This window comes from Aetokthonos hydrillicola CCALA 1050, assembly GCF_017591665.1.
In the GTDB taxonomy this organism is placed as follows: domain Bacteria; phylum Cyanobacteriota; class Cyanobacteriia; order Cyanobacteriales; family Nostocaceae; genus Aetokthonos; species Aetokthonos hydrillicola.
Window position 1 is genome coordinate 1 of record NZ_JAAKGC010000025.1, and the last position, 96615, is coordinate 96615.

At 40.0% G+C, this 96615-nt stretch carries 73 protein-coding genes and 1 pseudogene; 42 read left to right on the forward strand and 32 right to left on the reverse strand.

Annotation, left to right across the window (positions count from 1 at the left end; all coding sequences use genetic code 11):
* From G4P69_RS14975 to recR, 4 genes and pseudogenes are all read right to left on the reverse strand, one after another.
* Positions 1-216, reverse strand: a pseudogene (locus G4P69_RS14975) (hypothetical protein); the annotation flags it as partial.
* Positions 217-255: 39 nt separating this feature from the next.
* Entirely contained in the window at positions 256-1668 is a 1413-nt protein-coding gene (locus G4P69_RS14980; RefSeq protein WP_208338634.1) for a N,N-dimethylformamidase beta subunit family domain-containing protein, read from the reverse strand.
* Positions 1669-2188: 520 nt separating this feature from the next.
* Positions 2189-3205, reverse strand: a complete 1017-nt coding sequence (locus tag G4P69_RS14985) for a hypothetical protein (protein WP_208338636.1) — start codon at positions 3203-3205, stop codon at positions 2189-2191.
* Between the two features lie 522 nt (positions 3206-3727).
* Positions 3728-4351 carry a recombination mediator RecR gene (recR, locus tag G4P69_RS14990; protein ID WP_208338804.1) on the reverse strand — a complete coding sequence of 208 codons (624 nt, stop codon included), beginning with the start codon at positions 4349-4351 and terminating at the stop codon, positions 3728-3730.
* 101 nt (positions 4352-4452) lie between these two features.
* Between recR and G4P69_RS14995 the strand changes: the two genes are divergently transcribed.
* A complete protein-coding gene (locus G4P69_RS14995; protein WP_208338638.1) occupies positions 4453-5187 on the forward strand; it encodes a DUF554 domain-containing protein in 735 nt (244 codons plus the stop codon).
* Here G4P69_RS14995 and G4P69_RS15000 read toward each other — a convergent pair.
* Both G4P69_RS15000 and G4P69_RS15005 read right to left on the reverse strand, forming a co-directional pair.
* Positions 5169-6563, reverse strand: a complete 1395-nt coding sequence (locus G4P69_RS15000) for a hybrid sensor histidine kinase/response regulator (protein WP_208338640.1) — start codon at positions 6561-6563, stop codon at positions 5169-5171. The genes G4P69_RS14995 and G4P69_RS15000 overlap by 19 nt on opposite strands.
* Positions 6563-9352, reverse strand: coding sequence for an ATP-binding protein (locus G4P69_RS15005; RefSeq protein ID WP_208338642.1), 2790 nt, complete (start codon positions 9350-9352; stop codon positions 6563-6565). The genes G4P69_RS15000 and G4P69_RS15005 overlap by 1 nt, the downstream gene beginning before the upstream one ends.
* 617 nt (positions 9353-9969) lie before the next feature.
* Between G4P69_RS15005 and G4P69_RS15010 the strand changes: the two genes are divergently transcribed.
* The gene (locus G4P69_RS15010; protein ID WP_208338643.1) at positions 9970-10608 is read left to right on the forward strand and encodes an iron-containing redox enzyme family protein; all 639 of its coding nucleotides are present in this window, start codon (positions 9970-9972) and stop codon (positions 10606-10608) included.
* A gap of 76 nt (positions 10609-10684) precedes the next feature.
* Here G4P69_RS15010 and G4P69_RS15015 read toward each other — a convergent pair whose 3' ends face one another.
* Positions 10685-11038: a histidine triad nucleotide-binding protein gene (locus G4P69_RS15015; RefSeq protein WP_208338645.1), complete on the reverse strand. Its 354-nt coding sequence runs from the start codon at positions 11036-11038 to the stop codon at positions 10685-10687.
* A 241-nt stretch (positions 11039-11279) separates the two neighbouring features.
* Between G4P69_RS15015 and G4P69_RS15020 the strand changes: the two genes are divergently transcribed.
* The gene (locus G4P69_RS15020) at positions 11280-12809 is read left to right on the forward strand and encodes a YifB family Mg chelatase-like AAA ATPase (RefSeq protein WP_208338647.1); all 1530 of its coding nucleotides are present in this window, start codon (positions 11280-11282) and stop codon (positions 12807-12809) included.
* A gap of 135 nt (positions 12810-12944) precedes the next feature.
* Here G4P69_RS15020 and G4P69_RS15025 read toward each other — a convergent pair whose 3' ends face one another.
* From G4P69_RS15025 to petG, 3 genes are all read right to left on the reverse strand, one after another.
* Positions 12945-14531 carry an alkaline phosphatase D family protein gene (locus G4P69_RS15025; protein ID WP_208338649.1) on the reverse strand — a complete coding sequence of 529 codons (1587 nt, stop codon included), beginning with the start codon at positions 14529-14531 and terminating at the stop codon, positions 12945-12947.
* Between the two features lie 338 nt (positions 14532-14869).
* On the reverse strand, positions 14870-15652 hold the full coding sequence (locus tag G4P69_RS15030) for an SDR family oxidoreductase (RefSeq protein ID WP_208338652.1): 783 nt from the start codon (positions 15650-15652) through the stop codon (positions 14870-14872).
* Between the two features lie 275 nt (positions 15653-15927).
* Positions 15928-16041: a cytochrome b6-f complex subunit V gene (petG, locus tag G4P69_RS15035; RefSeq protein WP_048871568.1), complete on the reverse strand. Its 114-nt coding sequence runs from the start codon at positions 16039-16041 to the stop codon at positions 15928-15930.
* 209 nt (positions 16042-16250) lie between these two features.
* On the opposite strand from petG, the gene G4P69_RS15040 reads away from it, so the two are divergent.
* The 3 genes from G4P69_RS15040 (at position 16251) to argJ (ending at position 20201) form a co-directional block, all read left to right on the forward strand.
* Positions 16251-16625, forward strand: coding sequence for a c-type cytochrome (locus G4P69_RS15040; protein WP_208338654.1), 375 nt, complete (start codon positions 16251-16253; stop codon positions 16623-16625).
* A 118-nt stretch (positions 16626-16743) separates the two neighbouring features.
* A complete protein-coding gene (gene gatB, locus G4P69_RS15045; protein WP_208338656.1) occupies positions 16744-18219 on the forward strand; it encodes an Asp-tRNA(Asn)/Glu-tRNA(Gln) amidotransferase subunit GatB in 1476 nt (491 codons plus the stop codon).
* A 671-nt stretch (positions 18220-18890) separates the two neighbouring features.
* Positions 18891-20201: a bifunctional ornithine acetyltransferase/N-acetylglutamate synthase gene (argJ, locus tag G4P69_RS15050; RefSeq protein WP_208338658.1), complete on the forward strand. Its 1311-nt coding sequence runs from the start codon at positions 18891-18893 to the stop codon at positions 20199-20201.
* A gap of 164 nt (positions 20202-20365) precedes the next feature.
* Here argJ and G4P69_RS15055 read toward each other — a convergent pair whose 3' ends face one another.
* Together G4P69_RS15055 and G4P69_RS15060 are read right to left on the reverse strand one after the other, a co-directional pair.
* Positions 20366-21364, reverse strand: a complete 999-nt coding sequence (locus G4P69_RS15055) for a hypothetical protein (protein WP_208338660.1) — start codon at positions 21362-21364, stop codon at positions 20366-20368.
* 262 nt (positions 21365-21626) lie between these two features.
* Positions 21627-22097 (reverse strand): tetratricopeptide repeat protein, encoded by a 471-nt coding sequence (locus G4P69_RS15060; RefSeq protein WP_208338662.1) that lies wholly within the window; start codon positions 22095-22097, stop codon positions 21627-21629.
* 416 nt (positions 22098-22513) lie between these two features.
* On the opposite strand from G4P69_RS15060, the gene G4P69_RS15065 reads away from it, so the two are divergent.
* From G4P69_RS15065 to G4P69_RS15080, 4 genes are all read left to right on the forward strand, one after another.
* A complete protein-coding gene (locus G4P69_RS15065; protein WP_208338664.1) occupies positions 22514-23770 on the forward strand; it encodes a GTP cyclohydrolase II in 1257 nt (418 codons plus the stop codon).
* A gap of 207 nt (positions 23771-23977) precedes the next feature.
* A complete protein-coding gene (locus tag G4P69_RS15070; RefSeq protein ID WP_208338666.1) occupies positions 23978-25186 on the forward strand; it encodes a URC4/urg3 family protein in 1209 nt (402 codons plus the stop codon).
* Between the two features lie 12 nt (positions 25187-25198).
* Positions 25199-25834 carry a uracil phosphoribosyltransferase gene (upp, locus tag G4P69_RS15075; RefSeq protein ID WP_208338668.1) on the forward strand — a complete coding sequence of 212 codons (636 nt, stop codon included), beginning with the start codon at positions 25199-25201 and terminating at the stop codon, positions 25832-25834.
* Positions 25835-26192: 358 nt separating this feature from the next.
* A complete protein-coding gene (locus G4P69_RS15080) occupies positions 26193-27347 on the forward strand; it encodes an acyltransferase family protein (RefSeq protein WP_208338671.1) in 1155 nt (384 codons plus the stop codon).
* A gap of 271 nt (positions 27348-27618) precedes the next feature.
* Here the strand turns inward: G4P69_RS15080 and G4P69_RS15085 are convergent, their stop codons facing one another.
* Positions 27619-28110: a GFA family protein gene (locus G4P69_RS15085; RefSeq protein ID WP_208338674.1), complete on the reverse strand. Its 492-nt coding sequence runs from the start codon at positions 28108-28110 to the stop codon at positions 27619-27621.
* A 351-nt stretch (positions 28111-28461) separates the two neighbouring features.
* Here G4P69_RS15085 and pdxA point away from each other — a divergent pair, with 351 nt between their 5' ends.
* The 3 genes from pdxA to G4P69_RS15100 all read left to right on the forward strand — a co-directional run bounded on the left by pdxA (position 28462) and on the right by G4P69_RS15100 (position 30839).
* Positions 28462-29535: a 4-hydroxythreonine-4-phosphate dehydrogenase PdxA gene (pdxA, locus tag G4P69_RS15090; protein ID WP_208338676.1), complete on the forward strand. Its 1074-nt coding sequence runs from the start codon at positions 28462-28464 to the stop codon at positions 29533-29535.
* Between the two features lie 25 nt (positions 29536-29560).
* Positions 29561-30151 (forward strand): Uma2 family endonuclease, encoded by a 591-nt coding sequence (locus tag G4P69_RS15095; protein WP_208338678.1) that lies wholly within the window; start codon positions 29561-29563, stop codon positions 30149-30151.
* A gap of 232 nt (positions 30152-30383) precedes the next feature.
* Entirely contained in the window at positions 30384-30839 is a 456-nt protein-coding gene (locus G4P69_RS15100; protein ID WP_208338680.1) for a rhodanese-like domain-containing protein, read from the forward strand.
* A 150-nt stretch (positions 30840-30989) separates the two neighbouring features.
* On the opposite strand, the gene G4P69_RS15105 is transcribed toward G4P69_RS15100, so the two are convergent.
* Positions 30990-31613: a ribonuclease H-like domain-containing protein gene (locus G4P69_RS15105; RefSeq protein ID WP_208338682.1), complete on the reverse strand. Its 624-nt coding sequence runs from the start codon at positions 31611-31613 to the stop codon at positions 30990-30992.
* A 711-nt stretch (positions 31614-32324) separates the two neighbouring features.
* Between G4P69_RS15105 and G4P69_RS15110 the strand changes: the two genes are divergently transcribed.
* Both G4P69_RS15110 and G4P69_RS15115 read left to right on the forward strand, forming a co-directional pair.
* Entirely contained in the window at positions 32325-33095 is a 771-nt protein-coding gene (locus G4P69_RS15110; RefSeq protein ID WP_243902084.1) for a DUF6875 domain-containing protein, read from the forward strand.
* Between the two features lie 123 nt (positions 33096-33218).
* On the forward strand, positions 33219-39344 hold the full coding sequence (locus G4P69_RS15115) for an amino acid adenylation domain-containing protein (RefSeq protein WP_208338684.1): 6126 nt from the start codon (positions 33219-33221) through the stop codon (positions 39342-39344).
* A 58-nt stretch (positions 39345-39402) separates the two neighbouring features.
* On the opposite strand, the gene G4P69_RS15120 is transcribed toward G4P69_RS15115, so the two are convergent.
* Both G4P69_RS15120 and G4P69_RS15125 read right to left on the reverse strand, forming a co-directional pair.
* Entirely contained in the window at positions 39403-39936 is a 534-nt protein-coding gene (locus tag G4P69_RS15120) for a CAP domain-containing protein (protein WP_208338686.1), read from the reverse strand.
* 59 nt (positions 39937-39995) lie between these two features.
* Positions 39996-40142: a hypothetical protein gene (locus G4P69_RS15125; RefSeq protein ID WP_208338688.1), complete on the reverse strand. Its 147-nt coding sequence runs from the start codon at positions 40140-40142 to the stop codon at positions 39996-39998.
* A 151-nt stretch (positions 40143-40293) separates the two neighbouring features.
* Here G4P69_RS15125 and G4P69_RS15130 point away from each other — a divergent pair, with 151 nt between their 5' ends.
* The 4 genes from G4P69_RS15130 (at position 40294) to G4P69_RS15145 (ending at position 44737) form a co-directional block, all read left to right on the forward strand.
* A complete protein-coding gene (locus G4P69_RS15130; RefSeq protein WP_208338690.1) occupies positions 40294-40641 on the forward strand; it encodes a translation initiation factor in 348 nt (115 codons plus the stop codon).
* A gap of 207 nt (positions 40642-40848) precedes the next feature.
* Entirely contained in the window at positions 40849-41010 is a 162-nt protein-coding gene (locus G4P69_RS15135) for a YqaE/Pmp3 family membrane protein (protein ID WP_208338693.1), read from the forward strand.
* Between the two features lie 302 nt (positions 41011-41312).
* On the forward strand, positions 41313-41783 hold the full coding sequence (locus tag G4P69_RS15140) for an NADAR family protein (RefSeq protein ID WP_208338695.1): 471 nt from the start codon (positions 41313-41315) through the stop codon (positions 41781-41783).
* Positions 41784-41932: 149 nt separating this feature from the next.
* Positions 41933-44737 carry a GAF domain-containing sensor histidine kinase gene (locus tag G4P69_RS15145; RefSeq protein ID WP_208338704.1) on the forward strand — a complete coding sequence of 935 codons (2805 nt, stop codon included), beginning with the start codon at positions 41933-41935 and terminating at the stop codon, positions 44735-44737.
* 64 nt (positions 44738-44801) lie between these two features.
* On the opposite strand, the gene G4P69_RS15150 is transcribed toward G4P69_RS15145, so the two are convergent.
* Positions 44802-45209 (reverse strand): universal stress protein, encoded by a 408-nt coding sequence (locus tag G4P69_RS15150; RefSeq protein ID WP_208338707.1) that lies wholly within the window; start codon positions 45207-45209, stop codon positions 44802-44804.
* Between the two features lie 89 nt (positions 45210-45298).
* Here G4P69_RS15150 and G4P69_RS15155 point away from each other — a divergent pair, with 89 nt between their 5' ends.
* From G4P69_RS15155 to G4P69_RS15170, 4 genes are all read left to right on the forward strand, one after another.
* On the forward strand, positions 45299-46501 hold the full coding sequence (locus tag G4P69_RS15155; protein WP_208338709.1) for a phosphoglycerate kinase: 1203 nt from the start codon (positions 45299-45301) through the stop codon (positions 46499-46501).
* A 163-nt stretch (positions 46502-46664) separates the two neighbouring features.
* Positions 46665-47318, forward strand: coding sequence for an HAD family hydrolase (locus G4P69_RS15160; protein ID WP_208338710.1), 654 nt, complete (start codon positions 46665-46667; stop codon positions 47316-47318).
* A 445-nt stretch (positions 47319-47763) separates the two neighbouring features.
* The gene (locus G4P69_RS15165; RefSeq protein ID WP_208338711.1) at positions 47764-47913 is read left to right on the forward strand and encodes a hypothetical protein; all 150 of its coding nucleotides are present in this window, start codon (positions 47764-47766) and stop codon (positions 47911-47913) included.
* A 471-nt stretch (positions 47914-48384) separates the two neighbouring features.
* Positions 48385-51720, forward strand: coding sequence for a tetratricopeptide repeat protein (locus tag G4P69_RS15170; protein ID WP_208338712.1), 3336 nt, complete (start codon positions 48385-48387; stop codon positions 51718-51720).
* A gap of 110 nt (positions 51721-51830) precedes the next feature.
* Here G4P69_RS15170 and G4P69_RS15175 read toward each other — a convergent pair whose 3' ends face one another.
* Together G4P69_RS15175 and G4P69_RS15180 are read right to left on the reverse strand one after the other, a co-directional pair.
* Complete coding sequence (locus tag G4P69_RS15175) at positions 51831-52730, reverse strand: class I fructose-bisphosphate aldolase family protein (RefSeq protein ID WP_208338713.1); 900 nt, start codon at positions 52728-52730, stop codon at positions 51831-51833.
* A gap of 376 nt (positions 52731-53106) precedes the next feature.
* Positions 53107-54597, reverse strand: coding sequence for a glutamine synthetase family protein (locus tag G4P69_RS15180; protein ID WP_208338714.1), 1491 nt, complete (start codon positions 54595-54597; stop codon positions 53107-53109).
* Between the two features lie 1134 nt (positions 54598-55731).
* Here G4P69_RS15180 and G4P69_RS15185 point away from each other — a divergent pair.
* The 18 genes from G4P69_RS15185 (at position 55732) to gntT (ending at position 78082) form a co-directional block, all read left to right on the forward strand.
* Positions 55732-56703, forward strand: a complete 972-nt coding sequence (locus G4P69_RS15185) for an acetylserotonin O-methyltransferase (protein WP_243902085.1) — start codon at positions 55732-55734, stop codon at positions 56701-56703.
* A 53-nt stretch (positions 56704-56756) separates the two neighbouring features.
* Complete coding sequence (locus tag G4P69_RS15190) at positions 56757-57074, forward strand: hypothetical protein (protein WP_208338717.1); 318 nt, start codon at positions 56757-56759, stop codon at positions 57072-57074.
* A 399-nt stretch (positions 57075-57473) separates the two neighbouring features.
* Positions 57474-59747 carry a N,N-dimethylformamidase beta subunit family domain-containing protein gene (locus G4P69_RS15195; RefSeq protein WP_208338719.1) on the forward strand — a complete coding sequence of 758 codons (2274 nt, stop codon included), beginning with the start codon at positions 57474-57476 and terminating at the stop codon, positions 59745-59747.
* A gap of 370 nt (positions 59748-60117) precedes the next feature.
* Entirely contained in the window at positions 60118-60567 is a 450-nt protein-coding gene (locus G4P69_RS15200; protein ID WP_243902086.1) for a carboxymuconolactone decarboxylase family protein, read from the forward strand.
* Between the two features lie 8 nt (positions 60568-60575).
* Positions 60576-61214: an FMN-dependent NADH-azoreductase gene (locus G4P69_RS15205; RefSeq protein WP_208338721.1), complete on the forward strand. Its 639-nt coding sequence runs from the start codon at positions 60576-60578 to the stop codon at positions 61212-61214.
* Positions 61215-61590: 376 nt separating this feature from the next.
* Positions 61591-61821, forward strand: coding sequence for a hypothetical protein (locus G4P69_RS15210; RefSeq protein WP_208338723.1), 231 nt, complete (start codon positions 61591-61593; stop codon positions 61819-61821).
* A 117-nt stretch (positions 61822-61938) separates the two neighbouring features.
* On the forward strand, positions 61939-63621 hold the full coding sequence (locus tag G4P69_RS15215) for a class I adenylate-forming enzyme family protein (protein WP_208338725.1): 1683 nt from the start codon (positions 61939-61941) through the stop codon (positions 63619-63621).
* A 34-nt stretch (positions 63622-63655) separates the two neighbouring features.
* On the forward strand, positions 63656-64342 hold the full coding sequence (locus G4P69_RS15220; protein ID WP_208338727.1) for a TenA family transcriptional regulator: 687 nt from the start codon (positions 63656-63658) through the stop codon (positions 64340-64342).
* Positions 64343-64472: 130 nt separating this feature from the next.
* Positions 64473-64919 (forward strand): cupin domain-containing protein, encoded by a 447-nt coding sequence (locus G4P69_RS15225; protein WP_208338729.1) that lies wholly within the window; start codon positions 64473-64475, stop codon positions 64917-64919.
* Between the two features lie 119 nt (positions 64920-65038).
* Positions 65039-66160 (forward strand): 3-dehydroquinate synthase II family protein, encoded by a 1122-nt coding sequence (locus G4P69_RS15230; RefSeq protein ID WP_208338731.1) that lies wholly within the window; start codon positions 65039-65041, stop codon positions 66158-66160.
* Positions 66161-66201: 41 nt separating this feature from the next.
* Entirely contained in the window at positions 66202-67062 is an 861-nt protein-coding gene (locus G4P69_RS15235) for an SDR family oxidoreductase (RefSeq protein WP_208338733.1), read from the forward strand.
* A complete protein-coding gene (locus G4P69_RS15240) occupies positions 67063-67599 on the forward strand; it encodes a GNAT family N-acetyltransferase (RefSeq protein ID WP_208338735.1) in 537 nt (178 codons plus the stop codon).
* 167 nt (positions 67600-67766) lie between these two features.
* Entirely contained in the window at positions 67767-69278 is a 1512-nt protein-coding gene (locus G4P69_RS15245) for an aminotransferase-like domain-containing protein (protein WP_208338737.1), read from the forward strand.
* A gap of 440 nt (positions 69279-69718) precedes the next feature.
* Positions 69719-71164 carry an NAD(P)/FAD-dependent oxidoreductase gene (locus tag G4P69_RS15250; RefSeq protein WP_208338739.1) on the forward strand — a complete coding sequence of 482 codons (1446 nt, stop codon included), beginning with the start codon at positions 69719-69721 and terminating at the stop codon, positions 71162-71164.
* A gap of 726 nt (positions 71165-71890) precedes the next feature.
* A complete protein-coding gene (locus tag G4P69_RS15255) occupies positions 71891-72541 on the forward strand; it encodes a helix-turn-helix domain-containing protein (RefSeq protein ID WP_208338740.1) in 651 nt (216 codons plus the stop codon).
* Positions 72525-73268, forward strand: a complete 744-nt coding sequence (locus tag G4P69_RS15260; RefSeq protein WP_208338742.1) for a hypothetical protein — start codon at positions 72525-72527, stop codon at positions 73266-73268. Before G4P69_RS15255 ends, G4P69_RS15260 begins: the two co-directional genes overlap by 17 nt.
* Before the next feature lie 1498 nt (positions 73269-74766).
* On the forward strand, positions 74767-76047 hold the full coding sequence (pdxR, locus tag G4P69_RS15265) for a MocR-like pyridoxine biosynthesis transcription factor PdxR (protein WP_208338744.1): 1281 nt from the start codon (positions 74767-74769) through the stop codon (positions 76045-76047).
* 628 nt (positions 76048-76675) lie between these two features.
* Positions 76676-78082, forward strand: coding sequence for a guanitoxin biosynthesis MATE family efflux transporter GntT (gntT, locus tag G4P69_RS15270; RefSeq protein ID WP_208338746.1), 1407 nt, complete (start codon positions 76676-76678; stop codon positions 78080-78082).
* Between the two features lie 140 nt (positions 78083-78222).
* Here gntT and G4P69_RS15275 read toward each other — a convergent pair whose 3' ends face one another.
* The 6 genes from G4P69_RS15275 to G4P69_RS15300 form a co-directional block, all read right to left on the reverse strand.
* The gene (locus tag G4P69_RS15275; RefSeq protein WP_208338748.1) at positions 78223-80331 is read right to left on the reverse strand and encodes a serine/threonine-protein kinase; all 2109 of its coding nucleotides are present in this window, start codon (positions 80329-80331) and stop codon (positions 78223-78225) included.
* A gap of 214 nt (positions 80332-80545) precedes the next feature.
* The gene (locus G4P69_RS15280) at positions 80546-82255 is read right to left on the reverse strand and encodes a serine/threonine-protein kinase (RefSeq protein ID WP_208338750.1); all 1710 of its coding nucleotides are present in this window, start codon (positions 82253-82255) and stop codon (positions 80546-80548) included.
* Between the two features lie 287 nt (positions 82256-82542).
* Positions 82543-82968 (reverse strand): hypothetical protein, encoded by a 426-nt coding sequence (locus tag G4P69_RS15285; protein WP_243902087.1) that lies wholly within the window; start codon positions 82966-82968, stop codon positions 82543-82545.
* 30 nt (positions 82969-82998) lie between these two features.
* Positions 82999-83436 (reverse strand): PIN domain-containing protein, encoded by a 438-nt coding sequence (locus tag G4P69_RS15290; protein WP_208338752.1) that lies wholly within the window; start codon positions 83434-83436, stop codon positions 82999-83001.
* A complete protein-coding gene (locus tag G4P69_RS15295; RefSeq protein ID WP_208338753.1) occupies positions 83430-83687 on the reverse strand; it encodes an AbrB/MazE/SpoVT family DNA-binding domain-containing protein in 258 nt (85 codons plus the stop codon). The genes G4P69_RS15290 and G4P69_RS15295 overlap by 7 nt, the downstream gene beginning before the upstream one ends.
* A 124-nt stretch (positions 83688-83811) precedes the next feature.
* Positions 83812-85089 carry an HhoA/HhoB/HtrA family serine endopeptidase gene (locus G4P69_RS15300; protein WP_208338754.1) on the reverse strand — a complete coding sequence of 426 codons (1278 nt, stop codon included), beginning with the start codon at positions 85087-85089 and terminating at the stop codon, positions 83812-83814.
* Positions 85090-85541: 452 nt separating this feature from the next.
* On the opposite strand from G4P69_RS15300, the gene G4P69_RS15305 reads away from it, so the two are divergent.
* Complete coding sequence (locus tag G4P69_RS15305; RefSeq protein WP_310833784.1) at positions 85542-87293, forward strand: bifunctional serine/threonine-protein kinase/formylglycine-generating enzyme family protein; 1752 nt, start codon at positions 85542-85544, stop codon at positions 87291-87293.
* A gap of 4 nt (positions 87294-87297) precedes the next feature.
* On the opposite strand, the gene G4P69_RS15310 is transcribed toward G4P69_RS15305, so the two are convergent.
* The 7 genes from G4P69_RS15310 to G4P69_RS15340 form a co-directional block, all read right to left on the reverse strand.
* A complete protein-coding gene (locus G4P69_RS15310) occupies positions 87298-88236 on the reverse strand; it encodes a glycosyltransferase (protein WP_208350463.1) in 939 nt (312 codons plus the stop codon).
* 36 nt (positions 88237-88272) lie between these two features.
* Positions 88273-90936, reverse strand: a complete 2664-nt coding sequence (gene clpB, locus G4P69_RS15315) for an ATP-dependent chaperone ClpB (RefSeq protein ID WP_208338757.1) — start codon at positions 90934-90936, stop codon at positions 88273-88275.
* 141 nt (positions 90937-91077) lie between these two features.
* Entirely contained in the window at positions 91078-92931 is a 1854-nt protein-coding gene (locus tag G4P69_RS15320; RefSeq protein WP_208338758.1) for an iron uptake porin, read from the reverse strand.
* Between the two features lie 118 nt (positions 92932-93049).
* Complete coding sequence (gene gloA / locus G4P69_RS15325; RefSeq protein ID WP_208338760.1) at positions 93050-93484, reverse strand: lactoylglutathione lyase; 435 nt, start codon at positions 93482-93484, stop codon at positions 93050-93052.
* 315 nt (positions 93485-93799) lie between these two features.
* Entirely contained in the window at positions 93800-94471 is a 672-nt protein-coding gene (locus G4P69_RS15330) for a hypothetical protein (protein ID WP_208338762.1), read from the reverse strand.
* A gap of 257 nt (positions 94472-94728) precedes the next feature.
* Positions 94729-95355: a 4Fe-4S single cluster domain-containing protein gene (locus tag G4P69_RS15335; RefSeq protein WP_208338764.1), complete on the reverse strand. Its 627-nt coding sequence runs from the start codon at positions 95353-95355 to the stop codon at positions 94729-94731.
* 466 nt (positions 95356-95821) lie between these two features.
* The coding region (locus G4P69_RS15340) for a Cas10/Cmr2 second palm domain-containing protein (protein WP_422614410.1) at positions 95822-96615 on the reverse strand (794 nt) is incomplete at its 5' end.

Below are 96615 nucleotides of genomic sequence, written 5' to 3' on the forward strand. Positions count from 1 at the left end.
TTGACCAGTCGTGGGGTTGGAAGCTCTGATAGTAATTTGGGGGGTACTGTTGGCATCAGAAGGAGATGTGGAGTTGCTGTTAGAAACTTTTGCACTATAAAGGGTTCCTGGCGCTGACTGTGCAACAACCTTACCCGCCAAGTTTGCAATTGCAGCTGTTGCGGCACTGGCGATCGCCAACTGACCAAATCGTCTACGTGGGATTCTTAAATTCATAAATCAAATTCCTAATACTGAATAATGGGATGATTTCAACTATGCAGGCACAACAATGAATGAGCTTGGAGTGGTGGGTTTAACTGCCATACTTGCCAGCACATTGACTGCTATTTGCTTTGCACGATTATCTTCACGAGGATTAGTCACACCATCACTATCTAACCCCCATACCCATTGAATCGAGCCTGTTGAAAACACTTTGGCTCCACTAGGCGCAGTGTAACGAACTGCATTTGATACTTGAGGATTTGCTCCAGGAGGAAAACCTTGAGTGTCGCTGGATGATAGGGTGTTCAATGTTTGCGAGTTAGATAAAGTAATCAATCCGCTTGGCGATGCGTTTCCATTCACTGCATCCCATTCAAAACCCACTAACCCAGTGAGCTTATCACCGTCTTTCAAACCAGTATTGGCGTAATAGGAGTCTGTACTATTTTGAATCACAAAATCGAACCCAGCATAAACATCATCGATATCACCGATGTACATCACTCCTATTAAGGCGCTTTCGGGGAGATTGTTAATTGGATCGCGGAACTTTGTAGTTGGCTCAGAAGTTGTTGCTGCAGCCTTATAACAAACCATCACCCGATTAGCTACCCCAGTTCTCGAGTTCTCAAACCTTACTCGCCAGTACGCGCTATTCGCACTGAAAAACCCTAAATTTATTCCTGCATCGCGAGAGTTCTGAACATTATTGCGCTGCTGTAGCGACCAATATTCATCATGCCCAACTGAGAGAAATACCTTATGAGTCCTCAATAACTGGGAGTTTGAGTGAACATCTACATTAGTCACATAAGTTACATCATAACCTTGAGACTCTAACCACCGGGCCATATTGTACTCCCAACGCAGCAAGTTGTTGAACTCACCAGTTAAAGTGGTCGTTTCTGAGAATGGTCTATCATAAGAAACCTTCACCGCCGCTTGACCATTGATACTATTGAATCCGTACAAGCTATAACCACCAGTGTTGCTGTAAGCCAGAAAAGTATTGAAGCTGCTCTGGAACAAAATATCAGAGGTTCTACTGTCGTCACGAACGACAAACCATATCTGAGATTGCTTACCAGTACTAGAATCAGTTAGCTTGGCAATATACAGACCGCTAGTCCAATCAAGACCAACAAAAAGCGTATAAGAAGTTGACCAATTACACTCCACGAGTCTGGTAGTAGAGTTAAGTGTACAAGCTGGTTGAGCGCTTCCATTGAGTGAACCACTGCTGGTTATCAACCTACCACCATTACCTCCGTAGTAACCTAAGCGATACACATCAATTGTGAATCTTCCACGCCTTGCTAGGGAAACTTTGAAAGCTATAGAGCTGCCTTTATTTACACTTGTGGCTGAGGCATAGCCAGCAATCTCATTTGAAGCTTGATTAGTGATCTTCCAGTTGGTTGTACCAGGTTTTTGATTTTCTATAACAATCGCATTCGCCATAGTAGTAGATACCTTAAAAATAGCATGGTGAGTCAATCCATATGAGCGCTGAGCTTGGATTTCTTACAAGCTTGGCAAGTTAGAATTGACAGAAATTAGATTTAGCTGACGAGCGAACTCTGTCAGCAGATAATGACACACTAAATACAGCATCCTGAACTCAGATTCATCTGAGGTATTCAGCTATGAAGAATTTTTTCTCCAGAGAAGTTACAGAGAAATAGCAAGATTAATTTGCTACCCACTTGCAAACAATTGATACTGAATTCTTGATAGTCAGATGGATAAAAAGTGCATTGCTCGGTTAACGAATGTTTTTGATCTTCAGGATTTATTATCCTAAAAAGGCTTAATAAAAAGTTTAAATGGCTATTATGTCTACAAAATCTTTACTATATTCTCATATAATTTTTATTTTGTTAAGTTTTTTTAGTGTGGAATTTAATTTTTAAACAGCTATTTGATAGCAAATAGCTGTCTCATATCAAAAATTTCTTCCTTTCCCTACTTATCTTTTGGGTTACGGGTTGACCGAAATTTTATACAACGCTTGAGAAAAGTTTGGGTTGACGTGTAATAACGGAGTGAACAAGTTAGGATTGTTAAGTATGCAATCGGCCTCTTCAGTAGAAGAAAAATTTCCATCTGTGAAGGGACCTAAGGCAATGAATGATATATCCAGCCTATGCAAATCATTTAAGGAGCAAGAACTCAGATAAACCACTTTCTTGTCAAGGTTTTTTCCATACAGTAAGTAACTGCGCACACTAAAAATGTAACCAATTTTTTCGCCCGGCTTCAATTTCTCTGACACATATTTGTAGGTATCGCCATAGATACTAGCGCGTTCAAACCCTCGTTGTTCACGAATTCCGTAAGTTATAACTCCTATTGATAAACCTAACATCACCCATGCAATTAAGTTAGGTAAGGTTACTAGAAAATCCTCTTTGAAGGGAAGAATAAAAAGAGTACAGAATGCTTCCCAAGTATAGGGATAGTAACCAATTTGTTCCACCATGGATGTGGCAGCAGTGAATCTAGCAAATTCAGGAAGCTTTGTAAATGAAAAATCTTGATACCAACGTGCCATTGATGGGAGATGGTACCACAGTGAATCGGAGTCAATAATAGGCTGAACCGCTGAGTACAAAAACAAAATAATACCCAAGCTAGTAATGTAAAATATTAGGGTTAGCTCAGGAGTTGCTGTTAATTGCTGACTCAATGGCCTAATTACCGAAATTCTCAAGAAAGAACGCCTAGAACATATTAATAATCCAAGTCCAGCCACCAGCATCATCGATTCCATCCACAATACTGTCCAAATGTTGAACTGACCCATCAATCCCAGCAATAGAGCAATACATACCTGAATTCCACTCCAAATTGTCAAGAAGCTAAGGAGATGATACGCTGACAGTTTATGAAGGTCACTATTGTGCCCTGCCACTGTAAAAGCTAGGGATAGACCAGCAGGACCAAAAAAGATGACTGAAAATAGGATGATCTGAAAAATATGATTAATCAAGGGCATTATTAGACGTGACGCTAAAAATATCAAATTGTTATAAAAAGCTACTAGAACATAGCAAAGCAGATTTGTTCTTGTTATTGAGGAGATGGCTTTCGTGGCTCAATAACCCCATGGAACTATGAAATTTTTACCAAACTCCAGATCAATAAGAGAGAGCGGACAAACGCTCGCTGCTGAGATCGCGGATGAATAAAGACTTTGAATACTTCGACTAAATCAAAGATTTAATGATCCTCAATCAGCGCTAGTTTTGAACCTGCGACTAATTGATTTTGGTGGATGCAGGTTGACTTGTGATTTTTTTTGCACCATCATAATACAATGATGCAACACAACAACACAACCATCAACTATCAATTTTATAAAAAGTTTATATAAGGTTGTTTTTTGTCACGGATTGTACAATCCGTGACAAAAAACAGCATCTGGGTATTTTGGTGAAATGCGGATGCGGCAGGGGTTCTAAAAAACTTTGTGATCTACTGATTGTTAACTATACAGGCAAAGTATTGGAATCAAAGGTTAATCTAACTCTCTCCGTCCTTCCAAAGCTCGTGCAAGAGTGACTTCATCAGCGTACTCCAAATCTCCGCCTACTGGTAAACCAAAAGCAATCCGCGTCACCTTGGTAAATGGCTTGAGTAATTGACCAACATATAACGTTGTTGTCTCACCCTCAACACTCGGACTAATCGCCAAAATCACCTCTGATGGATTTTGTTGACTGACTCGCCTTACCAAAGCTTGTACAGTTAACTGTTCTGGACCAATACCATCTATTGGGGAAATTACTCCACCTAAAACATGATACTTGCCTTTGTACTCACGAGTTTTTTCTAAGGCGATTACATCACGAGAATCTGCTACGACGCAAATAGTACTGTTATCACGGTTAGGGTTGCGACAGATTTCACAAACTGGCTCAGCTGATAGGTGAAAGCAGACAGAACACAAACCAACCTGCTTTTTTGCATCGATTAAGGCTTGGGCCAAAGCTTGTACTTCTGTTTCTGGTCGCTTTAAAATATGCAAGGCTAGGCGTTGAGCAGTTTTTGGTCCTACTCCTGGTAAGCGTTGCAGTTGCTCAATTAATCGTGCTAAAGGGCGTGCGTAAACCGTTGTCTTGTCTCCAAAATATTTGACTATACCAATATAGCAATCCGGAAGGAGTTCTAGACGTGAGAAATGGGGGTTACAAAAGAGCGATCGCGCTATTAAATTAAGTAGAGCGTTTAGGGTGACGAGAATTGACACTAGATTTTTGGGCGAGAACCAACGGCACTTGGATCAATGCCGTCAGCGTTATTGTAGGTACAACCACTGGTTTACTCTTAAAGAAGCATCTCCCCTCGCAGATGCAGAAGATCATCACACAAGGAGTGGGGTTGATCACCCTATTCATTGGATTTCAAATGGCTAGCAGCTTGACTCAAGTGAAGAATAGCCGGGTTGATGGTGTAGTATTGGGACTAATCGCGATCACATTGGGAGGTGTTTTGGGTGAGTGGTGGCGACTAGAAGAAAGGCTGTATTCTATTGGTGAGGTACTCAAAGCACGCTTTCAAGGTCACGGACACTTTACAGATGGCTTTGTAGCTAGTAGTTTACTATTTTGTGTTGGACCTATGGCTTTAATCGGCAGTCTTAACAACGGTTTAACGGGGAATAACACACTACTCATGCTTAAGGCGACGATGGACGGAATTAGCGCGATCGCTCTTAGTAGCAGCTTTGGTATCGGAGTAGGGTTTTCATCTGTAGTAGTGCTTTTGTACCAAGGTAGTGTCTCCCTCATAGCTGGATTGTTACTCCAAGTCTTACCGAACCCAACCAATCATCCCTGCTTGTTGCTAATCACAGGTGTAGGTGGTTTAACAATTTTAGGATTGGGATTAAACTTATTGGCAATAGCGCAAATTAGAGTAGCTTCTTTACTACCAAGCTTAATTATTGCACCTATGCTTTACTTATGGCTGAGATAGCTAGCACCAACCAAACAGCACTCCCTATCAGGTGCTAGGTATTCTCTATTCTTTATGTTTGCCTGAATCGGAATAGTAATTACAAACTCTGACCACTCACCAGGTTGAGAATTCACATCAATTTTTCCATGATGTTCTTCAACAACAATTTTATGGCAGATTGCTAAACCTAATCCTGTTCCTTTACCAGAGACCTTGGTAGTGTAAAGATAGTCGAACATTTGTGCTTTAACGTGTTGTGGTATACCTGTGCCATTATCTTTAATAGCAATCACTGCATATTGTTCATCTTGGCTAATATTTGTTGTCACGGTAATGGTATTAGGACTTGAGTTAATTTCGTCGAAAGTACGTCCTATATTCGATTCTTCCAAAGCATCAATTGCATTGGCTAAAATGTTCATAAATACTTGATTAAGATGACTTTGTAAGCACTCAATTGGCGGTAAGTCACCATAATTTTTGATCACTTTAATATCGGGACGATGTTCATTAGCTTTTAAGCGATGTTTTAGAATTAAAAGAGTACTATCAAGTCCTTCATGAATATCGAATGCGTGTTTTTGTAGTGTATCTGTGCGGGAGAAACTTCGCAAACTATGACTAATATCAAAAATACGTTCAACCCCTATTTCCATTGAATTCAACAGTTCAGGGAAGTCTTGTTTTATATATTCTAAATCAATAGATTTAATTGTTTTTTGAATGACTGCACTAGGCTCGGGATATTCTGCTTGATACAAAGCAATAAGTTTCAATAAATCGTGTAAGTATTGTTTAGCTGGAGAAATATTACCAGTGACAAAGCTGATAGGGTTATTGATTTCGTGTGCCACTCCAGCAACTAGATTACCCAATGCAGACATTTTTTCACTTTGTATAAGTTGGATTTGCATGTTTTGCATTTGCTCTAGGGTATACATGAGCCTCGCTGTTCGTTCTGCTACCCGGTTTTCTAGTTGTTCATTAACTGTTCGTAGTTCTTGATTGAGGTTACATAGTTGTAAATGCACATTGACTCTTGCTAAAACTTCTTCTTGTTGAAAAGGTTTGGTAATATAATCAACTGCCCCCAAAGAAAACCCTTTAACTTTATGTTCTGTTTCACTCAAGGCAGTCATAAAAATTACAGGTATATTTTGAGTGCTTTGAGTACTTTTAAGACGACGGCAGGTTTCAAAGCCGTCGATCCCAGGCATCATCACATCTAATAAAATTAAATCTGGGGTCACTACTTCTAGTTTTTCCAATGCACTCTCGCCGCTCTGAGCAATAAATACTCGGTGCCCTTGTGATTTTAAACAATCGAATAAAACTTTAATATTAGTGGGGTTATCATCTACGATTAAAATCTGGTTAGGTTGAGTTGTAGACATTATTTTACCTCTGCTATTGCCTGCTGAATAAATTTGAGAATTGCTACTTCATTCATTTCCTGAAGCAGTTGTAATAATTGGTCAGCAAATGGCTTGTAGGATTTATCTAACAGTAGAATACGTTGCACTTCTTGTTCTAGGGTGTCAATATCACCCATGCGAGCCGCTTGTTGCAAGATTTTTAACTCTTGAACACAAGGAAATACAAAGACAATAGGATTCTGAGGATGAACGGCGCAAGAAAGAGTTTCTGATTCCTGAATCCAAGTTAAACCCAAGTGAAAACCCAACTGTTCTAGCAATTCATCAGATTGAATCGGTTTGGGTAGAAAACCATTGCAACCTGTGGCTTGGCTCTGTTGACGGTTAAAATCAAACACGCTGGAAGAAGAGGCAATGATAACAGTGTGCTGAAATTGAGGAAGCGATCGCAATTTTTCCACCATCTCTAGTCCATCCATCACTGGCATAGACAAATCGGTGATAATACAATCGGGTTGATGGATGAGTGCTTGCTCTAAACCTTCCTCACCATTACTGGCTTCAATTAACTTAAAGTCTAGTGGTTCTAATAGGTTGTGAATCACAGAACGATTTTCCCAACGATCATCAACTATCAAAATCTGCCGACGTTTACCTTCATAAGCGACAATATTTTGGGTAGTCTTGTGAGTATCAATTTCTAGCGACTGTGAAGCAGCGATGACATTCACATCAAACCAAAAAGTACTACCCTCTCCCAAGGTGCTTGTTACATGGATCTGGCTACCCATCATTTGAGCAATTTGATGACTAATTGCCAGCCCTAACCCTGTGCCCTCAGTCATGCGGTGGCGATCGCCAACTTGCTCAAAAGGCATAAAAATCTTTTTTAATTGCTCTGCTGTCATCCCCACTCCCGTATCTCTCACTTCAAAGCGTATACAATACCTACCTTCAATGGATTCATCTACAACACCAACTCTAAAAAACACACCACCTTTATCAGTGAACTTGATGGCATTACTCAATAAATTAATTAATACTTGTCGTAAACGTTTTTCATCAGTATGGATGTACTGAGGCAATTTGTTTAATGCTTCGTATCTAAACTGGATCCCTTTTTGTTCAGCACGAACGCGGCAAATTTCTACAATGCTGTTGAGGAAGCCGATAAATGGAAAATCTTCAGTAACTAGTTCTAACTTACGCGCTTCTATTTTAGAAAGGTCTAAAATATCATTGATTAATGTCAGCAGGTGAGAACCACATTGGTAAATAATATTGAAAGCATCTTGTTGTTTTGGTGTAGATTGTTTTTCACGCATCAGAATTTGGGCATAACCCAAAATCCCATTGAGAGGAGTTCTTAACTCGTGACTCATATTAGCAAGAAATTCGCTTTTAGCCGCATTAGCCGCATCTGCAAATTCTTTTGCATCTTTGAGTTCAGCAGTTCGTTCTTCAACTCTGTGTTCCAACAACAGATTAGTTTGTTCTAATTCTTGATTAGTTTTTTGTAAAGTGATAAAGGCGTTTTGCAGTTGTGAAGCCATACTATTAAAAGCTATGGTTAACACACCAAGTTCATCCTGTCGGTTTGTGGGCACCGTTTGCTCAAAGTTTCCGTTAGCAAAAGCTGTTGCAGCATCTTTTAGCCTAATAATTGGTTGAGTAATCCATCGAGCTGTAATAATACCAACCACTAGAGATATTAGTAGGGCTAATAGCGATAAGATAATAGTATTACGGGTATTTTGATGAATCTGTCCCATAAAGTCAGCTTCTGGAACTGCCTCAATCACTAACCAATTTAACCCAAACTCATCTGTCCAAGGCGCAACCTTGACAAAAATGTTTTGTCCTTTTGCTTGAAATTGTATATGTTGATCACTCTGAACTTTGTTAAAATCAAATAATGCTTTTAAATGCTGGGCTGTAGTCTTGATTAGAGGATCATCACTTTCTTCTGCTTTTATACGTAGAATTTTGCCATTCTTATGTTTAAATGGAGGCTGAGCATTAGAGTTAGCAACTAGAAGTCCGTTGCGTTCTAAAATAAACACTCTACCATTTGGGCTAATCCTGATATCTCGTAAAAAACGGCTAATCAGTGAAAGCTTTAAATCTGTTCCTAAAACACCGATTAAACGGTTTTGGGGATTATATACTGGATAACTGTAAGAAATGGAAATAGCGTCTAAGTTTTGCCATTGGTAAATTTTACTCCAAATCGGCTTACCTGCCTTAACTGCATCAGTATACCAAGGGTCTAATAACGGGTCTGTATTACAAGTCTTTAATAGCTTACCTCTCGTACCGTCAGAATTCATGTTATAGACAGACATTTTTCTATCACCTGAACTGTCTAAAACCTCAAGATTAAAATTAACTCGTTCTCCATCTTTTTTATCTTTCAGTATGCCTGTAAATTTTCCATTCACATGACCAAAGTTAATATAACTAATATTAGAGTTTTTGATTTGCGTATAAAAATATTTTTCTAAAACATCCGAATTGTGATAATCTAAGATGCCTAAATTTATTAAATCATTATTAATTTTATTGATATAAACTGGAAGCTTTAAGTAGGAGTCTAAATGGAGAAAAACCTTAGAATTAACTTCACTTTGCAACTCGATAACTAAATCGTTAACTGTTTTCTGGCCATTCTTGAAGGAGAAATATCCGACTAACACAACAGTGATGCAAATTTGTATCACAAAGGGAACAATCAAAATTGTTCTTAGTCGGAGTCTGCGAAATATGGTTTCTGTACTTTGGTCCAATAATTTTCTAAGTTTAGTCATGATTATTTTTTAATAATATTATTCACCTGCTTTGTGTTTTGAAATTACCAACTTAATTAAAGACTAAGAAATCATCGTTAGTGAACTCTTTTCTTTATAGTTCCATATTTACCAAAAAATATAAGGATGTTGTAAATTTTGTGTTGATTATTTATAAATTGAAATTTCTGAAAATTAGGTATAGACTAGCTATTTTCGATATTGATTCTATAGATTATAGATATAATTATACATGTTTCTATATTGCCCTTGTTTTTCGTAAAAATATCATGAGATTTTAAAGTTCAAATAAAGTAATGGATGAAATTCTGCTTAAGAAAACATAGAAATTTTTACAAACTCTCTGCGTATACGTTATGAATAGATAATAGACAGCACACGACAGAGAGATTCCAGCAAATTTACCTTTAACTAGTGCAAAGATGAGATATAGTCTATTTAAATATGCAAAAATAGTTTATAGTTGCTTCAATTTTGTGGAATACAAACAAGAAATTCTTTATCAGACAATCATATTTTATAAGTACTAACACGATTGAAAATCGTACATTTCATATGGTTTGATTAATATCACAATATCTTGAATATACTCGAAAATAATACGTTTGGAGTACTCCATGTTAATTTCAATAGAAAATATTGAAGATCTTCTTCGCTCAGAATTTCGCAAGCAGGTTATTGCAGTAGGAATTAAAGATGCAGTAAAATTTTTGCGGCAATGGTTATACCTCTCTAGTCAAGTTGCTCGATTACACGGAGCAGCATTAGCCAGAGTAAATAGCCCAGACATCCAATATTTGTTAGCAGAAATAGCATATGGTGAGTGTGGCTCTGGCAATAGAAATAAAATTCATAGTAAATTACTGCATGAGTTAATTAACCAGTCTCCTTATGCAAAACTAATTACTCAAAATGTGGATATCCTCTTAAACCAATTTTTTGAAGCAACAGTAAGCAATTTATGCCGGATGAGCCAGGATGAAGCTATTGGATTCATCGTTGGCTTAGAAGCTCCTGCCTATGATATTCTAAATATGCTCAAGAAATCTTGTATGGCTGTCAACATACCAGAAAAAGCTGTAGTAGAGTCAGAGTATTTTATCATACATGATGCTGTGGAGAAAGAGCATCAAAAAGCAGGACATGAAGCTATAGAAATTATTATGTCTAATAGATGTGAATTAAGCAAAATTCACAAGGGTGGCCAATATGCAATTAACTTCTTAGCTACGATGGTAGGTAATCCTCTGACCTAAAAGCAATAGACTTTTAGGGGTGGACAGCTGCTCACCCCTATCTCATTGAGATATCTAAATTAAGCTGTTCCTAATATTAACCTGGCGGCCATGCCATTTGCCGTCCACCTAAAATATGCAAATGCAGGTGAAAAACAGTTTGACCGCCATCAGAACCATTATTGATAACTATGCGATAACCGTCTGTTTGTAGTCCTGCTTCTTCAGCAACCTGCTTAGCTACTAACAATAGATGTCCCAAAAGGTTACAGTCGTCAGGCTCAGCTTCAGCTATGTTAACAATAGGTTTTTTCGGAATGACGAGAATGTGAACGGGTGCTTGGGGGTTAATATCTTTAAAGGCAAGCGCTAAGTCATCTTCGTAAACAATATTGGCTGGAATTTCCCGCCGAATAATTTTACTAAAAATTGTCTCTTTCGTATTACTCATCAATTTACCAAAATAAATAAACGCCCTCAACCACTTTATCAGGCTTGTGCTTGTTATTTAACCCCGAAAAATTTGAAAAACTGTAAGTGTTTATACGCAGTGATATTTGCTGGAATTTGGGAATATTAAACAAGGAGTCAGAATTCAGAATACAGGAGCCAGAATAAATGAGATTCTGACTCCTGACTCCTGACTCCTGAATTCTTTCTATTAAAATCATCACTAAATCAAAGATTCCTCTATGTTAGCTAGAGTCTGGAGCGCATCAATTGTAGGTATCGACGCTGTAAAAGTAGGTGTCGAGGTCGATGTCTCGGGGGGATTACCAGGAATTATCGTTTTAGGACTTCCAGATTCAGCTATTCAGGAGTCACGTGAAAGGGTGAAAGCAACTCTGAAAAATGCTGGCTTTGCTTTCCCTATGAAAAAGATTGTCATTAATCTGACACCAGCAGATTTACGCAAAGAAGGTCCCTATTTTGATTTGCCTATTAGTATAGGAATTTTGACAGCTTCTGAGCAACTCAGTGCCGAGTTGTTGGGAGATTTTCTGTTTTTAGGGGAAGTTTCTCTTGATGGTACATTACTTCCTGTTGCGGGTATTTTGCCTATTGCTGCTAGTGCGCAAAAGATGGGAATTACTGGTTTGGTTGTTCCTTATGACAATGCACAAGAAGCGGCAGTCGTCGAAGGACTAGCAGTCTACGCTTTTAACAAGCTATCAGAGGTCACTGATTTTGTAAATAATCCAGGGCGCTACAAACCTGTGCAGCTTGATGATACGCTCAAAGAATTACATACAAGATCTTTACAAGCAGATCTGAAGGATGTAAAAGGGCAGATCCATGCTCGTCGTGCTTTGGAAATTGCAGCGGCAGGTGGACACAATTTGGTATTTGTGGGACCACCGGGTAGTGGTAAGACGATGTTAGCGCGGCGGTTACCTGGTATTTTACCACCATTATCTTTTCCTGAAGCTTTAGAAGTGACTCGGATTCATTCGGTGGCTGGTTTATTAAAAAACAGGGGGTCTTTGGTACGCGATCGCCCTTTCCGTAGTCCACACCACTCGGCTTCTGGTCCTTCTCTAGTTGGTGGTGGTAGTGTTCCCCGTCCTGGAGAAATCTCTTTAGCTCATCAAGGTGTACTTTTTATGGATGAACTCACCGAGTTTAAACGTGATGTTTTAGAATTCCTACGTCAGCCTTTAGAAGATGGCTCTGTAACAGTTTCCAGGACTAGGCAATCTGTAGTGTTTCCAGCTAGATTTACATTGGTTGCTAGTACAAATCCTTGCCCTTGTGGTTACTACGGCGATACTATCCAAAATTGTACTTGTTCTCCTCGGCAACGGGAGCAATATTGGGCAAAGCTTTCTGGCCCTTTAATGGATAGAATTGATTTGCAAGTTGCAGTTAATCGTCTCAAACCAGAGGAGATTATTCAACAGCCCACAGGAGAATCATCTGCACAAGTTCGAGAACGGGTACAAGCAGCACGCGATCGCGCCGTACATAGGTTTAAAACTGAATCAAATTTACGCTGCAATGCACATATGCAGAGTAGCCACCTTCAAAAATGGTGTGTATTGGATGATAGTAGCCAGAACTTATTAGAAAGCGCGATTAGGAAATTAGGCTTATCGGCAAGGGCGAGCGATCGTATTCTCAAAGTAGCACGTACCATTGCCGATTTAGCCGCGGATGATGACTTAAAACCCCAGTACGTTGCTGAAGCCATTCAGTACCGTACGATAGATAGAATGCAATGAAAAGGAGTCAGAATTCAGGAGTCGGAAGTCAGAATAAGAAAAATTTTTCTTATTCTCCATGTTAAAAACACATTCTACTTTATACGATGATACATTCTGTATTCTGTATTCTGTCTCCTGAATTCTTAATAACTATTATTCCGGTTGCAGATCTACAGTATAGACAACTTTACCGTCTATATTGTGTAACGATACCGTCATTACCTCTGTATCACTGTTGATTTTGACGCTACCAAAGAATTGCAAACCATCACTTGGGGGTCGATTTGCTTTCAAATCAGAGGGTATACTGTTGAACTTGACTTGTGGACCAAAGGTATTATCGAGTTGGTTAGGACCAAAAGTACCAGCGTTGAGGGGACCTCCAACAAACTCCCAGAAAGGTTTGAAGTCGGTAAACTGAGCTTTGTTAGGGTCGTAATAGTGAGCGGCTGCGTAATGTACATCCGCTGTTAACCAAACAACATTCTTAATATTTTCGCGGTTAATAAACCGTAGCAGATCAGCAAGCTCTAATTCTCGTCCCAAAGCTGGACCATCTCCATTAGCAAAGCTTTCGAAGTTAACTGGACCATCTGCAACTATCAGTCCAATAGGCATATCACTAGCGATGACTTTCCATGTAGCTGTTGATTTCTTTAACTGTTTTTTCAACCACTCTACTTGTGTCTCGCCAATAAATGCTGTTTCTGCACTTGCTTGTGTTTGTCGATTTGGTGAATTTGGTCCTCGGTAGCTGCGCTCATCAAGCATGAAAACATCTAGTAATTCATTATACTTAAATGAGCGGTAAATTCTTGAAGGCTCTTCTTTATTCAAGCGAATAGGAGCGTACTCCAAAAAGGCTTGCCTTGCGCGTGTTGCTAACAAGGAAACATCCTTAACTGTATACCGGTTATCATCCATAATGATTTGTCCTGGGTACCAGTTGTTGCGGGTTTCATGGTCGTCCCATTGTAGTAGTAAAGGAACTTGGGCATTAAAGCGACGGATATTGTCATCTAACAAGTTGTACTTGTAATTACCACGAAACTCTGCTAAACTTTCCGCTACTTTTGATTTTTCTGGTGTGGTGATATTTTTCCAGATGCTACCGTCGTCCAGCGTTACTTGGGATAGGATAGGGCCATCAGCATAAATGTTGTCGCCAGAATGGATAAAAAAGTCTGGATCAAGTTTACGCATGGACTCATAAATTTTCATGCCTCCAAAATCGGGATTAATACCCCATCCTTGACCAGCCGTATCACCAGACCAAGCAAAAAATACATCTCGACGACCTGCACGAGGAGTTCGGAAAGTACCTGTAACCGGTTCGCTGTAAACTGTTGTATTATCTAAATCTTGAAAAAGCACTCGATAATAAATCTGCTCATTTAGTGGCAAATCTTTAAGATAAACCCGTGCTGTAAAGTCACTATTTTCTAGCGCATTTGGTCCAAAAACACGCCGCGCACCACGGAAAGATTCATCTGTCGCGTATTCTACGATCATTTTAGATGGTTGATTGCTGCGACTCCAAATAACAGCATTCCTCCCATTAATATCCCCGCTAGCTACCCCATAGGGTATGGAGGGACGTACTTTATCAGATGTGATAATGGCAGGTGCTTGAGCTAAAGATTTTGATACAAGATTGGTGCCAATAATTCCTCCACTTGTGAGGGCTGCGCTTATTAAAAACTTCCGACGGCTAAGGTTTATGGGAGATTTAGAGTTCATAAAATCAAAAAATGTAGTTTAAAATGCTCTATGGAGTTTCACGAAACCAACCCAGGGGTTACTAATAGGGCGCTTTTTTAGACGTAAGCCCAGATTTCAATGGTTAATCCACAGCAATAGAGTTGTAACAAACTTGCATCAGTGCGCTTTGATTTTGTACTCTAAGGCATCTTTATTAAGACTCTTTTAAGGAAAAACTAAAGAAAAATGGCATTTTTGTTAAGGTGAGACTAAAAATCTATACCTATCACCTAAATTTTGCTACCTATCAAAAAGGCGTACGCCGTACGCCCAAGAAACTGTATTTGTTATTTTGTTTTATCTTGCGGTTCACGATGTCAAGCTTTAAGTAAAGACTCTGCACCATCAATCCAAACTTCTGTACCAGTGATGTGCCTGGAAGCATCTGATACCAAAAAGAACACTAACTGTGCAACCTGTTCTGATGTTCCTGGTTTACCATGTGTTAACGGAATCTTCCCTTCAGGAAACTCAACAGGATCATGAACGTGTTCTAGATCTCGTTTTTGCGTACTATCGTCAATATTTGTTTCAATAGCACCTGGACAAATGACGTTGACGCGAATACCGTCTTTAGCAAGTTCCAACGCTACCATTTTGGTAAAGGCAACTTGTGCTGCTTTGGTGCAAGAATAAGCAGTTGCACCGCTGTTACTGAACATACGTGTGCCATTCACAGAAGAAGTGATAACTATAGCACCACCCTGCCTTTTCAGGTAAGGCACAGCATACTTAACAGTTAAGAAAGTTCCTGTCAAGTTAATGTTGATTGTTTTATTCCACTCTTCGGGTGCTAATTCATCTATAGGTGCCCATACACCGTTAATACCAGCGTTAGCAAACACTATATCTAAGCGTCCCCACTTATCTATAATTTCTTGGGTTGCTTGCTCCATTTGCTCTGGTTGAGAAACATCAGCAATTAACGGTATTGCTTCACCATTTTTGCTTTGAATTTCAGAAACAGTTTCTTCTAGCTCATCCTTTGTCCGTCCTAGGGCAGCGACTTTTGCGCCTTTTTGTGCAAACAACTTCGCTGTTGCTTTAGCAATTCCAGAACCTGCTCCTGTTACGAGGGCTACCTTATCTGTAAGCTCCATAATTTTTTTATTATTTCAATTTTTCATAACTCCCTAGCTATCTAACATTACGCTCACCTTTAATTCATACCGCTAGCGGAAGAAAGTTTTAATTACCAAGATAGTACGGGAGACTGAAAGCTCCGTCTCTTCAACACCATACTTGCTGTATTAAAAATAGCTTGACTAATGAGCACAAGTACACTCTATATATGAAGCGGAAATCGAGCAGGTAAGATTGGAGGAGCGACCCTCCAATCTTACCTGCTCTGGCGGAAGCTAATTCAGAGGGAGTATCAAAGACCTAGCTGATTGCCACGCTTATATTGCTCATAAGCTTTGTAAAACAATCCAGCAAGAGTAACAAATATGAGACCTAGAACAATACCATCAAGTAAGGGTTCTACCACGTTAAATCTCCTTGGTACAATTATTTCGATAATTTACTTCTCACCCTTGATTTTACCAAATGTGGCGTGAATCCCGCATCTGGAAATGTTTTTCGGCTAAGAAGGGGTCTCAAAACCCCAATTTGTGCTTGCAGACACAATCAAGAACTTTTAAGCTATGTGTATGAAAAGAAAACTTTCTGTACACTTTGTCTTAAACAGCAAACCTTTTGGATAACCAGATTAGCAAACCCAAAATTCTGATTCAGCATATCGCTATACTGGCGCTGGCAATTGTGCTAGCAGTCGTTTTGGGCATTTTTGCTGTTAACATATATAGAACCTCTGATCCCTACGTTAGAAGCGTTCTATTACTCAAGGGCGACCCAACTCAAGGACACGCTATTTTTCAAATTAACTGTGCTGGTTGTCATGGATTGGAAGCTTTTGGTTCAGTTGGGCCTAGTTTACAAGCCGTCTCTAAGCGAAAATCTCCATATGGCCTAATTCATCAGGTTATTAGTGGAGATACACCACCAATGCCTAAATTCAAGCCAAAAGTTCAAGAAATGGCCGATTTATTAAGTTATTTAGAAACTTTATAAAATCAATCCTTAAATTTTCCCCTTTTGCTCCCCCTGCTCAGAGATCCCTCTCACAGAGTTAGTCCAACGCAGTCTACAATAGTACCCTGAATCAAGATTAGCCAGAATTTTTGATTTTATGACTTCTTCAGCTTTAGTCAAAACCGAGTATGAGGCAATTATCGGGCTAGAAACCCATTGTCAACTCAGTACCAACACAAAGATTTTCTCGAATAGCTCTACGGCCTTTGGTGCTGAACCCAACACTAACATCGATCCAGTTTGCATGGGTCTACCTGGAGTATTACCTGTTCTAAATGAAAAGGTTTTAGAATACGCCGTCAAAGCTGGTCTAGCATTGAATTGTCAAATTGCCAAATATAGTAAATTTGATCGCAAGCAGTACTTTTACCCAGACTTACCAAAAAACTACCAAATTTCTCAATATGATTTACCTATTGCTGAACATGGTTGGTTAGAAATCGAGTTAGTCGATGCTGACGGTAATCCAAGGCGGAAAAAAATTGGCATTACTCGCTTACACATGGAGGAAGACGCTGGAAAGTTAGTCCACGCTGGTAGCGATCGCCTTTCAGGTTCGACCTACTCTCTAGTAGACTACAACAGAGCCGGTGTGCCATTGGTAGAAATTGTCTCAGAACCTGATTTGCGCTCTGGACAAGAAGCTGCTGAATACGCTCAAGAATTACGCCGCATTTTGCGGTATCTTGGTGTGAGTGATGGCAACATGCAAGAAGGTTCTCTACGCTGCGATGTCAATATTTCTATACGTCCTGTTGGACAAGAAAAGTTTGGCACAAAAGTAGAAATCAAAAACATGAACTCATTCAACGCCATTCAACGGGCGATTGAATACGAAATAGAGCGCCAAATTGCAGCAGTAGAAGCTGGAGAGCGTATTGTGCAAGAAACTCGTCTGTGGGAAGAAAGCACACAGCGCACGATTAGTATGCGTAGTAAAGAAGGTTCCAGCGATTACCGCTACTTCCCTGAACCAGATTTAGGTCCCATTGAAGTTAGTGAGGAACAACTAGCAACTTGGCGTAGCGAATTGCCAGAATTGCCTGCGCAGAAACGCGATCGCTATGAAAATGAGTTAGGGCTTTCAACTTACGATGCGCGGGTGTTGACAGAAGAAATCGCAGTGTCTCAATATTTTGAGGCAGCCATAGCAACTGGTGCAAATCCTAAACAAGCTGCTAACTGGATTACTCAGGATATTGCTGCTTACCTCAACAAGCAAAAACTTAGCATCACACAAATTGCCCTTACACCCACCAACCTTGCCAAGACAATAAATCTGATTGAAAAAGGCACTATCAGTAATAAACAGGCAAAAGACAAGTTACCAGACTTACTAAATGGTGGTTCTCCTGACGAAATTTTTAAGGGTGAAGAGAAAATCTCTGATGCCAGCATTCTCGAACCTATCGTTGATCAGGTCATAGCTGCAAATCCCAAAGAACTGGAAAAATATAAAAGCGGTAAAACAAACCTTAAGGGATTCTTTGTTGGACAAGTACTCAAACAAACTGGAGGGCGTGCTGATCCTAAGCTGACCAACGAGCTAGTTGATAAAAAGCTAAACATATAAGCATATCTTGAAGCGTCACTCAATATCAAGATGTGTGCTAGATATTTTTTCAAATATGCTTAGCAAAAAAAACAAATAAAAATGGGTCTTACCCCTCATGTCGAAAATGGTATACTCTGCTATTGAAGATGCACCCTGATGATCTGGAGAGCTACCCAAGTGGCTCTCTTTTTCTCTGCGATTGATTTTTAACAACAGACAAGGAAAAACACGCTCTCGCTATCAAAATCTGTTGTAGTAAGATGCCGTCAGCAAATCGACTGAGTATAATAAGTAATCCTTTAGGACAAAAAGCTCTACAGTCATGGATTTCTCACATACCCTTTTTTATTAACTGTAGTTTGAGAGAAGTAAAATGTATTACATTTTTGATGATTTTTTAAAATTAAGAAGCAGAATTTTCACTTACGTAATACAACTGAGATTTCTTAATAATATTTTACAAAAAAAATATAAATAAGGGGTCGCACCCCTCAACCCGATAGTGTTATACTATGATACGAAGATGCACCCTGATGATCTGGAGAGCTGCCCAAGTGGCTCTCTTTTTTCTTTTTTATGCCTCAATAGTTGTGTGGCTGTGGATTGTTAGGAAGAATCACAACATATTGAGCAAAACTTGATATAATCTCTTGTTACGCAACCTGACGGAGTTGTGGGGGGACAAAACAATGGTAGATTGGCAAACAATTCCAGGTGGAGTAACAGCACCTAGAGGGTATAAAGCGGCAGGTATTACAGCCGGACTAAAGCCTTCAGGATTGCCTGATTTGGCTTTGATACTATCAGATGTAGACGCGATCGCAGCAGGAGTATTCACCACAAGCCAGGTGAAAGCCGCTTGTGTAGATTATTGTCGCCAACGCCTACTCTCGAAGCAAAGCGCTCGTGCTATTTTGTGTAATGCCGGACAAGCAAATGCCGCAACAGGCACTCAAGGCTGGTTTGATGCCCTAGAAAGTGCCATGATGCTAGGACAAGCACTGAACATACCGTCAGAATCTGTCCTGCTGGCTTCTACGGGTGTTATTGGCAAAAGAATTCCAATGGAGCAACTGAAAGCCGGAATTCCACAACTAATAGCAGCATTATCAGAATCAGGTTCAGATGCAGCAGCCGGTGCGATAATCACCACAGACTTAGTCACAAAATCCATAGCACTAGAAACAAATATAGGCGATCGCCCAGTACGAATTGGTGGGATTGCTAAAGGTTCTGGGATGATTCATCCTAATATGGCGACCATGCTAGCATTTGTGACTTGCGATGCCGCCGTATCACCAGCACTATGGCAGCAAATGTTAAGTCGAGCAGCCGATAAGAGCTTCAACTCTATCACTGTTGATGGAGATACCAGCACGAATGACAGCTTGATAGCCTTTGCAAACGGAGAATCTCGCACCCCAGCAATAACCGAAATGGGGGTAGAAGCAACAAAATTAGAGGCAATGTTAACAGCAGTTTGCCAACATTTAGCGAAAGCGATCGCCCGTGATGGTGAAGGTGCAACTTGCCTGATAGAAGTACAAGTCACAGGCGCACCCGACGAACAATCAGCTCGTCAAATTGCTAAAACCATTGCAGGTTCATCTTTAGTAAAGTCTGCGATTTTTGGACGTGATCCCAACTGGGGACGTATAGCTGCTGCGGCTGGACGTGCAGGAGTTCCTTTTGAACAAGAAAGCTTAAAAATCCAGTTAGGGAACTTTTTGCTGATGGAAAATGGTCAACCCCTATCATTTGATCGTGCAGCAGCAAGTGCATATTTGAGACAAGCAGCAGAGGAGCATTTGCCAAAAGATATAACAGCCACAAATATGAGTAATGATCTGTTAGTTGATCGCAGCAGCGTTAAGACACAACGGTTAGACAACCCAGTGATTATAGCTGTTAGTATTGGCAATGGTCATGGTTCAGGTAAAGCTTGGGGTTGTGATTTAAGTTACGACTACGTGAAGATTAACGCAGAGTACACCACTTAGTGAAGGAGTCAGAATACAGAATTCAGAAGTCAGAATTCAGAAGCAATGAAATTTTTATTCATCCGGCAGTACTACAGAATTAATGTTTTCATTCTGACTCCTGACTCCTGACTCCTGACTCCTGACTCCTGACTCCTGACTCCTGACTCCTGACTCCTGAATTCCTAATTCTCACAACTTTTCTGACACTTCCCAACTTGCGCCCAAACTTCTATACGAGATGAAACGTTCATTAAACGACGTACTCTCAGGATAACCAGCTTCTGTTGAGGTTTCAGCAGACCTACTTTCCTTGGTAAATCAGAGTCGTATTCTTCTGGTATACTTTTCCTTATATTGACAGGATTTTTTACACTCACAACTGCCCCTATTGATGGAACCACAGGGGAATCAATACTAGGGGCTAAGTGAGGATCTGAAGATTGAAGCAGTTGCTCTACAACAGAAAAGCTAGTTACGTTATTGTTAACAATACCTAGTCTTATCCAACCAATAGCGGTTACATTTGGTGCTGGATTAAGAATTGTATTAGGTTTCTCTGAAAAAGATGCCAGTATATCAGGTACTAGAGGACTTAACAATATAGCGCCAGCTATGAGGAAAACAGGCTTTGCAACCAGCAATAAACCAGCATTAATCAGCCTTTCATTCCTTGATATTTTTGTAACAAAAGGCTTTAAGTATAAAATAGCAGTCGCTAAAACAGGTTTCACGCCTGTTTTTATTTGGTTAAGAGATTTTTGAATAGGGTAAGAGGCGGTTAATTCTGTAACTTTCTCACGAACATCTTGAGTAACACTCAAAAATTCTTCTTTACCTTTTCGCCACCTGCTTAGTAATTTGTTATCTGTAGGTAAAGCTTGGAAATTTTTAATCGCTGAGTTATTACAACTAGCAGTATCGATAATGATAAATATTATACGATATCTTTTAACTTCATAACGTTCTAAAGCCTCTTTTATCTCAAAAGTTAGATGTTCTGAATTAGTAGAATTTCTACTGACGAGTAGCAAAATTATACTATCTATCTTTGAGTGTGTATCTATTGACCTACGTAAGCTTTCTGCAATTTCACAAAGCTCTTTATCTAGGAGCAGTTTTGTCCTATTTTTAGGATTCGCTCCCAGAAATAAGATTTTGGTGATGTGAGTATCACTGCTCATGAAAAAGTTAACTACATCAACTAATTGTAGTATAGCTTTTATGAGAATGACCTAGTTGAACAATATATTCAAGAGTATCATCAAGAAGTGGATGCTGCTGAGAATGTAGCAGATTCTTTGTGAAGGGGTTGGGATCTCAGCGTTGAGTAACTGAAGCCCACCCTCTTTATCGTTAGCTATACCGAGTACTATCTACACCTCAAGCAAGCGGTAGATGCAAATACACACTATTAAAGTGGCTTCAAACTTGTTGAACTTCCTCTTAACTTAATTGAAGAGTGCATTCTAAAATGAATCGTTGATTAATCAGGGAATAGGGTTGAATTTGTAGAACGCGGTGAAAAGCTTTGATAGCCTCAACGTGATTTCCCATAGCAGCATAACATAACCCCATACCATGAAGTGCACCAAAATGCACGGGATTAAGCTGAACAACCATCTGACAATCAGCTAAAGATTTTCGATACTCACCAATGCTGTAATAAAGAAAACCACGGCGATTCCAAGCTTCAGCAAAATCGGGCTGTCTGTTGACAAGTTCTGTCAAAATATCTTCAGCCTCAGTAATATTTCCTGCTTCCAGCAACTTTTGACTGTGTTCAATTTTTTCTAGTCCATAAATTCCTTTTTGCTGAAACCAGATGCGCCAGATTTTCGTAGTTGCTTGCTCCCGAACTGTTTCATCAGGGTTTTTCAAGTCTTCAAGTAAAGAATCGATAAATAAAGAATCCATAAATCTGTGGTTACTTGTTGTATCTTTAGAGCAAAGTCTATCTAAAAACGATCTAATAAAAAAGGAGTCAGGAGACAGGAGTCAGAAGTCAGAATACACAGATCATAAAGGGATATGTTTTAACCCTCCTGAATCAACCCCTGTCTCAGTAACTACTAGTGGACAAGGTTTTAAACTAATAATCATTCTGACTCCTAAATTCTGACTCCTGAATTCTTCTTTATAAAATACCACTTGGGTTTTTAAGCAGAAAAAGCATAAACTATAAATTAAACAATTGATCTATTGTTTGTTGTATTCTCCAATACGATTAAGCCATACTGTAAGGACGAACCTGAAGATTTGGCTACTAGTATGGCACAATGCCCGCAAATTGCTAGTCATAAAAATTAACAAAAATTAACAAAAAAACGACTATGCCAAAGCAAAATAATGATTTTAGGCATATTGTTCTGACTTCCCATCCTAATCGTTTTGGTCCCAAACCAATCTCAATTATCTGGGGAGCAGGTGATCCTATGCAACGAGGTCCAGTGATTGCTACTTTGACAAAGCAAGCGCACCGTAACGTTGTTGGGACTCACTCTGGCAGTTATACTGTGTATCGGGCACTAGCAGTAGCTAGTGGTGCGCTTCAATCAGACCATAAAGCGGATCTCACCAATACGGCACCTGTGGAGCATATTGGACCACATAAGAGCTGGGCTGATCCCGATAAAATTGTTTCCCTCGACCCATTTGGGGCAATTGTTAATGAGGTGTTTAAGCCGTATTATGAACAGGGATATGACATCCGTCCTACAATTGCCATCACTAAAGCTCACATTAATATGCCAGAACTGCAAGAGTCGATAGCAAAAGGACGTTTGCAGATTGATGGTAAGATTATGAAGTCTGGTGGCGATTTGGTTGTTACTAAAGCTGCTATTGAACCAGTTTGGTATTTACCGGGAATTGCTAAGCGATTTAAAATCACAGAAGGGGATTTACGCCGCGCTTTATTTGAACAAACTGGGGGAATGTTCCCAGAGTTGGTTACTAGACCAGATTTGGATGTCTTTTTGCCGCCAATTGGAGGTTTGACGGTATATATCGTCGGAGATGTTCAAAATGTGGCTGATCCCAATAAACCTTTAGCTGTACGTGTACACGATGAGTGTAACGGTTCTGACGTCTTTGGCTCAGATATTTGTACCTGTCGCCCTTATCTGGTACATGGAATTGAGGTGTGTGTACAAGCAGCCCAAGAAGGTGGTGCTGGTGTAATTGTCTATTCCCGTAAGGAAGGACGTGCTTTGGGTGAAGTGACGAAATTCTTGGTTTACAATGCCCGGAAGCGACAAGAAGGGGGCGATCGCGCCGATGCGTACTTTTCTCGCACTGAGTGTGTGGCGGGTGTCCAGGATATGCGCTTCCAAGAATTGATGCCAGATGTATTGCACTGGCTGGGGATCTCTCGCATTGACCGTATGGTGTCGATGAGTAATATGAAATACAACGCTATTACTCAATCGGGAATTGAGATTGTGGAACGTATACCAATCCCAGAAGAGTTAATCCCCCCAGATGCAAGGGTAGAAATTGAAGCGAAAAAATCTGCTGGTTATTATACCACAGGGGAAGTTTTGGAGGCAAGTGATTTGGCACAGGTGAAGGGACGGGCTTTGGAATAGCATTATTTATAGCGATTCTCGATTGGGTGCAATACATTTGTAGGGGCGAACGGCGTACTCTGCGAGAAGCCGGAGGCTACGCCCTTACAGTGGGGGTGTATTAAACACAAATGAGAACTGCTATATAACGCTTCGGTGCGTTACGATGTTCCGTCTAACGCACCATAAGAAAAATTTGAGGGTGTATCAAATGAGGAGAAAGCGAGAATGGATTTGGTGAGTTATTTGCGATCGCCTGCTGCGATCCGAGAACGCTGTGGGCAACTGTTTACAATGGCAGTTGAAGGCAAATCACGTTATTTTACTTGCGATCTCACACAACTAGGAAAAGTAGCAGATTATGTGATCTCAGTCATGCGGCATGAGTATCCAAATCTGCAAATTCCGTTTCACAGTCGCTGGCGACATTTTGACGCTGGAGGCGTACCACGGAATTCCAAATTAGATGAAAAGTTAGCAACACTCACATCAGTAGAGAGAGCGATCGCCAAATTTGATTTGGCAATTATTAGTGTTTTGCTAGACGCAGGTGCAGGAAATACTTGGTGTTATTATGAACAAGAGACAGGACTAAGTTTTAAGCGTTCTGAAGGCTTAGCAGTTGCAAGCTTTCAAATGTTTTGCCAAGGTGCTTTTTCCAGTAACCCACAGTATAAAGAGCGGGTTGATGCACAAAGATTGCAAGCATTAACAGAACAAGAATTAGCACATGGGTTTGCCGCGAATGCAGAAAATCCTTTAGTAGGAATTGCTGGGCGGCTAAAATTATTGCAAAAATTAGGTCAAGTTCTACTTTCTTCACCTGATATGTTTGGGGAAGAAAATCCTCGTCCTGGTAATCTGGTAAAATACCTCTTAACTAAGTCTGATAATAATCAGCTCAGTGCTTCAGCAGTTTTTAGTGCTGTTTTAGAAGGATTGTCGCCGATTTGGTCTGGACGAATAGAACTTGCTGGAGTTAATCTGGGAGATGTCTGGTATCATCCAGATATTACCGACAATCATTTAGTACCATTTCATAAACTGTCGCAATGGCTTACTTATTCTCTACTAGAACCATTAGAGGAACTAGGTATAGAGATCACTGGCTTAGATACTCTCACAGGGTTAGCAGAATATCGTAATGGAGGATTATGTCTCGATCTTGGGTTAATCAGTGTCAAAACACCAGATATTTTGCTCAAACCTCATAAGGTTGACTCTGAAGTTATTGTTGAATGGCGCGCTTTAACGATAATTCTGTTAGATCAGATCGCTGGTGTGGTGCGCGAACAGTTGGGAATGAGTGCAGAGGAACTACCACTGGTGAAAATCCTGCAAGGTGGAACCTGGACATCTGGACGAAAAATCGCCAATGAATTGAGAGAGGGTGGTACTCCCCCAATACAAATAGAAAGTGATGGGACAGTATTTTAACTTATTATTAAAATGGCAGATCAAGTCATACTAATTGACCATCCATTGATTCAGCATAAACTAACGCTGATGCGCAAAGCTGAAACTGGTACAGCAGCATTTCGCACCCTAATTAAAGAAATTAGCTTATTGTTAGCGTACGAAGTGACACGCGATTTACCTATAAAATATGAATCGATTAAAACGCCTATAGCCTCAATGAATGCTCCAGTACTCGCCCAAGATAAAAAGCTGGTGATTGTTTCCATTCAAAGAGCAGGGCAGGGTATATTAGATGGGATGCTGGAGCTTATGCCATCTGCAAGGGTAGGGCATATTGGATTGTACCGGGATCCAAAAACTCTGATACCCATTGAGTATTACTTTAAGGTTCCTCATGATGTAGAGCAGCGAGATGTGCTAGTGGTTGATCCAATGTTGGCAACTGGTAACACGGCGGTAGCCGCAGTTGAGCGGGTGAAATCAACTAATCCGATGTCTATTAAATTTGTTTGCTTACTTGCTGCACCAGAAGGTATTGAGCATTTTACGACAGCACACCCAGATGTACCACTTTACGCTGCTGCTATTGATGATCATCTAGATGAACATGGCTATATTGTCCCAGGATTAGGAGATGTAGGGGATAGGTTATTTGGCACAAAATAGTGCTGATATTAGAAGCTATCAAAGAAATTCAGAATATGTTTTGTGGGTGAATCATTCGCCAACAGTACTGGTGAGCCAGAATTTTGAGGCTGGACAGATATCGCTCAAAAACTACAGGTTAGCACATACATTATTTTCTTGTGAAGCGATTTTGAAGAGTCGGTGATAGCCCTTTGCATCAATATTTATGCTTGCTAATCTTGGTAAAGACAGAAAAATCATCATACTGCTTCAAAAAACTTACATCACAAGTATTAGACAATGTCAAAAGGGTTCAAAATATTCTTGAAAAGTCTAATTTAAGAGGGCTTGAAACCCTTTTTTGAGACAGTTATTTTACAAATACCTCAATATAAACATGGGTTTAACCTTTGAATTAACAGAATTCAGAGGAGTCATTATTCTTTTGGAAATACAACATTTTTTAGCACAATTATTAGATTTGATAGAAAGAATTATGAAGTGGAGAGTACAGCATATAGATATAGCAAAAGGAATAGGTATATTACTGGTTGTATTTGGACATAACCCAGTTGTTGCAATGGCTAAAAATCACGATACTGAGTTATTGAATATAATATATTCTTTCCATATGCCATTGTTCTTTTTTCTATCAGGCTTGTTTCTTAAGACTGATGGTAAATTAAAAGAATTAATGTTGAATAAGCTTGACTCACTTATCAAGCCATATTTTACTACTCTCATAATAATGACGATAAATTTTTGTCTTTTTAAGCATTATTCAGTCACGAATTATTTAGTGGGAGTCATTTATAGTAGTAGCTTATCAATTCCAATACCTTGGGAACCATTGTGGTTTCTTACTCATCTTTGGGCTGTTTCTATTTTTTCATATGTGTTTATAAAAGCAACAAAAATAAACAAAAGAAAGATACTTTTTCAATCGATTTTAATGTTACTGTTACTTACGATAGGTGTTTTGAGCATTCGTACTTTTTGGCAGAAAACTATTAACATTAATGGATTTACAGTTCAATTGCCTGGACTTCCTTGGAGTATTGATATCTTATTTATTAGCACATTTTTCTTTTTACTGGGATTTCTGTTCAAAAAAGAGGTTATTGATTTCCAATTTAAAGCTAAATATTTTGTATTATTTTTGTTCTTGTTTTGTTTTTGTCACTATCAATTTAACTATACAATACATTTGTTTTTTAGAAGATATGATCACTTATTAGTCTCAACTTTGGAAGCTTGTTGTGGAATATACATTGTGTTGTCTGTCTCTAGCTTTATATCTAAATATAAAGTAATAACACAAATATTTGCGTATATCGGTTCTGGTAGTCTATTTATTTTAATCTTCAGTTACTTTTTTCAACTTAAAGCATCTATGTTTTTTGCAAATTACTATCATTCAAATTACTTTACGGACTTTTTTGCCTTCATTATTGGTTCTACAATTCCTTTATTGATTTGGGAATTAGTAAAAAAAATCGGCTATTTATCTATACTTTTTTTACCATTTAAATCTAAACTTCGTGAAGTTTAAGACCCATCCAAAATTCTTTCAGTTGTAAATTTGTCGTTAATATAGACATCCGGTTTTATTTGTGAAAAAATCTCAGTAGTGTTGTAGTGTTGTAGGGTGTGTTAGCTCCGAGAGTACGGCACCGAAAGCTTGGAATGGTGCGTTACGGACTTCGTCCTAACACACCCTACGTGCGGTTCAAAAATCAAATAGGAATCCTATAGAAGTGAGAAAGCGATTTGCTACAAATAAGACCGTTGGGACGTGTGGAGCAATTGGTTTAAATAGTCTACTACAAGTTATTTGCTGTATCTATATTTTCAGTAGTTTGCGATCGCTGTTGTTTCCATTTTTCCCACAAACGACACATATCATCTGGCTGTCCCTCGTAATTAAGCATAGAGTCAGAAATCGTCACCCAAGGTTGAGCGCTGCGTGTCCAAAGGTTACCTACAGGACGCAACCAACTGGTATCATCTAAAGTTCCAGCTTTGACGTTAATAGTTTGTTGATTGTAGCTTCGATAATGAAACAATCGCGTTCCACAGTTATCGCAGAACGAGCAAGTTACCTTACGTCCACTATCAGCTCCGCGAATCCAGGTTTTGGGTTCTCCTTCAACAATAACAACAGCATCTCGTGGTACAGTAAGGGACATGCCAAACGCGCTTGATGATTGTTTTTGACACTCCTTGCAATGGCATAGATAAAGAGTTAAAGGTTCAGCATGGATTTCATAACGGATTTGTCCACATTGACAACCCCCCGTACAAGTCACACTCATAACTTTTCTCCCGTCATGCTACAAATCAAAAACCTCTCCAATATTATCAGTAGGGTTAGCTATTGACGAAGCACGTAACGCACCCCGATTAACGATCAAGTGTCTTTGCTAATTAAGATTTTTCTTACCACCAGGAATATCAGAACTCACCAGATAAAAATCTTGAGGATAAATTCAATGAGTTTCCATTGGGAGCATCCCAAATATCGTTATTTTGTAGTGCGGGCATCCTGCCCGCTTCTGTAATAAAGTAGAGAGCAAGATGCTCCCACTACAGTTTTTTTTGCAAAATTGGGATGCTCCCTAAAATTAAAGTTATATGTTTACTATGTGAGTCTTACATTCTTTAAAATGGAAAATCTAGGCAAGATAAATCGTCCCCGTCTGTTAGTAACGTTAGGAGATCCGGCTGGAATTGGCTCGGAAGTGATTTTAAAGGCTTTGGCAGATCCGGAAGTTAGTAAAAATTGCTCTCTAACAGTAGTAGGTAGTCGGGAGCTATTGCTTGAAGCTTATCAAAAACTCAATTTAACTAAAAATTCAGAACCTTTAGCCAATCCAGCAGATTTATCGATTCTTGATGTGGAGGCTGAGAGTAATATTGAGGATAATATTGCCACAGCAATAGGCAATAAGGCAAGTGGTGCAGCAAGTTTTGCTTATATGGAAAAAGCGATCGCCTGCACGCTCACCGGCGAATACGATGGAATTGTGACAGGACCAATATCTAAAGCTGCATGGAAGGCAGCAGGATATAATTATCCAGGGCAAACAGAACTTTTAGCAGAAAAATCAGGTGCGAAACGTGTGGGGATGTTGTTTGTGGCGCGATCGCCTCACACCGATTGGACACTGCGCTCATTGCTAGCAACTACACATATTCCTCTTTGTGAAGTACCAAGAGTTTTAACACCTCAGTTATTGACTGAAAAACTTGAGTTACTCGTGGAGTGTTTGGAGAAAGATTTTGGTTTGAACAAAGCGAGGATTGCGATCGCTGGGTTGAATCCTCATAGCGGTGAACAGGGACAACTCGGACATGAAGAGCAAGATTGGTTAATTCCTTGGATTGAGCAACAGCGCCAAAACCACCCCAACTTACAATTACATGGTCCTATTCCACCAGATACAATGTGGGTCAAGCCTGGTCAAGCATGGTACGGAAATGCCAAAATTGAAAATCCGGCGGATGCTTATCTAGCACTCTACCACGACCAAGGCTTAATTCCTGTTAAATTAATGGCATTTGACCGAGCAGTAAACACTTCTATTGGTCTTCCTTTTATTCGTACCTCACCAGATCACGGAACAGCATTTGATATTGCAGGTAAGGGAATTGCTGATGCTACAAGTATGAAAGCAGCAATCCAGTTAGCAGTTGAGTTGGTTAATCAAAGATCAAATCAACAAAAGTCTAAACTGTAGATAAACCTATTCACCCATCTTTCCTATGGTTACTTTCGCTGCTGTGACTCCGAAACGTTTTACTGTAGAGGATTATCACCGCTTAATTGAATTGGGGTTCCTTACTGAACAAGATCGAGTCGAGTTAATCAAGGGAGAGCTGATGCAAATGGTAGCTAAAGGAACACCTCATACTGTTTGCAATACGCGTTTGTTTAGGGAACTAACTATACTTCTACAAAAACAAGCAATAGTCCGCTCACAGGAGCCTATTATTCTATCTCCAAGTAGTGAACCTGAACCAGATTTAGTGATAGCGCGCTATCGTCCTGATGATTATTTAACAGGACACCCTCAACCAACAGATATTTTGCTACTAGTTGAAATAGCAGATGCTACACTCAAATATGACCAACAGGTAAAGCTACCACTCTACGCTGAGTGTGAAATTTATAATTATTGGATATTTAATCTTGTAGCAGGTTGTTTAGAAGCTTACACTCAACCGTATCAAGATTTACAAGGCAGCTTTGGCTATGCCAATAAACAGATTTTTCTCCCTAATACTGTTGTAAATCTCCCTAACTTCCCGGATTTATCGATTGATTTATCGACGATATTTCCTAATTACATATAATACGTTAATTATTCTTAATTTTTTTAATTACACAAAGGAATATTGTGTAAAATGTCATTAAGAAAGATGAACAAAAATGTTACGAATAATGGCTAGACCTTTTGTGCTAAAATAAGGCGTTTAAAAAATAGCAAGTCTACCATTAGACAGAAATTGAGAATCTTCATTCTCAAGAAAGAGCAATTTCAGTTGTTTTGTTGGGTACATTTTTTCTTAATAACGAGGAAGACTTATGGCTAACAAACTGGTTGACAATATCGTTCCATCTCAGCCGCCAATAGATCCACAGTCTGATGTCCATGTGCTTAAATCCCGTCTCGAATGGGGTGAGCCAGCCTTTACAATTCTGGATGTGCGCGATCGCCAGACATACAATGAAGGTCATATCATGGGCGCAATGCCAGCACCAATAGATCAATTGGCAGACTGGGCAGCAAAATCCTTAGCTAAAAGCCGTGATATATATGTTTACGGTACAGATGATCAGCAAAGTGCTGATGCTGCGCAAGCACTCACAGGCGCTGGCTTTGAACACGTATCTCAACTCAAAGGCGGTTTAGCAGCATGGAAAGCTGTTGGTGGTCCCACAGAGGGAATTGCTGAATCCAAAACTCCCGCTGGTGCTGACGATTATAACGTTGTAGCAAGATTACAAAATCACGCAGAAACTCAGAAAAAAGACGTTTAAGAAGAAGGAGTCAGGAGTCAGGAGTCAGAAGTCAGGATGAGCCAGTGATCGACGCTTAGTTTCCCAGCATAAAGCACCTAGCGTTTAATAGCAGCCTTTATGCTGGCTCCTGGCTCCTGACTCCTGAATTCTTTTGTTCTGAATTCTTTTCTAATGTTCAAACAAATCCTTGAACTGTAACAGATCCAAGGAAACAATAGTTGGTAAACATTGAAAGCATTCTTTAGCAAGCTCTAGCCGTTCTTCTCGTTCCAGCATTTTGACGAGTTTTTGCTGTGCACTGAGTAAGTAACGCACATCGTTAGCAGCATAACTTAATTGAGACTCGGATAAGTTAGCGGCATTTCCCCAATCAGAACTTTGAGAACTTTTATCAAGCTCTACTTTTTCCAACTCTTGCACTAAATCCTTCAGCCCGTGGCGCTGGGTGTACGTACGAGCTAGCTTACTCCCAATTTTGGTGCAAAAAACAGGTTGAACGTGAATATCTAAATGGTAGCGCAAGGCGGCAAGGTCAAACCGCGCAAAGTGAAACACTTTGAGAATATTCGTTGCCTCTAGAAGTTTTTTTAAATTTAACGCTTCGGTTTGCCCTTTGGCAATACGGATTACAGTTACTTTACCTTGAGGGTTGCAAAGTTGCACAAGACATAAGCGATCGCGAGAAGGTAATAAGCCCATTGTCTCTGTATCAACAGCTATAGCCTCAGCTTGCAAATACTCCGAAAGCTGAGACTCGTTAAGATCGCGATCGCAAATCTGAAAATCTTCCATGAATTAGATTAGGTACTGCTAACTACTTCATATTTTGGCATTCTCCCGGAAGACTTCAGCCACCGAAATCGATAAAGAAGAATTCAGAAGTCAGGAGCCAGGAGTCAGAATGATAAATACCGCTCCTGAATTCTGGCTCCTGACTCCTTTTTATATACTGCAAATAATTATATATATTGTGGTATCTAAGAATGAGCGCAAAAATTTTCGATTGTTTTCATACTGTCTGCCGTTATAATGTATTACTTTTAACATATTTTTGATAATTTTTAGACAATTTGAAATAAAGTTTTGCTTCGGCAGCAACTTTACTTAAAAAATAAGTATTTCAAGATAAACTTCATGAAGCCTTTAGGATTAAGATAGTACGATTACATCTATGAACACGAATTTTGAGAAAAAATTTTTATTTTTTATTGGAGAAAATATGGACGATAAATAATTAATCCACTTCCTTGTTTTTAAATTCATTGACCAATAAGGTTATTATTTCTGATATATAAAATTTAAGTGAACTATTTAAGTTTACCAAAAAAAGTTGGATCATAGGTTCGATGGAGCCTATTTTCTAGTCAGCGGATAAACATAAATCTATCCGTTTCATCTAAATTTCACAGAATCAACGATAGCTCGCCATATTTTTGGTTAGCCATTTTTTGGTGCAATCTATCTAAATATGTAGAATTTTCACGACATATTAGAGCTAGATTAATGCAGTTATATACACCGATTGACATCGATCATATCCAACAAGATCTTCCCTTTTTAATTGAAATCAAGGAATGGGTTAAAAATTTTTTAGCAAAACCTTCTCCTGATTTAGGTCGCTCTGGTTCCGTTTGTCCTTTTATACCTCATGCGCTCAATTCAAATAGCATTCATCTTGCAGTTATTCGTGCTCGAAATTTAGAAGCACAGCAGGTTGAAGAGATTGTTCTAAGATATCGAGAGACTTTCCTTGAGCTAGAACCACGAGATAAAGAAGGTGCTATTAATAAAGCAATATTACTCATATTTCCTGATATTCAATTAGATGATACTTCCAGACTAATTGATGGTGTTCAACAAAAACTTAAGGCTTTTTTTGTTGAACAAGGACTTATGTTAGGAGAATTTCACAATCGTACTGAAACGCCAGGTTTGCACAACCCAGAATTTCGTCCTCTACGTAGCCCTATTCCCCTCTTAGCTATCCGATTTATGGTTGAATCTGACTTGCCGTTTCTTCAAAATACAGATGACATAAGTTTACGCATTAGATATCTTGAAGCTTTTCTAAAGCGTTTTGATAACGGTGAAAGAAAGCATATAAATTTAGTTAATGCTCGTCAGGCATTGGCGTTGGCACAAGCTCAACTCAAACAAGAAACCTTACTAACATCAAGTGGCAATACTTGTTCTACCTCAGTATCGGATAGGAGCGAACAAATGCACTCAGTTGTTTCTTGCCCGTTTGCATCCAGATGGATGTTTAATCAATAAGCGATTATCTACCTAACTGCTATTGCTTCTCCGAGAAAAATTTAAAATTACTCTCTTAATACTCAGAACTCATTTAAACGTAATCTTGCTCTACACTTGGCGGCGGTAGGAAATTAAAGAAAAATGGATACACACAATAAAACGAGAGTTCAAGAAATTAACGTCATACCAGAATTACTTCCACACAAGACTGCCCAAGAGCAGCAATTTTCACTTGAGTGGAATCATACCCAAATACAGTCTCTCCAAAATGTGTGTATTCATCAGTTATTTGAAGCTCAGGTAGAACTAACACCTGATGCCATAGCTGTAGTATATGGAAATGAACAACTTACTTATCGACAGTTAAATCAGAAGGCAAATCAGCTAGCGCATTACCTGCGTACCTTTAATGTAAAACCAGAGGTATTGGTTGGCATTTGTATGGAACGTTGTCTAGAGATGGTAGTGGGTACCTTGGGAATACTCAAAGCTGGAGGAGCTTATGTACCACTAGATCCTGAGTATCCACTAGAGCGTTTAGCCTTCATCTTGGAGGATACCCAAACTCCAGTGATGCTAACCCAACAGAAGTTTCTCAAAAACCTACCAGAGCATACAGCCCAGGTGGTTTGTTTAGACTCTGATTGGAAGTTGATTGCTCAAAATAGCCATGAGAACCTTATCTGTGAAGCAACATCTAATAACCTAGCTTATGTCATTTACACCTCTGGTTCTACAGGACAACCCAAAGGTGTGATGATTCCTCATGGTGCTGTCTACAATCTTCTCTGGTGGAGACAAAAAACCTTTAATTTAACTGAGCGTGACAAAGTTTTACAGAATATTTCTTTTAGCTTTGATCCTTCTGTTTGGCAGATATTTTGGCCATTATCATTTGGTGCTCAGTTAATTATGCCTCGTTCTGGTGGACAAAAAGACGCTGGCTACCTTATTAAAACTATTATTGAGCTTCAAATCAGTGTGATTGCGCTGGTACCTTCTATGCTCCGCGTTTTATTGCAACAGGAGGGTATAGAGAACTGTAAATCCCTTAAACACATCACTTGTGGCGGAGAAGCTTTACCCATAGAGCTAGTGGAGCGCTTCTTTAGTAAACTGAACTTAGAAAATGCTCTAGTCAACTGTTATGGTCCAACAGAAGCTTGTATTGATGCAACTTTCTGGATTTGCAAACCCGGTAGTGATCATGTCACTGCGCCCATAGGAAGGGCGATCGCCAACGCACAAATTTACATACTAGATGAAGATTTACAGTCTGTACCTGTTGGAGAAGCAGGCGAACTCTACATCGGCGGTGCTGGTTTAGCACGAGGTTATCTTAATCGCCCAGATTTGACTGAAAAGAAGTTTATCTCTTTTAGAGGGAATAATGGGCATGGGGCATGGGGCATGGGGCATGGGGGAGCCAGTGAGGTGGACGGATCTCCCGGCATAAAGCATCTGGCGTCATGGGAGGATAGGGTAGTACAGGCGACTTCTGATAGCCTTTGCTCCTCTGCTTCGTCGGAGCGTCTTTATAAGACGGGGGATTTGGCTCGTTATTTGCCTGATGGGAATATCGAGTTCTTGGGGCGTATTGACGATCAAGTTAAGATCCGAGGCTTCCGGATTGAGTTGGGAGAAATTGAAGCGGTACTCAATCAACATCCTGCTTTAGAACAAAGTGTGGTGATTGTTAGAGAGGATGTTCTTAACGACAAGCGCCTTATAGCTTACGTGGTTGCAAAACCAAACCAAGTTCTTCCTAGCCAGAGTGAATTGCGCCTGTTTTTACATGCTCAGTTACCTGACTATATGGTGCCTGTAGCTTTCGTATTTTTAGATAATTTACCGTTCAATCCTAACGGTAAGTTAGATCGCCGTGCATTGCCCGCGCCAGATATATCTACTCTCAATAGATCCTCTAACTTTGTTCCACCTTCTACTTCGACTGAAACAGTTTTAGCTGCTATTTGGAAACAAGTTCTTGGTGTGGAAAAAATAGGCATTAATGATAACTTTTTTGATCTGGGAGGAAATTCCCTTTCTGCAATGCAAGTTATTTCTCGATGCTGCCAAGCTTTCGGTGTAGAAGTTCCACTACAATTACTGTTTGAGAAACCGACTATTGGTGTTTTAGCAAGTCATCTCTCGAGCCGGAATACCAAGACTAAAGAACACCAGAGCATTCCTCACGAAATCAATAGACAATCAGCACCTTTATCTTTTGCCCAGCAACGATTATGGTTTCTTGCACAGTTAGAGCCTGACAGTGTTGCATATAATATTGTTGAGGCGGTGGAGTTACAAGGTAAGCTCAACGTGGAGGTATTGCACCAATCTTTAGATGCAATTATTGCCCACCATGAAGCACTGCGAACCAATTTTATTACATCAGATAATGGCACTCCCGTACAGGTGATAGGTTCGGCGCGATCGCTTGATCTGATGGTGATTGACTCGACACATGAGCAAGCGCAACATATTTTAACGCAACAGGCGCAACGCCCCTTTAACTTAGCAACCGATTTAATGTTGCGAGCTACCTTGCTACGAATGAGCCAACATAAGCATATACTTTTGTTGGTGATGCACCACATTGCCTCTGATGGTTGGTCAATGGGGATATTGTGGCGACAATTGGCAAGTGTATATGAAGCTTTTTTACAAAATCAACCAAATCCCTTGCCAAAATTACCCATCCAGTATGCTGATTTTGCGGTTTGGCAGCGCAAATGGTTATCTGATGAAGTCCTCGCCTCCAAGCTAGAGTACTGGAAAACTCAGTTGGCAGGTAGTAACCATGTATTAGAATTACCGACTGATTATACACGACCACTGGTTCAAACTTACCGAGGGGCAACACAATCTTTGATGCTACCCCAGAAGCTTACTGCACAGATCGTAGCACTATCACAACAAGAGAATGCTACTTTATTCATGACATTGCTGGCAGTATTTGGTACTTTGTTACACCGGTACACTGGGCAAGAAGATGTGAGTATTGGCTCACCTTTTGCAGGACGCGATCGCCTTGAAACTGAGCAGCTTATTGGATTCTTCATAAATACCGTTGTTTTGCGGCTGAACTTTTCTGGTTACCCTAGTTTTCGTTCCTTACTAAGTCGAGTGCGTGAAGTGGTATTAGGAGCATATACTCATCAGGATATGCCGTTTGAGAAACTGGTAGAAGAACTACAGCCAGAACGAGACACCAGCCGGAACCCAATATTTCAAGTTTGGTTTAATATGCTGAACTTGGGCGACATCCAAATGGAATTGCCTGGATTGTCTTGTGAACCCATGTCTATGCCAGAACCTGCTTCTATGTTCGACTTGAGCTTGTATGTCATCGAACAAAAGCAGGGAATTCAGATCAAATTAGTCTACAACGTCGATTTGTTTGCAGCAGAACGAATGAGTGAAATGCTTGAGCAATTTAATCATTTGCTCATCCAAATCGCCGAAAATCCTGATATTAATCTGGCAGATGTTTCACTGGTTACGCCACAAGCCCAGTCAATCTTACCAAATCCACAACAACTTCTTTGTTCGCAATGGCAAGGAGCCGTTCACACCTTCTTTTCTAAACAAGCACAAAGAATACCTGAAGAATTAGCAGTTGTAGATACACAGGTGAGTTTGACTTATGCTGAACTTGAGACAGCTACCAATCAACTTGCTCATTATCTGTTAGCACATAGGATTCACTCACAAGACATAGTAGCTATATATGGCGATCGCACCTCAGCGCTGGTAGTATCCATACTTGGGGTGCTGAAGGCAGGTGCAGCTTTTGTTATCCTTGATCCAGCTTATCCAGCCTCACGACTGATTGATTGCCTAAAACTTGCCAAGCCTCGTGCTTGGATACAAATTACCACATATAGAGAACTACCAGAAGATATTCAAAAATATATAGATTTATCTTGTAGATGTCGTCTTCAATTTTCCGCTAATTCCATGACGGATGTATTGGACGAATATAGAACGACTGAGACTAAAGTGAGGGTTGAGGCAGATCATTTAGCTTATATCGCCTTTACTTCTGGCTCTACAGGAAAACCCAAAGGAGTTAAAGGCACTCATAGCCCCCTATCGCATTTTATACAATGGCATATAAAGACCTTTGGCTTAAATCAGTCAGATAAATTTAGTTTACTATCGGGTTTGTCTCACGACCCATTGTTACGGGATATATTCACGCCATTATCACTAGGTGCAACTTTATATATACCAGACCAAAAAGATATAGAAACAAGTGGTCAACTAGCTAGTTGGATGCGGCAAAGAGAAATTAGTGTTGCTCATCTGACTCCAGCGATGGCACAACTTTTAACCGTAAAAACCACAACCATTGCCCCAAACTTACGTTATATATTTTTTGCTGGTGATGTGTTAACACAGCAAGACGTGACAAGAATTCGTCATTTCGCCCCACTAAGCACCTGTGTTAATTACTATGGAGCTACCGAAACGCCCCAGGCTATGGGTTATTTTATCATTCCTAATGACTTGTACACTGAGGGAAATAGTTTGAAACAAAAGATACCTTTGGGACGAGGTATTGAAGACGTACAACTTTTGGTTTTTAACTCTAAGCTGCAACTAGCTGGAATTGGAGAAGTGGGAGAAATCTATGTCCGTACCCCTTATTTAGCTTCCGGTTACATTGACGTTGGTGAAACACAACAGCGATTTATACTCAACCCATTGACGGAAATTCCCTTTGACAAGCTATACAAAACTGGTGATATGGGGCTTTATCTACCAAACGGTAATTTAGAGTTTCTCGGGCGGATCGATCACCAAGTGAAAATTCGTGGCTTCCGTATTGAATTGGGAGAAATTGAAGCCGTACTACGTCAACATCCTATGGTAAAAGAAACTGTAGCACTTGCACCACAAGATGCTTCTGGTAACAAGCAAATAGTGGCATACGTTGTTCCCAAATTAAAACAACATAGCATCGGCGAGGATTTCCGGCACTTCTTAAAGGAAAAGCTACCTAGCTATATGATTCCTACAACTTTTGTAATGCTAGAGTCTTTACCCGTAACTCCTAATGGTAAACTAGACCGAAAAGCACTACCGGTGCCTGAACAAGTTCGGCAAGAGGCAGAACAAACCCTCGTCTCCCCTCGGGATCATTTAGAAAAGCAGCTTGTGGAAATTTGGGAACAAGTTTTAGGTTTCCAAGGTATTGGCATCAGAGAGAACTTCTTTGACTTAGGCGGGCATTCTCTACTAGCGATCAAGTTGTTTGCACAAATACAGACTCGATTTAATAAAAAACTCCCTATAACAACCCTTTTCGCGTCAGGTACAGTCGAAGCACTGGCAAACCTACTCCGGCAAGGGCAACAAGAGCATCAGGTTGTCAAAGGAGAGCAAAAACAATTACAATCTACTTGGTCATCGTTGGTAGAAATTCAGCCCAAAGGTTCTAAACCACCTTTATTTTGCGTACATCCGTTAGGTGGAGAAGTTTTGTGCTACCACTCTTTAGCAAAGCATTTGGGGCACGAGCAACCGGTTTATGGGCTACAACCAAGAGGGTTGGATGGAAAGGAACCTCCACTCACCGAGGTAGAGGATATGGCTTTTCACTACATTAAAGAAATTCAGACTATTCAACCTCATGGTCCTTATTTTCTGGCTGGATACTCGTTTGGGGGTATAGTCGCTTTTGAGATGGCTCAGCAACTACAAAAGCGTGGTGAAAAAATAGCATTTCTTGCCATGCTTGATACATGTGTCCCTAACTCTGGCACACGGTTGCCACTCCGCAGGCGAGTTCTCGTACATATGGATAATTTATTACAAGAAGGTCCCAAGTACATTCGCTACAAGCTTGCTGGTTGGGGCGAGTACGGTAAGCACAATATTCGACGAAAGTATATACGTTTCTTGGGAATAAAAGAGCTTTTACCCGAGGATGACAAGCACTTAGAAGTTATGGACGCTAACGTACAAGCGTTAAGTAAGTATACTTTCCAGCTCTATTCTAATGAGATTATACTCTTTCGGACCGACGATAAAAGTCGAACTGATGCCGTCGGCCATCAATATGACTTGGAATTTGGTTGGGGTTCTATAGTCTCTGGCGGAATCGAGATCCATCATATTCCTGGTGCACACCAGAGCTTTCTATCAGAACCCCATGTACAGGTGTTGGCAAAGAAATTGAAACAATGTTTACAGAAAACGTACGATTGGCAGAGTAGGGAGCAGGTAGATCGAAGCCGTGAGCAGGGAAGCAGGTAGTCTAATCCCCAGTACCCAGTACCCAGTCCCCAGTCCCCAGTCCCCCATGCCCCATGCCCTACTTCGTACGCATAAACAGTTGTGTAAGGAAAACTTCACCCTTACTATTGGTAGCAACACCAATACCAGTTAGGTTATAATTACCCTCTATATTTTCGCGATGCCCCGGACTGTTGAGCCAGCCGATAATAGCTTCATTTGCGGGATCATTATACCCTTGATTGAAAGCCAGATTTTCAGCTGCGCCTGAGTAGCCAATAGGTATAGAATTGACTCGCCGTATAAAACCCTGATGACTAAATGGTACTTTACCTTTAGCCATGTTTAGACTATGAATCCTTGCCTGTCGAGAGATGCTTGCGTTGAGGGATAGCTTTCGCAGACCATGAGAAACCCGAAATCTATTAATCTCGTTAAAAACAGACTTTTCCAATGTGGTAGAGAGTGCAATTCGATTTGATGGTACCGAAGGAATTGGATTTTGGGCGGGTTTCTGCTTCTCTGTATTACCTCTTACATAAGTATTTGTTGTTAATCCACTGACAAGGACAAGCGTACTTAAAGCCATGCCAAAAGCAGTTTGTCGAAACATGGAAAATTACTTAAACATATATAGTGAGCAGAAGACGTATAACTTTGGGTGTTTGTTTCTTAAACACAATAGATCTGGTATGCTGTTTCTAGGTAAGCAAGAGTTAGCATCACGGTGGCTAGGATGTGTTGAGTAATAAAGCGTTGGTGTGCATCTAGTAGTTTAGTAGCTGACTGATAACCTAAAAGTAGAAGATTGGTAGTCACAAAAAAGCTAAAATAACGGAATAAACCTAATTATACTCACTTTTCTCGATATTGGTGATAGCTCATCACTTTAAGTCAGGCTAGCGCTTAACCTGGTTCCCAGAGTGGAGGGAACTTATGTGATAAACTCTTTTTTGGCCGTGGTATAACTATGTCATCATCAAAGCAAAACTCCTCTAAAGACCCCTTCATCTACCGAGAATTTGGTAACGAAAACTCTCTTGCACGAGAAAGACCAATACAAGAATTACCCCCATCGCAACAAAACCCACGAATCCAAGCTACGCGTTCGGGACGCAAGGGCAAAACCGTCACAGTAATTACTGGTTTTCAATCAAAACCAGAAACCTTGCAAGCGTTAGTCAAGCAATTAAAAACTCAGTGTGGCTCGGGTGGTACGGTTAAAGACAATGAAATTGAAATTCAAGGTGACCACAAACAGAAAATTCTTGAGATTTTGGTGAAATTAGGCTACAAAGCCAAGATTAGTGGTGGTTAGACAAGCAGGGAACTCTTAGCAGGGAGTGGGGGAGCAGGGGAGCAGGGGAGCAGGGGAGAAAAAAAGACAAATCTTACCCAGTTTTGACTTTTGACTTTTGACTTTTGACTTCCCCGCAGGGGTGCCCCATGCCCAATACACCAAGGCGTAAATGCTATCTTTGAGATATAAAAAATCTTGTTGATTTAATATTCAAAGGAGAAAGCGATGGATTTGGTTAGGATTATCTGTGCAATATTTCTACCTCCCCTCGGTGTGTTTTTGCAAGTCGGCTTGGGTAAGGACTTTTGGATCAATCTGCTTTTGACTATTTTCGGTTTTTATATTCTCGGTATCGTCCATGCAGTATGGGTGATTGCGAAGAAATAAGTCTCACCTAATGTAAAGAGCCCATAAAACCCAGGACTCACTGTAGAGTCCTGTAAGCAGCTCTTCCATATAGTGATCCTAAATCATTCGTGAAAAATCTATTGCAAAACTGCAAGAGTGCTTTTCATTAGGTTTTCTATAAGAATAAGGACTTTTGGTGGGACGATCGCAATTTAAACAAATTTTATATGTAGATCCCACAGCACGCATCCGTAGGTTTACCGGCTCCTAGTTTTACTGAGCATTTTCAAGGTGCTGCATTTTTTTGACAGAAGTTTAGGATATAAACCATCAGTTTTACAATGACCATTTACTTTTACAAAGTGGGGCATCCCTATGGCTGTTTTTCCAATTTTTCTCCTCATGGAATTGTGATTGAGAGCGTTTACTGGTCAACAGTAGAACACTATTATCAAGCACAAAAGTTTATCGGAACAGAAGATGCACTCATTATACCCAAAATACATGCCGCTAAAACCCCAGAAATAGCCGCCACCTTGGGACGAGATTGCTCCCGTCAACTTCGTCCAGACTGGGAAGTCGTAAAAACTCAAGTTATGCGAGAAGCTGTACTAAAAAAGTTCGTAACTCACGCTGATATAAGAGAACTGCTTTTAAGCACAGGGGACCAATACCTTGTGGAAGACTCACCAACCGATTATTTTTGGGGTTGTGGGGAACACAAAACTGGTCAAAACCATTTAGGTAAAATTCTGGTGAGTGTTCGTCAAGAAATCAGAACTTTATCGTCCTTATCAGTTATTTCAGATTAATCTATTAATGTAAGGATGAACACAAAAATCTTTTACAATTTGTCGATTGCACACAAAAATAGCAATAATTACATCCTCCTTTTGGTAGACATTCAGTTTTAAAGAGCTAAAATTTAAGAATATTTTTATAAACCGGTATAATGTGAACAATGAAATTTACGCACGACCCAAGCGGTTGGCAGCAAACTTTTGCTCAAGAAGGTTTACTACACCGAATCACAAACCGTATTAGACAATCTCTTGAACTACAAGAGATATTAGAGTCTACAGTTGCTGAAGTTCGTTCCTTTTTGGGTACAGCCAGGGTGAAAGTCTATCGGTTTGAAGCCGATGAGAGTGGTCAAGTTATTGCTGAATCTATAGACAACGAGCGTTTACCTTCTCTATTGGGGTTACATTTCCCAGCAGATGACATACCTCCATATGCCAGAGAAATTTTTCTGAAAGCACGCCAACGTTCAATAGTGGATGTCACTAGTGGGCAAATTGGAATATCCATGCTCGAAAACCCAGAAACTAGCACATCCCCAACGACTGATATCTATTACCGAGCAGTAGACCCTTGCCATATCGAGTACTTAAAGGCAATGGGTGTGCAATCTTCGCTAGTGGTACCAATTTTATCTCAAGATCAGAACAATATTAAGCAGGAATCTCGCCAGGGGAATGGCGCTAGTTCTCTCCAGGAGGCTAGGTGCGACGAGCAGTCCTGCGCGCAGGGCTTTAGGGTATTGTCACGACCCCATCTATGGGGATTATTAGTATCGCATCATACTGAACCGCGAACGATTTTGCAGCAGGAATTAAGAATCGTACAGCATGTTGTAGATCAAGTATCGATCGCGATCGCTCAAAGTCAACTCTTTAGCGACGCGCGTGCTGAAAAAGAGCGAGAAGCGACTATTAACCAAGTCACTAGCTTGTTACATACACTGCCCTCAATACAACTACAACCAGCTTTAGAAGCAACGATTGCAGCGCTAAAAGGAGCAGGTGGAAGACTTTACATTCAGGAAACATCAGAATTATATACTTGGGGCGATCAACCAATCCCACCCCATAATTTTGAAAACAGCTTGATAGAACAACATCCTGTGTGGAAAAGTTGGGTAGATAAGCAACTAAAGAGGAAATTGTCTGGACAAAATGACAACGTTTGGGCGATTAATGACCTCTATAAAGAACCAGAATGGCGAGTTTTGTCTTTGGCATTTGAGTCTACTCGAATTCGGGGGATATTAGTCACGCCCCTACTTTACCGCCAAGACTTTATCGGATTTTTAACTATTTTTAGAACTGAGATTGACACCGAGATTTTATGGGCTGGACAGCGCGATCGCAATCCGAATCAACTAGTAACCCAGATTTCCTTTGCAACTTGGCGAGAGCAAAAAAAAGGACAAGCACCTAGGTGGGAACCTGAAGACTTTACCCTAGCACAAGCTTTATCGCACCAATTCTCAAGTGCGATTAAACAACAGCAAATGTACAGACAGTTAAAAGTGCTAAATCATAGCTTGGAATCCCAAGTAAAACAGCAAACAGTTGAATTGCAAAAATCATTACAGCTAGCTCATGTTGTAAGGCATGTTACAAATCAGATTTCCAGCACGTTAGACTTAAGTACAATTTTGCAAACAATAGTTCGAGAAGTCAGGGAACTGCTAAATACAGACCGAGTCCTACTATACCATCTTTTGAACAACTTTGATGGAGAAGTTGTAGTTGAACAAGTCCAAGGCAATTGGTCGTCAGTTTTGGGGATGAAAGCACCACCGGAATGCTTTCCTGATGAATATAATCTTCTTTACTTTCGAGGAAGGATAAGAGTCATTAATAATGTTTCTGCGGCTTCTTTGAGTCCTTGCCATCAAGATTTCTTGCAGGAGCTTCAAGTACAAGCAAACATGATTGTTCCTATAAACATGGGTACCCAGTTATGGGGTTTACTAATTGCCCATGAGTGTAAAGGACCAAGAGAATGGCAAGATACGGAAATTGAATTACTGCAACAACTTGCGGATCAGGCGGCGATCGCAATTCAGCAAGCACAATTGTATGAACAAAGCCGCACTGCTGAAGCACAAGCCACAGCTAAAGCACTACAGTTAGAGCAAACCCTCCTGGAACTACAAAAAGCTCAAACACAACTCGTCCAAACCGAAAAAATGTCCAGCTTAGGGCAATTAGTAGCAGGGCTAGCACATGAAATCAATAACCCGATCAACTTCATCTCAGGTAACGTGTCTCATGCGATTCAATCCACCGAGGGATTACTAGAACTTTTGCATCTGTACCAATTGCATTTTCCTAATGCTAATCAAGAAATTAACTCTAAAGCACAAGAGATTGATTTCGAGTTTCTAGCATATGATCTACCTAAAATCATGTCATCGATGCAAGCGGGTGCTGATCGCATTCGTTCTTTGGTGCTGTCGTTACGCAGCTTCTCTCGCTTGGATCAAGCTGAAATGAAACCTGTAGATCTGCACGAAGGCATAGATAACACCTTATTACTGTTACAACATCGTTTAACCGCGAAACCAGACTCTCCTGGTATTGAAGTGATCAAGGACTATGGTGACTTGCCCGTGATAGAATGCTTTGCTGGGCAGATGAATCAAGTATTCATGAATATTCTCACCAATGCTATTGACGCCCTAACAAACGAAGAAGGTTTTGTCTCATCTGCCAAAATTTGGATTTCTACTAAGATTGTACCAGATAAATCTCGTATTCTAATTCGCTTTGCTGATAATGGCTCAGGAATGACCGAAACTACAAAAAAGCGAATATTTGATCCATTTTTTACCACCAAGCCGGTGGGTAAGGGCACAGGCTTGGGATTAGCTATTAGCTATCAAATTGTTGTGGAAAACCACGGTGGAAGAATAAACTGCATTTCCGAACCTGGCAACGGCACAGAATTCCAGATTGAAATCCCTGTCATTTAAGTCACGAATATGAATTTCACAGGTTTAAGAGGGTGCGTTAACTTACTGTAACGCACCCTACAAATCATGGCACAATCAGTACTGGGCAAGGAGAAAGGTTTATCACACGGTTCGTAACACTATCATGTGATCCCTCTTCTGTTAAGCCTAGCCCGCGACAACCCATGACAATTAAATTTGCCTGTATTTCATCTGCAACATCACAGATTGTGAAAGCTGCTTTGCCTTCTCGTTCAATAGCTTCGGCGGAAATTCCGTGCTGTAAGAACAGAGCTTTGGCATTTTCTAGAAGTTGGGCAACTGTCTCTGGAGAGGACATAGCATCTTCATTTTGTGCTTCGGTGGTGGGTTGTTCCACCACACTTAGTAGCACTAAGCGACTGCCGTATTTTTGCACGATATCCACAACCACTTCAGCTGCTTCTCGTGCTTCTCGGCTGTAATCAATAGGAAATAAAACGATCTTGAACATGGGTTTCACCTGGATAGCCCCGACTCCGGTAAAATCTGGATGGGTCTACTAAAAAAACATAACAAAAAGGGAATCAGGAGGCTTGTGCTGTGCCCAAGAAAACTTTAGCAAATTTATCTGCAACAGATGTATCTGGGAAACGTGCTTTAGTAAGGGTTGATTTTAATGTTCCTTTGGATGAGGCAGGCAACATCACCGATGATACTCGCATCCGTGCTGCTCTACCAACAATTCAAGATCTGAGGCAGAAGGGAGCTAAGGTAATTCTCGTTAGCCATTTTGGTCGTCCTAAAGGTGTGGATGACAAATTGCGCCTAACTCCAGTTGCTAAGCGTCTTTCAGAGTTACTAGGGCAAGAAGTCGTTAAGACTGATGACTCTATAGGTGATGCAGTTGCCGCTAAAGTAGCGGCTTTACAGAATGGACAAGTTCTGTTATTAGAAAATGTTCGCTTTTATAAGGAAGAAGAAAAAAACGATCCAGAATTCGCTAAAAAACTGGCAGCAAATGCCGATTTTTATGTAAATGATGCTTTTGGAACAGCCCACCGCGCTCATGCTTCTACAGAAGGAGTCACTCACTACCTCAGTCCCTCTGTCGCTGGTTATTTAATTGAAAAAGAATTACAGTACCTCCAAAGCGCGATTGAAAATCCTCAACGTCCTTTGGTAGCAATTATTGGTGGTTCTAAAGTTTCCAGCAAAATTGGGGTCATTGAAACTTTACTAGAGAAGTGCGACAAGCTACTGCTAGGTGGTGGAATGATTTTCACCTTCTATAAAGCCCGTGGTTTGAGCGTTGGTAAATCACTGGTGGAAGAAGACAAGCTAGAATTGGCTAAGTCTTTGGAAGCTAAGGCAAAAGAACGCGGCGTTGACTTGCTACTACCTACAGATGTAATAGTGGCAGATAACTTTGCTGCTGATGCAAATTCAAAAACCGTCTCAATCGAAAGTATTCCCGATGGTTGGATGGGCTTGGATATTGGTCCAGATTCGGTTAAAGTTTTCCAAGAAGCGCTTGCTGATTGTAAAACAGTTATTTGGAATGGTCCAATGGGTGTATTTGAGTTTGATAAGTTTGCTGTCGGTACAGTGGCGATCGCTCATACTTTAGCAGGGCTTAGCAAACAAGGCGCTACTACAATCATTGGTGGTGGTGACTCTGTTGCAGCTGTGGAAAAGGTTGGTTTAGCCGATCAAATGAGCCACATCTCCACCGGAGGTGGCGCTAGCTTAGAGTTACTGGAAGGCAAGGTATTACCAGGTATCGCCGCTTTGAATGATGCTTAACTAATTCCACCGAATCCCATGCTCTGTAGGGGTGTACGGCGTACGACCTTACTATACAAGCGTACATTTGTACCAAATTGCTGATTCGGTATAATTTTGAGGGTTAGCAAAATTGTTAACCCTCAAATAATTTGCTAACAGATAAAATGGGTTAGTTTAAAATATGGGAGCAGCTACTAAATTACAAGGCATTATTTTTGACCTAGATGGAACCCTAGGAAACACACTACCTGTTTGCTATAGTGCCTTTCGCCATGCTTTTCAAGTGTTTTTAAACCGTCATTATACCGATGAAGAAATAACATCGTTATTTGGCCCATCAGAAGAAGGTATAATTAAGCGACTTGTGCCATTAGAATGGGAAGCTTGTGTAAAAGCCTATCACGATGAGTACGAAAAAGTACATGTAATTTGTGATAAACCATTTCCAGGTATTGAGCCAACCTTGAATTTTTGCAAGCAAAAGAATATTGCTTTGGCGATCGTAACTGGGAAAGGAGAATTTAGTGCTGCTATCTCGCTGCGATATCTTGGTATAAAAGATTATTTTGACCAAATTGTGGCTGGTTCTCCTAATGGTGGAATCAAACCATTTGCAATTCAAAGTGTCCTGACAAAATGGAATTTATCGCCGCAAAATGTTGCTTATGTTGGTGATTCACCTTATGATATGCAAGCAGCAAAAGAAGTCGGTGTAATTCCCTTGGCAGCGGCTTGGGCTGAAACAGCAAACTTTGAAAGTTTAGAACAGATGGCTCCTAGCGCAATATTTTCTACCGTTGAAAGTTTCATTGACTGGATTGAAACTATACAATAGTTACATCAGTGTTGGAAAGATAAAATCTTCTGTCTACAGACTGAAAAAAAATATTTTTCCAATTCCCATAATCATACCTAATGCCTATTGCCAGGAGGATATCAGAAATCTAAATTAGAATTTAACAATGAGAATCGACAGTTACATAAACGGAGCGGAATGAGCCCAATCATAGGTATAATTTATTTTAAATACCAATGCTCTTCCCTTGAGTAGAATTTCATCTCGAATTTCAGATCAAATATTTATTTTTCTATTATCAGAGTGATTTAGGAGTGATACTATGAGATGATGGTCTTAGTGAAGATTCAGGGGCATTTCTATTTCGCAAATCCATGCAGGTATTAAAGATCTTGCGTTAAACTAAGTGTGTTATTATTTACCAGCAATGTTATTCTTTACCTGCTATTGAGAAGAGGAATTCTGCGAAAATTACTCAAAAAAGATGAAACGAAAAGGTGAAATAGCAATGTTATTTAATGACCTAGAGGATTCTCAAATTGAACGTGTTGTTGGTGGTGCTTTCAACAAGATCACCGGAATTCAAATTAAAGTATCCGCGACAGGAGTAGGAGATAATGCTTCAATAATCTGAATGTGTGCGGTATCTGCTTTGGAGAAATCCTAGGTATCCAAGTAGCCTTCACCTTCAGCCTGCTATGCAGACTTTCTTAAACAATGCTTGTCAATTAAAGCCAGAGTTTCACTCTGACGGAAAGAACCCTCTTGAGTATTTTCTTGGGGAATCTGTCAACAACTTAACCTACCACTGAATCACTAGCACCGCTGCGCAAAAGTCAAAAGTTTGATAAATCAAGGCTTTTGGCTGTTCGAAATGGTTGTTTTATTTATGCCGCGTTGTACTAGCAGATATCGCCTAGATGAATAAATAAAGGAGAGGAGTGCGCCATCTAAGCCAAGAAGATCTAAAAAAAACACCCTAAAACTTAAGCCAGCAGAGAAGTCATAACTACTCCAAAAGTGGTAAGATAAATCACAGGAGAATATGACTAACGGTACAGAAGTCCAGCACTACTGATCAGTTTACCTGCATGTGGTCTTAACAATGGAATCCTCTAGCCAGCCAAAACCAAGTATTGGGCAGACAACAGCAAATACAACGCTAGGTAATGGTAACATTCAACAGCTAAATAATAGTCAATTAACTTTACGAAAAGCTGTTGCCAATCTTTGGGCTAGTCATGACATTAAGGATCGAAATACTGTTGAGAACCACCAAGCTGGAATTAAAAAGCTCAATCCGCCAAATAACCTTTTGCTTCAAGGTTATACCAAATTTATAGGAAGAAAGGATGAACTAACTTTACTGCATGAAAACTTGCAACGCTCTCACAATTTTGTTATTTCTGCGGTTACTGGAATTAGTGGGGTAGGAAAAACAGAGCTAGCAAGACAATATGCACAACAATATCAAAAGGATTATCCTGGTGGTATTTGTTGGTTAACTGCTGGTCAATCAAATTTGGCAGCCTCTATTGTGCAGTATGCCCAGACTTACATGAATTTGGAAGTACCTCAAAAGGACTGGCGTGATGAGTTTGTTAGTCTCCCTGCTCAGGTAGCTTGGTGCTGGCAAAACTGGCAACCATTAGAAGGGTTGGTATTGATTGTCTTAGATGATGTGACGTCTTTGGAAAGTTTTCAAGAATTACTGCCAAAGGCTAGTCGCTTTCGTGTGTTGATAACAACACAATTACAAAACCTAGATCCTAATATTCACAAGATATCGTTAGATGTACTTTCACCAAAGAAGTCTTTGCAACTTTTGACAAAAATATTAGGTGAAAAGCGAGTACAACACGAACTAGTTTCAGCGCAACAATGGTGCGAATGGTTGGGACATTTACCATTGGGTTTGGAGTTGGCAGGAAGGTATTTGGTTAAAGAACCTCCTGATTGGAGCTTAGCTCACATGTTACAACGACTTCTAGATCAGCGACTGAGAAATCAACCCAATAGTCATGAAAAGGACTTGCAACAAACGTTAAGTACTTCACAACGAGGAGTTTATGGAGTATTTGAATTAACTTGGAAATCGCTTAGTCCAATGACACGGCGTGTCGGTCAATTGTTAAGCTTATTTAGATCGGAGCTTTTTCATTGGGAATGGGTGGAGTTTACAGCTAAGTTGCTCAATTGGAGTGCAACTGATGTTGAGACTGCTGTTGAAGAGCTTTCCGAACGTCATGTCATTCAGTTAATAGAAAATAAGGATCGTCATTATAGCATTCATCCCTTAATTCGGGAGTTTTTGAAAGTCAAGCTAGCGGCGTCAGAACAAGCACAAGAGTTGAAACACCGTTTTGCAGAGACTTTTGTAGTAATTACTAAGCAAATACCTGCTTACCCAACTGTGGAGTTGATTAGTTCCTTAAAAGATGCTATCCCACATTTGATAGAAGTAGTAGAAAATTTGACTGATGCAATCAAGGATGAGAATTTACTTGCGGTTTTCACTGGCTTGGGTAGATTTTATTCGGGACAGGGTTTATATGCGATCGCACAACCGTGGTGCGAGCAATGTGTCTCAGTCATAAAATCTCGTTTAGGAGACTCCCACCCAGATTTTGCTACTAGTCTTAACAATCTGGCAGATGTTTATTATAACCAAGGGCATTTTGCTGAAGCAGAGTTTTTATATCAGGAAGCACTAACATTAAGAAAGCGCTTACTGGGAGACTCACACCCAGATATTGCTACTAATCTCAACAGCTTAGCAAATCTTTATTTTGACCAAGGACGCTACACCGAAGCAGAAGAGTTATATCAAAAAGCACTAACATTAAGAAAGCGCTTACTGGGAGACTCACACCCAGATATTGCCACCAGCTTCAACTGCTTAGCTTTACTCTATGCTGAGCAAAGGCGGTATGCAGAAGCAGAACTATTGCATCAGCAAGCATTGACATTAAGAATACGTCTGTTAGGAGAATCACACCCAGATGTTGCTACTAGCCTCAACAACTTAGCAAATCTTTACGCTGATCAAGCGCGGTATGCTGAAGCAGAACCATTGTTTCAGCAAGCATTGACATTAAGACTAAGCTTGCTGGGAGAGTCGCACCCACATGTTGCTGCTAGCCTGAATAACTTGGCAAATCTCTACTCTGATCAAGGGTGGTATGTCGAAGCAGAGCCATTGTATCAGCAAGCATTGACAATCAGAATGAATCTGCTGGGAGAGTCCCATCCAGATGTTGCCACTAATTTGAACTACCTCGCGGTACTGTACTTTAATCAAGGACGGTATGAAGAAGCAGAAAAGTTGTATCAAAAAACACTAATATTAAGACTCCGCTTGTTGGGAGAGTCACACCCAGAAGTTGCGACTAGCCTTAATAATCTGGCAGCACTCTACTTCAATCAAGAGCGGTATACCGAAGCAGAACCGTTATATGAGCAAGCATTGGCACTTTATCAAAACTTGGTAGGAGAGTTACACCCAGATGTTGCCACAACATTTAACAATCTGGCTCTACTCTACACCAAACAAATGCGGTATGACGAAGCAGAACGCTTGTATCAAAAAGCAATAACACTAAGAGTCCAACTTTTGGGAGAGGAAAATTTGTCTGTAGCCTCTAGCCTTACCAGCTTGGCTTTACTGTATGTTGAACAAGCGCGGTATGATGAAGCCGAACCATTGTATCAACAAGCACTTGCTGTCAGAATACATCTTTTAGGGGAGCAAGACTTGGATGTTGCCACTAGCTTAAACCATCTAGCAAATCTCTACTCTGACCAAGGGCGGTATAACGAAGCAGAACCATTGTATCAACAAGCACTTGGAATAAGAGTCCGCTTGTTAGGAGAGGAAGACGCTTCAGTTGCTTCCAGCTTAAACAATTTAGCGAATCTTTACTCTGATCAAGGGCAGTATGCTGAAGCAGAACTTTTGTATCAAGAAGCACTAAAAATTTATAAAAACTTAGTTGGTGAGTCTCACATTTTAGTAGCAACAAGCTTCAACAACTTAGGGAATCTCTATTCTGCTCAAGAGCGTTATGGCGAAGCAGAACCATTGTATCGTCAAGCACTGATAACTTATCGAAACTTGGTAGGCGAGTCACACCCATATGTTGCTACTAGCCTCAACAACTTGGCAGGACTCTACAAAAACCAAGGAAGGTATGCCGAAGCAGAACCTTTATATCAGCAAGCTGTGGAACTGTATAAAAATTTAGTAGGCGAATCACACCCTCTGGTTGCTAGTGGTCTTAACAGCTTAGCAGGACTTTACAAAAACCAAGGAAAGTATGCTGAAGCAGAACCTTTATATCAGCAAGCCTTAGAAATTGCTGAACACAGTTTAGGAACAAATCACCCCAACACAATCACCATTTGGGAAAATTTACAATCCCTCTTGAAAAAAGAGGGTTAAGATCCATATAACCCCGCACTGATCCTGTTAAAGCCAGTGCTAATACTTGGATAGTAAAAAGGTTATATTAACGCCAATCATCTATGAGATAATATTAAACCAAGCTAATTTTATGCTCCTGACTCTTGTAATTCAAGTAATGATGAATGATTGAGTATAGTTGCTATTTTTCCAGATATAAAATGTGGAGCGCTATGCTGAAATATATTTCTTCCAAAGGCGACTCCTCTACCACCAGCTTCTATTGACTCTTTTACCATTGACAAAACTGCATTATCTGAACTGGCTTTTGGTCCTCCTGCAATCACTACAGGAATGTCAACTGCTTGCACAACTTCCTTAAATGAATAAAGGCTCCCAGTATAGTTAACTTTTACTATATCTGCGCCTAATTCCCATGCAATTCTAGTGGCATGAGAGATTGCTTGTACATCGTATTCATTTGGAATTTTTTCCCCACGACAATACATCATTGCTAATAAAGGCATTCCCCACTTATCACATTCTTCTGATATGAGTCCAAAGTCTTGTAGCATTTTAGGCTCATCATTTGCACCAAGATTTATATGGACTGACACTGCATCTGCATTTAACTTAATAGCATACTCAATACTGCTTACTAAGCGCTTGCTAGATGGATCTCTAGATAGGTTTGTTGATCCAGATAGATGCAAAATCAAAGATATATTCTTAGAGATTAATAAGGGAGATATCGAGTCAGCTAAACCTTTATGAGCAATTACTGCGCTAATTACTTGTCCTGGCAAAGAGTTAATAAAACTTTTAACATCTGCAAGATGGCTAATAGGACCAACAGTCAGTCCATGATCTATTGGCACAATAAAATAATTACTTTGTTTTTTAAGAATTCTACTAAGACGTGATTTTTTTCCTAGCATCATAAAATTACCATCACTATTACACTGTAGTTGGCAGATTTTTCTTGGTTTAAATTCACCTGATGGTACCATGCCCATACAAGAATCTAGACGCCGTCTCCAGCTTCCCATTCCACTCGTTAATCCTCAATCAGACTGTAGTCCTGCGTTTCAATACAGTAATTGAGATTTTAAAACATTTGTAATAAGAATGAACTTTGTCCTGAAGATTGAATATATTCTTCATTCCAAAAACCCTGTTTCTTGTTCACTAGTTATTGAGGACGGCTCTAATGTTTTAGAAGATACTATCAAATATAATTACTCCAACTGCTTGTGACAAGTACCACTTCTGTAATAAAGAACCAGTCCAATCTAATCAATAGTAACTTGTTTTGGTAGAGGGGTCGAAGTTCCACACTACCATTTTTTTGACACCTTGTTAATATTCCGGACCAGTCTAATGACCTTAACCTGTCAAGGATACTTTTTCTGCAAAGTCCAAAACTCAAAACAACTCAAAATATTCTCTTTGCTCCCAGTCAGTTACTTGGGTTAAATACTCTTCTGGTAACTGATCAGTAACGGACTCCAAAAAGCGATTAATTTCACTCTGTTTTATTTTAGTGATGAAGTTTATAAACTCCTGCCCCATTTTTTGAGAAAAAAGTGTACTTTGGCTTAAGTGTGAAATCGCCTCTGACAAACTTTTAGGTAACATCGGATGTTCTGCAGCATAAGGTTCTTCTGTTGGGGAGCCAGGGTCAAGTTGATAATCTATACCATCTAACCCAGAAATCAATTGCGATGCTATGTAGAGATAGGGATTGGCTGCTGATTCTCCAATTCGGTTTTCTATGTGAGTGCTAGGGTTGTCAAAACCGCCAAGTAATCTAATCATTGCCCCTCGGTTTTCCAATCCCCAACCTACACGGTCAGGTGCTAGGGAATGAGATCTATATCTTTTGTAGCCGTTAATTGTCGGGGTTGCGAACACAGAAGCAGCATTGGCGTGTTTGAGAATACCACCAATGAAGTGCTTACCTAAATCTGATATTAGAATTTTGGAGTCTGCACTCATAAAGGCGTTCTCGCCTGTGGTTCGGTCTACAAGGGATTGGTGCACGTGCCAGCCGTTAGAAGAACAACCTTGCAATTTAGGAAGACACATAAACGATGCAATGTAACCTTGTTGGCGACAAATTTGCTTGGTTGCCATTCGCAATATCATCATTGTATCCGCAGCTTGCAATGCTGGCATCGCATCAAAAGTAAATTCATATTGACCGATACCTCCCTCGTTTTCTATACTCCTTAGGGGTAATCCCATCTTAACTAAGTTTTCTGCCAGAACCAACAGCAAGTCGTGAATCTCTGGATTGTGGGGTTCTGAAAGGTATTGGAAGCTATGCTCCACTGCACTAATTAGGGCAGGTTCACCGGGCTTTCCATAAGAACCAACGTGGGTGAACTCTAACATGGGATCTTCTAACTTTGCTAGATACCACTCAACTTCTAATCCAATAATGTATTCTAACCCTCTTTGATCTAACTCTGCCAATGATTGGCGCAAAATGCCGCGACTGGAAAAGGGCATTGCCTGACCATTTTGGAAGTACTCGTCACACAGAATAAAGCCAGTGCGTTTTGCCCAAGGTAGAATTGTGAAGGTATCAGGGTCAGGAACAGCTACAATATTTGGCCCACCTGTCATTAGAGGGATATCTAAGCTACCCCCAGGAACAAAAGGGTTAAATACCATTGCACTACCAGTATCAAACAGGAATGTACCTGTACTGATGTGCATCCCATTTTCTAAGGTGCTTAAGAACTCTTGGGGTAAAAGCCACTTACTATGAACAATACCGTGCTGGTCTGACCAAGCGGTACGAATCAATAATAAATCTTGTTCTTTAACAACAGCCTTGATCTTTTGAGATGCTTCTTTTTGGATTTCTGTCCACAGGTTATGACGCTCAATAAATCCGGGTCTTTTCATTTGGATTACCTAATCATTTTCAATTGTTTGTGTACTTATACAGGATTTCATAAATCCGTAACCAATTAACGGACTTGCTCCGAAGCCTTTGTAAAGACTCGATAGCGCTACGAACTTGTGCAAAGCTGTACTATAGCAATCCTAAATCATTTGTAAACACCAATGTTTGTGTGTGTTGACTGTTGGCTGTCAACCGTTAACACTTAACAGCCCTACACGAAAAGTTTACAACTCAAATAGGATTGCTATAGTTTGGGATGTAGACTTCGCTCTTAGTGGGTGCGACGCACAAGGCTGTCTAGGTCCACGCATGTCCGAGATGAAACTTGCAAGGGAACGCGCAACCTTCCCCCATTAAAGGGTTGAGAATTGCTACTCCCAGGTGTTGAAGGGCAATTAAACTAGGCGCTCTAGCGAAACTTTGGCAGAAAAATGATGAACACAAAGACCTCAGCGTGCGCTTAGCGGTGGCTTCCGCATCGCCAACCGAAAAACAATGTGTAACAATTAACGGCTCACGAATTAGAATTTATCAGAGTTTTGTCTCCTGAGCAAGCTATAAAACTTTTCTGTTTTCTCCGGATCCTTGAGCAATTCTGGTCCCTGTTATTCTTACAATAACGTTTTCTTTCATAGTTTTCGACTTAATTTTATACCTATAGATGAGTTGACAAATGCGTCAAAAAATGTTAATTACGAACGAGTCGAAAAAGTGGACTGCTGTTTGAGTCAAAAAGTGGTACTTGTGCCGTCCTGAGTAAGTCACTATGTTTTTAATTGGTAATGATTGAAGTTGATGCAGGTTTAAATTTTATAAACATTCATTTGTATCGTTAACCACTAACTGTTGACAATCAACTCGAGTTAATATTCAAGTTATATGGATAGCAGTTTAGAAGTTATAGCAATCCGGTATCACCGGTATCAGTTGTGAGAAAATAAGGAGACAACAATGCCTTATTTTGCAAGCATTACAGCCTTTATTCGTTCTCATGTATCATTTAGGACTGCTATAGTTTTTGATGATAAGGAAAAATTTTGTTTTTGCAGACAGCTTAAAAATTTTACTTTATGAGTCTATCAAGTCTTAAATCTATATACAGCCAAATGCCCCCCCAAACAGCCATAAAGACAATGGTATCAAGCTATTGGATTTCCCAGTGCATCTATGTTGCTGCAAAACTTGGCATTGCAGACTTGCTTAAAGAAGGTGAAAGGCACTGTGAAGATATAGCTGTTATTACTGGCACCAACAAGGATACACTTTATCGACTGTTGCGAGCTTTAGCTAGTATCGGGATTTTTGCTGAGACTCAACCTCATTATTTTCAGTTAACCCCATTAGGAGCTTCTCTCCAAAGCAATTGCCCGAACTCAACAAGAAACTATGCGCTCCTACTAGGCGAAGAGTTTTATCAAGCTTGGCTAAATTTGATGCATAGCATTCAGACCGGAAAAAATGCCTTTGAGGATTTTTACGGAATGAATCTTTTTGAATATTATCAGAAAAATCCCACTGCTGGTCAAATTTTTAATCAGGCAATGACAGACTTTTCAGCAGCTGTTTCTGCTGCTGTGTTAGCAGCTTATGATTTTTCATCAATTGGCAAATTAGTAGATGTTGGAGGGAGCAATGGTAGCTTACTTGCTGCGATTTTACAAGCTAACCCAACCATGACAGGAGTCGTGTTTGATTTGCCAAATGTTATTGACAAAGCTCAGGATTTTCTTGAACAAGCAGGTGTGAGCAATCGATGCCAACTAGTAGCAGGAGATTTCTTTGAATCTGTCCCAGTGGGAGGAGATATGTATATACTCAAACATATCGTTCATAATTGGGATTGGGAGAGGGCAAGCAAAATTTTGACGCGTTGCTATGAGGCTATGACAAAACAGAGTAAGTTATTGCTGATTGAACAAATAATTTCTTCTGGAAATGAACCTTGCGTCGCTAAATTATGGGATATGCATATGCTAGTCGTATGTCCTGGAGGAAGCGAGCGCACAGAAGCTGAGTATCGAGATTTGTTAAAATCTACAGGTTTTACACTTAATAAAATTATTCCAACTCAATCGGATGTTAGTTTAATTGAGGCAGTAAAATAGGCGATTATTGTATTTCTTGTTCTAAAAAATTTCTCTATAACTTGTATAGACAGATGAATCACGATATTTTTAAAGACAGTGTCAAGCATTTAGTTAATCAAAACGTTCTTGAAGAACATGCAAGTAATCCAATTGGCAACCATAGCGATGCTCTCAAACGGATCCTAGTTTATCTTAGAAAATATAAGCTTGAACTCCGAGGTAAGTATATTATTGTTTGTGTTCAACCGTATAAAAAATGGTGTATTGGTAAACTGTCTGGTGTTCGAGGAGTTCCTCCTCAAATTTATGAAGAAGAATGTTTTGGATCAGAAGCAGAAGCTGAACACGGCATTTTTATTAAGAGGATTAAAGAACTAGGATTTATGTAATAAAAATACTGATGTGCTGAGGGACATTGGCTTGCGATCGCCAGTCTCTTTCGGAGGAGCTTTATTAACGCTATAGAAATCTAATTTAAATTTTGAAAAATCTAAGTATTTGTAGGGTGCATGCTTACTGTAAGTCCTTAATGTATCAAGATTTAGAAACGATGCGTTACGCTGTGCTAACACAGCCTACTCGCGTGGCAAGCGTAAGATAGTGCATTACGGAATTCGTAAAGCAATGCAACGCTATAATATCAGTGTTGAGGTTGTCACAAATTCGACTTCGGTTGCTTGGGGGTAGTCTTCGTCTAATAGTTGACATATTTTTTTTAAGTAAAACTTGAAAGATTTTGTCAAAAAAACTTTTGAAAATTTTGAAGACAGAGTCATAAGGAAGAAAAGATGGCGATTTTTGGCTACAGTGACCAACTTAGTGTTACAACAAACGAAACCATCCGGTTTATGGTCAGTTGTGACAGCTCTAGCAAATACAGAGCAGATATCGTTCGTTTATTCCATGGCGATATAAGTCCCGAAGGACCAGGCTTTAAAGAAAAGTTAATCAGCACTTCTATAAGTGGAGAATACCCTAGTAAAAAACAAGATATTTATTCAGGATCTTGTGTGCTTGTACCAGATAGCCCTGCGCTACAAAAAGTTGAAAGTCTATCGTTACAAGCTATGGTCTATCCAACTACCCCAAACAAAGGATTACAGGGCTTGCTGACAAAATGGTCTAATTTGATAAATGCAGGTTATGGTCTGTTTATAGATGAAGATGGATGCTTATCCTTTTGGATTGGCGATAATGAGGGTCGAATCGAAAAAATCAGCACTGGCAAACCTATGCTAGCTAAGTGCTGGTATTTCGTTGGAGTAGCATTTGACGAAGCAAATAGTAAAGTTTGCATTTATCAGGAAGCAATTACCAGTGCAGTTAACAATCAAGTTTCTATTAGACATCTGGCAGACAATACAACGACGACAGTTAACTGTTCAACCAAAATTCGACCATTAGCTAACAATAACGCACCTTTTATTATAGGCGGTTATTTGGAAAAGGTTGAATCAGGTAGAATGATTGTTGGTGGACACTATAATGGAAAAATAGATAGACCTCGCCTATCAAAACGGTGTTTGAGTTGTGACGAAATGAAGTTCCTTGTAGAGAATACCTCAAGCAATGATTTGCTTGCTGCTTGGAATTTTGCCGTTGATATGACCACTCAGGGAACTTCAGCAAACAAAATCATTGACGAATCTCCAAACCATCTGGATGGTCTAGCTATTAATCTACCAACTCGAGGAATGACTGGATACAATTGGACATCAGATGAACACAACTTCACTCATGCACCTGAGCAGTATGGTGCTATCTATTTCCACGACGATGACTTAGATGATGCAGGGTGGGAAGTCAGTTTCGAGTTGAGTATTCCTGATGATATGAGAAGTGGTCTCTATGCAGCGCGTTTGACGACAAATGATGATGAGGACTACATTCCATTTTACGTTAGACCAAAAAAGGGGAGCCCAACTGCACGGATTGCTTTCTTAGCACCTACCGCAAGCTACATGGCATATGCCAACGATCACACCGTAACTAACGCAGGTATGCTTGAAACCATGATTGGTCGCACACCAATTATGCAAAAGCAGGATCTTTATCTTGCTGAACATAGAGAATACGGTCTATCTACTTATGATACTCATTCTGATGGCAGCGGTGTCTGCTATTCGTCACGGCTGCGACCGATCCTGAACATGAGACCGAAATGCAGACAATCAATATCATCATCATCATGGCAGTTCAACGCCGATTTGTATTTAATCGACTGGCTAACTGAAATGGATTATGAGTTTGACATAATTACTGATGAGGATCTGCATCTAGAAGGCGCATCTCTGATAGAACCCTATAAGGTTGTCCTAACTGGCTCTCATCCCGAATACTGCTCAGCCCAGATGCTCAATGCAATTGAAGCTTATCAGCAGAATGGGGGTCGGCTCATGTATATGGGGGGAAATGGGTTCTACTGGGTTACTGCATATCATCCTAACAATCCAAATGTAATAGAGGTTCGTAAATGGGGCGGTACTCAAGCTTGGAAAGCTCAACCAGGCGAATATTATTTGAGCTTTACAGGAGAGCTAGGCGGTATATGGCGGAACCGAGGTAGAACACCCCAGAAAATTGTCGGTACAGGATTTATTGCCCAAGGCTTTGATCTTTCCTCATACTATCGCCGAAAGCCTGATAGTTTTAAGCCACAAGCAGAATGGATTTTTGAGGGAGTTAGTGACGATGAGTTAATTGGAAATTTTGGATTAGTTGGCGGTGGTGCAGCGGGACTTGAACTTGACATTTATGATGTTGATTTGGGTACACCTTCTCACGCTCTTGTGCTTGCTTCATCAGAAGGTCATACTGATACATATTTGGAGGTTGTTGAAGAACTGTTTTGTAATATCCCAGGTTTAGGAGGTTCTCAAAATCCAAAGGTTCGTGCTGATCTGGTATACTATACTCTCCCCAAAGGTGGATCTGTATTTTCGGTCAGCTCGATCGCTTGGAGCGGGAGTCTTTCGTACAATAATTATGATAACAATGTCTCACGGATCACTAATAATGTGTTAAAGCGTTTCCTATTAGAAGAACCACTACCGTTGACATAAGTCTTCGCTCCTGTTATCTGAAAACCATATATCGGGAGATCCCAATACTGCATAGGTTTTAGAATTTCTTAGTTCAGATAAGCAGGGGGAGAAATGGAGCAGGGGAAGAATTTTACCTCCCCTGCTTATTCCATCAGTACTGAGGGAGATCCAACGTCCGATTGGTTGATGAGTGAATCGTAATAAAGGAAATAAAACCGGGACCCAAACGACGATGAAGTCATCGTTAATCCAGACGCACCATGTGATACAGTTTAAGAAACTCATCAATGGCAGTCATTATGTGCAACAGTTGGGATGAACCCGAATCCACCTAACAAACCGTCATCGTTACACATAGTTGAGCTAATTAAGAAATCAAGGAGATTTTATGAAGCAAAGAATGGAACTAAAAAAAATTGAACCAGCTGCGTATAAAGCTATGTTTGAATTGGAAAATTATGTCAATAAAAGTGGTTTGGATAAAAAAATTATTTCTTTAATTAAAATTCGTGCATCTCAAATTAACGGTTGCGCATTTTGTATAGATATGCATACAAAACATGCTAGAAAAGACGGAGAAACCGAACAACGTATATATGCACTCAATGCCTGGAGAGAAACTCCATTTTTTACCCCTGAAGAAAGTGCTGTATTAAACCTTACAGAAGCAATTACTCTTATTTCAGAAAATCATGTCCCCGATGAACTGTATGAAGAAGTAAGTCATTATTTTTCTTCCATTGAAATAGCAAAAATATTGATGACTATTGTTACAATAAACGCTTGGAATCGTATTGTTATAACTACAAGAATGGTTCCGGGTACATATCAAGTCTAGAATTTACCATGACTCATATCCTTCATATTGATACTAGTCCTCGTGGGGAGCGCTCAATTTCTCGGCAATTATCTAACGAGTTTATCAACATTTGGAAGACCCTTAATTCTCAAGACACAGTCACTTATCGAGACTTAGGTCATCATCCTGTCGCCCATGTTAATGAAATGTGGATTGCAGCGGCTTTTTCTCCCCCAGAAGAACTCACTCCTGAGCTAAGCGAGGTTATTCAATTATCTAATATTTTAGTGGATGAGTTTTTAGCAGCAGAGCGTTATGTCTTCGGCATTCCGATGTACAACTTCAACGTTCCGTCTACTTTCAAAGCCTACATTGATCAAATTGTCCGATTTAACCGCACCTTTACCTTTGATGAATCAGGTAAATATCAAGGTTTAGTTCCTGAAGGAAAGAAAATGCTGATTTTTACAGCTCGTGGCGGAAATTTTTCTTCAGAGATATCTATTACTAATTACGATTACCAAGAGCCATACTTAAAGGCTATTTTTGGGATGGTTGGTATTAGAGATATCACTTTTATTCATGCAGACAAATTAAATCTTGGTGAAGACTTACGTCAGCAGTCTTTAGTAAATGCCCGCGCTAATCTCAAGAAAGTCGCAGAAGATTGGGCAAACAATCGATAGATTCGATTCAGGTTTACTTTACCACCGAAAACCCCGCGTTCTCCTTTAATGGGGAACGTGGTAAAGAACCGTGTATATCAAAGCACTCGTATTCAAATGTGTATCGATTCAGCGAGATTGATTTAACTGGACTGGTTCTTTATTATAGAAGTGGTACTTGTAATCAATAATTGGTAGGCGTTAGATTTAATAGTATCTCCTAAAGAAGGATAGCAATCTTTAAGTAAGAATTCAGTAATCAGGAATCACAATTCAGGCAGTAGGCAAATATTTTAAGTGGACATACCCAGAAAAATGCTTTTATTTTATTGTCTACTTATTTTTGCCGATGTGTACTAGGAATTTGCGTTACCTGATTAAGGAATTAAAAACTTGTATGAAATTAGATGAAGATAATGATCAGGAACACATAGTTATATCAATCAATCACCAATCAATAGTTTCTTTCTCATGCTTGATTGACGGAGAATGGGAGTCTGGCAGTTGGTTAAAGTTATACAATGTACCTGAATATTTGTATTTTAATGAAGCTATTTTGCTGTGTCGAAATAATGACAATATATGGCTAGCTTGGATTCCAGATTATGGAGAAATACAAATTATTTAAGAGTTTTAAACAAGATTTAAACTCGCCGAACTGCTTAACAGAAAGATAAATTGAGTTAAAGATTGATAAATCTTTTTTAAGCATATTTTATCCTCAAGAAAAATCACCCGAACAAATATGACTACTAAAAATACAATCTTACCTCTTTACAAACGAATTCAATTGTTCTTCAATAAGAAATTAGGATGTGGAAATTTTCTGAATTTTGCTGTCGCAAATAACCCCTATCGAGACAATGATATTTTCTTTTTAGAACAACCTTTTAAAACGTTCACAGGAGATACTATTAACAGCTTTAGTTTATCTTTATTAAAAAATGTTGTTGATAAGTATGCCTCTTGGTACTATGAATCTGGTATTTGCGAGAATGATCCTGTTGCCATCTATTTAGAAGATGGAATCGGCTACTTTATCCATTACTTAGCATTAAATAATATTGGTGCCATTCCCGTTTTGGTAAATGGTTTGATGCAGTATGAGATCGCTGCCGATTTTATCCGTCGTGTTGGTGCTATTGCGTTATATACAGACGAGAAGCACTTAAATAATATTAGTGAACACGTCAAAGATAACATTTTATTAAAGTTTATTACTACAGATGCACAAAATTCACTAGCTCAAAATCAACACGGAAATATGAAACTACCACGATGGTATCCATATTCTCCTACAGATTCACACCCGATTATGCTCAGCCATTCATCTGGTACTACCGGAAACCCAAAAGCAGTTATATTTCAACATAAGCAATTTTTTATTGGTAAACGAATTCGTCTATTAAAGTTTCCTGCTAGTCGATTCGATAAGTTTTTGTTTGCTTTACCAAGTTCCCATTCTGCTGGTATTAGCTACTTTATGACTTCAACATTACTAGGTTTGCCGACTATGGTTCTATCTAATGTATCAGGTCATAATGCTATTAATTACCTTCGAAAATTTAACCCCTCTTTAGTAGCAGCATTTCCACAAACTTATGCCGAGATAGCTTCAGAGCCTTTAGAAGAGGGAGAATTTTCCTCTGTGAAAATGTGGTTCAATACTGGAGATGCAGCTCATGAAGCTCATATTAAAGCTCTTGTCACAGCAGGAAATCCTAAGTCAGTCTTTATTGATGGTCTTGGTGCATCAGAGCTAGGAATGGCTTTGTTTAATAAAGTTTCTAGCCGACAGACAACTCTTTTTGGTCGATATATGGGTAAACCGCGTAGCTTTGTAAAACCCGTAGTTTTAGATGAGCAAGGGAATATATTAGGGCCACATGAAGTTGGTCTACTTGGTATAAAATCTCCAACTATTACACCAGGATATTGGAATGATTCAAATAAAACTTTAAAAAGCTATAAGCAAGGATACTGGACTAGTGGCGACTTAGCCTATACCGACAAAAATGGAAATTTTTACCATCTTGATCGTTCTGTAGATGCTATTGAATGTAGCAGTGGTATGGTATACAGCCTACTCGTAGAAGAAGTAATTTTAAAACAAAATACAGAGGTTGCTGATTGTGCAGTCATAGGTGTTCCTAACAAACATGGAAAGTCTAGTTTAATTGCTCTTGTAAAAATGAAATCTGAAAAAAATATTAAAGCATCAATATTATTAGATGCTATTAATAAGGATATATCAGACTTAACTGCGGAAAAATTAACATCTTTATTAATAGTAAGAGAATTTCCTGTAGGTCCTACAGGGAAAGTTTTGAAAAGAAAACTTAGAGAAGAATATAAAAATTTCCTACTTGATTCTGAAACAGAATTAAGAAGCCATAAATATGAGGACCTAGCTTATTTTGAGAATTAGGTCATATTGCAAAAATTAGTACAAAGACAAAAGTATGCTTGCAACATCCTATCAATTAGAGCAATTGAATCATCTCAAAGACAATCATCAATTTTGGAAAAATAGTCTCTTACAAGCTGCTCAATCTGGGAATTTGACTATCGAAAACTATCGATATATTTGGAGTCAATACTTGCTTTATTCTCAGAATTTTACCCGTTATATAGCGGGCGTTATGGTGGCTTGTGAGAATGATTATCATCGGGCTCTGCTATCCGAAAATCTTTGGGAAGAGGGAGGGGGTTGCAAAACAGAAGAGCGACACAGTGAAATTTTCCGAAAATTCTTACAACAGCTTGGTATCAATCCCTTAAAGATTGAATATGCCGATTTCACTCACAAATTTGTTCGACAATATCTGGTTGAAACGAGTTGTTCAGATGCTCTCTGGTCAAGTGCCTTTCTATCTTTAGGGACTGAATCGATCGTACCTCAAATGTACAGTATTTTTATTCAGGGAATGCTTAAAGCTGGCATTCCTGATGAGTGGCTGCATTTCTTTTACACACATGTTAAATGTGATGATCAACACGCAGCTACTTTGGCAGAAATAATGTGTTCTTTTAATCAGGAAATTGGCTGGTTTGATCGATGTGCTTCTGCTCTCGATAAAGCACTAACAATGCGATCTGATTTCTTTGAAAATCTGTATGCTATCTGTTTACAACAAACTAATAGATAGGGTATGATTCCATAAGAATATTTTTATTCATAAAAAATATTCTTATGGAGCTTTATATACGACGAATTTGCAAGAGAGAAACACAAATCATTAATCTACGTCATTAGACATTAAAAAAGAAACAAGGACCATGAAAACTGTTAATTTTCAGTCACGAGATTTTGACAAAACACCCCCTGCTGTTGAATTACATATGCCAGACCGATTAATTCACAAATCGTTAGAGGCTGATGGTATTCATAATTCCTTTTCTGGGGTTCGTAAGCACCCAGTATTCTTTGTAGATCTACCTTCTTTTGCAATCAGTATGACTATAGGCATATTGAATCCTGGTGGTTGCTCAAATCGTCATCGCCATACCTACGAAACCATTCTTTACATTATTGAAGGACAGGGCTACAGTCTAATCGAGGATCTACGAATAGAATGGGAAGCTGGAGACGCTGTCTACATTCCAGTATGGGCATGGCATCACCACGTGAATCTAAATCAAGACAAACACGCTAAATATCTTGCTTGTGAGAATGCACCAATGCTACAAAATATGGGTGGTATTGCTCTGCGCGAAGAAGCTTAACAGAATCTCTCAACTTCTACTTGAAATAAGTAGTAAAATTGAACTTCTCATAATCTTTCTTCAAAATATATTTCGGTTTTGAATCATTGATTAATACTTAAATTATTGGATGCATTCCTATGAAACTAGCTTGGTTAGATATTAAGAACACTAAAGAGTCCGCAGTTAAAATTTTGTCACAGCCCAATATTAGTACCTTAGACGGAATTGTTGTAGATTCTCCGGAATCCATCAAAAATTTGCCTCCTAATGTTGATTCTAGTGTAAAACGCATTGCTTTTGTCAAAGACAAAGACCATATTGAGCAGTTCGTTAGTCTTGTAGATATCGTCATTCTTGATGCTTGTTGGGCACATGAAATACGGGAGTTAAAAGAAAAATATCAGCCTATAGAAATTGGTGTATTCGTAGATGTTGTGGATGAACCCACATTGCAAATTGCTTGTGAATCTGCGAAAAACCAAAATTGGACAGTAATCTACTTTAAAGACCCAACTAAAATTCCTTTAGAAATTGTCATTGCAGCAGCAGAGAACGCAAATGGTAAAATCATTACGATTGCAAAAGATATTGAAGAAGCAGAAATTATTTTAGGTGTTCTAGAAAAAGGTTCTCATGGAGTTATGTTAGCTCCTAGAAGCCTTACTGACGCAGTCGAACTTGCAACTATCTGTCACCAAATCAAAAAGATACAAATTCCTCTTGAAGAGTTAGAAGTAACAAAAATTACTCATATTGGTATGGGAGAGCGTGCTTGTATAGACACTTGTTCGTACTTTGAAAAAGATGAAGGAATACTTATTGGCTCTTTTTCTAAGGGAATGATTTTGGTTGCTAGCGAGACGCACCCACTGCCATATATGCCCACACGTCCTTTCCGCGTTAATGCTGGTGCCATACACTCCTACGCGGTTTCTAATATCACTCGTACCAACTATCTAAGTGAACTAAATGTTGGTCATAAAATTTTGGCTGTTGATTGTCAAGGCAAATCACGTGAAATTGTCATTGGAAGGGTTAAGATTGAAATCCGCCCACTACTGAGTATTAATGCAGTATCAACAACTGGAGAAACTGTGAACTTGATTGTCCAAGATGATTGGCATGTGAGAGTTCTTGGACCTAATAACAAGGTACTTAATGTTACAGAGTTGACTCCTGGAGAGTTATTGCTTGGTTATCTTGCTTCCAGTGGACGACATGTTGGGTTTCCAGTTCAAGAATATTGTCTTGAAAAATAAGACAATATGGTTATCAAATTCTTCACAAATTGAAATCACTTATGATTCTTGTAACTGGAGCAACCGGAACTAATGGTTATGAAATCTTAAAGCAACTTTCTGCCACTGATGCTAAAGTTCGAGCATTTGTCCGTAATCCCAATAAAGCATCAGTGGTCGAACAACTTGGTGTTGAAGTTGTCATAGGGAATTTCAATGATCCTGAGACACTCAACACTGCCCTAAAGAATGTGGAAAAAGCTATCTTGCTCTCAGCACCAGATCAACAACAAGTGGAACTCCAAAGTAATTTTATTCAAGCCGCCAAGCAGAATGGGATTAAACACGTTGTTAAATTTTCCGCTTTGGGTGCCGATCTTAACGCTCCTGCCGCAATCCTCAGGTCACATGCACAAACCGAAAAGCAACTTGAGCAGACTGGTATTGCATTTACTCACCTACGTCCCAACGTTTTTATGCAAAACTTATTACGCGCTGCTCAAACAATTGCCACAGAGAACACTTTTTATGATCGAGTAGGCGATGCAAAGTTTAGCTTTGTCGATATCAGAGACATTGCCGCTGTGGCTGTGAGGGTACTTACTGAGGAAGGACATGAAGGTAAAGTTTATACTCTTACGGGACCTGAAGTGCTGTCTTTTGCAGAGGTTGCGCACAAACTTTCCATTGCAACTGAGAAGAAAGTGACTTATGTGAGTATCTCCCCAGAGGACTACAAAAGACGTATACTTAAGTCAGGGGGACAAGAATGGTTGGTAGATGCAATTAATGAAATATACAATTACTACAGTAAAGGTATGGGCATGACGATGACGAACGTGGTAGCTGATGTCACGAAAAAGCAGCCTATATTTTTTGAACAGTTTGCAAAGGATTATGCCCAAAGATTTAAGCAAACTTGATTGGGACATATTTTAGTCTTGCTGGCAGGCTATTTGTCCATTACATCTTTATTGACATCATTGACATCAATTAATGTTCAACACCTTATTTTACTAATGCTACAAGAGTTAAATTCACAAAATATCGATGCAGCGTTAATACTTTTTGAAAAATATCAAGAATTTTACGAAGTACAAAATATTGATAAAGAGAAGAATCGTAAACACTTGCAAATGATTATGGATAATGAAGAACTTGGCAAATTATTTCTCTTACAGGATGAGTATACTTATGTGGGTTTTTCTACGATATATTACTCCTTTTCTAGCAGAATAGCAGAAAAAATTGCTATTTTAAACGATCTGTATGTATTGGACACCTATCGGGGAAAAGGTCTTGGCAAGAAGCTTTTGGAACACTGCTTTATTTATCTTAAATCACGTGGGATAAAGACAGTAAGATGGACAACTCGTGATGACAATGTAGTTGCACAGAAACTTTACAACAATTACGCACATGGAACTAAGTGGCTAATGTATTCTTATATAATCTCCTAAAATTGAAAAGACAGAAGGCAGACGAGAATTTCTGTGATTGATTCTGTCGAGGTACTTATCGATCTTCCATCACTCTGGAGTGAATCTGGGGTGAATTGTGTTATATCGGAGCTTTTTGGCTATTTGAAATAGTCTACTTATTGCCGACCTGTACTGGGGAGGTTTATGTGAACAAAAATCTTTATGATAGTACTACTAGCAATTCTGGTTTACCTAAGTTGAACCTAGCACAACTGCCAAAGTTAAAGCATCAGTCAGCTAAGCTCTACGAACGGGTTGCCAATGAAGTCATCCGCTTAATTGAGCAAGGAATTCTTGCACGGGGAGAGCGCATTCCTTCAATACGTAATCTCCAAAAACAATTAGGGGTAAGTTTGTCTACTGTTGTTCAAGCCTACTCATTACTTGAGAACCAAGGTTTCATTGAGGCTAGACCTAATTCCGGTTACTACGTAAAAGTTCAGCCAGAGAAAGCACTTCTCGAATCCAAGACTTCTTACCCACTTTCAGATACTCACTGGAACACTATCAGTGATATAGTTTATTGTTTGCAGTCAGCTGCCCAAAACCCTGAAATTATCCCTTTCGGAACGAATATCCCAGGAGTCCAACTTTTCCCTACCGTCAAGCTCAATCAATTCCTTATAGACACGAGCCGTCGGATAGGTGAGCAAGCTAATACATACGAAGCTTTTTGTGGTAACGAAGCCCTACGCTATCAGCTGGCTAAGCGATCTCTTCAGTGGAGCAGTGGTATCTCAAGCGAGGAAATTGTTACAACAGCAGGTTGCATGGAGGCTATTAACTTATGTCTGAGAGCAGTTGCTAGACCAGGTGATACGATCGCTATTGAATCGCCTACTTATTACGGTATCATCTTGCTGCTTGAAAGCTTAGGAATGAAAGCTCTGGAGATTCCAACACATCCGGAGGATGGAGTCTGTCTAGAAAATCTGGAAGATACTTTAAAGAACAAGTCAGTTAAAGCATGTTTATTCATTCTCAACTTCAACAATCCTCAGGGTACTTGCATGCCCGATGAACGTAAAAAGTATCTAGTAGAAATGCTCAGCCGACATAAGATACCGCTTATTGAAAATGATGTACTAGGTAGTTTGTATTTTGGTAAAACTCGACCATGTTCTGCAAAGGTCTTTGACAAGGAAGGCTTTGTGTTACTATGCTCTTCTTTCAGCAAAACTTTAGTTCCTGGTTATCGAGTAGGTTGGTGTGTTCCAGGTCGTTATCTAACACAAGTAACACACTTAAAATCGGTCACTAGTGTATCTACTGGTACTCTCGTACAAGCAACTATTGCTGAATTTCTTCAAAACGGTAATTATGATAAACACCTCAGACTTGTTCGCAAAACTTACTCACGTCAAATTGAATACGTGATGGAAGTCATCAAGAACTATTTTCCATCAGGTACACTAGTCAATAAACCCAGAGGCGGATACGTTTTGTGGGTCGAGTTACCTCAAACTGTGAATAGCTTAGATCTACTGCGTCAAGCTTTAACTAAACACATTAGCATTGCTCCAGGTCCTATTTTCTCTCCTACTGGTAAATTCAGCAACTTCATGTGTTTAAATTGCGCAAACCCTTGGTCATCTAATTTAGAGCAAGGACTTATTACATTGGCAGATTTAGTGTCTCAGAGGATGTACGACAATTAAAAGTGTTGCTCGAATGATTGCTAGAAAAATTATCGTAATCGTTTATATAAAAAAATCCTAAAAAATTGAGACTTTAACTGTTTGAGTTAAAACTTCATAATCACTGCACAAGGAAGACAAAGAAGATGAGACAGATACATCCTTCGTTGTCTTCCTTGTCTCCTTTTTTCACATTTCGTGAGAAGTCGGTTTCACATGCATAATTTTTGTGACGAGTTGTAATTTGCCACACAGATAGTCATACTCAGCAAGGTTGCCTTCTGTACTCAAAGTGTTATGGCAAAAAATAGGACAAAATCGATAAATTTGTATCTGTACAAGAAAAATATATATAGCTATCATTGAAAAAGAATTGAGTTTCAGAACTTGTTACAACAATTTCTTCAAAAGATAGAGTTCTGTAAAGCTAAAAGCTCATTAGTGAATTAGAGGAAAACTAAATGTTCGATTTACCAACATCTACGCAGGTATTGGTTATTGGAGGAGGTCCCGCTGGAGCTACTGCGGCTACTCTATTAGCTCGAGAAGGTTTTAATGTAACATTACTTGAAAAAGAAATTTTCCCAAGATATCATATAGGAGAGTCTCTTTTACCTTCATCGTTGAAAGTTCTCGACCTAATTGGTGCAAGAGAAAAAATAGATGCCCATGGTTTTCAAAATAAGCCGGGTGCCCACTATTATTGGGGAGATGAGTCTTGGGATTTGAATTTCTCCGATTTATCTGGTAAGTTTACACATAGCTATCAAGTGCGGCGTGATGAGTTTGATAAGTTACTTTTAGACCATGCTAAAAGTCAGGGTGTGAAGGTTTTTGAAGGTGTAGAAGTTTCTAGTTTGTCCTTTGAGGGTGAGCGACCAATCAGTGCAATTTGCTCTCTAACTAATGAAAAGAGTCAGACAAAAGAAGTATGTTTTGACTTTTTAATTGATGCGAGTGGTCGTTTTGGTCTCATGTCAACTCGTTATTTAAAAAATCGAGAATATCATACAGTATTTCAGAATGTAGCTGTTTGGGGGTATTGGAAAAATACGAAACCCTTCGATAAAGGTAGAGAAGGAGTTATTTGTATCGAATCTCTCAAAGATGGCTGGTTATGGGGAATCCCGCTACACGATGGCACAATGAGTGTGGGTTTAGTTACCCACAAAACTGCTTTTAAAGAAAAACGCTCTAAGAGTCTGAAAGATATTTATTTAGAGGGTATTGCTGAAAGTGTAGATTTGAAGCAGTTTTTGGAACCTGGTGAACTTGCATCGGAAGTTAAATCTGAGCAAGACTACTCGTACACTGCTGAGAAATTTGCCGGTACAGGTTACTTTATTGCTGGAGATGCAGCTTGCTTTTTAGATCCTTTGCTCTCAACTGGAGTACACCTTGCAACTTTTAGCGGACTTTTAGCTGCTGCAAGTGTAGCAAGCGTTTTACGGAATCATATCAGTGAAGCTCAAGTAATGTCTTTCTACGAGAAAACTTACAGACAAGCTTACTTACGGCTGTTAGTTATGGTTTCAGCATTTTACAAAACTAGTAAAAAAGAATCCTATTTTTGGCAAGCTCAGCAGCTTACAAACACTCAGGGTGGAGACAGAGAGAAATTACATCAAACTTTCTTGAATCTGATATCAGGAATGGAAGATATGTCAGATATTGAGGAAAAGTCAGAGCAACTTTTTCAAGATGTGTCGGATCGGGTAGGAGAACATTGGGCTCTTCGTCACAAACACTTATCGAATGAATTGGATGAGGCAGGAAAAGAAAAGTTACGTGAGAGCAATGAGTTTGTGAGTGATTTCAATGGTCTATTCTCATTATCGAAAGAAACTGCTGTTGAAGGATTTTATATTGTCACGACTCCTCAACTAGGTTTAGCTCAGGTTAGTTAAGCAATATAGCAGCAATGGTATGTGGGTGTCATATTACATCCCATATACCTTAGATGAAAATCGTTTGATTGAGAGCGTTTGTCTCAAATTCATTTTTACAAGTAGTTCTGCTATATCAAGAAACAACTTCCGTATCTTATATCTTGCACCATCAATATAAACGCGGAAAACCCATATCAAGAGTGCTAAAAATATTACGGAGAATGAAAAGTGATATCTGCGTAAATAAATAAATTGTATGTGTGACTAAAAAAAATGATATTACATAATTTTCATCAAATGTTGGCATGACGCAATGCGTTGTGCCAATGATGCGAGAGGCAGTGAGGATTGAAGTTGGTCAAATGTTTGCCTAAAAAACTAACCCAGCATTTCCAGGTCATGGTTCTTGTAGATACAGCTTTTGGTAGCGTGGAATTTCTACACGGTGTCCGAGAGCAAAAATATCACGCAAAATACGGGTTGATATTCTTATAACTTTTGTGCTATAGTAAACTTGTCCAGTATTAAAGACGTTTTTATCCAGTTTATTATAAAAATGGCTTTTAAAAATTTGTGTAAGAATTCAGCAGTCAGTGTACAAAAGCCAGAATTCTTCAATAATCGCGAGAAAACAGAAAAGTTTTATAGCCTGCTAATAAGACAAAAAGTTTATAAATTCTGACTTCTGAATCCTGAATTCTTACAAATTTGTTAGTTTAATTAGAAATTTGTAGAGATTTCTCGATGCTTAGTTCTCAATGCAGAAAAAGGTTATCTCAGTTATGCTTACGATGTCGCGGGAAAACCCCTCTACGTAAGTTTGCTCCTAGAGTCGGCGTTTCTTCGTCTGCATGGAATGCTTGGGAAAATGAATCTGGAAACTGGGGTATAGACAATGCTAGAAAGTTGGCGACTTTTCTAGGAACCAGTGTTGATAAGTTGCAACAATATATAAATGGAGAATACTCACTTGATGATTACCTACGCTTACCACATCTAAACACAGGCGAATTAGAAATGCCAGACTCAGATGACACTGTAGACCAAGTCATTGTCTGGATGGGTTCTTTAAGTCTACGAGATTTGTTGAGGCTTATCTCAGCAGGGGTTAGATTAGCTGAAATTACTGTTGATCCGAACTCGAAAGCTGGCAACGAGAAACACAATCAGCCAGAACCACTTGTAGCATCGAAACCAGCCGCTGATGGAAAAATAGAGTTTGAGAGCAAGGACGGAAAACTAGCACTCAAGTGCTGGTATGATGTTAGTCAAGGAAAAATTCCCAGTAATCCGGAACTCATTAAACTCGCAGCTGCACTAGATATAGATACTTCTTCCCTCAAGAAAACAATTACTAAGTTGAGTGAGATAATGGCAAATGAAGCTAATAATTAGTAATTTAGATTTGGCTTTACTGTCTCTATACTGGCTTGGTGGTGAAAATGACACAGTTATAGTTCTTAGAGGAGATGGCAAACTCCTGTCTCAAGATTTTGCTGAAAGATTAGTAGACTTGGCTTGGGATAAAATTGCTCGATTCTGTGCTAGCAGAGGCTATAAATGTGCTTATCTCTACGCCGAAAGCCAAAATAATCACCCAAAGCGCTATTCCATACCTGCAGAATTAGCTGTCGAAGCCATGATTGGAGATTCCTTACAAAACAATGAATATTTAATTGGTTCAAGTGTCGAGCCCGAGACTACTGTCGAACCAGAAACTATCTTAACCATTCCTGAGGAGGAATTATCAATAGGCTGGCTTGAGAGATCGCCTTTACCTACTTATATCAATGCAATCCGTACTCAATGCAAATTCTATGCAAACCCGAAAGCGCTTGCAACTCAAGGTAAACCTCCAGAAGATTTTCTCAATGGCAACGCTTACGATTTAAATGATCCAGATGAACTAGATCGTAGAACTAGTCTAATTGCTGCTGGGGAAAGGTTAAGGAATTACGAATACGAGGGGTGGCGCTGGTTTTTCGACGCTGATGCTGGGCGATTTCGGCTCAAAAAAATGTACTTTATCTCAAATTTCCGCTTGCTGCAATCATTCAACGGTGTCCCTTGCTGGCTTGGGCAAGTTCTGCAGGCTTCAGAATTAGTCATGACGCGCTTGTAATCGTCAATCTCAGTAAGTGGGTTATTGATATCTGTTGTGGAAGTCCCTAGTCAACAAGAAAACATTGGATATACTGTCTATTAATTCTAGACTGACGAGTTGCTCAGCTAATAATTGCATTGTCCTACTTTCACGCCCAGCTAGGGATCACTACACACCGTTGCAATTAAGTAAGCTTCTGCTTCGGGACTAAGTTTTTTGTCTCTTCCTTTACTGTGGGGTCATTCAGCTTACAGCAGTTTTCACCTAAATTAACCACACCGTTTGTAAGGGCGCAAGGCCGCAGCGCCCCTACGACTGTGGTCTAATTACCTGAAAATTGCTGTAAACTTATGACCATGCTTACGTGGTGAGTTGCAACCTTTTTTGGCGTCGGGTTTACCCGATCTGCTACATAAACACTCCGCCACTCTCGCCGAAATAAGTGCTTATGCAAAATTATTTATTTGAGAAGGCAGTCCCAATGAAAATTTTTTCATTGGGACTGCCTTTTGCCTTGCCCGAAGGGTTGGTCATTGCGAGCGTTTCGGAAATGTAGCGTTCGCGTTGGCGCACGTGTCCCCTCGGGACTCAGCAATCTCCAAGGCTGGGCAACACTGCATCCATCAGCTCAAATACTGCGTCTTGAGTTTTACCTAGACGATCATAGATTGCTTGCCGAAATTCTTCTTTACCTAACTAGCTGCAAGATATGAGGTAACCACTTACCTCATTTCCAATGATGTCTTTTTTCTGTTCCCCGTTCTCTATTCCCTTATCTACCCGGATGTCTCGCACTTTGAGAAATTCAGCTCTAATGCGCAAGTTAAGAGATAGCTTTTTTATCCAAAGTGCAATCCACAAAAAAGATTTTCTGAATATGGGTTGATAACTTTATGCTTTTCATGCTATCGTAAACTTGATTGTCTAAATATCAAGACATTTTTGTCTTGGTTTCATGAAAATGGTTTTTTAAAATGTACTAGTTTAATTAAAAATCTTTTAGAGATGTCGGAATTTTTAGTTCTGAACGTAGAAAGAGATTATCGATAATTTATGGTGAAAACCCAGAAAAAGTCAAGATACGAAGCTAATACCAACTTGCGGTACTTAGTAGTAATAACCTGTAAGAAAGACAAGAGAAACAGGGGGAGAAATAAATAATACTATCTTTGAAAACTGAATATAAGCTTTCTACCGAAACTTCTGTAGAAAGATGCATGATAAGCACAAAGACGTTAGCGATCGCATAGCGGCGGCTTTCACATAGCAACGCAAAAATAATGTTTTTTAGTAAGAATTTTAAAGTCAAAATACAGAAGCCCAAATTGTTTAAGAATTGCGAGAAAAGAGGAATGCTTTCATAGCAAACCCTTGTAAATTCAGATTTCTGATTCCTGATTTATTGCGTCTTCTATCATGGGTTTTGACTTAATTTTAATCCCATAGATAGATAGATAAAGTATTAAAGACTTAACCTGTTACGGGTGCTTGCCCCAGTTTTTGCAGCGCAGCTACTATGGAATTGATCATTACACTTAACAGAAGAAGTTCTGTCCCTCTTTACCGCCAAATATGTGAGGAGCTAAGACAGTTGATTCTAACAGGATACTTGTTACCTGGAGAGCGCATACCTTCAACACGAGCTTTAGCCAAGTCATGTAAAGTTTCACGTGCGACTGTCAATCTTAGTTACGAGGAACTTCTCAGCGAAGGGTATCTTAAGTCAAGTCATGGAGCTGGGACTTTTGTTAGTGACCAAATTCCCAAAACATTTATTCAATCTACATATCCTACTCATAAGCTAACGCAAGCCAAGCAGATAAAGTTGTCAAAATATGGTGCCTATATAGCTAATAGTAATCCGTTTAGGCCCACAGAGCAACACTTGCCAATCAACTTTCGTTATGGGCAACCTGCATTCGATCAACTCGCCTTACAACAATGGCGGAAGCTATTGGCACGTCGCTGTGAATTCGATCCTAATCTAGTCGATTATAGCGATGATCTGCTTGGGTACAGAGAGTTACGCAAGGCAATTACTCTTTATCTAACTCGGTCGAGGGGAATATACTGCGAAGCTGATCAAGTCATAATCGTTAACGGTTCACAGCAAGCTCTCGATCTAGTTACCCGAATTCTCTGTGATAGGGGGGATTGGGTAGCGATGGAAAACCCTGGCTGCCTGAGCGCCTACCACACCTTTCTCGCACAGGGATCTCGACTTTTACCTGTTCCGGTTGATGAATCAGGAATTGTGATTGAACATCTATTAGGTTTCAGCAATGCGAAGATTCGTTTTGTCTACGTTACACCTTCTCACCAATTTTCGTCTGGTAGAGTGATGTCCTTGTCAAGAAGGCTGGAACTACTATCTTGGGCTCAAAGATCTGGAGCAATGATCATTGAAGATGATTATGACAGTGCATATAGCTACGATAATCAATCGATCCCAGCACTACAAGAACTCGATAAAAGTGGTACAGTTATATACATTGGGACATTTTCAAAGATGCTTTTTCCAGCTTCGCGGATTGGTTATTTAGTTCTACCTAAAAATTTGGTAAATATATTTGCCAATGCTAAGTGTCTTGCTGATCGTCAATCACCTCTACTAGAACAGCAAGTCCTTACCGATTTTATTAATGAAGGGCATTTGGAACGTCATATTAGGCGGATGCGCACTCTACAACCAACGTCGACAAACATTGGTTCGAGCCTTATCGATGTATTTGGGCCAGTGCGGGAAGATTCTCGGCGACAAAGTAGGTATGCAGCTGATGGTACATTTGCAAACTAGCTTGAATGATTAAGAGATAATACACTGGGCAGCACAGGTGGGCGTGGGACTAATCAGTGCAGCCCAAAACTACTTCGATGCCAGTCATGAAGGTGAATTAACCTTGGAAGAAAAATTGGTCAGTGCCTCGCTGTTTTTCACCGAAAGGGTACAACAATTAATTTAACGTTTCGTTTTCTTTGAAATTTAACTATACCTAACCCTCTTGTGTCACTTTAGGCTGAAGAAAAATAGAATTTAGGGTTAAATACTGGTGAGCCAGCAAGATAAAAATTGGGGAAATTAACCTCAATGCGATTGGCTCTTGCCCAGCAGCTTTTGCTGATCGCTTTGCTGCCAACTAACAGACATATAGCCTGCAGACACGCACTCACTGCACTGTGTGCGATCGCTCTCCAAGCAAAGCATTCATGCCCTCATATCAACACATTTTCTCTTTTTTGTCAATAAACAAATGCTACTGGCGTGACACCTTACAACTTTTTTATTTCCATTTTCTCGCTGACAATTTCCGCGCCTCTCAAATTTTACGACTTTTTTTTAATTGCACACCTTGGTCGCTATGAAAAAACTAAACTATGTAAGGATAGGTAAATACTGAAAAACAATCTACCAAGGTAACTAAAATATGGGCGATCGTTTAAGGGGATTCCTCAATCGTGAGCAAAACAAAACTCTATTCAAGGAGTACAATTTCCTTTCTCGCTTCTATAGACTGGCTTTCATTAATATCCTTTCCACGATCATGGAGCCTTTGGTTGGAACAATTAGCATAGTGTTTTTGGGGCATCAGGCTCAAATTGAGCATCTAGCAGGGGTAACTCTTTCTACAACCCTGTTTAACTATATGTATTTTATTGTAAACTTTTTACGCATGGGAACTACTGGAGTGACGGCGCAAGCAGTTGGACGAAATGACAGCGAACAGATGCTGCTGGTAGCACTGCGAAACAGTTTAATTGGACTAGCTATAGGCGGACTACTTTTAGTACTGCAATATCCTCTGCAACACTTGTGGTTTAGTGCAATCAGTGCAGTTCCAGAGGTTAAGGCATCAGGTATTAACTATTTCAACACTCGAATTTGGGGAGCGCCTGCAGTTGTTGTCAATTTGGTTCTAATCGGGTGGTTTCTCGGACGAGAGATGAGCAGCTATGTGTTGCTGATGTCGGTGGTGGGTAATGGGGCTAATATTTTTTTCGACTACGTATTCATTGTTCGCTGGAATATGGGTGCAACGGGAGCAGGACTGTCTCAAGCAATTAGCCCCTATCTGGTATTGGTGATAGGCATAACTCTGGCAATTCTTAAAATTGACTGGAAGGAATTTCCAAGTGCAGCCAGCAAGTTTTGGGATGCAGGCGCATTTAAAAAGGTTGTTACCCTTAACGGAAATCTCTTCATTAGGTCTTCTGCCACTATGTTCGTTGCAACTATTTTCACAATTCTAGCTTCTACATTGGGCACAACCATCTTGGCAGAAAACGCCTTACTCTTACAAGTAGCATTGCTTAGCATCTACTGCTTTGAGGCGATAGGATTTGCAACCGAGACTTTGAGCGGAAACTTCAAAGGACAACAAACAACAAAGCAGTTATTGCCGCTATTACAAGTCACGGTAGGAACCAGTTTACAGATAGGAATAATTTGCTCTGTTGTGTGTATCCTGTTCCCAGAAACGATCTTTGGGCTCTTAACCAATTACAGCGAAGTAACATCGCTTCTTACAAGAGATGTTCCTTGGCTACTACCTATACTGGCATTTTCTTCAGTTTATCTGATACTGGATGGATATTTTGCGGGTTTAGCCTTAGGGTCAATCTTGCGCAACGCTGCCTTGTTCTCAGTCATATTTGGATTTGCACCGCTAGCATTGATTGCATGGTATTATCATAATAACTATATCTTATTGTCGTCTGTGTCAGTGTGGGCACTAACAAGAGCGATACTGCTTGCCCTACAGGTGCCTAGCACATTGAAGGATCTGAGTCAGGCTCAACAACCGTCTTTTCCGTCATCTGGAAATGAGGCTTAATCAACTTTGCAAATTCAGTACATCATCATTGGCAATTAAATGTCTGTTTTGCGAGCCACTTGCAAGTTTCATAATTTACCTCCTGCTGTGATCTTACGTAAGATCTTAGTATAAGGCATTTCTTGTATTTTCAGAGCTTATTACGGAGATAAATTTTCTTTTGGTTCATCACTAGGCGTCACTGTTGGCTTAGCACTAGGTTCAGGTGTAGTCGTTGTGGTAGAAGTTGGTGTTGGTGATGCGTTCTGATATACTGCCTGCAAGCTAAGTTGATAATCTACTGGTTGTGAGGTTGTGGAGACAACAACGAACTCATAAAATCCCTCTTCTGGTAAAGTAACTGATAAGCTGCGTCGTGTGGAGTTTTCTAAAAATCTGATTTTGCCAGAGGGAGAGTAAACTGATAAAAGAACTTTAGAACTTGCTTGTAACTTCAAATCCATTAATTGATCTTTCGCAAGTCCAGCAATGAAAACTTTTCCATCTCCGCCATATAATGTACCACTAACTGTTTTACCTATAGCACCGGGATCAAATACAATTCTTCTGAAAGCTTTGCCTGCGAGAATATCATTGAGTTTGTCATAAACAAATCCATACCAGACTTGTCCAATCGGTTGATCGATAAAGTTTTTACCCTGCTGTTCAGGAAATTGTGTAAAGAATGCAGCATCACCTAAATCATATAAAGAACGACTGCCAACATGAATTTTATTAACTTGATCTTTCCAGCGATCGCGCTTATCCGCAGTATAACTCCCTAGTTGGCGACGCGCACTTAAACTTAATAACGCTAGCTTATCTAGCAAATCTTTACCTGTTTGATCCCATCGTACTCGTAAACCTTCATCTTCAGAACCATCACTTAAACTACGTTCCCCTAAACCCCGGTTTTTCTCCCGAAAAACTTGATTAACTAATTTCACATAAAAGTCATTGTCTATCGCTAACTTTTGGCGGCGATCATTTAATGTTTGTTTACGCTGTCTTTCTTCTGGTGAAAATTTTGCTAAAGGATCTTTTGTCTGTTGGGTGGGTTTAGCACTTGAAGTTGGTGTTGATTCCTGTGTGGTATCTGGGGAAGGATCGCTATCAGACGGAGATTTGAAGAACTTCGTCACTCCCCATGCTACCAAACCAGCAGTCATAGTTAAAACGAGGGCTACTATAAGAGTCTTGACTGGTACTCCACCTTCTTTTCGCTGAGGTTGAGGGGTGGGAGAGGAAGCAACGGGGGGTGCTACAGCGACAGTCGCAGCGGTTGGTTTTGGGAGAGGTTGCTGAGCCAAGGTAAGTGCTGCTAGAACTTGAGACGCACTTTTGTAGCGATCGCTTGGTGCTGGAGACAACATTTTATCCAAAACCGCCGCTAAATTGGAACTTAAGCTGATTTCCTGTCGCCATCGCCAAGAGAGAGTATGGGGATCAATAAGTTCTTGCGGCTGTTTACCTGTCATCAAAACTAGCACAGTTGCGGCTAAAGCATACAAATCACTATGAGCTTCTACTAACCCAGTCCGCATCTGTTCTGGTGGAGCGTATCCTATTTTACCCAAAAGGGTTGGTGGTGGAGAAGGCGTACCTACACCAGGTTGATAATATTGCGAAGCGACAGCTGCGGCGACTTGTTTAACACCACCAAAATCAATTAAAATTGGCAATCCGATTGGTTCTTGTGGAGTGCTGCGAAGAATTAAGTTATCTGGGGAGATATCACGGTGAATAACTCCTAAAGAGTGGATGTATTCCAATACTGGCAGAATTTGCTGCAATAGCTGACGTGCTTCGATTTCTGTAAAAAGGAAACCTTGCTGTTTTCTAGTTTGCAGCAAAGCACTGTATGTTTCTCCTTGTACATAGTCTTGCACGAGAAACAGATATTCTTTATCATTTAGTTTACTGCGGAAAAGTTCCCGAAAGCGAGGAATTTGGGGATGTTCTAGCTTGTAGAGAACACTTGCTTCTCGCTCAAACAGTTCCTCAGCTTTTTGTACAACATAAGTTGTTTGAACTTGGGGAGAGAATTCCTTTAAAACACAAAATTCTCGAAAGCGGTTGAGATCTTCAGCTAAATAAGTGCGTCCAAACCCTCCCTGTCCAAGTTGACGTACAATGACATAGCGCTCGCTCAAAGTTAGTCCCGCTTGGATACCCTGAGTTACAGGATTACCCAATTTCTCCCCACAGTGAAGACAAAAGCGACTACCTGGGGGATTTTCGTGTCCTTTTGAGCAATAGACAGGGTTCATTGTTAGTTGTTATTTATTATTTTTTTAAGATTCTAGTATACTCGTTGTGAAAAGTAGTTAGTGAGGAGTCAGGAGTCAGAATTCAGAATTCAGAATGAATGTTAGTGAGACTACGCTTGATTGTAAAAAATTTTTCCTTAAAACCCCTGACTTCAAGCATGGAATATTCTGACTCCTGTATTCTGACTCCTGACTCCTGTATTCTGACTCCTTTTTATTTCTTACTTTGTACTTGATCAGCCGCGATCGCGTACCAAATTTGAGCAAATGTTTGTTTATTAAGGTTCCCGTTTCCGTGCCGTTGCCCTGGAAAGAGTTTGTCAAATTTTTCATTTGTATCGTTCTGGAGTTGAGTTATTGTATAGTTACCTAATCGACCTGCTTGTGCTTGCTGTACCCAATTTGTATAATCTCGTCCACTATAGCTTCCTAGTTTACGACGAGACGCAGTACTTAGGTTAGCTTGTTCTAATTTATTCAAAACTTCGTCCGCAACGCCAAACCATTCTTTTCGTAAAGCAGTGTCCTCGGATTTAGCTGTAAGACTGCGACCGCGTAGATCTGGATGTTTAGTATAAAAAGTATCATTAACTATGTGATTTAAGAAACCCTCTGGAATTTCTAACTGTTGGCGGCGACTTAAAAGGGTATTTGGATCAATTTCCTTGTTTTGCGTTGGTTTATCAGATTTCGGAGAATTAGACTGATCAGGGATTTTTGGCAGTGAGATTCCTGGTAAGGAGAATTTTGGTAGAGAAATAGATGATACAGTCTGAATAGCTGTCGTTACTAGCAACCAACTACCAACAAAACTCAAAACAACTACACTTGTTCCAATTAAACCAAAAGCAAAAGGTCGTAGCCAAATAGGGAAACGAGTAGATTTAACAATTGCTTGGGTTTTGCTTTGAACTTGACTCGTAACAGCATTAGCGCGTTGTTTTCCAGGCGCAAGTACCATAGTCTTAATCTTGGTAAGCTGAGAATTTATGGGTTTTGTGGGAGTGGACGAACCTAAAGCTTTGAGGACTTCATCAGCTTGTTGGTAGCGATCATCTGGTTTATAAGCCAGCATTTTTTTTAACACCGCTTCCAACCGCGAGCTCACTTTGATTTTTTTCCCCCAGCGCCATGTTCCGTGATAGCTATCATAGAGATGTTCTGGTTCTTTACCAGTCAGCAACACCAGCGCAGTCACAGCTAAAGCGTATAAATCACTACTATGAAACGCTTGCCCCAGTCGTAGTTGTTCCTCTGGCGCATAGCCCTTTTTCCCCAACAAAGTGCGATTTTCCGTCAGTTGAGTAAACCAAAAACCCTTACTTGCTGGTAATTGCTTGACACCACCAAAATCAATCAATACTGGTAGATTATCAGAAGACCGCAAAATCAAATTATCCGGAGAGATATCACGGTGAACAACGTCTAGTGAATGGATATACGATAATACTGGTAGAATATTTTGCAGGAGCTTTGTAACCTCTTGCTCGCTAAAGCCCTGCCTTTTATCTTTACGATTTTCTAATAACTGTAAATAATTGTCACCTTCTACATAATCTTGCACTAGAAAGAAAAAATCCTTCTTGCCTAATTTCACTTGTAGCCAAGAGTGAAACTGTGGGATTTGTGGGTGTTGAAGTCTTTTGAGGACATTCGCTTCTCTCTCAAATAACTCCTTGGCTTTTTGTAACTCCTGCTGCTGTTGTATTTGCGGTGCGAATTCCTTGAGCACACACTTTTGCTGCGATCGCTTGATGTCAAGCGCTAAATATGTGCGTCCAAATCCACCCTGCCCTAGTAAACGTACAACTTCATAACGGTTTTCGACAACCAACCCTGGGGAAAGAGGTAACGCTTCACCACACTGGCTGCAAAAGCGGTTACTCTCATGATTTACGTGTTGTCTAGTGCAATATACTTGCATGGCACTCGAGGATGAATAAAGAGTTTTATTAGATGGATACAACATAGCCAGCTCGATTTACCTAAATAAATCGAGAAATTTTAAAGCTCCGAGAGTTAGTTAATATATTGTAGAATTTTGAAATCAATTAACTCGCGTTAATTGTGAGAGAATCAAAACTGGCACGGGCAATGCCTAGTACCGCTTCGCGAAAGTCAAAAGTCAAAAGTCAAAAGTGTTATAAATCAATGCTTTTGGCTATTTGAAATGGTCTACTGATTTCTGCCGCGCTGTACTAGTTAATCATACTATTTATACTTGGTTAAAAAATTTTTTGCCCGCTCATAAACTTGTCTCCGTAGACCGGGGGGAATGTAGGCCTTAGCTATTCTAACAATATGCTCCAAATATTGATACCCCTGCCATTGCTGTTCTTCTGCTGGGGTTAAACCAAGCGTCCGATTTTTCTCTAACAGGGCGCTAGTTTGGGCTTGCAGCGATTCGGAGGGACGCAAGGCAATAATGGCTTCAGCGCTGGGGAGACTTGCGAGAAATTCTAGGACTTCAGCCATACCTGAAAATCCTTCTTGGGCGATCCCGCTTTGCAGGGTGGGATTCGCGATCGCATTTGCATTAAATTCTCGTAACCCTAACTCTATGATTTGAGGTAGTTTGTCTTCAAAGAGTTGAAGCTGAGTAACAACTTCATCAGGTAAATCGAATGTAACTTGCATGTGCGTCGGCTTTTACTACTAAAATACACCTTATGTTGGTACTTCTACTAATTTTGCTATTTCTTCGCCAAGACGGATGAAATGGTTAGGATTTAAGGTGAGTAACTGGTCTATTTCTGTTTTAAGAATAATTTGAGCAATTAAAGCATCATAGATTGCACCTCCTGTTAAGTTCAAAGTTACCATTTTATTAATCACAGATTCATAATCCTGTGCAGAAAGAGAAATTACTTCAAATTCTGCTAAGTTTTCGTTTATTAATTGTTGTGCCAATTTTGGAGAAACAGGAGGCTTGATGGGAAGGCGTGTTAAAACGGAATATAATTCTGCTAAAGTATGAGTACAAATTATTCCTTGAAGATTTCCCAATTTCACTTTTTTTACAAGTGCAGTACAACCTGAGTGCTTAGGATGATTAGTCCATAAAGCAGCAATTAAAACACTGGTGTCAAATAAAGCTTTTACCACGACGCTAAATCATTTATTCTTTCGGTCCTCAAGTCATCAATAATTGTTTCTGTACTACCAACTGGTTCAGCTTTAAAGACTAATATTCCATCTTCGTAGTAGGTTTCTACTTCCGGTTGCACAGGTTTAAGAATTAGTTGACCATTTTCAACTTTTAAGGATAACTTGGTTTCATTATTAATTCCTAGCTCTTGGCGTATTTTTTGAGGAATTTCGACACGACCAAATTGATCAAGAGTGAGTTGTTCCATATTATTAAGTACCTTTACCCTAGATTACTAAAATTTTACTTAATTCCTTAATTCTAGAAAAATTAAGAGGATTCCAGACACTATCCGAAACCCTCTATTATCTATTCTATTGCTAGATTCCCTTTTATTGAGTTATTTGAGCGGTTGGAAAAGCACCAGGTTGTACGCCTATGGTGACGGTTTGTCCACGACGACGTAACTCTACGCGTACATCTCCCCCGACTTGGCTATTCTCTACCACCTGTTGTACGGAGTTTCCATCTTTAACAGCTTGACCGTTCAGCTTTTGGATGACATCACCAGCACGTATTCCTGCTTTAGCTGCTGGGGAATTGGGCATAACCTTGACAACTAAAACACCTTGATCTTCATCTACACTCAAGCCACTGTTAGGATCTGAGTTGATGTTTTGCTTAATTTCAGGTGTTAGCCCAACCATCTGAATTCCTAGGTATGGATGTTGTGCTTTACCTGTAGCGATCAATTGATTGGAAATGCGTTGCGCGGTATTGATAGGGATGGCAAAACCTAAGCCTTGCGCACCTTGAATGATCGCTGTGTTCATACCGATCACCTCGCCTTGAGCATTCAGCAAGGGACCACCAGAGTTACCAGGGTTAATTGCGGCGTCTGTTTGAAGATAATCAACTCGCTTATCTGAACCAATCAGGTTGCTGGCGCGTCCAGTGGCGCTGATAATACCTGTGGTGACGGTATTGTCTAAACCAAGAGGGTTACCGATCGCGATCGCCCACTGTCCAGGTTGCAGCCCATTTGAGTTTCCTATTTTTACTGTTGGGAGATTACTAGCCTGAATCTTCACCACAGCAACATCTGTCAGTTCATCTTTCCCAAGCACTTTACCCTGATAGGTTTTTCCACCTGTTAAGGTTACCTTCACTGTATCCGCACCATCTACAACGTGGGCATTGGTCAAAATCCGACCATCAGAACTGATAATAAAGCCTGAACCAAGACCCCGTTCTACCCGGTTTCGTGGACTTGGTAGTGCAGATCCAAAGAAACGCTGAAAAAACGGATCTCTGAATTCTTCTGGTATATTGGTTTTTACTGTTCGAGAAGAATCAATACGTACAACAGCAGGTCCAACCTGTTTAACTATCCTGGTAACGAAGTTTGGATCAGTAGCGACTGGTAATGGAGGCGCAGCATCTACTCTACTAACTGCCAAATTGGAAGCATTGTTAGAAACCTGTTGGTAATTAGAAGCCAGGTAGCCTCCTGCAAATGTCATACCAGATCCGAGCAACACCAAGGATAGGTTAAAAGCTGCTTTTTGCCAGGGTGCAACGTTACGGGTTTTTGTTGCGGAACTGTCGTTCACGGGTGATTTTTTGTACTGTTCTGACGTGTTATCGTCATTAGGAGGTATGTTATACATTTGCTTTGTGTAAAGGTTTCAAGATAATATATTTATAATCTAGAAATTCTTTGTGACATTCTTATTATAAAAGTATTAAGCTATTGTGACAAAGTGTGCTAACTACCAACCATGGACAGGGTGTAGGGGGTGGGGTGTAGGGTGTAGGGTGTAGGGTGTAGAATGTGGGAACCCCATATTTAAAAATAGAGGTTTCAAATAAGGGTGCCGTGTTCAGAGCCCGGTGCTTATCAAAACATATTTTTCTTTTCTTTTCATACTTAAAAGTAGGGGCTTGTACTCAGACTTCGCCACTGATTCTTGCCCTACACCCTACCCCCTACACCCTACACCCTACCCTCATTAAAATAGGGCTTCGAGAAACCCAATTCAAAAAAATAAGCAAGTTGCTATGTCAAGCTAATAACAACTATACTCAGATTCGTTAGGTCTAGATGGGTGTCAAAAGCATTGTGACCACATTAAGTGGACGCTATCAAATCATTCGGCAATTAGGCGGTGGCGGCTTTGCGATGACCTTTCTGGCAAGGGATACTATGCAACCTAGTCAGCCTCTATGTGTTGTAAAGCAACTGCGTCCACATCATACTGAACTCCGCGTTGTGGAGCTATTTGAAAAAGAAGCCGCTATTTTAGAAAAACTAGGTAAACATCCTCAAATTCCTCGGCTATTGGCTCACTTTAAAGAGGATGACAATCTTTATATTGTTCAGCAGTTTATCCAAGGACAAGACCTCAGTAAAGAAATTTTGCCAGGGAAACAGCGAAGTGAGGATTACGTCACCAACCTATTGCAGGAAGTGTTGGAGATATTGTGCTTTGTACATCACCAAGGGGTAATTCACCGCGATATTAAACCTCACAACCTCATGCGGCGGCATGAAGATGGTAAGATTTTCTTGATTGACTTTGGAGCAGTTAAGGAAATTGGCTCCGTAACAGAGAATTCTCGAGGTGAATTGACCTCTACTGTTATCATTGGCACTCCTAGTTACATGCCTAATGAACAAAAGAATGGCAAACCTTGTCTAGGTAGTGACATGTATGCTTTAGGGCTCACTGCTATTCAAGCACTAACTGGTATCTTGCCTATAGACCTTCCTGAAGATCCATTAACAGGTGAAATCCTTTGGCAAGACAAAGTAAAAATTAGTAATCATCTGACAAATATCTTAACCAAAATGGTGCGGCGTCACCACAGTTTACGTTACCTCTGTGCTCAAGAAGCACTACAAGCACTCACAACACCAACACCACCACTACTCCAATGGTCACGGCGGAGAGTTATTCAAACCCTTGGTTTCGCGGGGGCTGGTTTTATAGCTGCTGTTTTGGGCGAGAACATCTCACAAAGGGGTGCGAAGACAAAAGTATTAGCTTTACAAAGTTTCCAATTCCAAGTTGTGAGTGTGGATATACAAGGAAATATCACCAACCGTCGCCTTGGTCAGGCAAACTTTTTTACAGAAGACCTTGGTAATGGGGTCACACTAGATATGGTAGCAATTCCATCTGGTAAGCTAGTCATGGGTTCGCTCCCAAGAGAACAACAACGACTTGCCAATGAAGATCCGCAGCACACTGTTACTATTCCATCTTTTTTCATGGGTAAGTTTGCTGTTACCCAAGAACAGTATCAAGCTATTATGGGTAACAATCCCTCTAACTTTACCGGAGCAAGACGACCTGTTGAAAAGGTAACTTGGGATAATGCTACTGAGTTTTGTTCTAAAATATCATACATCACTGGTAAAAACTACCGCTTGCCTAGTGAGGCAGAGTGGGAATATGCCGCTCGTGCTGGAACAACTACCCCTTTTCACTTTGGTGAAACAATTACAACAGATTTAGCTAATTATGATGGTCACTATACCTATGGCTTAGAACCAAAAGGTGAATATCGTCGGGAAACAACTGACGTCGGCACATTCCCACCAAATGCTTTCGGATTGTATGATATGCATGGTAATATCTGGGAATGGTGTCAAGATAACTGGCACAATAATTATGTCGGTGCGCCTAATGATGGTAGTGTTTGGACAAATGAAAATGATCTAGATTCTCGATTGCGACGCGGCGGTTCATGGTATATCTATCCTTGGGTTTCCCGTTCAGCTTATCGTAGTAGATATCTGTTCAACAGCAGAAACGATGATGTTGGGTTTAGGGTTGTTGTTTCTGGTGATATAGGTCTTGGCGGATAGGTTATTAAGTAATGAACGCCTTAATTTTCCTAAAATTGTTGTACAATCGAGGAAACATGGCTTTAAAAACCATGATTATCATGAATTTTCTTTCTTTTAAAATCGAAGGATCATTTCTAACACTGCACCAAAGAAATCGAGCGTTTACCCAACTTTTTTGTTTTTCTACAGGCGCTTGAACAGCTTTCACACTTAGGTATTTGTAAATTTTACCTAAGCTGTATTTTTTTAAGTGCTGTACTGATTTGCCTTTCTCATTGTTATCCAAAGCACGTTCGATTACCTTTAAAGTCACAGTTTCTTGTCTATAAAGATTTGACGACAAGGTATTAGCAGAGAGTCTATATAATATTTGCGCTTCTGGAACTACTACAAACTGATAGCGTGCTGCTAAGCGCAATGCTATATCCCAATCTTCAGCAGGAGAAACCGATTGCTCAAAACCACCAACAGTTTGTAGCGCCTCTGTGCGAACTAAAATATTAGAGCCATTATCTAAAAAATTCTGTACAAAAAGCTTGCTGTAAACATCACCTGTCAGTGTAAATCGGTAACCTGGGTATAAGAAATCACCATCAGTATCAATAAAGTTTACCCAGCTATAAGCCACAGTAGCTTCAGGATGCTCTCGTAAAGCGTTTACCTGGCTTTCTAACTTATTTGGTGTCCACAAATCATCAGCATCGAGAAAGGAAATAAATTCGCCGACAGCTTTAGAAATTCCCCGATTTCGACTGACGGCTACACCCTCATTAGGATAAGAAAAGACTTGTAACCGTGAATCAGTTACGATCTCAATCACCTTGGCTGTTGAATCTGTTGAACCATCATTAATGACGATAATTTCTATGTCTGTTAGTGTTTGGTTAACAACAGATTCAATAGTTTGTCGGATTGTTTTTTCCGCGTTAAAAGCAGGAATAACAACAGAAACGAGTGGCATGTCTACTGTGTTTCTCGACGTACTTGGTGTACTTTTTTACACTTCATGGGAAGCTTCAATTAAGTAGGGTGCATTTTGTGGTGGCGATACTTTCTTTTTCTTACTAAAGGTGAGTTTGTTATTTCCGTAATCGATTACGATTGTGTCGCCAAGAACGAAAGTATTCTCTAGTAACTTGGTAGCAATGGGATTTTCTACTTCTCGTTGAATTGCTCGTTTGATTGGGCGCGCACCATAAACTGGATCGTAACCCACTTCTACAAGATATTCACAAGCTGCCGGGGTGATTTCCAAAGAAATTTTTTGCTCAGCAAGTAGATTTTCTACTCGTTTGAGTTGAATCCTGATAATTTGTCCTAATTCACTCCGCGTTAGGGTATGGAAGATAATGATATCATCAACACGGTTCAGAAATTCAGGACGGAAGTGCGATCGCAAAGCATCTGTTACCCGACCCCGCATTTTTTCATACTTAGAGTCATCGCCAGCAACATCAAGAATGTGTTCACTACCAATGTTACTTGTCATTACTATCACAGTATTTCGGAAATCCACTGTTCTTCCTTGGGAATCCGTAATTCTACCATCGTCGAGTACTTGTAACAAAATGTTAAACACATCAGGGTGCGCTTTTTCCACTTCATCTAGCAGCACCACTGCATAAGGACGACGACGGATAGCTTCGGAAAGTTGACCACCTTCTTCGTAACCCACATATCCCGGAGGTGCACCTACCAAACGAGATACCGAGTGTTTTTCCATATACTCAGACATATCCAAACGCACAAGGGCGTCATCAGCATCAAAAAGAAACTGCGCCAAAGCACGGGCAAGCTCAGTTTTACCCACCCCAGTAGGACCCATGAATAAAAACGAACCAATTGGACGGCTAGGATCTTTCATCCCCGCACGAGCGCGACGAATTGCTGCTGCTACAGATGATACAGCTTCTTCTTGCCCAATAACTCGTGCGTGTAGGTGATTTTCTAGTTGCAGTAATTTTTGTCGCTCAGATTCCAGTAGCCGATTTAGGGGAATTCCTGTCCATTTTGCGACAATTTCAGCAATATCCTCTTCTGTCACTTGTTCTCGCAGCAGTGTGGAACCTTTGCTTTGAATTTCTAAAAGTTGGACTTCTTTAGCTTCGCGCTCATGGAGTAAACCTTCCAATTTGCCGAACTTCAACTGAGCAGCTTTATTAAGATCATAAGCTCTTTCTGCTTGCTCTATTTGCACCCGCAACTTTTCTTCTTCTTGCTTTAAAGTACTAATTGCTTCTAGTAACTGCTTTTCTCCTTGCCATTGTCCATTCAATTCTTGCTGTTTTTCAGTTAAATTACTGATTTCTCGCTGAATTCTCTCTAAACGCTCTTTAGTTTGAGGCGTAGTTTTCTCTTCTCCAGCCAATGAAAGCTTTTCCATTTCCAGCTGCATCAAACGGCGATCGATAATTTCTAATTCTGTGGGTTTGGAAGTGATCTCCATTTTTAACTGTGCGGCTGCTTCGTCTACCAAGTCAATTGCTTTATCTGGTAAAAAGCGATCAGAAATATAACGCGCTGATAATGTTGCTGCTGCGACTAAAGCCGAGTCGGAAATTTTGACGTTGTGGTGAACTTCGTAACGTTCTTTCAACCCCCGCAAGATAGAGATTGTATTTTCCACACTTGGCTGATCCACTAATACTTGTTGAAAGCGCCTTTCCAAAGCAGCATCTTTTTCAATGTATTTGCGGTACTCATCCAACGTTGTTGCTCCAATACAGCGCAGTTCACCTCTTGCTAGCATTGGTTTAAGTATATTTCCTGCATCCATTGCGCCTTGTTGGGTGGAACCAGCACCAACAACGGTATGCAGTTCGTCAATGAACAGGACAACTTGACCGTTTGATTCTGTAACTTCCCGAAGTACCGATTTCAGGCGTTCTTCAAATTCTCCTCTTAATTTTGCCCCAGCAATCAAACTACCCATATCTAGGGCAATTAACTGCCGGTTTTTCAAAGATTCGGGAACGTCACCGTTTATAATACGTTGTGCTAGGGCTTCTGCGATCGCGGTCTTACCTACCCCAGGCTCACCTATCAAGACTGGATTGTTTTTACTGCGACGAGACAACACCTGTATAACCCTACGGATTTCATCGTCTCGTCCAATAACGGGGTCTAGCTTACCAGCTTTTGCCTGTTCTGTCAAGTCTCTACCGAACTTTTCTAAAGCCTCATAGCGTGATTCGGGGTTTTGGTCGGTTACCTTTTGGCTACCGCGAATCGCCTTAATAGCAGCTTCTAGCTTAGTGGATTCAAAATTGAGGCTTTTGAAAATTCGCCGCCCAATACGTTCATCTTCAGCAAAGGCTAAGAGTATGTGTTCAATAGAAATGTATGAATCTTTCATCTTGACTCTATATTCCTCCGCGCTATCTAGCATTGCGTCTAAAGCACGACCGAGATAGAGTTGATCTGTTTTTCCTACTTTGGGTTGACGTTGGGCAAATCCTTCAAGCTGCTGTTGCAATCGCACGGGATCAATATCTGAACGAGCAATGATCCTTGCTGCTAGCCCGCTGTCTTCTTGTAACAGAGCAATGATTAAATGTTCAACATCTAGTTGTTGTTGTTGATACGCACGAACTATATCTTGCGATTTGACTATCGCTTCCCAAGCTTTATCAGTAAATTTATTCGGATCTGTCGGCTGCATTTTTACAATAACTGTTTTAATTATTACGGGACTGGGGACTGGGGACTGAATCAGTTATCAGTTACCAGTTACCAGTTATCAATCGTCCCATACACTCTGATAACTGATAACTGTTTACTGTTCACTGATTAATCTCCTACTTTAGAATGAAAAAACTGTTCTGAATGTGCCTTCCCAGGTTGTGCCATTGGAGGAATCGTTGTTAGCGTTGGTTACCCATGAAAATGTAGGAGTAATACTGATATTATCGTTTAGTTTCAAATTGTAAAATGTTTCAAAGTTAGTTTGAGTTGTATTACCCAAACCATTCGTCACAAAAGGCTGACCAATGGCAATACCTGCAAGAGTACCAGGAACGAAAAGATCCCGAAACCCTAAACCTACCACCCAACTGAAGGGCTGTAAATCTATACGGCGATTGATAGCAGTGTTGAATCCTTGATAATTACCAAATCCCAAGCGACTAAAAATTCCTGTACTCCGGTTGAAGCTATATTCAGCATTAACTCCAAAGGCGTTAATATCGGTGTTGTTGATTAGGGCATTTGTATATTGTAACCGTAATCCTAGACGACGACTGGGTGCATATTCTAGTTCTACACTGGTTTGATGTCTATCGCCAAATAAACCACCTGTGTTTCTAGCAGAGTTGAATTGATTTGCATCCGCCGCAATGTAGAGCGATCGCAAAGTGAATTTTCCCCCACCAGGATTCCATGCGATCGCCGCACCTGCTCCTCCACCACGATCAATTTGATTTTGGACAATCAAAGGATTATGCAGGAAAAAGCTAGAGCTAAAATCAATTGCTTCGTTGTTAGCGTACCTGTTACGGTCTATAAAATCCCGTGGTAGCATTTTTGCTCCAACAGTGACTCCGAGATTTTTTGTTGGATGAAACGAGTAGTACAAACGTCTTAGGGTAACATTAGAGCCATATTCCCCGTAATCGAGTCCGCCGCCATTGGCTATTAAACCAGTGGTTCCCAAAAGCTTTAGGTTTTTGTTTTGCGCTCGACCAATAGCATCAAGACCATTATTACCAGATTCTAGCTGAGTAACGAGTATGTTCTGTGCATGGAAGCTTGTTGAAAGAGTTAATCGCGATCGCGCGACCATAGTACTATTGGCGTTACTACCATTGGTAAAACCAATAATTGTTTGACTCTGTAGCTTCGTGGTTAGAGAAAATTGCTCAGCAGTCAGTTTAGCTGAGCGAATTGCAATTGAGTCTACATTGTGCTGCAATTGATCCAAAGCTGAACGGTATTCTTTTTGTAACCGCCTCAGAGTCATCATATCTTCTTGAACGTACGGATTACCAACAGCACTGCCAATGATGCTATTAACTTTCTCTAAAACGGCTGCTAACCCGGCAGCAAATTCATAACGGGAAAGGGAACGGTTACCAGCAAAGATTCCATTTGGGTAGCCCAGTGTGACACCATAACGGATAGTAAGCGATCGCAATGCTTGATAAGCCCAGTCTGTTGGTTTGACATCAGACAACTCGGAAACGGAATTTTGCTCAGTCAACTCCTCAGATTTTACTTGTTCTTGTTCATTGATAAATCTGGGGGATTCAACAAGCAATTTTTTTTGTTGTTCTATATTAAGATTCTCTGGCTGATGAGAGCCCAGTACAACATCGTAAAGAAATAATGGTGCTGAGGGAGAATTATACTGTTTTTCAGATGGATGATCTACAACCACTGCTGGATCAGCCAGCTGTTCACCCCCAGCGACGTAGGCCACTGAATCAGAAAGCGCTATAGTTTTCCTAAGTTCTTTACTAGACTTCGCACTTTGAAATCTGTAATCTCTATAAACAGAGAACTCTGCCTTTGTGAAACTAGAATTTTTTTCTGGTCGGGATACTTCTAGTTTAGGAAGTTCTACCTTTGTAGTCACCCCAGATTCTTTGTCAGTAATGGATGAATACTGATCAGGGAGAGAGATTTGCAAAGAATTCGCTGCTTCTAAAGGGGAGCACATTTGAATAAAAATTCCGCAACTGACTGAACTACCCGCAAAAAATTTTTGCCAGCGAATTCTTTGCCGCAGACATGGTCGTACACTCAATTCAATCACAGCTGCACTATATTAGTCATAATTACTGATTTAAAAGTTGCTTTTCTGTTTCTTTCTTAACCGCAGATCCTTGAGTACCTAGTTGAATCAATTCTACCTTATACCCATCTGGGTCTTCCACAAAAGCAATCACTGTAGAACCATGTTTCATAGGTCCTGGTTCTCGGACTACTTTTCCACCGTGATTTTTAATTTCCTGACAAGTAGCATAAATATCATCAACTCCTATGGCAATGTGACCGTAAGCATTGCCTAACTCATATTTTTCCACACCCCAGTTATAGGTAAGTTCTATGACTGTATTATCGCTTTCATCACCGTAGCCAACAAAAGCCAGGGTAAACTCCCCTCCTGGATAGTCTTTTCGGCGCAGTAACTTCATTCCTAAGACTTCACAGTAAAACGTTAGGGATTCTTCAAGATTACCAACTCGTAACATTGTGTGTAGTAAGCGCATACTAACCCCTTGTTTTTGATATTTACCTATGTCAATATTTTAGCTGTTGATGGGAATAGGGCATGGGGCATTGGGAATAGGGCATGGGGCATTGGGAATAGGGCATGGGGCATTGGGAATAGGGCATGGGGCATTGGGAATAGGGCATGGGGCATTGGGGAATAGGAAAAAAGGTAAATCCTGCGCAGTATTAAGGGACTTCTCAGCCAAAGATTCAGCGCTCTAAATACTAAGCTTTTCCACATTTAAGTTTCATTTTGCTCTATTAGTCGGAAAAGCTTCAAACCCGATGCCCCATGCCCCATGCCCCATTCCCTATCCTGCCGTATTAAGTGCCGTCTTAAGTTTCCACTTAACGTTTGTTCCTTTTTTGAGAACGACTTCGCCACCAGGACTAGATAACACAAAAGCAGTTGCAGCTGCACCGCCAGCTAAAGCACCTTGTTTGAAGTTGGCTTTATTACCAAGAAAGTGACCTGCCACTGCTCCACCTAGAATAATGCCAGCATTCTGAATAAACTTGCCTTTCGTTTTTGTTTCTACTTGAGTGTTGACTAAAGATGCATCAAGAGGATAGGCTTGACCATCTTTGAGCATTATGTCGTCAACCACTAAATGCAAACTAGCTTTCTTGCCTTTCGCAGCCTTGACAACATCTTCAAGATGTCCTTGAATTTGAGCATCTTTCAAGGTTGGATTACCACCAACTAAAGAGTTTTTCACTCGCAGAGTAAAGCGATCGTTGTTGCGATTTTTGGCAGTAGATAAATCTTCTTGGAGAATGGTGTCAAAAGTAGTTCCTGCTGGAACACTAGCTTGCTGACCTTTAGAATTACTAGTGATTGCGCTAGTATTAGTTGTCTTTGTTGTGTTGGGATTGCTTGTGTTGGTTGTGCTGGTACTACTTGTCTTATCAGCCGGTTTACTACAAGCAACTGTGTTACCAAGTAGGGCTGCGCTCAGTAATAATGGTATTAACTTTTTCATGATTAGTTTTTGGTATCAATCAACGCTACATATATAGCCACTGTTGCATTCTATGGTGCAACTCGTGTAAGCTATGAGATTAAAAGATTAAGAGAATACTGTCAAGTAAGTAGGTGGCAGGATTAAATGGTAATTGGTTCGTAGTTGCACTTTAGTGCACTAAAGTGCAACTACAAGCCTTTGAGTCCTTTTACAAAAATTTACATAGTTGGTATTATTTTCACCAACTTACTCGTATAAAACAATGTTGCTCAAAATTAATCCGTTAATTCCAGTCCTCCTCGATACCCTGTAATTAAACGGCTGCCATCTTGAAAAATATGAACTTCTATTTGGTCGCTTGCCCAGGTAATCTGGTCTTTGAAAGCAGGATTGAAGACATGAACTCTTTGATTGCTCGAAGAAACAGGAGAATTGGGAGAGTTAACAGCTAGTGACTCAACGTAGGGACCATCAATCAATATGTCTAGCTGTGCAAGCAAATCTTTTGAACCGGCCGGAGCATATTCGGCTTGCAACTGCTCCAGAGTGAAACCAGTAAACGACATAACATTAAGTCCAGCTGCTTTTACCTTGCTTGCAAGGGAAGCCAGTGCGGGAGCTTGCCAAAACGGTTCCCCTCCAGAAAATGTTACTCCCTGATTACGAGGATTGCTGAGAATTTTTTCTGCAAGGCTGTCAATTGTTCTCAGTTGATTCATCTCAAAAGACCAAGATTCAGGATTAAAGCAACCTGGACACTCCCTTAAACATCCCTGTACCCAGACAACAGCACGAGATCCAGGACCATTCACTTCTGATTCATCGACATAGCCCATGATGTTAAGATATCCGGCAGGAATTTCCACAAGTGATATGTATGGGTTAGTTTTCTGTTGAGTCATCGTTTTTCTATTCCAAGCTTGGGGGAATGTGAGGAACTTGCGAGTAGTTCTACACCGACCGCTTGCGACAGTCTTTATAACTGATTATCGATCTGACTCTGCCTTGATCTGTGGTTTTGTAGACAAAAATTTGCTTTTGTTCTGTAGCAGGATTTCTCGCCACGTTTTGTCTGATTAGTTGGAAACTTAATTGTATTATTTTTTTTGTTAAATAAAAAGATATCTAGCGCTGACTGCGTTCAGTCGGATTAGTTGGAAACAACAGCGATCGCCATATCAGGTAAAGCGAATCAACTACAAGATAAAAGCAACTCAATAACATACTAGTCTATTAATGTCAACCGTCTTAAGACCACGTGTCAATGTTTGTGTTAAGCTAGTGCTTTCAGTTTTAAACTCTCTACAATCAGACAACGTGTCATGTCGTACAACAGGTACTTTTGTTTGGATGTGTTGTCTGTTGTTTCTACGCGTGACATAGGTGAAATCCGACTTTAGCGAGGTTAATTATCCAGTTGGTTAATGCTCTGTTGACTTTAGTTGGATCTATTTGTGGGGAATTTTCCTTGTGGTACATTGTGTCCTCTCCTAAAATCCCGGCTTGAGTTTTCGTCAAATCTGCATATTCGGAGTGTAGTAGGTTGTTTTTCACTACATCGACATGCTCGGGAAAATATATCTCTAGCAAAGCTAAAGCAACATCTAAACCATCGTTATCGAAAGCATGACGGGATTCTAAAACCGCGACATCATTGTATATGTGTTGCCAATTTTGCTGTGGTTTATTCTTATTTTTATCGCGATCTCGATAACCCAATAACAAACCCACTTCTAAAAACCACCAAGGACACACCCATTCTAAATGATTCCCATTATTAAATAAGATACGAAACGCGACCCTGTCTCTTCCGTTATTTTTTGCTGATATTTCTGCTTCCCGACAATGTTGTAATATATCTTGTTGTGGAATTCCCGGAAATGCCCACACAAACCCAACGCTGACAGTAATTTTCTTATCACGCCAAATCTTAGACTTAAAATCGCTAAACCAATCGACACAATACTTTGGTTTTAATCTCTCTCTTAAGTCTTCTTTATCGTAAAAGACACCTAAAAAATTATCACCTGCAGCGTAAATAACTCGACCCATTTTCAGTGGTCTAGCTTTGAACCATTTACCCCACTCCCGCATTTCTTTACTAAAAGTATGGGTTTTTTCTGGGTATTTTTTCAGATAGTCACCAGCTTTATCACCATCTC

Coding starts and splice junctions, on each gene's coding strand:
- G4P69_RS14980 (WP_208338634.1), bottom strand. CDS start 1,668: ATGGCGAATGCGATTGTTATAGAAAATCAAAAACCTGGTACAACCAAC.
- G4P69_RS14985 (WP_208338636.1), bottom strand. CDS start 3,205: ATGCCCTTGATTAATCATATTTTTCAGATCATCCTATTTTCAGTCATC.
- G4P69_RS15000 (WP_208338640.1), bottom strand. CDS start 6,563: ATGTCTACAACTCAACCTAACCAGATTTTAATCGTAGATGATAACCCC.
- G4P69_RS15005 (WP_208338642.1), bottom strand. CDS start 9,352: ATGACTAAACTTAGAAAATTATTGGACCAAAGTACAGAAACCATATTT.
- G4P69_RS15010 (WP_208338643.1), top strand. CDS start 9,970: ATGTTAATTTCAATAGAAAATATTGAAGATCTTCTTCGCTCAGAATTT.
- G4P69_RS15015 (WP_208338645.1), bottom strand. CDS start 11,038: ATGAGTAATACGAAAGAGACAATTTTTAGTAAAATTATTCGGCGGGAA.
- G4P69_RS15020 (WP_208338647.1), top strand. CDS start 11,280: ATGTTAGCTAGAGTCTGGAGCGCATCAATTGTAGGTATCGACGCTGTA.
- G4P69_RS15025 (WP_208338649.1), bottom strand. CDS start 14,531: ATGAACTCTAAATCTCCCATAAACCTTAGCCGTCGGAAGTTTTTAATA.
- G4P69_RS15030 (WP_208338652.1), bottom strand. CDS start 15,652: ATGGAGCTTACAGATAAGGTAGCCCTCGTAACAGGAGCAGGTTCTGGA.
- gatB (WP_208338656.1), top strand. CDS start 16,744: ATGACTTCTTCAGCTTTAGTCAAAACCGAGTATGAGGCAATTATCGGG.
- argJ (WP_208338658.1), top strand. CDS start 18,891: ATGGTAGATTGGCAAACAATTCCAGGTGGAGTAACAGCACCTAGAGGG.
- G4P69_RS15055 (WP_208338660.1), bottom strand. CDS start 21,364: ATGAGCAGTGATACTCACATCACCAAAATCTTATTTCTGGGAGCGAAT.
- G4P69_RS15060 (WP_208338662.1), bottom strand. CDS start 22,097: ATGGATTCTTTATTTATCGATTCTTTACTTGAAGACTTGAAAAACCCT.
- G4P69_RS15065 (WP_208338664.1), top strand. CDS start 22,514: ATGCCAAAGCAAAATAATGATTTTAGGCATATTGTTCTGACTTCCCAT.
- G4P69_RS15070 (WP_208338666.1), top strand. CDS start 23,978: ATGGATTTGGTGAGTTATTTGCGATCGCCTGCTGCGATCCGAGAACGC.
- upp (WP_208338668.1), top strand. CDS start 25,199: ATGGCAGATCAAGTCATACTAATTGACCATCCATTGATTCAGCATAAA.
- G4P69_RS15080 (WP_208338671.1), top strand. CDS start 26,193: ATGGGTTTAACCTTTGAATTAACAGAATTCAGAGGAGTCATTATTCTT.
- G4P69_RS15085 (WP_208338674.1), bottom strand. CDS start 28,110: ATGAGTGTGACTTGTACGGGGGGTTGTCAATGTGGACAAATCCGTTAT.
- pdxA (WP_208338676.1), top strand. CDS start 28,462: ATGGAAAATCTAGGCAAGATAAATCGTCCCCGTCTGTTAGTAACGTTA.
- G4P69_RS15095 (WP_208338678.1), top strand. CDS start 29,561: ATGGTTACTTTCGCTGCTGTGACTCCGAAACGTTTTACTGTAGAGGAT.
- G4P69_RS15100 (WP_208338680.1), top strand. CDS start 30,384: ATGGCTAACAAACTGGTTGACAATATCGTTCCATCTCAGCCGCCAATA.
- G4P69_RS15105 (WP_208338682.1), bottom strand. CDS start 31,613: ATGGAAGATTTTCAGATTTGCGATCGCGATCTTAACGAGTCTCAGCTT.
- G4P69_RS15110 (WP_243902084.1), top strand. CDS start 32,325: ATGCAGTTATATACACCGATTGACATCGATCATATCCAACAAGATCTT.
- G4P69_RS15115 (WP_208338684.1), top strand. CDS start 33,219: ATGGATACACACAATAAAACGAGAGTTCAAGAAATTAACGTCATACCA.
- G4P69_RS15120 (WP_208338686.1), bottom strand. CDS start 39,936: ATGTTTCGACAAACTGCTTTTGGCATGGCTTTAAGTACGCTTGTCCTT.
- G4P69_RS15130 (WP_208338690.1), top strand. CDS start 40,294: ATGTCATCATCAAAGCAAAACTCCTCTAAAGACCCCTTCATCTACCGA.
- G4P69_RS15135 (WP_208338693.1), top strand. CDS start 40,849: ATGGATTTGGTTAGGATTATCTGTGCAATATTTCTACCTCCCCTCGGT.
- G4P69_RS15140 (WP_208338695.1), top strand. CDS start 41,313: ATGACCATTTACTTTTACAAAGTGGGGCATCCCTATGGCTGTTTTTCC.
- G4P69_RS15145 (WP_208338704.1), top strand. CDS start 41,933: ATGAAATTTACGCACGACCCAAGCGGTTGGCAGCAAACTTTTGCTCAA.
- G4P69_RS15150 (WP_208338707.1), bottom strand. CDS start 45,209: ATGTTCAAGATCGTTTTATTTCCTATTGATTACAGCCGAGAAGCACGA.
- G4P69_RS15160 (WP_208338710.1), top strand. CDS start 46,665: ATGGGAGCAGCTACTAAATTACAAGGCATTATTTTTGACCTAGATGGA.
- G4P69_RS15165 (WP_208338711.1), top strand. CDS start 47,764: ATGAAACGAAAAGGTGAAATAGCAATGTTATTTAATGACCTAGAGGAT.
- G4P69_RS15170 (WP_208338712.1), top strand. CDS start 48,385: ATGGAATCCTCTAGCCAGCCAAAACCAAGTATTGGGCAGACAACAGCA.
- G4P69_RS15175 (WP_208338713.1), bottom strand. CDS start 52,730: ATGGGAAGCTGGAGACGGCGTCTAGATTCTTGTATGGGCATGGTACCA.
- G4P69_RS15180 (WP_208338714.1), bottom strand. CDS start 54,597: ATGAAAAGACCCGGATTTATTGAGCGTCATAACCTGTGGACAGAAATC.
- G4P69_RS15185 (WP_243902085.1), top strand. CDS start 55,732: ATGGTATCAAGCTATTGGATTTCCCAGTGCATCTATGTTGCTGCAAAA.
- G4P69_RS15190 (WP_208338717.1), top strand. CDS start 56,757: ATGAATCACGATATTTTTAAAGACAGTGTCAAGCATTTAGTTAATCAA.
- G4P69_RS15195 (WP_208338719.1), top strand. CDS start 57,474: ATGGCGATTTTTGGCTACAGTGACCAACTTAGTGTTACAACAAACGAA.
- G4P69_RS15200 (WP_243902086.1), top strand. CDS start 60,118: ATGAAGCAAAGAATGGAACTAAAAAAAATTGAACCAGCTGCGTATAAA.
- G4P69_RS15205 (WP_208338721.1), top strand. CDS start 60,576: ATGACTCATATCCTTCATATTGATACTAGTCCTCGTGGGGAGCGCTCA.
- G4P69_RS15210 (WP_208338723.1), top strand. CDS start 61,591: ATGAAATTAGATGAAGATAATGATCAGGAACACATAGTTATATCAATC.
- G4P69_RS15215 (WP_208338725.1), top strand. CDS start 61,939: ATGACTACTAAAAATACAATCTTACCTCTTTACAAACGAATTCAATTG.
- G4P69_RS15220 (WP_208338727.1), top strand. CDS start 63,656: ATGCTTGCAACATCCTATCAATTAGAGCAATTGAATCATCTCAAAGAC.
- G4P69_RS15225 (WP_208338729.1), top strand. CDS start 64,473: ATGAAAACTGTTAATTTTCAGTCACGAGATTTTGACAAAACACCCCCT.
- G4P69_RS15230 (WP_208338731.1), top strand. CDS start 65,039: ATGAAACTAGCTTGGTTAGATATTAAGAACACTAAAGAGTCCGCAGTT.
- G4P69_RS15235 (WP_208338733.1), top strand. CDS start 66,202: ATGATTCTTGTAACTGGAGCAACCGGAACTAATGGTTATGAAATCTTA.
- G4P69_RS15250 (WP_208338739.1), top strand. CDS start 69,719: ATGTTCGATTTACCAACATCTACGCAGGTATTGGTTATTGGAGGAGGT.
- G4P69_RS15255 (WP_208338740.1), top strand. CDS start 71,891: ATGCTTAGTTCTCAATGCAGAAAAAGGTTATCTCAGTTATGCTTACGA.
- G4P69_RS15260 (WP_208338742.1), top strand. CDS start 72,525: ATGAAGCTAATAATTAGTAATTTAGATTTGGCTTTACTGTCTCTATAC.
- pdxR (WP_208338744.1), top strand. CDS start 74,767: ATGGAATTGATCATTACACTTAACAGAAGAAGTTCTGTCCCTCTTTAC.
- gntT (WP_208338746.1), top strand. CDS start 76,676: ATGGGCGATCGTTTAAGGGGATTCCTCAATCGTGAGCAAAACAAAACT.
- G4P69_RS15275 (WP_208338748.1), bottom strand. CDS start 80,331: ATGAACCCTGTCTATTGCTCAAAAGGACACGAAAATCCCCCAGGTAGT.
- G4P69_RS15280 (WP_208338750.1), bottom strand. CDS start 82,255: ATGCAAGTATATTGCACTAGACAACACGTAAATCATGAGAGTAACCGC.
- G4P69_RS15285 (WP_243902087.1), bottom strand. CDS start 82,968: ATGCAAGTTACATTCGATTTACCTGATGAAGTTGTTACTCAGCTTCAA.
- G4P69_RS15295 (WP_208338753.1), bottom strand. CDS start 83,687: ATGGAACAACTCACTCTTGATCAATTTGGTCGTGTCGAAATTCCTCAA.
- G4P69_RS15300 (WP_208338754.1), bottom strand. CDS start 85,089: ATGTATAACATACCTCCTAATGACGATAACACGTCAGAACAGTACAAA.
- G4P69_RS15310 (WP_208350463.1), bottom strand. CDS start 88,236: ATGCCACTCGTTTCTGTTGTTATTCCTGCTTTTAACGCGGAAAAAACA.
- clpB (WP_208338757.1), bottom strand. CDS start 90,936: ATGCAGCCGACAGATCCGAATAAATTTACTGATAAAGCTTGGGAAGCG.
- G4P69_RS15320 (WP_208338758.1), bottom strand. CDS start 92,931: ATGTGCTCCCCTTTAGAAGCAGCGAATTCTTTGCAAATCTCTCTCCCT.
- gloA (WP_208338760.1), bottom strand. CDS start 93,484: ATGCGCTTACTACACACAATGTTACGAGTTGGTAATCTTGAAGAATCC.
- G4P69_RS15330 (WP_208338762.1), bottom strand. CDS start 94,471: ATGAAAAAGTTAATACCATTATTACTGAGCGCAGCCCTACTTGGTAAC.
- G4P69_RS15335 (WP_208338764.1), bottom strand. CDS start 95,355: ATGACTCAACAGAAAACTAACCCATACATATCACTTGTGGAAATTCCT.